Here is a 115,063-nt window from a genome sequence, read left to right as displayed (position 1 = left end):
TGCCGCCGGCCCGGAAAAGGGCCACTGCAAAACCCGCCGCAAATGCGTAGATTGGCCGGAATTTGACGATGTATGGATCTGCTGGAAAACATTCGGGAAGCGTTTCGCTCCATTAAGAGCAACCTGCTGCGTACCGTCCTCACGGCCCTGATCGTGAGCATCGGCATCATGGCGCTGGTGGGCATTCTCACGGCCATCGATGCCATGAAGTATTCCCTGAACCAGACGTTTGCCAGCCTGGGCGCCAACTCCTTTGAAATGAAGGCGAAGGGCTACGGCAACCGCTACCGGCGGGGCGGGGTGCAGGGCAAAGTGTATCCGCCCATTACCTTGCTGCAGGCCAAGAAATATAAGCTGGCCCTCAGCGACGAAGCGCAGGTGGGGGTTTCGGCCTTTATTTCCGGAGCTACCGAAGTGAAAGGCAACGGCGAAAAAACCAACCCCAATATTCAGGTGGTGGCCGGCGACGAAAACTACCTGCAGATCCAGAGCTATACCCTGGGCACGGGCCGCACCTTCTCGTCGCTGGAACTCGACAACGGCACCAACGTAGCCATCATCGGCTCGGAAGTGAAAGACAAGCTCTACCCCTCGGAAAGCAGCCTCAACAAGTACGTGTACCTGCTGGGCCGGCGCTTTCAGATAGTGGGCGTGCTGGAGAAAAGCGGCAGCAGCGGCCAGGGCGGCGGCGCCGACCGCATGGTGCTGATTCCGCTGGAAACCGGCAACCAGCTGCCCCGGCAGCGCGCCCTCACCTTCGACGTGAAAACCGCCACCACCCGTCCCGAGGAACTTACCTACCTCACGGGCCAGGCCACCGGCACCATGCGCGCCGTGCGCCACGACGCGCTGGGCCAGGAAGACAGCTTCGAGGTGGAGCGCTCCGATTCCATGGCCGCCAAGCTCGATGAGCTGAGCGGCGGCCTGAAAGTGGGCGGCTTTCTGGTGGGCTTCATCACGCTGCTCGGGGCCAGCATTGCCCTCATGAACATCATGATGGTGTCGGTGACGGAGCGCACCCGCGAAATCGGAATCCGGAAGGCGCTGGGTGCTACGGCCCGCCAGATCCGCCAGCAGTTCCTCATCGAGGCCATTGTGATTTGCGTGATGGGCGGGGTGCTGGGCATCGTGCTGGGCGTGGGCGGCGGCAACCTGCTCACGCTGTTTATGGAGCAGGGCGCGTTCATTGTGCCGTGGCTCTGGATGTCGCTGGGCCTGGTGATCTGCATCACCGTGGGTTTGGCCTCCGGCTACTATCCGGCCAGCAAAGCCGCCGCCCTCGACCCCATCGAGAGCCTGCGTTACGAGTAGGGTCGGGGCGCCCGGCGGTAGCCGATGCCAGTGTCGGCCCTTCGGCCGCTGCTCCCGGCCGCCGCTGTGGGAGCGGCGCATACCAGCTCCGACCCGCTGGCCGCCACTGTTTTCCGTCAGCTGCCGTCGCTATCCGTTGCCACTATCTGCCTTCATCAGCTGCTGCCTCTGCCCGCCGCCAGTGCGCCGCCAGTGCGCCGCCAGTGCGCCGCCAGTGCGCCGCGTTTTCCTGCTGGCCGAAGCTGCCGTTTCGTTTGTAGCGCAACTAGGCCGCCGGCTGCAGCTGCTCTGCCCCCGGGCTTGGAAAGCCGCTGATTAGGGTGTTGCCGCCGAGCCGCCCGGGGAAGCTGACCGGCCCGCCGGCGACGGTGGCCACCACCTGAGGGAAATGCTGAAACCTGGTGCCGCCAGCCTGTTCGCCCGCAGCTATGGGTCGGGGCAGGAGCCGGGATAGAGGCAGCGCATCAGACGGCTATTTACCGGAAGCAGGCGTCGGCCGCGCGGGTAGGGGCGGGGGAGCAGGCAGCAGGAGGCCCGGCGTGCAGTGTATGTCCTGACGGCCGCATGAGGTCATGCAGGGCATGTGGCGCATCAGGTCCGAAGCGAAACATCCGTTTCTCTGTAGCAGCAAAAAACGTATTGCCCACACACCCTGGGTGGCTGTTGGGCAGTCCTGCAGCGGGGCGGCTGAAGCCGTGTGTATGGCGCCTGCCGCCGCGGGCTCGTAGTTGCCCGGCTGGTAGGCCGAGGCGTTTCCCGGGATGCGCAGCGCCCGCACACGGCCAGCCGGCTGAAGCAACGCAGCCTATGCCCGCAGTGAGTAGGCGGGCATAGGCGTGTCAGGCACAGGCACAGGCGCCGTGAGGAAATCAGACGGTGGCAACACGCGGGCGGCGACGCTTCCGCACAGGCGCTTGGCCGGGCCCGGCGCCCACGGCCGGCGGGGCCGCCGGAGTTGCCGCCGCAAGGTGCGGCCTCTGGGCTGCTGACCCGGTGCGGGTGCGCTGGTTGCGCGCCTGTCATGTTTCCAGCTCGAAGAATTTTTTCGTTGCTCATTAACTCCTGCTTGCGGCGGGGGCCGGCGGGGCGGAGCCGAGAATTGGGCTTGCACTTGCCGGTATTTTATATACATTTGTGTATAAAATCATTTGGGTATATGGTAGAACAGGAAACAGTCGGGCAAAGATTCATACAGCTTATTGCTCATTTGGGTATAAGTAAGAATGCCTTTGCTAATACGCTTGACAAGACGGCCACCGTTATCCAACACCTTGTTGAAGAGCGGAATAAGCCAGGTTTTGACCTTTTGTGTAAAGTGTTTGAAGTGTACCCAAATGTATCAAAAGATTGGCTACTTCAGGGTGTTGGCTCCATGCTGATAACGGATAGTCCCGCACCTGTCGCACCGCTGCCAGCCGCCGCTGCCCCCGGTGCCACTGATACTTACAGCCCGGCTGTACAGCCACCGGCTTCCTCTGCCCCCGAAATTGCAGTGGCCTCAGTTGCCCCAGCCGCGCCCGTAGCCGCTGCTCCAGCACCCGCGCCAGCAGCAGCCACTCCGGCTCCCACGCTCGTTTGGGAGTCTGTACCGGCTGTTGCGCCAGTTGCAGCCCCCGCACCTGTTTCGGCGGCAGCCCCGGCCGCGGAAGTGCCGCCTGTGGCAGCAGCAGCTGTGGCGCCGGCGCCGGCAGTTGCTCCCGAGGCAGCGTGGCAGTCGGCTCTTTACACGCAGCAGATGGCCCACCAGCTGGCTATGGCCGAGCTGCGCAACCAGCACCTGCAGGACCAGCAGCGCCTGATGCAGCAGATGCTGGATTTGATGCAACGAAAAATGTAGCATCGGCCTCAGCCTGTGCTGCTTACTGGTAACGCGAAGTTCCACTTCGCGGAGCGTTGAAACGTCGCCGTAGGACCCATCGTCCAACGGCGCGCACGCCCCGCGAAGTGGAACTTCGCGTTACAGTAATGTTAGTGCTGGAACACCTCGATGCCCATTTCCTCGGCTTCCATCAGGTTCTGGGGTGTCACGGCGGTTAGGCGCAGGCGCTTCAACTCGCCCACCAGCAGCGGGTCGTACTTGGCCGTCACGCGAATGTAGTTGGGTGTAAAGCCTTCCATCTGGCCGTTGGTCACGTCGTCCTCGAACAGCACGGCCGTTTCCAGGCCTACATGCTGCTCGTAGAAGTGGCGCTTTTTCTTTTCCGAAAGGCCCCGCAGCTGGGTGGTGCGCTCGTGGCGGTGGCGGTCCTGCACGCGGCCGGGCAGGGTGGGGGCCAGCGTGTTTTCGCGCTCCGAGTACGGGAATACGTGCAGATAGCTTACGTCCAGCTCGTTCAGGAACTGGTAGGTTTCCAGGAAATCGGCCTCCGTTTCGCCGGGGAAGCCCACGATGACGTCGACGCCGATGCAGGCGTGCGGCATCACCTCCTTGATCAGGCGCACCCGCTCCACGTATAGCTCGCGGCGGTAGCGGCGGCGCATCAAGCCAAGAATCTTGTTGGAGCCCGACTGCAGCGGAATGTGGAAGTGCGGCATAAACCGCTTCGACTGTGCCACAAACCGGATAATCTCGTCGGACAACAGATTCGGCTCGCAGCTGCTGATGCGGAACCGCTCGATGCCTTCCACCTCATCCAGGGCCCGCACCAAGTCGAAGAAGTCTTCCTGCCGCTCCCGCTCAGGGCCCTGCAGGCCGAAGTCGCCGAGGTTGACGCCGGTCAGCACGATTTCCTTCACGCCGGTTTCGGCCAGCTTCTGCACGCGTTCCACCACGCTCTGCACCGAGCCCGAGCGGCTGGCCCCGCGCGCCAGCGGAATGGTGCAGAACGAGCACGAGTAGTCGCAGCCGTCCTGCACCTTCAGGAAGGTGCGCGTCCGGTCGCCGTAGGAGTGGGCGGCGTGAAACTCGGTGGCTTCGGAAATAGGGGAGGCGAATACCCGCCCCGGCTCACCGGCGGCCGGCTTCTGGAAGCCGGCCAGCGTTTCTACCAGCTGAAACTTCTCGGCGGCGCCCAACACGGCGTGCACGCCGGGGATTTCGGCAATTTCCTGGGGCTTGAGCTGGGCGTAGCAGCCCACAATGGCTACGAAGGCCTCAGGGTTGTGCTTGAGGGCCTCCTTCACCACCTTCCGGCACTTGCGGTCGGCGTGGTCCGTGACCGAGCAGGTGTTGATGACGTAGATGTCGGCCGCGTCCTCGAAGGCCGCTTTCACGAAGCCGTGCTCCTCAAACTGCCGGCCAATGGCCGACGTTTCGGAGAAGTTGAGCTTGCAGCCCAGCGTGTAAAAGGCGACTTTTCTGGTTTCCATTTCCATAAACAAGGCGGCAAAGATACGGCGGAAGTTGCGGGTTTCCAGTAGTGGGTGAGCCATAACCCGCCGACGGGCCGGCAGGTTTCACAGCCGGGCCTCCACGGCGGCCATCAGGGCGGACAAATCCAGCGGCCGGAGCTGCTCTGCCGTGAGCAGCGGCTGCCAGGCCTCGGCAGCCGACTGCCGCCGGAAAATGGCCGGCAGCGCCTGGTCCGTCAGCTCCGGGTACTGCTGGCGCAGCTCGTCGCGGTGCAGAAACTGGGCCTGGGCCGGCAGCCGCTCCAGAAACGCCCGCCACTCCGGGTACATCGTGCGCGCCCCGTACGTGACGGCGCACAGCGAGCAGGGGTAGGTGGCCGGCGAGAAGGTCTTGTGCAGCGTGTCGAGCACCCCGTTCAGCCAGCCGGCATTGGCATTGTATACAAAGAGCAGCTCGGGCATACAGATAGTGAGTTGTTGGTTGGTCGTTGTCAGTTGTTAGTCTGATACGCTGAACGGATAAGCTTCATGGTTGCCGAAGCTGCAGGTTAGCAATGGTTGGCCGGCAGTGGAATGTCAGGTTGTAAGTCAGTAGATCATCAAGTACCTGACAACTGACAACCAACAACTGCCAGCTCATCATCACTTCCCCAGATAATCGGCAAACGACAGCTGCTCGTAGGCCTGGCCCTGCTGCACCTGCCGCTGCGTGGCGCCGCGGCTGCGGATGACCGGCTGCCGCGCCACGTTGTCGTAGGCCAGGAAACCGGCGGGGGTGATGAAGCCGAAACCATCGGTATAACAGTAGAAAGCCGACGGCTCCTGCACGGGGCGCAGCAGGTTGCGGCTCCAATGGTAGTCGGTGGCGGGCAGCTGCAGCTGGCCCAGCAGGGTCGCGGCCACGTCGGTCTGCGAGCCCAGGTCGGCCCTCACCTGGCCGCGCACTTCGGGGCGCAGCGCGCCGCCGGCCAGCACCAGCGGAATCCGAAACTTGGCCGGTTCCTCCGGCACGCTGTGGCCGGGCAGCGTGTGGCCGTGGTCGGCCACGAGCACCAGCAGCGTGTTGTCGTACCAGGGCTGCTGGCGGGCGGCCTGCAGGAAGCGGCCCAGCGCCCAGTCGGTGTAGTAGACCGAGTTGCGGAACAGCGCCGTTTCGGTGGTGCCTTTGAACTTCGGCGCAATAGGAATCTCAAACGGCTCGTGGCTGCTGAGCGTGAAGGCCGTCACGAAGAACGGCTGCGCCTGGGTGCGCAGATCGGCCAGCACTTGGTCGAACAGCACGTGGTCGTGGGCGCCCCACTTCGAGTTCTGCTGGCTGCGCGGGAAGTTTTCGCGCTCCGTGAAGGCATCGTAGCCGGCGGCGCTCAAGTAGCTTTTCATGTTGGCAAAGGCCAGCTCGCCCCCATAATAATAGTGGGAGCTGTAGCCCACCCGGCCCAGCGCTTGGCGCAGGTGGGGCAGCTTCTCGGTTTTGCGCGGCGACTTGATGATGCCGCCCGAGGTGGGCTGGCTGGGGTAGCCGGAGAGCAGCGCCACCAGCCCCTTCTGGCTCCGGTCGCCGGCCGCGTAGATGTTGTTGAACAGCACCCCGGTGCGGGCCAGGCTGTCGAGGTTGGGCGTCACGCCGGCTTCGCCGCCGGTGCTGGCCACCAGCTTCCCCGTGAAGCTCTCCAGGATGATGAACACGACGTTGGGCCGGGCGTTGCGCAGCAGGCGCACGGTATCGGGGGCGGTGTAGGTGTAGAGCGGGCGCACCAGCCGTTGGGCCGTGCTGTCGGGCAGGAAACGGTAGCGGGCCGGGTCGGTTTCCCGCTGCGTCAGCGAGTTGACCACGTTCCAGGGCAGGTTGACGGCCGCGTGGTTGGCGAAGGGCTGGCGGGCAAAGTACACGTCGCTCTGGTTGATGGGAATCTGCTGCACGCCGCCCCGCAGCGGCACCACCAGCAGCGCCGTGTACAGCACGCTCACCAGCGCCGCCCGCCCGCGCCCGAAGCCGGCCGGCAGTGCCGGCAGCCGGCCTACCACCTTCGTATATAAGAGCCAGCCCAGCAGCAGCAGCCCCGCCAGCAGGCCCAGCAGCAGCAGCAGCGGCGCGTTGCCGGCCGAGGCCGCCATTTCCACCGGCGAGTTCAGGTACTGCAGGGGCGTGGCATCGAGGCGGAAGCCCCAGGTGCGGTACAGCTCCAGGTCGGCAACCGTCAGAAAGGCCACTACCACGCCCATCACGGCGGTGTAGAAGCGCAGCAGCCGGTTGGTGGGTAGGCGCCGGCCTAGCAGGCTGCCAGCCAGCAGCAGCCCAAACGGCACCACGCTCAGGTAGGCCGCCGCCGAAGCATCCAGCCGCAGCCCGTAGCCGAAGGTGCCCGCCACCGTGCCCGCCGGCAGGCTGGCCGTCTGGCCGGCCTGATACAGTAGAAATAGCGCCCGGGTGCTGCAGAAGAAGAGCAGCCAGAACAGGAAGTAGCGCAACTGAAACGCAAAGCGGTTTTTCACGCCCCAAAGGTAGCGCCTGCGCCGCATGCCCACCGCAACGCCGGACATTTGCCGGCAGAATCCGTCAGGCGGCCGGTTGCCGGCCGCCGCCATCCGGCAAAGCCGGCTCCGTGGCGGTAAGCCAATGCCCACGCATAGATAGTGAGTACTTACTTGGCTGGCGTGTTATCTATAGGCCTGGTAAAAACAGGGGGTGAACAAGGATTTAAAGTGATAATCCTTCGGTTGTCTGTTTTTGGAAGGGGGTATGTGTGTAAAATGCGGTGTTTTTAAAATTAATGACCCCGAATCGAAGGGTGGGTTTGGAAAACAACGCTTAATCCGTAACCTTTGTATCACCAAACTGATTTACACCAAACAATTCCCGCTCACCACTTTCATGGCAATTCTTCGCTTTAAAGCACTTGAACTGGTTGATCAGCGTCAGCCGCTAACAGTAGAAAGCAGCGGCGAGCGTCGCTCCGACAGCTTCGGCAAGAATGTATTCAACCTGGATGCTATGCGGGCTACCATGCCCGGCGAGTATTTCAAGAAGCTGCAAGGCGCCATCAAACTGGGTAGCCCGGTAGAGCGCAGCGTGGCCGACGCCGTGGCTTCGGCCATGAAAACCTGGGCCATGGCCAAAGGCGCCACCCACTACACCCACTGGTTCCAGCCCCTGACCGGTGCCACCGCCGAAAAGCACGACTCCTTCTTCGACCTGAACTCTGACGGCCGGCCGATTGAGAACTTTAAGGGCTCGGCGCTGGTGCAGCAGGAGCCCGATGCCTCGTCGTTCCCGAACGGCGGCATCCGCAATACCTTCGAGGCCCGCGGCTACACCGCCTGGGACCCGACTTCGCCCGCTTTCATCATTGAAACCGCCGGCGCCAAAACCCTGTGCATTCCTACCATCTTCGTCGCCTACACCGGCGAGGCCCTCGACTACAAAGCCCCGCTGCTGAAGTCGCTGGCCCGCCTGGAAAAGGCCGCCGTAGATGTGTGCCAGTACTTTGACAAGGACGTAAACCGCGTGCACACCACGCTGGGCATCGAGCAGGAATACTTCCTCGTCGACCGCGCCCTCTACAACGCGCGTCCCGACCTGGTGATGACCGGCCGCACCCTGTTCGGCCACTCGCCGGCCAAAGGCCAGCAGCTCGACGACCACTACTTCGGCTCGATTCCGGCCCGCGTGCACGCCTACATGCTGGAGTACGAAGAGGAAGCCAACAAGCTGGGCATTCCGCTGCGTACGCGCCACAACGAAGTAGCCCCGCACCAGTTCGAGTGCGCGCCAACCTTCGAAGACGCCAACCTGGCCGTCGACCACAACCAGCTGCTCATGGACATCATGGAGCGCGTGGCCGACAAGCACAACTTCAAGGTGCTGCTGCACGAGAAGCCTTTCGCGGGCGTTAATGGCTCGGGCAAGCATAACAACTGGGCGATGAGCACCGATACCGGCGTGAACCTGCTCGCGCCCGGCCGCCGGCCCAAGGAGAACCTGCAGTTCCTGACGTTCTTCATCACGACCATTAAGGCCGTTCACCGCTACGCCGACCTGCTGCGCGCCAGCATCGCCTCGGCCAGCAACGACCACCGCCTCGGCGCCAACGAAGCCCCTCCGGCCATCATGTCGGTATTCGTCGGCTCGATGCTGGACTCGGTGCTGGATGAGCTGGAGCGCACCGCCAAAGTGCCCCTCGACAAAGGCGACAACATCTACCTCAAGCTCGGCATCGACAAGATTCCGGCCATCCTGCTCGACAACACCGACCGTAACCGTACCTCGCCGTTCGCCTTCACCGGCAACAAGTTTGAGTTCCGTGCCGTGGGCTCGTCGGCTAACTGCTCGTCGCCCATGACCACGCTCAACGCCATTGTGGCCGAGCAGCTCATCGACTTCAAAACGTCGGTGGATGCGCTGATTGAGCAGGGCAAAAAGAAGGAAGTGGCCATCGTGGAAGTGCTTCGCGAGTACGTTATCAGCTCGAAAAACATCCGCTTCGAGGGCAACGGCTACTCCGATGAGTGGAAAGACGAAGCCGCCAAGCGTGGCCTGTCCAATGTGCCCACTACGCCCCAGGCCCTGGATGCCATGGTGGAGAAGGAGTCGTCTGACCTGTTTGAGCGCCACCAGATTTTCTCGCACGTAGAGCTGCACGCCCGCCACGAGATTCTGCTGGAAGACTACGTCAAGAAGATTCAGATCGAAAGCCGCGTGATGGGTGACCTCGCCATCAACCATATCATCCCAACGGCCGTAGCCTATCAGACCAAGCTGGTGAGCAACGTGCAGGGCCTGCGGGAGCTGGGCCTCGACGACGAATACTCGCAGGTTACGGTAGACACCATTAAAGCTATTTCGCGGCACATCTTCACGATCAAAACCCAAGTGGAAGAGATGGTGAACAGCCGCAAAGTGGCCAACAAGATTGACGACACCCGCGAACGGGCTATTGCCTATTGCGACACCGTCAAAGCACATTTCGACACCATTCGCCGCTCAGCCGACAAGCTGGAGCTGATGGTGGCCGATGAGGACTGGCCGCTGGTGAAGTACCGCGAACTTTTGTTCCGGCACTAAGCCCAGCGTTCAGAATCGGGCCGGAGTTGGGTGGGAATTTTCTCCGTGCCATGATTTCAAAAAAGCCGTTCCGGGTGGGGCGGCCTTTTTTGTGCCCATATAGTTCGGCTTGCAATCCTGGCTAAATGACTATTGGTGCACAAAAAACCGGCCGGTCTGCTTGTAAAGCGGGCCGGCCGGTTTCTGTTCAGGGCAGTTTTACGCAAATGGGACCAGGGCGGCCAGCAGCGTGTTCAGCATCTGATGCCAGCGCGAGTAGGTGAGTGTACCGCCCGCGGCGGCCTCGCGGCGGGCCGTAGTCAGCCAGGTCAGGAGCACTGTTTTTTCGGGCATGGGCCAGTCGGGGCCGGAGGCGTGCTCGGGCCACTGGGCCGCGGGCCATTGCTGTAGAAAGTATTCGGCCTGATCGGCAAGGCGACCGAGGCGAGCCGCGGCGTAGGGGTCGGTGTGCTGCAGGTGCCGGGCGTTGCGGTAGAGAGTGCGCAACGACCGGCCCAGCGTAAGCGAGTCTTGGGTGAGCCGCTCCGGGGTGAGTTCGTCCGAGGTATTCATCGGACGCACTTACGACGAAGAAAAACGGGCTGGATTTACTGTTTTAGCCGAAAATAACTAAATTTTCGCAAGGGAATTATCCCTCGGAAAGTGGCGTTTGCTCTTCCTTCGGGGCCGAAATCCGGCGCGGCAGTTCCGCATCATCGTCCAGCAGCTCCACGCTGCTGCCGTGGTCGGGCGCGAGGCGTTTCCAGACGGCCTGCTTCAACTCATCAAGGCGGAGCAGGGTATCCTGCACGGAACCGTGGCTGCGGATCTTCTCGAACAGGCCGGTCTTTTGGCCCACTTTCACCATCTGCTCCAGCACAAACGGCAGAATCCAGCCCACTACGCTGGAGGCCAGCACCCCGCGCAGCCCGATACGCACCAGCAGCCGGGCCGCCATGCGCTCCAGCAGCAGCGCCCGCGCCGCCGGCAGGGCTTTGTTGGTCAGGAAATCCACCACCAGTTGCTGATTGCCTTTTTTCAGCTCGGCCCGCAGCACCTCCTGAATAGAATCGAGGGCCGAGGACGCGGCTTTGCGGAACAGGCGGCCCGTTTGCCAGGCGGCCATGCCTGTGAGCTGGCCGGCGGTGCGCAGAAAGTGGGGGAGCAGGCTTACTTTTTTCATCTCGCAGGTAAGTACGCAAAATCAGGCGCAACCGGCGACGATTAGTTGTCAGTTGCTGGTTGTCAGTTGTCAGCATTTCGCCAATTTCCTACCCAACAACTGACAACTGACAACTGACAACTGACAACTGACAACTAGCAACTGACAACTAGCAACGACCAACGGCGGCCGGCTACGTATTGGGGGGTGGGCATGTGCCCGCAGTATCTCACTTGTTTTCGTTTATGAAGGCTATTATCATTACGCAGCCGGGCGGCCCCGAGGTGCTGCAGGTACAGGAGCAGCCCCGGCCGGTGCCGGCGGCCCACGAGGTGCTCATCCGGGTGCATGCCGCCGGCGTCAACCGGCCCGATGTGCTGCTGCGGCAGGGCAAATACGCCGGTGCCGACGACGTGGCCGGTACCGTACCGGGCCTGGAAGTGGCCGGAGTGGTAGCGGAATGTGGCGCGGACGTGGCCCGCTGGCAGCCCGGCGACCGGGTGTGCGCGTTGCTGGCCGCCGGCGGCTACGCCGAGTATGCCGTGGTAGATGCCCGCCATTGCCTGCCCGTGCCCGCCGGCTGGGACTTTCCGGCGGCGGCCGCGCTGCCCGAAACCGTGTTTACGGTGTGGCACAACGTGTTTCAGCGGGGGCAGCTGCAGCCCGGCGAGCGGCTGCTGGTACACGGCGGCAGCAGCGGCATCGGTACCACAGCCGTGCAGCTGGCCGCGGCCCTGGGCAGCCCGGTAGCCGCCACGGTGGGCAGCGAGGCGAAGGCTGAGGCCGTGCGGCAGCTTGGCGCCGACTTGGTTGTCAACTACAAAGAGGACGATTTTGAGGAAGCGGTGCAGGCTGCCGGTGGCGCCGATGTGGTGCTGGACATGATCGGCGGCGACTATACGCCTAAAAACCTGCGCCTGCTGCGCGACGACGGCCGCCTCGTGTTCATCAATGCCATGCAGGGCGGCAAGGCCGAATTCAACGCCCTGGACGTGATGCGCCGTCGCCTGACCATTACCGGCAGTACGCTGCGGCCCCGCTCCGCCGACTTCAAGGCCGCGCTGGCCGTGGAAGTAGAGCGCCACGTCTGGCCATTGCTGGCGGCCGGCAAAATGAAGCCGCTGTTGCATCACACCTTCCCGCTGGCCGAGGCCGCCGCCGCGCACGAAATGCTGGAAAGCAGCGCCCACATTGGCAAGCTGGTGCTGCTGGTAGTGGAATAATTTTGGGTGAGCAGGATTTTTCAGCGAACTAAAGGCAGGCAGCTGCGTACAAAGGGGAATTTCGCCGGCCTATGTGTGGCGAAGTGCCGCTCTCTGCTCACACCTGCACCTTATGCTTACCGCTTTACTTATCGGGGCCACCGGACTGGTCGGCGACTACACGTTGCGCCAGTTGCTTTCCGATACTCGTTTTGACCGTATTAAAGTATTTACCCGCCGGCCAACTGGTTACCACAATCCCGAACGGCTGGAAGAGCACGTAGTGGATTTCGACCAGCCCCAGCAGTGGCAGCACCTGCTGACCGGCGACGTGCTGTTTTCGGCCCTGGGTACCACGCTGGGCCAGGCCGGCAGCACCGCCGCCCAGTACAAGGTAGACTACACGTATCAGTACCAGACAGCCGAAGCGGCCGCCCAAAACGGCGTTGCCTCCTACGTGCTGGTGTCGTCGGCCTCCGCCGACCCGGAGTCGTTTATGTTCTACACGCGCATGAAAGGGGAGCTGGAACGGGCCATCAAGCGCCTGCCTTTTCAGCGAATCCGCATCATCCAGCCCGGTATGCTGGCCGGCAGCCGCCACGAGCCGCGCCTGGCCGAGCGTATTGCGCTGCCCCTGGCCGACCTGGTAGCCCGGCTGCCCGGCCTGCAGCAGTACCGCCCCATCCACGGCCGCGAAGTGGCGCAGGCCATGCTCAACGCCGCCCTCGACCTCAAGCCCGGTGTGCAGATCGATACGCTGGAAGGCGTGTTCCGCCGCGCCAATCAGTAACGCGAAGCGCCAGCTTGCGCGAACGAGCGAAGCGAGTAGTCGGCGTTGGCGCTAAGTGGCGCGGCCCCGGCTACTCGCTTCGCTCGTTCGCGCAAGCTGGAACGTTACTTTATGCTTTCTTCCACTTAATGGTGCAGCCGATGGCCTTAGTGGCGCCTACCGTAGCCGGCTTGCCCGCCAGGATATCGGTCATGGCGTTTTCCAGATACTTGGTTTTCACCAGCTTGGCATCTTCCGAGTTATCGTCGATGGCCCCAATGTAGCTCACCACAAAGTCGTTGCCCTGGCGGCTGACGACGTATAGGTGCGGCGTGCGGGTGGCGCCATACTGCCGCGCTACCTCCTGCGACTCATCCTGCAGGTACGGGAAGCCGTATTTCTTCTCCTTGGCCCGTTTCTGCATATCGGCAAACGAGTCGCCGGGCGCTACGGCGGGGTCGTTGGGGTTGATGGCTACCACGGGGTAGCCCTGCGGCGCGTATTTGGTGTGCAGGTCGATGATGCGCTGCTCGTAGGCTTTGGCGTAGGGGCAGGTGTTGCAGGTGAACACCACGATGTAGCCTTTGGCGGCCTTGTTGGAAGCCAGCGATACCAGCTTGCCGTCCACGTTTTTCAGTTGAAAGTCAGCGGCTTTGTCGCCGACTTGGTAGCCGGTGGCTGCCGTGCGGAGCATCATAAAACTACTCAGGGCCAGCAGCAGGCAGGCGGCCAGAGCGGGAAGAAGCTTTTTCATGGTGAGGAAGAAGTGAATGTGAAAAGGAATCTATTGCAGAAACTGCTGTAGCGCGGCCGTCAGCTCGGGCTGGGTGAATTCCTGCTCGAACGAGGCGCGCTTCTGCCGTTTGTTGTTGATCATCAGCGTAAACGGCAGCGCGCCCGACCACTGGCTGTCCACCTTATCCATCCAGGTATTCGGGTCGGTTTCGTTGAGCAGCAGCACCTCCGAGCGCAGGCCGCGCCTGGCCACAAACGGCCGGACTTTCTTGTCGAGCTGCGACGCATAATCGGTACTGACCAGCAGCACCTTCACTTTCCGGCCCGCGTAGGCGCGATTTAGCTGTTCGAAATTCGGCAGCTCTTTCACGCAGGGCGCGCACCAGGTGGCCCAGAAGTTTACCACGTAGGTGGTGTCGGAGGGCTGGCTCAGGCGGCGTTGCAGCTCCGGCAGCCGCACCACGGCCACCCGCTGCGCCTGGCCCGGCAAAGCCAGCAGGCAACAGGCCAGGGCCAGCAGGATGAATTTGTGCATCATAGACAATGGAAAGATCAACAGGGGGCTGATTGACAGACAGCCAACGGCCGCCGAAGTTGCCGCAACCCCTGAAACCTGAACAGGACGGCTCAGGCCATAAAGTCCGGCACCACCTGCAGGCAGACGGGCGCGGGCACTTCCACCACCACGCCCGTAGGCGTCAGCCGGCCCGTTTGGGCGTTGATGGTGTAGGTCACGATGTTGTTGGAGTTCTGGTTGGCCACCAGCAGAATGGCGCCGCTGGGGTCGATGGCGAAGTTGCGGGGCGTCTTGCCCTGGGTGCTCACGTGCTCTACCAGCGTCAGGCGGCCGGAGTCGGGCGCCACGGCAAACACGGCCAGGCTGTCGTGGCCGCGGTTGGTGGCGTACACGAACCGGCCGTTGGGATGCACATGGATATCGGCGCAGGTGTTGGGGGCCGTGAAGCCGGCTGGCAACGCCGGTACCGTGTGCAGCTCCCGGAACGTGCCGGCTGCGGCGTCGTAAGCCAGCGCCGTTACGCTAGATGTCAGCTCGTTGATGAGGTAGGCCCAGCGGCCGTTGGGGTGGAACGTGAGGTGGCGCGGCCCGGCGCCCGGCTGGGTGGTGAAGGCCGGGGCCGGCAGCGGCGTCCACTGGCCCGCGCCGGCATCCAGCCGGTAGCCCAGCACTTGGTCGGTGCCCAGGTCCACGGCGAAGGCAAAGCGGCCCGCCGGATCCGGGATGATGCAGTGGGCGTGAGCTTCGGTCTGGCGGTTTTTATTGGGGCCGGAGCCGCGGTGCTGGTCGGTGGCGGAAGGGGGCCGCAGCGTGCCATCCGGAGCAATGGGCAGCAGGCTCACGCTGCCGCCGCCGTAGTTGGCCACCAGCGCCGCCCGGCCGGAGCCGTCGAGACTGAGGTAGCAGGGGCCGCCGCCGGCTGAGGGCTGCTGGTTGAGCGCCGTGAGGCCGCCCGTGCGCCGGTCGATGGCAAAGGCGCTGACGTAGCCGCTTTTCGCGCCCTGGAACTCGTCTACTTCGTTGGCGGCGTACAGGTGCTCCTGCTTGCTGTCGATGGCCAGAAAAGCCGGATTGGGGCCGCCTTTCTCGGCCCGCAGGCGGGTGAGGGCGCCGGTGGTGGCGTTGAGGCGGTAGAGGAAAATGCTGTCGGCCTCTGCCTTGGCATAGGTGCCCACGTACACCAGATAGTCGGGCCGGCTGCGGCCGGTGAGGGCGCTGGCGCAGCCGGAAAGGCCCAGCGGCAAACCCACCAGCGTGAGGCCGGTGAGCTTCAGAAAGTGGCGCCGGGAAGCAGTGAAATCGGTCATGGCAAGGCGGGTAAGAGGCGGGGAAAGCAGGCCGACAAGGTAGCGGGTAAAGAGGGCTTTCGGTGCGCGCAGCCCGGGTGGTGGCTGCCGACCAGTCCCGGGCAGCTGGCGCGGCACCCGAACGTAACGGCTACCTCGTACCTTTGCCCGGTCCCGCAACTTTCGCCTTCCGCCGCCGGTTTTCTTTCTATGAACAAGACGTATTGCCCCAGCCTCACCGAATACAAGCGCCGCATCTCCCGCGAAGTGAAAATCGGCGACCTGCCGATGGGCGGGCTCAACCCCATTCGGGTGCAGAGCATGACCACCGTGGACACCATGGACACGCTGGGCTCGGTGGAGCAGACGCTGCGCATGGTGGAAGCCGGGTGCGAGTACGTGCGCATCACGGCCCCCAGCGTGAAGGAGGCCCAGAACCTGCTCGAAATCAAGAAGGAGCTGCGCAAGCGGGGCTGCACCGTGCCGCTCATTGCCGACATCCATTTCACGCCCAACGCCGCCGAGCTGGCCGCCCGCATCGTGGAGAAAGTGCGCGTGAACCCCGGCAACTACGCCGACAAGAAGAAATTCGACGTCATTGAGTACACCGACAGCAGCTACGCCGCCGAGGTGGAGCGCATCCGGGAGCGGTTCCGTCCGCTGGTCCAGATCTGCAAGCAGTACGGCACGGCCATGCGCATCGGCACCAACCACGGCTCCCTTTCGGACCGGATTCTGAGCCGTTACGGCGATACGCCATTGGGTATGGTGGAGTCGGCGCTGGAATTCCTGCGCCTCTGCGAGGAGGAAAACTACTACGATGTGGTGCTGAGCATGAAGGCCAGCAACACCCAGGTGATGGTGCAGGCCTACCGCCTGCTGGTGCAGAAACTCGACACCGAAGGCCTGCAGCCCTACCCGCTGCACCTGGGCGTGACGGAAGCCGGCGAAGCCGAAGACGGCCGCATCAAGAGCGCCGTCGGCATCGGCACGCTGCTCGAAGACGGCCTCGGCGACACCGTGCGCGTGAGCCTCACCGAAGCCCCCGAAGCCGAAGCTCCGGTGGCCAAAGCGCTGATTGACCGGTACACCAACCGGGCGCAGGAGGCGCGGCCCATTCGGCCGTTGACCTCACCCCCTAGCCCCCTCTCCTCAGGAGAGGGGAAACTAGCTTTAGAAACTGATTCTAAAAAGCTAGACGCTAGTTCCTCCTCTCCTGAGGAGAGGGGGCTAGGGAGTGAGGTGCCCATCGACCCCTTCCAGTATCACCGCCGCCACACGCACGAGGTAGCCAACTTTGGGGGGCAGAACGTGCCGCGGGTAGTAGCCGACCTCTCGCGTCTGCCGCGCCTGGAATACGCCGATTTGCGGGCGGCCGGGCACTTGTATTCGTCGTTTCTGGATAAGTTTCAGATGAGCGACCTGGGTGCCGACTACGTGTACACCGGCGAGCGGCCGGTACCATTTATGCTACCCAACGGCCTGAAGGAAGTGGTAGCGCACCGCGCCTGGATGGATGCCGGCCAGCGCTCCGACCATTTCCCGCTGCTCACAGCCGACACCTATCTGAGCAACTTCCCCAAGCTGCACCCCACGCTCAACTTCCTGCTACTGGAACTCAGCACGCTCGATGCGGACCTGCTGGCCCAGCTTCGCCAGGACCGCACGGTGGTACTGGTGCTCGAAACCACCAATGCCCACGCCATGCCCGAGTTGCGGCGGGCATTCTTCGAGCTGATCAACAACGGTGTTACCTGCCCCGTGGTAGTGCGCCGTACCTACACGCTGGAAAGCCCTTCCCAAACTCAACTCGACGCGGCTACCGACGTAGGTGGCTTGCTAATCGACGGCCTCGGCGACGGTATCTCGCTGTGCACTGACCTACTACCTGAGCAAGGCCAGGAAGCTTGGTTGCGCGACATTGACCAACTCAACCAGCTCAGCTTCGGCATCCTGCAGGCGGCCCGCACGCGCATGAGCAAGACGGAGTACATCAGCTGCCCCAGCTGCGGCCGTACTCTGTTCGACCTGCAGGAAACCACCGCCATGATCCGCAAGCGCACCGACCACCTGAAGGGCGTGAAAATCGGCATCATGGGCTGCATCGTGAACGGTCCCGGCGAAATGGCCGATGCCGACTACGGCTACGTGGGCGTGGGTAAAGGCAAAATTGCCCTCTACCGCGGCCAGGAAGTCATCAAGAAATCGGTGCCCGAAGAACAAGCCGTGGACCAGCTCATCGACCTCATGCGCGAAGACGGCCGCTGGATGGAAAAGGAGCTGCTGGAAGAGCCGGTGGCGGGGTAGCTTGTAGCTATATGGCTATTGTGGATAATGAGAAAATGTGGCTAGCTCTTGAGCGAATCGCATTCAATAGTAAAAAACACGCTTCGATTTTGAGAAGTGAGAATCTGGAAGTGCTTGAACTGATATGCCCTGATCTGGAGGCTAGGTGTTTCTTTGCTGAGTTTTCCTTCGACACAGTTGTTGAAATTGGCGCGTATTGTTTCAATGAGAGCAATGAGCTTAAAAAAGAATACACTTGGGATGACGCGTTCAAATATGCTTTAAGGCATAACTTACTCCTGGTCGGTAGTACAGCTAATGGAGATTTGGTAGCGCTGGATTTGAATGACTACCAGATAGGTATTCTATTTCATGATTACTTCTTGGAAGATGAAGGAGAAGACCCTAGGAAGTATCTGATTAAGATGGATTGCTCTATAGGACAGTTCTTTATGAACTCGGTTTCAATAGATGAATACCCTGTTGATGCGTATGAAGCCGCCGCTTACACCGGCGCAGAGTTTACCGGCTATTGGAGTCCGGAAAATACCGAATAGATACAGAGTAGTAAATCGGCTCTAAAACATCCGCGCCGCTCATCCGTCCTCCCCAGCATGAAACTACGCGTAATCCTGACCGGCACGACCGGCATGGTAGGAGAAGGAGTGCTACTCGAATGCCTCAACAGCTCGGAAGTGGAGCAGGTGCTCAGCATCAGCCGCCGGCCCAGTGGGCACCAGCACCCCAAGCTGCGGGAGCTGCTGCACGAGGATTTCCAGAACCTCACGCCCATTGCCGACCAACTGCGGGGCTACAACGCCTGCTTTTTCTGCCTGGGTGTATCGTCGGTGGGGATGCAGGAGCCGGAGTACCGCCGCCTCACCCACGACCTGACCCTGCACTTCGCCCAGACGCTGCTCACCCACAACGGCCCCGACCTCACGTTCTGCTACGTCTCGGGCGCTGGCACCGACGACACGCTGCGCAGCCGCCAGATGTGGGCCCGCGTGAAGGGCGAAACCGAAAATGAGCTGCGGCAGCTGGATTTCCGGCAGGCGTTCATGTTCCGGCCCGGTTTCCTGCGGGCCACCCCCGGCCAGCGGCACGTGCTGTCGTACTACAAGTATTTCGGCTGGCTGTACCCCGTGGTGCGGGGCGTGGCCCCCAAATTTGCCTCCACGCTGGTGGAGCTGGGCCAAGCCATGCTGCATGTAGCCCAGCGCGGCTACCCCAAACCCATCCTGGAAGTACCCGACATCGTGGCCGCGGCGAAAGGGTAGAGACGCAATATCTTGCGTCTCATCGTTGCTGATGTTGTTTACCTGGAGAAATTCCGGCCGTTCAACGATGAAGCGCACGATGTAGAGACGCGACACTTCGCGTCTCCTCATTGCTGATGTTGTTTGCCTGGCGGTACGGTTCCGGCCGTTCAACGGGGAGACGCAAAATATTGCGTCTCTACACCGTGCCAGCTTGACCTACCTACACTTATCCTTCCGGCGCGTGTCGATGATGTGCGCAATCCTCCAGCCCTCTGTCAGCTTCACCAGCTGAAACGAGTTGTAGCCGCAGTGGCTGAAGGTGCTGCCCCGGTAGAACTCGTAGGGCGTCCAGACGCTGGCCAGGTTGGCGTCGATGAGCACTTTGTCGAACGTGATGCGCTCATCCCACACCTCCGAATGCGGCGTGCCTACTGCCTTCACGAAATTCGAGGGGTTTTCGGGGCGCAACTGCGTCTGGCCGTTTTTGGCGGTGAGGGTGTGAAATACGGCCCCCGGCGCCAGCGTGGCGCGCACGGCGGCACTGTCGCCGCGGCGCATCCCGTCGAAGAACCGACGGATGGTTTGCTGCACCGCCTCGGTTTCGGTAGCCGGTTTGGTTTGGGCGAAGGCCGCCGAAGCGGTTAGCATCAGGGGCAGCAGGAGCAGAGGCTTCATAAATAGGGCAGGAGGGTGGAGCGCGCAAAGTAACAGAACGTCCTGCCGAAGCAGCACGCGGGCCGACGTTGGATGTAGAGACGCGTATTCGCGTCTCGTCGTTGCTGATGTTATTTGAGTGGACGGCGCGGCCTCAGTCGTTCAACGGCGAGACGTGAATACGCGTCTCTACATCGTACTGCCGGTGCGGTTCCGCTCGTTCAACGACGAGCCGCGGAGGGTCGCGGCTCTATACCGCGCGGCTGTCCGTGGCTTGATAAAATTATGGCTTGCCGCTATTGCCACCGGGCAGCCGCCTATTTTTACGGATTGCCGCAGTTTCGGCCCCTTTCCCCGCGCTTCTCCCATGACGTTTTCCCGCACCTTCGACCTGCTGGCTCACCTGGCCCACACCACCCCCGAGGCCGATTGCCTGGTAGAAAAAAAGGACGACCACTGGCATCCGCTGAGTGCCGCCAAGGTGCAGGAAATGAGCAACCACGCCAGCCTGGGGCTGCGTGCGTTGGGCGTGCGGGCCGCCGATAAGGTGGCCATCATCTGCCCCAACCGCCCCGAGTGGGTGGTGGCCGATATGGGCATTGCTCAGCTGGGGGCCGTGAGCGTGCCCATGTACCCGACCATCACGGTGGAGGACTACCGCCACATTTTCCAGGATGCCGGCGTGCGCGTGGTGCTGGTGGAGGGCGAAAAGCTGCTGGCTCGGGTGCAGGAGGCTGTAGCCGGGCTGCCGCACGGTCCCGAGCACATCCTCACCTTCGAGCCCACGCCCGGCCACCGCTCCTTCGCCGACCTGCTGGCCCTGGGGGCCGCCGCCGACGTGGCCGCGCTGGAGCCCCTGAAAGCCGCCGTGCAGCCCGACGACCTGCTCACGCTCATCTACACCTCCGGTACCACCGGCCGGCCCAAAGGCGTGATGCTCAGCCACCGCAACATCCTGTTCAACTGCCAGAATCTGCTGAGCTACCTGCCCCTGTCTCCGGGCCACAAAACCCTCAGCTTTCTGCCCCTGAGCCATATTTTCGAGCGCACGGCCACCTTCCTGTACCTGCAGCTGGGCTTCAGCATCTACTACGCCGAAAGCGTGGAGCGCATTGCCGACAACCTGCGCGAGGTGCAGCCCCACGTGTTTACTACGGTGCCCCGCCTGCTCGAAAAAATCTACGACAAGATTGTGGCCACCGGCCAGCAGCTCACCGGCCTCAAGCGCAAGCTGTTCTTCTGGGCCCTTGATCTGGGGCTGCGCTACGACACCCAAAAAGACCAGGGCGCGTGGTATAACGCCCAATTGGCGCTGGCCAACAAGCTGGTGTTCAGCAAGTGGCGCGCGGCTATGGGCGGGCAGGTGCGCTACATCGTGAGCGGGGGCGGGGCCCTGCAGCCGCGGCTGGCGCGGGTGTTCTGGGCGGCCGGCATCCGGGTGATGGAGGGCTACGGCATGACCGAAACCTCGCCCGTTATTGCCGCCAGCCAGCCCGTGCCCGAGGGCAACCTCATCGGGGCCGTAGGGCCGGTGCTGCCGGGCGTGGAGGTGAAAATCGCCGCCGACGGCGAAATCCTGACCCGCTCGCCCTCCGTGATGCAGGGCTACTACCAGCGCCCCGACCTCACGGCCGAAGTCATCGACGCCGAGGGCTGGCTGCACACCGGCGACATTGGCGAGATGGTGCAGGGCCGCTTCCTCAAAATCACGGACCGCAAAAAGGAGATGTTCAAAACCTCCAACGGCAAGTATGTGGCCCCGCAACCGCTGGAATCGAAGCTGTCGGAGTCGCCGCTGGTGGAGCAGGTGATGGTGCTGGGTGAGGGCGAGAAGTACGCCGCCGCCCTGCTGGTGCCCGCCTTCACCGAGCTGCGCGCCTGGGCCAAGCAGCACCAGCTCCCCGCCGACCTCTCCGATGCCGCCCTGGCCGCCCACGCCCAGGTGCGCCAGCTCTACGAGCAGCTGGTGCAGCAAACCAACGCCGCCTTCGCCCAGTGGGAGCAGATCAAGAAAATCGAGCTGCTACCCGCCCTCTGGAGCGTGGAATCGGGCGAGCTGACGCCCACGCTCAAAGTGCGCCGCAAAATCATCAGCCAGAACAACCAGCAGCGCATCGAGAACCTGTTTCGGGGGTAGCGCCGTAGCCGGTTAGCGTGAAAGAACGTCATGCTGAGCTTGTCGAAGCATCTCTACCGCTTCGTTGTAATGAGTGAATTACTAACGGTAGAGATGCTTCGGCAAGCTCAGCATGACGTTCTGTTGTCAAAACGCAACAACGCCAGCCGTTCAACGACTCTGACTGTGCGCAGAAACGCGAGCTGCAAAGTTCGCGCTACTACCGGCTATCCGGCCGTTGCGCAAATCTTTTCCGCTCCCCGGGTGTTATATTTCCGAACCCGAATCCAACTGCCTCATGCGCAAAGACCTGTTCAATTTCGGCCCGATGTTCGGGTACTTTTTCCGCAAAGACGACCCCGCGCGCCACACCAATTTCAACCTGCGCACCATGCACTTCATCAATAAGCTGAGCATGGCCATGTTTCTGGTGGGCCTCATGGTGCTGATTTACCGCTGGTTTATCCGCTAAGCCGCACCCCACAAAACGGCCCCGACAGCTGCTGTAAGGCAGGTGCCGGGGCCGTTGTAATTAGGGCCGGACGTGGCTAGGGGCGCGTTTTCAGCGAGTCGCGCTTGTCGATGGCGTCGAGCACCTGATTGGCCGTGAAATCCTTGTCTACGGTGATGTAGCCGGCGGGCGCGATGCGGCGGCCGCTGCCGGTGATAAACGTGGGCCGGATGCGCATCGTCAGGCGCACGGGCTGCCGGTCACGGTCGGCCAGGCCCAGTACCAGGTCCGCCAGCGCCTCCCCGGACTTTTCGCCCACGGCTTCGCGCAGGTTGCTTTCCAGCGTGACGGGGGCCAGCGCGGTGCCGTTGGGTGCCACTTCGATGCGCTCGGTGGAGCGGCCGGTGGCCACCTGCTTGCCGTCGATGAGGGCAATGTAGTCCAGCTCGTTGAGGGCGGCGGTTTCGTCGTTGGGGTTGCGGATTTCCAGATTCACGCGCATGCGCAGCGGCAGGTTGCCGGTGGCGTAGGCGGTAGCCAGCCGGGCCTTGTCGATGGTGCTCAAGTCGCCGGGCCGCCGGATCTGGGTCACGTCGATGCCGGCCACAGTGGCCTGCTCCACGGAGGCCAGCCGGATCTGGGTGTCTTTGAAGGCTTTGGCCTGCTGCACCTGCTCGGAGATGCCGCAGCTGCCGAGGCCCAGGGCCAGCAGCAGGCTGCCGGCAAGTAGGGAAAAGCGGGGTTTGGTAGGAGTGAGGCGGTGCAGCATGGCGGTTGTGGGTCAGGAGGAGAGAATTGGAGTGACTGCCTATACCAGCTTCGTTTGCAGCGGGTTGCTATGCAACAGCCAATTGGCCGGATTTTATGCCCCGCACCTCTCGCCGCCGGTGGGCCCCACAGCCAAACAGCCCGCGTACTGCCTGAATGCTTCGTAAATCTGTTGAAACCGGTAGCTTCGCCGCATGAACATCGAAGACTTCCGCGACTATTGCCTGCTCAAAGCCGGCGTGACCGAAGAAACGCCTTTCGGCCCCGAAACGCTGGTGTTCAAAGTCGGCGGCAAAGTGTTTGCCCTCACCGACATCGAAACCTTCGGCAGCATCAACCTGAAATGTGACCCGGAGCGGGCCCAAGAGCTGCGCGAACAGCACGAGTACGTGCTGCCCGGCTACCACATGAACAAGAAGCACTGGAACACGGTGCTCATCGGCACGGGCGCGCCGGAGCGGCAGCTGCGCGAACTGATCGACCATTCCTATGACCTGGTGCGCGCTTCTCTGCCCAAAAAGCTGCGCGAGGAGCTGGCCGCCGCCGAGCAGTAGCGCGCCATCCAAGTGTAAAAGCGGCTTCTGCCGCTTTCTTTTTAAATCAGGTTGTAACTTCATTAGTTACAATGCTACTTTTGTCGCACCAAGTACCGGAAGCCACGGCCGTGCCGCCGGGCTTTTCTCTCCCAGATTATGCAGATCAGCAGCCGTTTTTCCGTCGCCGTACATGTACTTTCCCTGCTGGCGCTGCCGGAGCAGGATGCTGTGTTGCTGACTTCGGAGCGCATGGCGGGCAGCGTGAACACCAACCCGGTGGTGATTCGGCGGATTCTGGGGCAGCTCAAGAAGGCCGGGCTGGTAGAAGTGCGGCCGGCTTCGGGCGGCACGTTCCTTACGCGCCAGCCTGCGGCCATCACGCTGCTGGAGGTGTACCGGGCCGTGGAAGTGGTGGAGGAAGGCCAGCTGTTCAGCGTGCACGACAAGCCCAACCCGGCCTGCCTGGTGGGCCGCCACATTCAGTCGGCGCTGGATGATACGCTGCAGCGCGCCCAGAAGGCCCTGGAGCAGGTGCTGGCCCACGCCACCCTGCAGCAGGTCACCACCGACATTGCAGCCAAAGCCCTTATTCCCTGACTTTTTTTTGCGCTTGATTGTAACTATAGTGGTTACAGTGCGTCTCTTTTTCTCTTCACTTTACCCTTTACTTCCATGAAAATTGCCCTCATCGGTGCCACTGGCTTTGTTGGCTCCCGCATCCTGGCCGAAGCCCTGCAGCGCGGCCACCACGTAACGGCCCTCGTGCGCGACCCCGCCAAACTCACCCAGACCTCCGACCACCTGACCGTAGTAACCGGCGACGTAACCCACGTCGACGAAACCGCCCGCCAGCTGGCCGGCCACGACGTGGTTATCAACGCCTTCAGCGCCGGCTGGACCAACCCCAACCTCTACCACGACTTCCTGGAAGGCTCTCGCGCCATCGAAGCCGCCACCGTGCAGTCGGGCGTGGCACGGCTGGTGGCCATCGGCGGAGCCGGCAGCCTCTATATCAACGGCCAGCAGCTAGTAGACGGCCCGGATTTCCCCGCCGACATCAAACCCGGGGCCCAGGCCGCCCGCGACTACCACAACGAGCTGAAAACGAACGACACCCTCGATTGGACGTTCCTGAGCCCCGCCATCGAAATGCACCCCGGTATCGACACCGGCCGCACCGGCCACTACCGCCTCGGCACCGAAAACCCAGTGTTTAACGCCGAAGGCCGCAGCATCCTCTCGGGCGAAGATCTGGCCGTGGTGGTGCTCGACGAAGTAGAGCAGCCCAAACACAGCCGCCAGCGGTTCACCGCAGCGTATTAGTATATCTGTCATCCTGAGCGGAGCGAAGGACCTTATCACGTAAGGATGGCTATCATACGAAGTGTTCTGACGTGATAAGATCCTTCGCTCCGCTCAGGATGACAAACGAAAAAGGCCCACCGGATTATCCGGCGGGCCTTTTTCCAATAACAGCTAAAATCAACTTACACCACTACGTTCACCATGCGGCCGGGCACGACGATGAACTTCTTGGGTTCCTTGCCGTCGGCGAAGCGGGGCAGGAAGTCGGAGGCGCGCACGGCGGCTTCGATGTCGGCGGGGGTGGCGGTGGCGGGGAACTGCAGCGTCTCGCGCACCTTGCCGTTGATGGCTACGGGGTAGTTCACGGTGTCTTCCACCAGATACTCCTCCCGGAACTCGGGGTACTGGGTGTGGCTGATGCTGCCGGCCGGGTGGCCGAGCTGCTGCCACAGCTCCTCGGCGAGGTGCGGGGCGTAGGGGGAGAGCAGCAGCACCAGCGGCTCCAGGATGGCGCGTTTGTGGCAGTCGAGGGCCGTCAGCTCGTTCACCGTAATCATCAGGGCGCTGACGGTGGTGTTGAACGAGAACTTCTCGATGTCCTCTTCCACCTTGCGGATGGCCTTGTGCAGGGCCTTCAGCTCCTGGGGCGTCGCGGCCTCATCGGTTACGGCGAAGGTGCCGTCCTGGGGGTGGTAGAGGCGCCAGAGCTTCTTGAGGAAGCCGGCCACGCCGCTCATGCCGTTGGTGTTCCAAGGCTTGAACTGCTCCAGCGGCCCGAGGAACATCTCGTACAAGCGCAGCGCATCGGCCCCATATTTGTCGATTAGAACGTCAGGATTAACGACGTTGTATTTTGACTTCGACATTTTTTCGACCTCAGGCCGAGTTTTAAATGGAGCCGGATGGCTGGCTGGATTTTTTATTTCTCCAAGCCCACTTCTAGAGTGCTCAACATGCTCTATATCAAGAATCTCATCGAATCCTTTGTAGATATAAGTTTCACTGCTCTTATCGTAATGGAACACATGAAACCCATTTTCACACACAAAAACAGCAGAAGATTCTTCTCTTTTATTCTTGAGATACGATAATATGTTTTCTACATCCATTTCCGAGTTTCTTGTTAAATCTATCGGAACATGGGTTTCAATATACTGTGGCAGTTTGCTATCTGCATATTTTTCACTGTATACATCTGCGCTTAGGTACACACTGAAAACGTCATTATTCAAAAGTTGTCTGCTGCCTTTTTTAGTGATAATAAAAGCAGAGTTTGATGCTCCTTCGCCTTCGTCACCAGCTGTAGTTTTGTAACCACTGCGTCGGATCTTCTCTGAAACCCCCAGAATCATGCCCTGGTTGATGAGCTTCTGGAAGGGCTCGGGGGCGGATACCACGCCGAGGTCTTTCAGGAACAGGTGCCAGAAGCGGGAGTAGAGCAAGTGGCCCGTAGCATGCTCTGCGCCACCCATATATAAATCCACCTGCTGCCAATACTGCTCGGCTTCTTCGCCCACAAAACGGCCGGTGTTCTGCGGGTCCATGTAGCGGAGGTAGTACCAGCTGGAGCCGGCCCAGCCGGGCATGGTGCTCAGCTCGTACTCGTAGAGGCCCTTGTATTTCCAGTCCTTGGCGCGGCCCAGGGGCGGTTCACCGGTTTCGGTGGGCTTGTACTCGTCGATTTCCGGGAGCACCAGGGGCAGGTCGGCTTCGGCCACGCCATAGGCGGTGCCTTCCTTGTAGTAAATCGGGATGGGCTCGCCCCAGTAGCGCTGGCGGCCGAAGATGGCGTCGCGGATGCGGAAGTTGGTTTTGCCCTTGCCGATGCCGCGCTGCTCCAGCTCCCCGATCAGGGTTTGGGTGGCCTGCTTGTAGTTCTGGCCCTTGATGAGGCCGTGCAAGTAGAGGCCGTCCTTGGTGGGGTCGGCCTGCTCGTCGATCTGCTGGGCATCGACTACCTGTACGATGGGCAGGTCGAAGTTCTTGGCGAATACGTAGTCGCGCTGGTCGCCCGAGGGCACGGCCATCACGGCGCCGGTGCCGTAGCCGGCCAGCACGTAATCGGCAATCCAGATCTGGATGGGCTCGTTGCTGAGCGGATTGAGGGCGTAGGCACCGGTGAAAGCGCCGGTAACCGTTTTGGTATCGGCCATCCGGTCGCGCTCCGAGCGGCGCTTGGTGGCGTCGATGTAGTCCTGGATTTCGGCCTGCTGCCCCGGCGTGGTCAGCTCCTTCACCAGCTCATGCTCGGGCGCCAGCACCAGGAACGTGGCACCGTAAATGGTGTCAACCCGCGTCGTATAGACTTTAATCTGCGCCTGCTCGTGGTCCTGCACCTGGAACGTGACTTCAGCCCCGATGCTTTTGCCGATCCAGTTGCGCTGCATTTCCTTCACGGCGTCGGGCCAGTCGAGGGTGTCGAGGCCCTGCAGGAGGCGGTCGGCGTAGGCGGTGATGCGCAGGTTCCACTGGGGCATCAGGCGGCGCTCCACGGGGAAGCCGCCGCGCTCCGAGAGGCCGTCTTTTACTTCATCATTCGACAACACCGTGCCCAGGCCGGGGCACCAGTTCACGTAGGTGTCCTGCTGATAGGCCAGGCGGTAGGGGTGTACGACTTCCAGGCGCTGCTTTTCCGAGAATAGCTTCCACTGGCCCGCCGTGAAGCTGTGGCGCTCCTCGTCGTCGCCGGCCGCCCGGATACCTTCGCTGCCGTTCTGCTCGAACTTCTCCAGCAGGGTTTTCAGCGGCTCGGCCTTGTTGGTGTCGAGGTTGTACCAGCTATTGAACAGCTTGAGGAAAATCCACTGCGTCCACTTGTAATACGCCGGGTCGGAGGTGCGCACCTCGCGGCTCCAATCGTAGCTGAAGCCCAGCGAGTTGAGCTGCCGGATGTAGGTGTCGATGTTCTGCTCGGTGGTCAGGGCCGGGTGCTGGCCGGTCTGGATGGCGTACTGCTCGGCGGGCAAACCAAACGAGTCGAAACCCATGGGATGCAGCACGTTGAAGCCACGCAGGCGCTTGTAGCGCGACACGATATCGGAGGCAATGTAGCCCAGCGGATGGCCGACGTGCAGCCCCGCCCCGCTGGGGTACGGAAACATGTCGAGCACGTAGTATTTGGGCTTGTCGGAGGCGTTATCGGCCTTGAACGTCTGCTGATCTTTCCAGTGGGCTTGCCACTTTTTCTCAATATCCTGGGGATGGTAGCCGGGCATGGACAGTCGGTAATTCGATGAATCGGAACGGGCGAAATTACGCGGAATTGCCGGGAAAACGCCGCCTTCTTCGTTTGGGGCCGATAGGGGAGTGTAGAGACGCGTATTCGCGTCTCGTCGTTGCTGACGTTGTTTGATGAACGGTGCGGTTCCGGGTCGTTCAATGTAGAGACGCGAAGGGTCGCGTCTCTACATCGTGTTAATTGGGGGGCGCGGTGCCGGGTCGTTCAACGACGAGACGCAAAATATTGCGTCTCTACAATCGTACTGACGTGGTTGGGGCGGTGCGGTGCCGGGTCATTCAACGACGAGACGCGAATACGCGTCTCTACATCGTGCTAGCTGACAGTCGAACTGTTCAGCAGCAACTGCTCCGTAGCCCAGGGTTTAAACCCTGGGCTACGGAGCAACGGCGCATTGGGCCAACACCCGCGCAACTCCACCGTAAGCACTTCGATACTTCCGCCCCAAATTCCGCCCGCCTATGCCTCTGATGAAGTACCCGACGCTGCTGCTGCGCTTTCTGCGCCAACGGTTTGATTTGCGTGACGATACCGCCGACCCGGCCGTGATAGAGGAGAGCGTGGAGTCGGGCGTTTCGTTTCGGGGGACCAATCTGTGGGTGCTGATTTTCGCCATCCTCATTGCCTCGGTGGGGCTCAACGTCAATTCCACGGCCGTTATCATCGGGGCCATGCTGATTTCGCCGCTGATGGGGCCGCTGGTAAGCATCGGCTACAGCGCCGCCACCAACAACCCCGATCTACTGCGGCGGGCCGTGAAAAACCTGGGGCTGGCGGTGGTTATCAGCCTGCTTACCTCCACGGTGTACTTCCTGCTGACGCCGCTGAGCGGGGCGCAGTCGGAGCTGCTGGCCCGCACTGAGCCCACCATCTGGGACGTGCTCATTGCCCTGTTCGGGGGGCTGGCCGGGGCCGTGGGCCTCACGCGCCGCGAGAAAAGCAACGTCATTCCCGGCGTGGCCATTGCCACGGCCCTCATGCCGCCGCTTTGCACGGCCGGCTACGGCCTGGCCTCGGGCCACTGGAACTACGCGCTGGGCGCGTTCTACCTGTTTTCCATCAACTGCGTGTTCATCACGCTGGCGGCTTTCCTGGTGATTCGGTTTCTGGGGCTGCCGGCCCACCGGTTTCAGGATGAGGCCCAGGCCCGGCGGGTGCGCCGCCTGATGCTGGCGGCGGCCGTGGTGGTGGCCGGCCCCAGCGTGTGGCTGGGCTACCGCATCGTGCAACGCTCGGTGTACGCCCACGCCGCTGAGGATTTTGTGGCCAAGGAGCTGAATTTCGCGGGTACCTACGTGGTAACGCGGCAGATTGACCCCCGGCAGCGCACTATCAATGTGCTGCTGGTGGGCCGTCCCGTGGACACGGTGCGGTTGGGCGCGGCCCGCCGGGAACTGGCCCGCTACCGCCTCGGCGGCACCGCGTTGGTGGTGCGCCAGGGCCTGCAGGCCTACGACTCATTTGATGCCCAGAGCCTGCGCCAGAGTTTGCTGGAAGACGTGCGCGCCCGCCAGAGCCAGGCCCAGAGCCGCTACGAGGTGGAGCTGAACCGCCTGCAACAGCTGGTGGTGGCCGCCCGCACCGCTTTGCCCGCCCCCGAGGCCCTGCTGCGCGAGGTGCAGGTAGAGCACCCCGCCATCCGTCGCCTGACCCTCACGGCACTGCCCCGCCCCGCCATTCCCCGCGACTCGCTCCCCGCCGATACCGTGCTGGTGGTCAGTGCGGAAACCCGCGACTCAGTGCCACCTGCGGAGCGGGCGCGGCTGGCGCAGTGGCTGCGGGTGCGCACCAACCGTCCGCAGGTGCAGCTGCTGCTAGCGCCTGTAGCTGCCCGTCGGGCCGTGGCCAAAGTGGCGTTGCCCGCCGTGCGCGTGCAGCCTTTGCCTCGCAAGGCGGCAAAAAGCAAATAGGAGCGGCAGATAGGCACATTTCGGAACGTCATGCTGAGCTTGTCGAAGCATCTCTACCGCTTCGTTGCAACATCAATCCAAAGAAGCAGTAGAGATGCGTCGGCGAGCTCAGCATGACGTTCCAGGGCTTTTGCACACAGCCGGTCTATCCTGCCACCGGCAGCGTGAAGCGGAAGTGGCTGCCCTGCGCCGGCTCGCTCACCACCCACAGGCGGCCTCCCTGGGCCTCGATGAACTCGCGGGAGATGCTCAGGCCCAGGCCCGAGCCGCCCTTGTGGCCGGTGGTATTGGGCACTTCCGAAAAACGCTGGAAAATCCGCTCGTGGTGTTCGGGCGCGATGCCCGGCCCGCAGTCCTGTACGCTGATGGTCAGCTCGTGCGCGGCGTGCTGGTCGGCGCGCACGCACAGGTCGGCGCCGCGGGGGGAGTAGCGGATGGCGTTGGCCAGCAGGTTGATGAGCACCCAGGTGGTCTTTTCCACGTCGGCGCGGGCGGCGGGCAGGCTCGCGGGCAGCTCCAGGCGCAGGCGCAGCTCCTTGTCCTCCACCTGCGGGCGCACCGTGTCGATGGCGTAATTCACCACCTGGGCCAGGGTGATGGGCTGCACGTCGAACTGGATTTCGGCCCCAGCATCCAGCCTGGACACGGCCAGCAGCTGGCCCACCATGCCCAGCAGGCGCTGGGTTTCGTCGCCGATGCCGTCGGCAATGCGCTGGCGCTCCTCGGGCTCGGTGCGCTCATCCTGCAACAGCATTAGGCTGAGCTTGATGCTGGCCAGAGGGGTTTTCAGCTCGTGCGAAATGGTGGCCAGGTAGTTCGACTTCACCTCATCGAGCTTCTTGAAGTCGGACACGTTGCGCAGACTCAGGATGTGGCCCACAAACTCGGTGCGGCCGGTTTCGCGGTTGCGGCTCACGATGTGGTTGAGGGTGAGCTGGTAGTAGGCCGTTTCGCCGTCGGGGCGGGTGAAGGTGAGCGTGACGGGGGCGGGCGTGGTGCCGGCCTGGGCGCCTTCCTGGGCCAGCAGGGGGCGGAACAGGGCATTGAGCAGCTCGGTTTCCTGGCTCAGGTCCTCGGCCCGACGGCCCACCAGCGCGGCAGCCTCGCGGCCCAGCAGCTCCCGGGCCACGGGGTTGGCCAGCAGCACGGTGCGGTCGGGGTCGAGCAGGAGCAGGCCCTCATCGAGGTGCTCGATGAGGCTTTCCAGGCGGCTGCGCTCGGTGGCCAAAGCCGCCCGCGTGACGCTGCGCTGGTCCTGCATGTAGCCGAAGGCGCGGTTCAGGGCCAGGGCCACGGCGCCCACTTCGTCGTTTTTGGCAATGGACACCTGGGTGGCCGGGCCGGGGCTGGCCACGTCCTCCACGTCGGCGCGCAGGCGGCGCAACGGGCGCAGCACGGCCCGGGGCAGGCGCACCACCAAACTCAGGCCCACCACCGTGCTTAGCAGCAGCAACACCAGCACCGTGCGCCGGGCCCCGCGGGCGGTGGCGGCGGCCTGGTCGGTCTGGCGGTTGAAGGAGCGGGCGTTGAGTTGCATCATGCGGTGGGTGGCGGCCCGCAGCTGGTGCAGCTGGGCTACCTGGGCGGCGTCCGGGGCGCGGTCATCCACCAGGCGCTGGTAGTCGGCCAGCTGCTGGGTGAGCGTGTCCACCAGCTCCAGCTCGCCGGGCTCGGTGATGTTGGCGGCCTCGCGGGTGAGGGCGCGGCGCAGCTGCTGCAGCGGCGGCTGGGCCGTGGGCCGGTCCTGCAGCGCCTCCAGGGCCCGCAGCATCTGCTCGCCGTACTCCACCGAGCGGAAGTTGGCCCGCTGAATCCCCCGGGCCCCGCCTTCCAGCCGCTGCAAACTGAAGAACGTGTACCCGCCCAGCCCCAGCAGCAGGACCAGCATCAGCGCAATGCTCAGGCGGATTTTGAGTTTGAGGGACATTATTTGGGGTATGAGGGTGGGCGGGTTTGAGTTTAGGAGTTGTCTGTCATCCTGAGCTTGCGAAGGACCTTATGCCAGTTGCACGATGGTCGTTCAGCAGTTTTTTAGCCCGCAGAGGACGCAGAAGGGTGCGCGGAGGGCGCAGAGTCGTTCGGAAGGAGTTGTTCAGGCGTGACAAGGTCCTTCGCAGGCTCAGGATGACAGACAACTCCTATGCTCTTGCCACGTCCTACAACTCGTACTCCTGCACTTTCCTATACAGCGTCGTCAGGCCGATGCCGAGGCGGCGGGCGGCTTCGGTTTTGTTGCCTTGGCACTGGTGCAGCACCTGGCGGATGTGGCGGGCTTCCACGGCGCGCAGGCTCTGGTCGGCGGGGTCGGCGTCGGGGCTGAGGGGGGCGGGCAGGGTGTGGAACTCGTCGGGGAGGTAGCCGGCGGAGAGGGGCTGGTCGGCGGGGGCCAGGATGGCGGCGCGCTCCAGCACGTTTTTCAGCTCGCGCACGTTGCCGGGCCACTCGTAGCGCTGCAGCAGCTCCACGCACTCGGGCTCCAGGCCCGGCAGGCGCTTGCGCAGCTGGGCCGCGAAGTGCTGCAGAAAGTGGGCAGCCAGGGCCGGCACGTCGGCGGCCCGGTCGCGCAGGCTGGGCACGTGGAGGGTGAAGACGGAGAGGCGGTAGTAGAGGTCGGGGCGGAAGCGGCCCTCGGCGGCTTCCTGCTTGAGGTTGCGGTTGGTGGCGGCCACAATGCGCACGTTTACGCTGGTGGGCTTGGTGTCGCCGAGCTTGGTGAACTGCCGCGTCTCCAGCACCCGCAGGAACTTGGCCTGCACGTTCAGCTCCAGCTCCCCGATTTCGTCCAGAAACAGCGTGCCGCCGCTGGCTTCCTCCAGCAGTCCCTTCTTATCGGCCAGCGCGCCCGTAAACGCACCCTTCTTGTAGCCAAACAGCTCCGATTCCAGCAAATCCTTGGGGAAGGCCGAGCAGTTCACGGCCACAAACGACTTGGCTTTCCGCTCACTGGCCTCGTGCAGGGCCTGGGCAAACAGCTCCTTACCCGCGCCGGTGGGGCCTTCCAGCAGCACGGTGCTGTCGGTGGGGGCTACCTGGCGGGCCAGGTCCTGGGCGCGGCGCAGGGCCGGGGCCGTACCAATCATGCTCTCGAAGCTGAACCGCTGGCTCATGCGCCGCTCCAACTCGGCCACGCGGTGGCGCAGACGGGCTTTTTCGGCGGCGCGCTCCACCACCACCACCAGCTGCTGCTCGTAGTCGCCCTTGGTGAGGTAGTCGAAGGCGCCCTGCTTCATGGCCCGCACGCCGTCGGGGATGGTGCCGAAGGCGGTGAGCAGCACAATTTCGCAGTCGGGGGCCTTGGCGCGGTAGCGCGGCATCAGGTCCACGCCGTGGCCGTCGGGCAGCTTCACGTCGGAAATGACCACCAGCACCTCGCGGGCGTGCTGCTGGAGCAGCTCCAGGCCGCGGCTGGCATCGGGGGCCTGCAGTACGGTGTAGCCTTCCAGCTCCAACACCCGCGCCAACAGCTGCCGCAGGCGCGGTTCATCATCAATCAGGAGCAGGGTACCGGTGGGCATTGGGGGAGGGGTAAGATCTGAGAATTGCGCAAATGTAGAGACGCGACACTTCGCGTCTCGTCGTTGCTGATGTTGTTTTATCTGATTTCGTGCCTGCCACATTGCCCGAGCGGCGCGCACGACGAGACGCAAAGTGTCGCGTCTCTACAACTGTTCAACGATATAGGCCTTCGCCGTTGTCGTATTCCTTTGCCCAACGGGTTGGATTGGTGACGATATACGAGCGGATTTTCTCCAGTTCGGCTTCGCTGCGTACCACCCGGTCATGAAACCGGGCCTGCCATTGAAAAGTCAGCTGGTGATGGCGCGCGTACGTGGTAACCGCCGATTTAAACCCGCGCAACACAGAAGCTAGGTTGCGCGACTGTGGCCCAAACCGGTTTTCGTAGGCCAGTAGAGACGCGACACTTCGCGTCTCCTCGTCCGCGCCATCAGGTTCGTCCTTGTCGAACAGCAATACCCCGTGCAGGTGGTCCGGCATCAATACAAACGCATCCAGCCGCACAAATGGCGCAAACTGTGGAATGGCGTCCCAGTATTCCGACGCCTTTACCCCCAAAGGCGTGGGCCGTAAAAATGCGGCGTCCCAATCGTTTCTTGGAACTTCTATAGTGCCAAAATAGGGTTGGCGCTGATGCGTGCAAATCGTGACAAAATAAGCTCCGCTTTGCCCGTAGTTATAACCCGGCAAACGGTTGGATGGAATGCGGTATTGGTCGTGTAATAGCGGTTCATCCATCCTCCTGAACGATGTAGAGACGCGACACTTCGCGTCTCAGCGTTGGAACGAATACAGTTAGCGGCCATTCAAGGTAACTGTTGTATTCCAGTCGTTCAATGAGGAGACGCGAAGTGTCGCGTCTCTACATCGTTCTGCGGTTGCATCGGTGGTTTTGGTTGTTCAGCGGGGAGACGCGAAGTGTCGTGTCTCTACAATCGTTCTGCTACGCACTCTGCCGAATCTCCTCCTTCAGATGCTCCACAAACCGGACGAACTCCGGTTCGGCTTCCACGTTTTCGTGCCAGGCGAGGCCCATTTCGGCGAGGTTGTACTGGTGCTGGGGGCTGATGGTGGCGCCGGGTAGCAGCTGGCCCGCGGCGTCGCGCTCCTGGCCTAGCAGCCAGAGCCGGTCGGAGAGGGCGGTGGTGGTGGCCAAGTCGTGGGAGACGATGACCACGGTGTTGAGCTCGTCGAGGGTGGTGACTTCGAGGATGATTTTGCGCACCTCGTCGAGCATGGCCACGTCGAGGCCGGAGAAGGGCTCGTCGAGGAGGATGAGGTGGTCGGAGCAGAGCAGCTGCTGGGCAATGGCGGCGCGCTGGCGCTGGCCGCCCGAGAGGTGGGCCGGGTATTTGGTGCGGTGGGCCGTGAGCTGGAACCGCTCCAGGTAGGCTTCGGCCTGGCGGCGGGCCTCGGCGGGGTCGGGGTAGCGGCGGGCGGCGGCCACCAGTAGGTTATCGAGAAGGGTGCGGTGGTTGAACAGCGGGTAGTGCTGTTGCACGAAGCCCACCGCGCCGGGCGTGGCCAGCTGCTGGGCCTCGCCCACCAGCACGGTGCCGCTGCTGGGGGCCAGCAGCCCCGCCATCAGCCGGCACAGGACAGACTTACCCATGCCCGAGCGGCCGTAGAAGCCCACCACCTGGCCCTGGCTCATGCCCGGCCGGCACACATCCAGCACCTGCGCCGAAATATCGCGCAGAATGGTTTCCCCATTCAGCGTCAGCGACACATTGTCGAGGGTGAGGACGGGGGATTTGTAGGAGTAGGGAGTCATGGGGGGAGTAGTTTGCCTCACCCCCCGGCCCCCTCTCCTTCAGAGAGGGGGAGCCACGGCGGCTCGGCGGATGCGCGTTTTTTGAAGAATCGGAGGAAGCCGCCAAAACAGGCTCAAGGCATCGTCCGGCTCTCCCTCTCTGAAGGAGAGGGGGCTGGGGGGTGAGGCGAACTACCGTGCCGCCGCCAGTCCGGCGTAGGGGAAGAACACGCGGCGGAGCAACTCGAACAGGTAGTCCTGGGCGGCGCCGGCGGCCAGGATGACGAGCTGGATGGCCACTACGCCGTCGAGGTGGAGGTAGCGGTTTTGCTTGTAGAGTAGCAGGCCGATGCCGCCTTCGGATTGGTAGAGGGTTTCCACCAACGTAATCATCGTCCAGATGATGGCGAAGTTCTGGCGCACCACTTCCATCATATCGGCCAGCTTGCCTAGCACCACCACTTCCCAGAAGCTGCGCCACTCGCCCAGGCCCAGGGTGCGGGCGTGGTCCAGCTCCTGCTGAGTGGTGCTGAGCATCACGGCCGTCATGCCCGTGACCAGGTACACGGTGGTGGCGAAGGTGAGCACCGAGAGCTTCACCTCGTGGCCCGAGCTCACCAGCAGGGCCACGAAGAAGGTGAGGCCGGTGAGGGTAAGGTAGCGCATCTTGGAAGCCGCGTAGGCCAACGGCCGGAAAAAGGGCAGGGCCGTGAGATAGGAAATCAGCAGCGCCAGCACCGTGGCCATGCCCAAAGCCTGCAACGCGGTGGTCATGCTGGCCCACAGCTCCGGCACCAGGCCCTGGGTGGTGGTGAGGTCCGCGAGGGCGCGCAGCACGTCACCGAGGGAGGGGAACAGCTGCAGCGGATAAAACAGCCACAGCAGCAGCAGCAGTCCCGCCTGCCCGGCCGCCATCAGGGCAAACGTGGTGCGCGGCGGCCGGGCGTTGGGGAGGAAGAGGGATTTCATGGGGGGTAGTAGTTGTCAGTTGTTCGTTGTCAGTTGTTAGTGGCTGGTTGGGGTTTATTGTCCGTTGTCAGCTGTTCGTCACCAATGGGAGGCAACGAACAGACTGATAACGGACAACGAGCAACTGACAACCCACTTAGTTGCCCAGCACGATTTCCACGCGGCGGTTGCGGGCTTTGCCTTCGGGGGTGGTGTTGGGGGCTACCGGCTCCTGGGCGCCGTGGGCGTAGGTTTGCACGCGGCCGGCGGGGAAGGCGCTGGCGCTGCGCTGCTCCAGCCACTGGCGCACGGCCTCGGCGCGGTCCTGGCTGAGCTGCTGGTTGCGCTGGGTGTCGCCCACGTTGTCGGTGTGGCCGTGCACGGCTACTTTGAGGCGGCCGGCTACTACCAGGTCGTTGAAGAGCTGGTCGAGCTGCTGCTCGGCGGCGGGCGTGAAGGTGCGCTGGCCGGTGTTGAACTCGATGTTCCAGGCCCGGCGGCTCACGCTCTGGCGGATTTCGTCATCGGCGGCAAACTGCTGCTGCTCGGCCGGGGCCAGGTTTTTGCCGCGGTACTTGTCCTGCAGCTTGCGCAGCGGGGCGAGGTCCAGCATCTGGTCGAGGGGCACGTAGCTGGGCAGCTCCCGGGGGTAGAGCTGGTGCTGCACGTCGCCGAAGGTTTTGTACACGGCGGCGTAGATGTTGGTGCCGCCTTCGTTGAGGCCAAACAGGGCCAGGTTATCGGCGAAGTTGAAGGCCTTGGAGCCGCCCAGCTCCACCACCTCGCCGTTGCGGTCGGCCTCGCTCACGCCCTTGTAGTAGCGCAGCCAGTAGCTGCCGGGCTTGTCCTTATCGCCGTACACGGAGGCCGAAATATCGGCGGCGCGGCTCAGGGCCTCGGGGTGAGATTTTACCTGGTCGCCAGACACGGCCAGGGCCGTCATCAGGGCTTCCACTTCCTTGGGGTGGGCGTCGTACCAGCGCTTGGTGGTCACCATGATGTTGGGCATCTGGTTGCTGTAGTCCTTGGTGCTCACGATGTTCACCAGGCCGCCTTTCTGCTTGGCAATGTTCACGTCGCCGGGCGTCCAAGTGGCTACGGCGTCGGCTACCACGTCTACTTTCACGCCGGTGTTTTTGCCTTTTACCACCTTCACGCGCTGCTCGGGCTTGCCGATGATGTATTTTTCGGCGGCCACCAGGAAGTCGGAGGCGGCCATGAAGTTCACGGCCTCGGGGTCGTAGGTGGTTTCGTCGGGGTTGACTTTCAGGCCGTTGTCGGCGCACCATTTCAGGGCAATGTTCTGGTCCCCGTCGCGCAGGTAGCAGGCCACGGTTTTGCCCAAGGCGGCTTTGGGATTTTCCAGCCACTCCTTGGGGCCCATCAGCTTGTCTTCGCCGAAGCTCTTGCCCACCGAGTAGGGAATGATTTGCAGGCCGGTGCCGGCTTTTTCCAGCTGGGGCTGTACCGCCGAGAAGGCCGGCAACCCGTCGCCCATGATGCTCACCAGCAGGCCCGGGGTTTCGGGGTTGCTTTGCAGGTCGAGGGCGTTTTTCACCAGGTCGGCCTGCATTTTGGCCACGTCGTCCTGGCGCACAATCTGCATATCCAGGCCGCCGGCGGCCATGCTGGAGCCCTGAGTGGTGCGGGGGCCGCCGTTGGCCAGCATGCCAGCCATCTGCGAGTTCCAGGCCATCACTTCCCACACGAGCGGAGTGCCCTTACCGGCCGGCGTTTCAGAAGGCAGCGGGGCCAGCGGTACGGCCACGTTGGTTCGCGAGCCTCCGGCGCTGCTTGGCAGCTCAATGGAGCTCAGCAGCACCGATTCGGTGGCGGCTTTCTTGAACAGCACCCCGCTCTGCACGAGCTTGTTGATGCCGAAGTACAGCAGCGCTGCAAGTAGGACGCCTAGTACCAATTTACCACGGGTTGTCATTGTCGTTGTTGGTTTTGGGTTGGTTGTTTTTCGTTGTTGTTCCGGCACGCGGCTCCCGGTCCCCAGTTCCCAGGGCTGAAGCCCTGGGCTATTTAGGGCGTGTGTGGGGCGTGAGCGGTCATTTGAGGCGCTGCATAGCCCAGGGCTTCAGCCCTGGGACGCCTAGGGCGTGGAGGCCGGTTAGTCCAGCAGACTGCGGTAGGCGTCGTTGGTGGCGGTGCGCTGCTGAGTAGTGTTGGGGGCGGGCTTCTCGTCGAGCAGGGCGTTGAAGTCGCCTTTCTGATACTTTTCGAGCAGACGCTGGCCTTTTTCGCTCATCACGCCGTTCTGGATGTCCATTTCCTTCACGAACTCCTGCGAGTAGCGCATGGCCTGCTTGATCTGGCCGAGCTGCTGGGCCATGTCCTGGGCCACCCGGTCGGTGGCCAGGTCGAAGAAGTACTTCTTGTCCGGGTCGCCGCGCAGGATGTTCATGGCGGCGCGCATGCCTGAGCTGGTGCGCTTCACCAGCTGGTACTCGTCCTTGAGCAGGTTCACCTTGAACTTGCTGCCGTCAATCTGGCGCAAAGCGGCTTTCAGGATCTGCCGCATCACCAGGCTCACGTTCTGGGTGGTGGTGGCCATGGGCTGCAGGCGCTGGTTGTAGTCCTGCAGCTGGGCGGCGCGGCTGGCGTACTGTTCGGCGGCGTCGGGCTCGCGCTGGCGGGTGGCGGCGTCGGCCAGGGCCAGGTACTCGCGCATCTGCAGGGTGTTGGCTTCCAGCTTGCGCTTCACCAGCTCGTGGGCGCCCTCCACGTGGCCCACTTCCTCCTCCATCTTGCGGGCCTCCTGCGAGGTGCTGCGGATGTAGTCCTCCATGATACCGATGGGGTCGGTGTTGACGAAGATGCCGGCGGCGGTGCGGAAGATGCGCTGCCCGGCGTACCACAGCCCCGCCTTCACGCGGGGGCTAGTCAACACCAGCCAGGCGGCCAGCAACACGCCTAGCCCGATGCCCAGCTTCACGGTGTCGAATACCATTTCTACCAGAAACGGCACGATGGTGCCCCAGCCGTACACGCCGGCCCCTGCCAGCCCGGCCAGAAATACCCAGCCGGCCACTTTTTCGGGCTGCTGCCACTTGGGCAGCTCGCCGGTTTTAAAATCGGGAGTGGAAAGAGAGTTCATCAGTGAAATGGTGAGATGGTGAAATGGCGAGTAAGGGGACGGTTAGAAGTCGGAGGGAAGGACCAGGATTTTCACCCGGGCCGGGCCGCTTCACTTCAGCAAAAAGGCCTGCAAGGCCTGCTGGTGGGATTTTAGCTCGGCCGAGGCGGTGGCGTGGGCCAGCTCGTAGGAGGCCAGGGCGGCCGTGGCTTTCTGCTGCTGCTGCTGCAACTCCTGGCGCACGGCCTGCAGGCGCTGCTGGGCTTCTTCCAGCTGCCGGGCCAGGTCGGCGAGGCCGGTTTGCAGCTGCTGCTCCTGCAGCTGCAGCTGCACCAGGGGGCTGGGCGGTACGTTCGGAATCCGGATTTCGCCCACCTTCTCGCGGTGCCGCTCCAGAATACTGTTGCGGTCCGAGGTCAGCTTCAGCTCAAACTGCTCAGCCGATTTCAGCAGCGCCGGCAAATCCAGGCTGGTCACGGCGGCAAAGGCGTTGAAGGCCGTCTGGTACAGGATGGGGCCCGAGAGGCCGCTGGCCTGCAGGCTGGTCACCATTTTGGTGAAGGCCATGAAGTCCTTGCCGTCGCCGGAGAGCAGCTGCCGGATGTGGTCGAGGTGGCGCTGCTCGGGCTGGGTGAGGAGCGGGGCCGCCAGTGGCGCGGCCGGGGCGGTGGCGGCCCCGCTGCCCAGCGGAAACAGGGCCGGCTGGCCCGGCAGGGCCCGGACAGCCACTGCGGCTACCGAGGGGCCGCCCGGGGAAGCTTCCTCAATGAAGAAGTCTTTGGCGGCTTTGGTGATGGAATCGAAGAGCGGCATGGTTGGCGGCGTTTAGGAGGATGAATGCCTATTGCCAAACCGGATGCCGCCAGCTGTCTACCTGGATTAAATTATATATAAGTTGTTGTTAATCAGCAGATAAAATAAAAAATAGCCAACGCGTATGCGTTGGCTATTTCGTTGCACCCTATCAAAATGGAAGGGTGAAAATCCGGAATGGTAGGCTGGGTGGAGGCTTACGGCGAGGTTTTCAGCCTGAAAACCCCGCTGCTTTTTACTGCAGCTTCCAGGTTTTGGCGCGGTCCTCGGTGAAAGCGGCCAGGATCAGGCTGCCCTCGGGCTGAAACTGCACGAAGCTGGTGCGGCCCTTGCCCTGGCAGGTGAAAATCAGCTGCTTTTCGGGCGGGCTCCATACTGAGGTAAGGCCGGTAGGGCTGCCCAGCAGCACCAGCTGGGCGTCTTCGTCGAAGGCAATGGCCACGGCGGGTTGCTCCAGCGGCTGGGTGTGGGGCGCGGCGCTGGTGCCGGGGTGCCAGCTGCGGAACTCGGGCGTGCCGGCCACCGCCAGCAGACTGTCGCGCCCGAAGCTGAGGCCCTGCACGGGAGTGCGAAACAGTGCCACCTGCTGGTGGGTGCGGGTTTTGAGGTCCTGCACCAGCACCGTGCCCGTATCGAAGCCGGTGGCCAAGCGCGTGCCGTCGGTGCTGAAGCTCAGGGCCGTGATGTCGCCCACCACGAGGCCGCTGAATTCCAGTTCCACGGGCTCGGTGGCGGGGTAGCGCAGGTTCCAGAGCCAGCGCCGGCTCCGTGAGGCCAGCAGCGCCTGCTGTCCATCGGGCGAGAACAGCACCCGCGTGACGCCGGCCGGGGCCTGCCAGCGGGCCAGGGTGGTAAGGGTTTCGGGGTTCCAGGCGTGGGCCTGCCCGCTGGCATCCACGCTCACCACCGTATCGAGGCGGGGCGAGAAGGCGAAGGCCACCACCGGCTGCTGGTGGCCCCGGTAGGTGCGCAGCAGCAGGCCGGTACCGGTCTGGAAAACTGCCACTTGGGCGGTGCCGCCGCTCACGCCCACCAGCCGGCCGTTGCGGCTGAAGCCGGTGAGCGAGCCGGAGCCCTCGGGCATCACAAACTCGCGGCGGGGCGTGGGCAGGGCCCCGGGCCCCAGCAGCCAGCTCAGCAGCAGAACAGAGAAAAGCCGAATCATACAGTTAGCGCATCACGGTGAATACCTTGGTTTCCGAGCCGGTGGGCACAGTCAGCTCCACGCTCTTGAGCAGCAGAGCGTCGTTTTTCAGCTCCAAAGCCGGCGTGCCGTAAATCACCTTGCCGAAGTTGTTGCGCAGCTGCTCGGCATCGCGCGGGGCCACCTTGATGAAAAACGGCCCCGCAAACAGCTTGGAGCTGACCTGATACATTTCCGTATCGGGGTTGTAGCTGGCCAGGCTGAAGTTCTGCCAGTCGGCACTTTGGGGGAAGGCGGCCAGCATCTTGGTGCGGGCTTCCTGCTTGAACTCCTCCCAGCGCTTGAGCTTCTGGGCCATGCGCTTCTGGTACTCGTCTGTTTTCTCAAACTCGCCCTTCTTCTCCCACTTCTCCAGCTGCGTATCGGCGTAGGCCGATACCCGGTCAAAGGTGGACGGCACCCGCCAGATTTTCAGGGACCCGTCGCGGCTCACGCTGGCCAGCTGGCGGCCGTCGGGGCTGAACACGAGGGTTTCCACCTCGGCCGTGTGAGCCTCGCCCGACACGTCGCGCACCAGCAAGCCGGTGGCCATGTCCCAGACTTTCACTTTCCGGTCGCCGCCGCAGGTGGCAATCAGCTGGCCGTCGGGGCTGAAGGTGGTGCCCCACACGTCGGAGAGGTGGGCCGGCACCACGGCCACGGCCTGGCGGGTGCTCACGTCCCAGATGCGGGCCGTGTTGTCCCAGGCCCCGCTCACCACAAAGCGTCCGTTGGGCGAGAAGCGGGCATCCCACACCTCGTCGGTGTGGCCGTTGAGCACGTATTTCTGCTGCCAGGTCTGGGTGTCCCAGCCGCGCACCGTCCGGTCGCCGCTGGCCGTGAGCAGCTCCGCGCCGTTGGGGCTGAAGGCTACCGACGTCATATTGTTGGAGCGGCCCTTGTTGGTGCGGTTTTTCTCGTAGGCGGCCGTGGAAGCCACGGCGGCGGCTTTCTGGCCGGTGAGGGTGGCTACTTTGATGCCGCTGAAGGTTTCCCACACGATGGCCTGGCCGTCCCAGCCGGCGCTGGCCACCAGCTTACTGTCGGGGCTAAAGGCCACGTCGCGCACGTAGTCGGTGTGGTCGGTGTTTTTGCGCAGGATTTCGCCCGTAATGGCATCCCACAGAATCAGGGCCTTATCTACGCCGCCCGAGGCAATGTAGCGGCCGTTGGGGCTGAACTTCACCGTCACCACATCGTCGGTGTGGCCATGCAGCACCATGGCCTGCTTGCCGGTTTCGGCGTCCCAAATCACAATATCTCGCCCCAGGCCGCCCGTAACCAGGCGCTTGCCATCTGGGCTATAGTCTACGGCCAGCAGGGCGGCGGACGTCTGAATGTTCTGGACCAGGTTGGGCGTGGCGGGGCCGCTGTCGGGGTCGGAGGCTGCATGGGCCAGCGGAGCCAGCAGGGCCAGGCCCAGCGCGAGTAGAGAAGCTTTCATACGGGGGATGTAGAAAAAATAAAATGAGAGAAACGGAGAGCAGAAGAAGCCCCTAGTACACACCGCCAATGGTGCGGTCGGGGAGGGCCGGCAGCGCCGGCAGGGCCTGTGGCGGGCGCAGGCGCAGCGAAGTGGTATCAGTGAGCGTGGCCAGAAAAGCCGTCAGGTCCTGCACGTCGGTGGTGCTCAGGGCGCCGGGCGTGGCCTGCTGGTGAAAGGCATCAGTGAAGGCCGCGGCCAGAGTGGCGTGCTGGCCCCGGGCCCCGTAGGGCGGCGTGACGGCCACGTTGCGCAGGCCGGGCGTTTTGAGCAGCAGACCGGTCTGCACCGGGTGCAGCTGGTCGTCGCGGAAGGCGGGGGCGGGGTGGCAGCGGCCGCACTCGGCGGCGGTGAACACGCGCAGGCCGCGCAGGGCCGGCTCGGGCAGGGCGGCCTGGCCGCGCTGGTACTGGTCGAAGGGGCTGTTGCGGGCCTGCTGGCTGCTGAGGAAGGCAATGAGGGCCTGGTTGATGGTGGCCTCGCCGATGGGCGCGGCGAAGGCCTGCCGGAAGCGGCGGCGGTACTCGCGGCTCTGGCTGAGCTGCCGGGCCACGGCGGCGTAGGTGGTGTTGAACTCGCGCGGGTTGGTTACCACGCTTTCAATCACCTCCGAAAGGCTGCCGGCCCGGCCATCGTGGAAAAACCGCGACTGGTCGGTGGCGTTGAGCAGGGTGGGCGTGTTGCGCTCCAGGCTGGCCGCCAGCCGGAACGCCCGGGCCGTGGACCGGTGGTCGGTGTAGGCTTTCTGGGGGCGGTGGCAGGAGGCGCAGCTGCGCTTGCCGTTGGCCGACAGCGCCGGCTCGTAGAACAGCAGCCAGCCCAGCTCCTGCTGCTGCCGGAGAGGGCGCGCGGGCGTAGCAGCCGGCACGGTTTCTAGAACCGGCCGGGTGCTCCACAGCAACCACAGAATACTATAACAGAACAACACGAAGCAACTCCTTTGGTCGGGCCAAACGCACAACTGGCGTTCAGATAAGTAACCAACGGCTGGGCTTGCGGGATTGGAAGCGGATTGCGTATCGGGTTAAAAAAGATAAAATTCTATATTAATTTATTTGAGCAATTGGTTAAGTTATATAATGTCTTTAATGAGCGTTTTAGGGCGCAAAAAAGGCCTTCCAACGCAGGGAAAATGAGGTTTCAATTTGGTGTCAAATTGCCGGATATATCCAGTTTTTGGAAACGGCCGCAAGCGACAGACGGGTAACCGGCCTCAGCCAGCCAGCGGGCAGCGCCCGTCCCAGGTGCCCTCCGTGCGCAGCACCCTGAACCGGGCAAACATCTCCTCGCCATACCAGTCTTCCTGGCGGGTGAGGCGGATAACTTCTTTGTGCTTTGGGCTGCGGTAGGCGTAGTCCTGCATGGCCCGGGCCGAGTCCCAGACACTCACGGTGGCCTGGCGCACCACCGGCAGCTCGCCCAGCCCGATGGCGGCGCGCACGCCCGGCGCCCCCGCAATGGTGGCACTCACCGGGGCCACGTAGCGCCAGAAGCGCGGTGTTTTCTGCCACCGGATCGAGGCCCGGGTGAGCACCATCACCGGCCCGTCCTCCGCAGCTACTGCAGCCTCTGAGTAGTCGAACGGATTCACGCCGTCCCATAGCCCGTGCGACTTGAGCGGGGCCAGCCACGCCGTCCAGATTTCCGAGGTGCGCTGCTGGTACTGCTGCCACAGCGGGTGCCCGTCGAAGAATGCCCGGGCCGCCTGTTCATCCTCCCACACAGCCATAAAGCCATAGCGGTGCAGGTTGGGCAAAGCCCCGAAACCGCCCGCGCCGCTGCCCAGCAGTTTCTGAAACCGCAGCCCCGGCACCCGCTGCAACGGCCCTTGGGCGGTGCCCATCTGAGCAAAGCCCCAGCGGCGCTGGTTGGGCAGGAGGGTGAGAATGGAAAGGGTGGTAAGAGGCAAGGTGAAAAGGGAATGGAGGGCTATTGGGCCGCAAGCTAAAGCCGGGCGTGGCAAAAAATGTTGTAGAGACGCGACACTTTGCGTCGTACCGTTGAACGGTGCTCGGGTCTGGCAGCTGGCAGCCATCAGGCCAGGGCATCGTGCCGATAGACTGCCGTAAGCAACCTCAGCAACGCCGAGAGGCGAGGTGTCGCGTCTCTACAACCGTTCGGACGCAAAAAAGGCCCGGAATTGCTTCCGGGCCTTTTCATATTGGTAGGTGAGACCTACTTCACTTCTACTTTGGCGTGCTCGTTCACGTCGTCGGAGGTGCTCCGTTCGCCGGTGGCCAAGGCTTTCACGTACGCGGCGGCCTGGGTGAGGAGGCTGCTGGGAGTATCCCAGTACTCGCCTTTCTCAATTTCCACTTTCAGGATGTAGATGCTCTCGTCGTCTTTGCCTTTGGGGAACCAGGCGCGCATTGGCTCGCTCCAGAGCTGGTCGATTTCGGCCTGGTCGCGGTAGGCGTTGGCCCGGCCCGAAACCGAGACGTAGATGTTATCGTCGGGCTGGCCGTAGCTCAGGTTGACGTGGCTGTCTTTTTTCACTTCGTACACCTTGGCCGAGTCCTTATCGGTCAGGAAGACCAAGGCGCTGCTGCCGTCGGGCTTCTGGGTGTACATAGGCCGGCTGCGGAGGCTGCCATCAGTGTCCTGGGTAGTGAGCATGGCAATGCGCACATCCTTAATCTTGTCGATGAGTTTGGAGAGGTCGTTGGTGACGGGCGATTTATCGGCCATGGTTGGGGTGTTTTAGAAGAGCAGGATGAATAACGAGTACTGCGGCCGGCCTAAAAAGCCGGTGGCTTGTTGTGCTGTACGGTTTCAGGCGCTGCCGGGTTGGCCCCGCGCACCTGCGCCACTCGCGGAGTTTTGCCGTACTTCCTGCTACTCTATGAATATCCTCGCCCACCTGTTGCTTTCCGGCTCGCCCGCCACCACCCCCGACTACCCCGATATTGTCGTCGGCAACTTTGCCGCCGAAGCCGTGCGGGGTCGCGCCGCCCTGGAAGCCTACCCGGCCGCCGTGCAGCGCGGCATCCGTCTGCACCGCTTCATCGACTCGTTCACTGATACGCACCCTGTTGTGCGGCGCACCACCGCCCGCCTGCGCGCCGCCGGCCTGGGCAAGTGGGCCGGCGTGGTGTCCGATGTGGGCTACGACCACCTGCTGGCCCGCGACTTCGCCAAGTTTCACCCATCAGAGCCGCTGCCGGATTTCGCCCAGCGCCAGTACCAGCTGTTGCATCAGCGCCGCCACGAGCTGCCCGAGCGTTTGCAGGAAATGCTACACTACATGCGTCAGCACGACTGGCTGACCGGCTACGCCCACCCCGAGGGCCTGCACCGCGCCCTGCTGGGCCTGAGCCGCCGCGTGCCCGCCGCCGCCGTGCTGGCCACCGGGGCCGCCGCATTTCTGGCGGAGCTTCCGGCGTATGAAGCGGATTTTCGGGAGTTCTGGCCGGAGCTGCGGGCGGGAGTATCTACACTCGTAACAGCAGCCGACCTGGAATTTCCGCCGTATTCTTGAGCCGATTTTTCGTCGAAAAGCAAAATTTACATGGGCGTTAAACATACTTGCTTCCCTTGTCAGCAGGCTTTCAATGTGCCCTATGGCGCAACAGGGCCATCAAAATGCCCGAGTTGCGGCGGTGCAATAGTGGTGATGGCGCACCGGTTTCGGCCGCCTAAAAAGCGTGAAACGGCTAAATGGGAGGTGGCTAAATACTTATCATACCACGGGTTCTTTTACCAGCACATTTACGATCGTCCGTGGGGTGGGCGTTGCGTGGATTACCCGGCCACGATGCAAGAGGCTCAAGAATTCGTTAAATCTTATCAGCAACAAGCTTGTAAGTCTGGTATGATTACAAATGTCCCGGTTGCAACGCTACGTGGATAGAGCAAGCAGAAGATTGTCACCGGCCCACCCGCGTTTCGTATTGCAGAAGCGTGGGTTTGTGTAGCTCCGGCGGGGCGGCGGGGGAGGACCTTTGTGCTGTTCAATCATTCTCCTGATTTACTGCACAATGAGCAACCTCAAACGAGTACCCCTGGGCAGCCAGGGTCTGGAAGCGCCGGTAGAAGGCCTGGGCTGCATGGGCATGACCAGCGGCGTCGGCGGCATGAGCGTGTACGGCGAGGCCGACGAGCGGGAAAGCCTGGCCACCCTGCACCGCGCCCTGGAGCTGGGCGTGAACCTGCTGGACACGGCTGACCTCTACGGCCCGCTGCTGAACGAGCAGCTGATTGGCCGCGCCATTGCCGGCCGCCGCCAAGAGGTTATCCTGGCCACTAAATTCGGCTTCGAAGTCGATGACAGCGGCACCTTCACCGGCCAGCTCAACGGCCACCCCGCCTACGCCCGCAAGTGCCTGGAACGCTCCCTGCGCAACCTTGGCACCGACAACGTGGACCTCTACTACCTGCACCGCCAGGACCCGCAGGTGCCCATCGAGGACAGCATCGGGGAGATGAGCCGGTTCGTGGAGGAGGGCAAGGTGCGCTACCTGGGCGTGTCGGAAACGCCGGTGGAGGCGTTGCGCCGGGCCCACGCCGTGCACCCCATTACGGCGCTGCAGACCGAGTATTCATTGTTTGATAGGGGTGTGGAGGAAACCGGAGCCTTGCAGGCGGCGCGGGAGCTGGGCATCGGGTTTGTGGCCTACTCGCCGCTGGGCCGGGGCTTTCTGTCGGGCGACATCAAGAGCCCCGACGACTTCGAGGCCAACGATTCGCGCCGGATTTTCCCGCGCTTCCAGGGCGAGAACTTCTACAAGAATCTGGAGCTGGTGCAGAAGCTCGAAACCCTGGCCGCGGCCAAAGGCGTGACGTCGGCGCAGCTGGCGCTGGCCTGGGTGCTGGCCCAGGGCGTGGTGGTCATACCGGGCACCAAGCGGCGCAAGTACCTGGAGCAGAACGTGGCCGCCGCCCACCTCACCCTCAGCCCCCAGGAGCTGGCCGAGCTGGAAGCCATTATGCCGGTCGGCGGCGCCGTGGGCGCGGCGTACCCGGAAGGCTTTTAAGGTCCGGATGGATGTAGAGACGTAATATTTTGCGTCTCGTCGTTGCTGACGTTGAAGCAGCTTGCAGAAGTCGGCTGAAGTGTAAAAGAACGTCATGCTGAGCTTGCCGAAGCATCTCGCGTGCTGACGCCGGATTACTCCTGCAACATCAGCACGCGAGATGCTTTGGCAGGTTCAGCATGACGTTCTGATTATCGTAGCGCGTTTCCAGCCATTCAACGACGCGGCGCGAATACGCCTCTCTACACCGCGCCGGCTGACTTATCTTGTCCTCTCTCTGTTCTTGTGTTATGAAACCAGCCACGCCACCTTTCCGCCTGCTTGCCTCGGTGAGCGACTTCGCCCGGCATTTCGGGTTTCCGCCGCCGGTGCACCCGCTGCTGTCGGTGGTGGATCTGACCCGGCACCGCAACCCACCCGTAACGGGGCCGGCTTTGCGGCAGCTCTACATCATTGCCCTCAAAAAGGGGCTGAAGGGCCGCCTGCAGTACGGCCACCACTCGTACGATTTCAGCGAAGGCGTGCTGGCCTTCTACGCTCCCGGCCAGGTGTGCGCCAGCGACCCGTCGGTGGATTTGTCGGAGTTAGAGGGCTGGATGCTGGTGTTTCATCCGGATCTGCTGCTGCGGCATCCGCTGGGCCGGAAGATCCTGGGCTACACCTTTTTCTCCTATCAGGTGAGTGAGGCTTTGCACCTCTCGGCCCGCGAGGAGCAGCTGCTGGAAGGGCTGATAGATACCATTCGCGCCGAGCACGAGCAACCGATTGACACGTTCAGCCAGGACGTGCTGGTGGCCCAGCTCGACGTGCTGCTGAGCTACGCCAACCGCTTCTACCACCGGCAGTTCCTCACGCGCCGCACCGCTGAACACGACCTGCTTTCCCGCTTCGAGCAGGAGCTGCACGACTACTTCGAGCAAAGCGCCGAACGGCCATTGCCTACCGTGCAGCACTTCGCCGACGCTCTGCACGTGTCGCCGGCCTACCTCGGCGATATGCTGCGCACCCTCACCGGCCAGAGCACCCAGCAGCACATCCACCAGACGCTCATCGAGAAAGCCAAACAGCTGCTGCTCAGCACGTCGCTGTCCGTGAACGAAACGGCCTACCAGCTGGGCTTCGAGTATCCGCAGTATTTCACCCGCCTGTTTAAAAGCAAAACCGGCTTCACGCCCGCCGCCTTCCGCCTGTCGGTGCAGTAGAAGCGGGTAGACGGTGCGGAACTGTCATGCTGAGCTTGTCGAAGCATCTCTACCGCTTCGCTGAATGCTATAGGATGGTTAGCCAGCGGTAGAGATGCTTCGACTGCGGCTGCGCCTTCGCTCAGCATGACGTTTCTATTATGTCCCTGCCGCATTCCACCAACGGCTTCACTTTCCACTTCCTTTCCTATGCAACTGACTGATTTTCGCACTCTGGGCCGCTCCGGCTTAGTGGTGAGCCCGCTGGCTTTGGGTACCATGACGTTCGGCACGCCGCGCTGGGGTTCTTCGGATGAAGAATCGGCCGCCATTTTTCGGGGTTACGTGGAGGCCGGCGGCAATTTCATCGATACGGCCAACGTGTACGCCAAGGGCCGCAGCGAGGAGCTGGTGGGCCGCTACGTGGCCGAGAGCCAGCTCCGCGACCAGCTGGTGCTGGCTACCAAATCGGGGTTCCATAGCGGGCAGCCGGGCAACCCGCACGGCGGCGGCAACGGCCGCAAGAGCATCCACCAAGCCCTGGAAGCCTCCCTGCGCCGCCTCCAAACCGACTACGTGGACCTGTACTGGCTGCACGTCTGGGACATGGTGACGCCCGTGGAAGAGGTTCTCCAGACCCTCGGCGACCTGGTGCGGGCGGGCAAAATCCGCTACTTTGCCTTCTCCGATATTCCGGCCTGGTACGCCACCAAAGCCGCCACGCTGGCCGCCGCCCACGGCATTCCGGGCCCTATTGCCCTGCAGCTGGAATACTCGCTGGTGGAGCGCAGCATCGAGCACGAGTACGTACCCGCCGCCCGCGAGTGTGGGCTGGGCATCACGCCCTGGAGCCCGCTGGCGGCCGGGTTTCTGGCCGGCAAATACCAGCGTCCCACCGGCCCGGAAACCAAGGCCCAAGGCGAAGGACGCCTCGCCGGACCCAATCCGTTTCAGGACAGCAAGTTCACCGAGCGTAACTGGCAGATTCTAGCGGTGCTGCAGGCCGTGGCCGCCGAGTTGGACCGGCCCCCGGCTCAGGTGGCGCTGGCCTGGGCCCTGGCGCAGCCCGGCATCACCTCGCTCATCCTCGGGGCAAGCCAACTCGCCCAGCTCCGCACCAACCTCGCCGCCCTCGACCTGCACCTGACCCCGGCGCACCTGCAACGCCTATACGAAGCCAGCACCCCGGCCCCGGCCTTTCCCTACGCCATCTTCACGCCCGCAGTCAATAAAGGCGTTTTCGGTGGGGCATCCGTGCAGGGCTGGCAGTGAGGCGGTTTTTTGCGTGACATTGAGCGTCATGCAGATGCGTAGCCGAAGCATCTCGCGTGCTGTCGGTGAAACGATGTAGAGACGCAATATTTTGCGTCTCGTCGTTGAACGGCCGGTATTGCGCAGATCAAGCAACGTCAGCAACGACGAGACGCAAAGTATTGCGTCTCTACATCGTTCTAACAAACAGAAAGAGCGACCCTCACGAGTCGCTCTTTTGCTTTATCAAACGTCTGGAAACCTAGTGCTGGTGGCCGCCTTCGCCGTGGACGTGGCCGTGCTCCATTTCTTCCTGGGTGGCTTCGCGCACCTCGGCCACTTTGCCGTCGAAGTGCATCACCATGCCAGCCAGGGGATGGTTGAAGTCCATTTTCACGGCCGAGTCGCCGATTTCCACCACTTTGCCCTGCATGTGGTGGCCCTGGTTGTCGGCCATGGGCAGGAAGTTGCCCACCTGCAGCATCTCGCCGTCAATCTGGCCGTCGATTTCGAACACGTTCTTCGGGATTTCCACCACGGCCTGCTCGTCGTACTCGCCGTAGGCCTGCTCGGGGGTGAGCGAGAAGGTGAACGAGTCGCCGGTGCTTTTGCCGCTGAGCTGGCGCTCGAACTCCTCGGGCAGGCCGCTCTGGCCAAACAGGAACACCATCGGCGCATCTTCCTCGGCCGATTCTACGAGGACTTTCTCTTGATTTTCGTCGGTTACGCTCAGGTCGTAGGTGATGGTAACGACTTTGTTTTCGCTGATTTGAGCCATATGCGGGGTGGGCGCGGGCGCGCCGGGGCATGGGGGTGAGGAATGGGTTTGAGCAGGCTAGTTACGGAATTAGCCCGGATTTGTCGACCCGATAACCGCCAAAGCCAGCCGTTGGCGGCACTTTCGGGCCTATAATATTTCGGCTTTCCCAGCGGCTACAAAGCTTCCTGGCTATCCAGTTGGGGGCTGGGGCTGGCCCCTTGCACGCGCTGCGTACGTCTCCCGTTCGCCTACTGCATTTCCCAGGCCGTGCGGTAGGCCCCGATGCTCTCCACGTAATCCAGGAAGGCCTTGTAGAATGGGTGGGAACCGAGCGTGCTGGAGTCGCCGACGAGCAGGAGCTTGCGGCGGGCGCGGGTCATGCCCACGTTCATGCGGCGGATGTCGCTCAGAAAGCCGATTTCACCCTGGGGGTTCGAGCGGGTGAGGCTGATGGCGATGATGTCGCGCTCCTGACCCTGGAACGAGTCCACGGTGCCCACGCTTAGCATACGGTGCTCCATGAGGCCCACCAGCTCGTCGTTTTCCTCGATGGCGTCCTTGAGGTAGTTGATCTGGGCGCGGTAGGGCGCAATCACGCCGATGGTGAGCAGGTCGGCTTCGTGGTCGGCCTGGTCGTAGGGCTCCAGCAGTTGCGCCAGGCGCTTGAGCAGCAGGTCGGCTTCTTCGGGGTTGGCCGTGGAGCGGCTTTCCTCGATGGTGATTTCCTGGAAGCCGAAGCCGGCCGTATCCAGAAACTCCACCGCCATATCGGGGGCGAAGCGCAGGTCGTAGTCGGGCAAGTCGGCGTGGGCCACGGTGGGGGCGGCCACCAGCTTGCCGTCGTAGAACTGCTCGGAGCTGAAGGCCATAATCTGCTCGTGCATGCGGTACTGCACCTGCAGCATCCGGGCCGTGTCAGGCTGGCGCACGATGCACTTCTCAAACAGCGTTTCGCGCAGACCCTCACGGGCCGCCTTGTCGCTTTTCACGGTGGGCGGCAGCTGCTGATGGTCGCCGGCCAGTACCACGCGGTTGGCCTTCGTAATCGGAATCCAGCAGCCCGGCTCCAGGGCCTGGGCGGCCTCGTCAATGAACACGGTTTCGTAGGTGAGGTGGCGGATGGCGCGGTTGCCGGCGCCCACCAGCGTGCAGGTAATCACCTGCACCTGCTCCAGCAGATCCTCCGTGATGTAGCGCTCCAGCTGGTCCGATTCCTGCAGCAGCTGGTGGGCCTGCTCTTTCAGCAAGCGCCGCTGCTCGCGCTCCTCCCAGCCAAAGTGCTTCTTGAACTTGCCGGCCTGCTCGCGGTACTGCTCGGCGGTCTGGCGCAGGCTGCGCAGCTCGGCGTAGCTTTTGTGCGCCATAATCTGGGCGTCCAGCGTGTGCTGCAGCAGCAGGTCGGACACGCGGGAGGGGTTGCCCATCCGGATGACGTTTACGCCGCGCTCGGCCAGCTTTTCGGTGAGCAAATCCACGGCCGTGTTGGAGGGGGCGCACACCAGCACCCGCCGCTCCCGGCGGATGGTTTCCAGAATGGCCTGCACCAGGGTGGTGGTTTTGCCGGTGCCGGGCGGGCCGTGGATGATGGCCACATCCTGGGCCGCCAGCACGTGGCGCACGGCCGAAAGCTGGCTCTCGTTCAGGGGCGAGGGGTAGTAGAGCGTTGCCTCAGCCTCGGGCCGGAAGCGGGCCGGTTTGGCCCCCAGCAGCACGTCGCGCAGCTCGGCCAGGCGCGAGTCGTAGGCGCCCATCACCTTGCCCAGGGCGTACTCCATCTCGCGGTAGCTCACCTCGTCGAAGGTCAGGTCCACGCCCAGCTTGCCCTCGTCCACCCAGTCGGGTAGGTCTTCCTTGGTGGTGGCCAGCAGGATTTTGTTGCGCTTGACGCTGGTCACCACGCCCGACAGCGTGGGCCGGTCGGAGCCCGAGCGGCCGGGAATATTGCCGAACAAAGCGGCGTTCTTGCCCACCTGAAACAGGTGCAGCCCGCTGGTATTGCCCTGGCGCTCAAGCTCAATAACGAGCTTGCCGCCGAAGCCAATGTCTTCCTTCGTGATTTTGACCGGGTACCAGGTGAGGCCCCGCTTCTGGCGCTCAGCAATGGTGGCCTGGGCGCTTTTGATTTTGAACTGTTCGAGGTCCTCCTGCTGCTCGAGCTTCATGAGGGCCTGCACCTTGCGCAGCTCCTTTTCGAGGGCGTAAGGTTCGGTATAGGTAGGTTGTTCAGCCAACAGCTTGGGTTCTATTGTAGGGTTGGTTTCTAACAACGAAACCAGGAAAAAGGTGGCCGAAGGTCGGGAGGATTTTGGGAATGGCTTGAAGCCGGCCCGTTAGTTATAGCTGACAATTTTTGTGTGGTACCGTTTGATTTTGCCATCGGCCCCTAACAGGAACAGGTATTGAATAGACTGATCGAACGCGGAAAGAACGTTTCGGATGCCCGGACCGCCTTCCTGGTTGTCGCTGACTTCCGCTAGTAGCATCCCATCGGTTACGCGCGAAAACAGAATCACCACGCAGCCTTTTGCCACACCAGAAGCAGGAGTGAGGCGAGCTGCCTGTTTCGAGAAATACGGCTTGTGATAGGCCTGTTTATCAAGCGTGCTCAATGAATCCCGCAGTCGGTTCATTCTCTTATAGCCGGCATATCCCCAGTGCTCAGCAAGAACTTCCGAGAACATGGAAGGTCTCTGGGATACCAAGCTGTCGAACACGGCCACACAGTGTTCAGGCCCCCGATACCGTTGAAATACGGTATCGGACCTGATGCAGGAATAGGCATCTGCGTACAGCTTGTCGAGGTCTGATACAGTGGTTTGGCTTCTGCCAAAGAGTGGCATCAGGAACATGATAACGATGAGAAGCAATTTCACAGGGCTAATCAAGTATCGTATTGGTATGGTTTCCATAGTGCACCACCGAAGCGGTAGAGATGCTTCGACAAGCTCAGCATGACGGTCTGTTTTCACTCGTTATCGCTCATTCCCTCGCCCAGTAGCCCCATTTCATCCTTCAACGCCACCCCCGAAAGCTGGCGGCGCAACGACTCCTGCACTAGGTAGAACAGCTTATCAGCGGCGGCGGCGTAGGGGAGGCCTTCGGGGCGGATGTTGGAGACGCAGTTGCGGGCCTCGTCGGTGCGGCCGGGGCGGGGGGCGTAGGTGAGGTAGGCTCCGAGGCTGTGCGGTGCACTCAGGCCCGGCCGCTCCCCAATGAGCATCAGCGCCAGCCGCGCCCCCAGCAGCTCCCCGATTTCGTCGCTGAGGGCCACGCGGGCCTGCTCAGCCAGCACCACGGGCGCTAGGCGGAAGCCGGCCTGCCGCAGCTTCGGCAGCAGCTCGTGCAGCAGGGGCAGGGCGTGCTCATTCACGGCGGTGGCGGAGAGGCCGTCGGCCAGAATCAGGGCTACGTCAGCGGCTTCGGGAGCCGCCGTGTCCTGCAGCTGTCGCGACTCCCGGGCCAGCTGGCGGCCGTAGTCGGGGCGCTGGAGGTACTGCTCGCGGGTTGCGGCGCGGCTGCGCACGGGCTGCACCGGCAGCGCGAGGGCCGTCAGGCCGGCGGTGAGGCGGGGCAGGTCGAGGGTGGAGTACACGGCGTCGCGGGCGTGGGCATGGGCCAGCCGAAACGCCAGCGCCTCGTGTAGCGGCACGCTGCTGCCGGTACGGCCCAGCGCAATGCGGGCGGCGGTGTATGTCTCGTCCGGCTATAGCTATACATCCTCCAACTGATGTATGACTGCACTCGAACAAGCCCCACGTAGGGGCAAAAATGATCATTATGCCATTTCTGTTCGCCAAGAAGCCGTCCGGTTGGTCGAGTCGGGTTTGTCGCAACAGGCTGTCCGGCAGCAGTTCGGTGTGGGCCACATGACGCTGCTGGCGTGGCTCAAGCGCTACGGCACCGCCGTATACGCGCAGATGCGCCGTAAACAATTCACCGCCGCCCAGAAGCAGCAGATTGCCCGGGAGTTACTCGATGGCCGCCTGAGCGAAGACGAGGCTCTGCTCAAATACGAGTTGCACCTAAAAAAGACCTTGCGCCAGTGGGTAGCTGCTTACCGAGCCAGCGAGTCGGGGCGACTCACGACTGAGCCAGATCCGCCTGCCGACGCCGGCACCCCACTGGCGGCACAGCTGCGGCAGGCGCAGTGGCAAATCGAAGCCCTGCACACGCTCATCGACCAAGCAGAGGCAACTTATAAGATTGACATCCGAAAAAAGGCTGGTGCCAAGCCGTCGAAATAATGCGCCGGAAGTACCCGCACGTAGGCGTGGGTACGCTCTGTGGGCTGTTTGGCAAGACGCGAAACGCATTCTACGACCACCAACGCCGGGCTACGGCGCAGGCCTTGCTCGACGGCTTGGTGCTGGCCCTGGTGGCCGACATCCGCACGGACCTACCCCGGTTGGGCACACGCAAGCTCCAGTTCCTGCTGCAGCCGCGGCTAGGTGAGCACGCGCCCCGCGTGGGCCGGGACTACCTGTTTGCCTTGCTGGCCGGCCACGGCCTGCTCATCCGCCGCCGCAAGCGGCGCGTGGTGACCACGCAAACCTGCTTGCCCTTGTTTCGGCGGCCAAATCTGATTGAAAACCTGACGGTGCACCACGCCGAACAGGTCTGGGTCAGCGACATCACTTACGTGCGCCTGCTCAGCGGCTGGAGCTACCTGAGCCTGATTACCGACTTGTATTCGCACAAAATCGTAGGCGCCTGCCTGCACCCCGATCTGTCGGTGCGCGGTACTCTTGCCGCGCTGCAGCAGGCCCTGGCGACCCGCGTGCAGCCGCACCGCCCGCTGATTCACCACTCCGACCGGGGCTTACAGTATGCGGCGCGCGAGTACGTGGGCCTGCTGGAAAGTCACGGCGTGGCCCTAAGCATGACCCAGCACGGGGACCCGTACGAAAACGCCGTGGCCGAACGGGTCAACGGCATCCTGAAGGACGAATTCGGCCTGGGCAACACGCTGCCCGGTTTTGCCCAGGCCGATGCGCTGGTGGCACAGGCGGTGCGAACCTACAACGAGCTGCGCCCACACGGCAGCTGCGACTTCCTGACCCCAAATCAAGCCCATGAGCAGGAAGGACTGCTCGTGCGGCGCTGGAAAAATTACTATCAGGCGGCGGCTATCGCAGCCCCAACGTGATACCCGACCTAAGCGGTGGCAAAAAACGGCTGACTATCTTGTCTACCTGTAAAGTTCAATCCGGATTACCAGCCCAGCCTGTAAAGCGCAGGACGGATTATCAATTTCATCTGTATAGCTATAGCCGGACGAGACAGTAGGCTCGCAAGCCGGCCCAGGGGTCGTCGGGGGGCGGGGTGTTGGGTAGTTCGTCGGGCATTTTATTCACTGTCAGAGGTAAGCGTACAGCCTTAAATTGTCTGCTGTGATTTCTGTTCTGTATTGCCCGGTACCGTCAATTAGTGATTGTATAGTCTCTATATCCTGTTGAATGGCGGGGGCGCTACTCTCACTGATTTCTATGCTTGGAAAATCTAGCCATTCTATTTCCTTGTAATCACACCATCCTCTTGGTTTGCCGGAAACCATAGCCTCCATGGAGGTTTCATAAAAGTCGAGCCCAAACTGTGTGTTTTCATCAAACACAAGCCGCCGATATGGCTTTTTTTCATCCCATATGGGCTTTATTCTACACTGTTTAACATGCAAGGAATTAGCAACCAGAGTGGAAATCAGTTTTGCCCATTTGCTATTGCTCATAAAAGCAGATGAGAATCTTTGCCTGATGATTTCATCTAAATACTTTTCGTCTCGGTGATGAACAGTCATACTATTTCGATTTTTAGATAGGGGCATAATGACTTTTGTTCTTACGTAAACTGCTCCACCACTTCCGCCGCCTGCGGAAACTCTGCAAGTAGCGCCGCCCGCTCAGCCAGCTCAAAATCGGCGAAATCGAAGCCGGGGGCCACGGTACAGCTGACGAGCGCGAAGCCGGCGCGGTGCGGCAGGTGGGCCGCAAACCACGTATCGACCGGCACGACGGCCTGCGGCAGCTCGCCGCGGCTCAAGTCGCTGCCCAGCACGAGGCGGGTGGGCTGGCCAGGCGTCAGCAGGATGATTTCCAGCGGCTGCCCCTGGTGGAAAAACCACAGCTCATCGGACTTGATGCGGTGGAAGTGCGACTTGTCGTCGTTTTCGAGCAGGTAGTAGATGGCCGTGCTGAGGTGGCGGGTGCTGCCATCGGCCGTCTTCAGCGTCTGGGCGGCGCGGTAGGTTTCGCGGTAGTAGCCGCCCTCCGGGTGGGGCGTCAGGTGCAGGTGGCGGATGATATCCTGGGCAGTCATAGAGTCGGGTAAGGGCGGTGTCTGAAAAGTCAATTGAAACTCCTTGAACGTCATGTTGAGCTTGCCGAAGCATCTCTACCGCTTCGTCGCAGAGGTAATCCAAACGAAGTGGGGGAGATGCTTCGGCAAGCTCAACATGACGTTCTGGAATTTTAGCCTTTATTGAATTCCCCGATGTGCCAGAGAATGCCGGCGGGGTCGTGGACGAAGCCTTCCCGGCCCCAGACTTCCTCCCGGATAGGCACCAGCTTCACGCCGGCAAACTGACCGGGTAAATCCAGCGCCGTCATCTCCTGCCAGTACTGCTCCACATCCTCCACCTCCAGAAACAGCATGGTGTTGTCCACCCAGTCCGCCACGTAAGCATTTTGCAGGTAAAAGCTCACGCCCCCCAGCGTAAACAGGGACATGGCGGGCGACAGGACGATTTCGGTGAAACCAAAGGCGCGGTAGAAGCTGCGCGAAACGGCGTAGTCTTTGGCCCCGATGAAGGGCCGGAGAGAAAGGATTTTTTGCTCCATAGGGGCTGGGGGAAGGGTTTTAAGCGGTCAGGGCTGTGGAAACGCAAGATCTTGCGTTTCGTCGTTGCTGACGTTGTTACTCCGGCGTGGTTGCGGGCAGTTCAACGACGAGACGCAAGATATTGCCTCTCTACAACTGTGCGGATTGATAGCGCCATGCATCACCGGCCCAGCCCGCCCGCGCTCAGCAGACGATGTCCCGCAGCAGCCGGCAGTAGCTGGCCTTGCTCTCCGAAGATGCCCTGCTGCTGGAGCCAGGCCTCGAATTCGGGGGCGGGGCGCAGGCCGAGGACCTGGCGCAGGTAGAGGGCATCGTGGAAGGAGGTGGACTGGTAGCCGAGCATGATGTCGTCGGCGCCGGGGATGCCCATGATGAAGGTGCAGCTGGCCACGCCCAGCAGCGTCAGAAGCGTATCCATGTCGTCCTGGTCAGCTTCGGCGTGGTTGGTGTAGCACACGTCCACGCCCATGGGCAGGCCCAGCAGCTTGCCGCAGAAATGGTCTTCTAGGGCCGCCCGAATGATTTGCTTGCCGTCGTAGAGGTACTCGGGGCCGATGAAGCCAACCACCGAATTCACCAGCAGCGGCCGAAACTGCCGGGCCACGGCGTAGGCACGGGCCTCGCAGGTCTGCTGGTCGAGGCCGTGGTGGGCGTTGGCGCTCAGGGCGCTGCCCTGGCCGGTTTCGAAGTACATGACGTTGTCGCCGAGCGTGCCCCGGTTCAAACTTAGGGTGGCCTCGTGGGCTTCCCGCAGCAAACTCAGACTCACCCCAAAGCTGGCATTGGTGGCCTCGGTGCCGCCGATGGACTGGAACGTGAGGTCCACGGGCGCGCCCTGCCGGATCAGCTCCAGGGTGGTGGTAACGTGGCCGAGTACGCAGGTCTGGGTTGGAATCTGGAACTGCTCCCGCACGCCGTCGAGCAGCTCCAGCAGCTGCCGGATGGCGCGGGGGCTGTCGGTGGCGGGGTTGATGCCCAGCACCGCGTCGCCGCTGCCGTAGAGCAGGCCATCGACGAGGCTGGCGGCAATGCCCCGGGCGTCGTCGGTGGGGTGGTTGGGCTGCAGGCGGGTGGCCAGGCGCCCGCGCAGCCCCAGCGTATTGCGAAACCGCGTCACCACCTCCACGCGCCGGGCCACGCCAATCAGCTCCTGGTTGCGCAGCAGCTTGCTCACGGCCGCCACCATTTCGGGCGTGAGGCCGGGGGCGAGGCGTTGCAGCGTAGCCGCGTCCGCCGCTTCCGACAGCAGCCAGTCGCGTAGCTGCCCCACGGTGAAGTGGCTGACGGGCGCGAAGGCGGCCGCGTCGTGGGTATCGATAATGAGGCGGGTGACGTCGTCCTGCTCGTAGGGCACCAGGGCTTCGGAGAGAAACCGGCGCAGCGGTACGTCGGCCAGGGCGTACTGGGCGGCCACGCGCTCCTCGTAGGTGTCGGCCGCCACGCCGGCCAGCTGGTCGCCGGAGCGCAGGGGCGAGGCCCGCGCCAGCAGCGTCCGCAGGTCCGGGAAAGTGTAGGTGCGTTGGCGGATGGTGTGGCGGTACATGGTGTTAGTAGTGAGTACTTGGTATTGAGTAGTGAGACGCGTTCTGGCAGATGTAGAGACGCGACACTTCGCGTCTCGTCGTTGGTGATGTTGCTTTTGTTGAACGTCATGCTGAGCTTGTCGAAGCATCTCTACCTCTGGCTAACCCAATTGTGCAGACGAAGCGGTAGAAATGCTTCGGCAAGCTCAGCATGACGTTCTGATTGCTTGATTACGCTGGCTTGTCAAACTCACGCAACCTCAGCAACGCCGAGACGCGAAGTGTCGCGTCTCTACAGTCGTTCGGCATTCAGCAAAGCGTCTGCTGGTACCGGCCGCTGGTGCCGGCCCAGCAGCACGAAAATGGCCAGCGCCAACCCCAGACCGGCGAAAAACACCACGCTCAGCCACACATTATAGTACACAATGGCCCCCAGACTCAGCAGTGTGAGGGCCAGGGCCAGCAGCGGAAACCAGGGGTAGAATGGGGCCACGAAGGGCCGCTCCAGCTGCGGCTCGCGGCGGCGCAGCGCAAACAGGCTCAGCAGACTGATGGCGTACATCACCACCGCGCCCAGCACCGACAGCACAATCACCTGGGCCGTAGTGCCGGTAAGCAAAGCCGCCGCACCCACTACGCCGCCGGCCACCAGGGCCCAGTGCGGCGTCTGGAAGCGCGGATTCACGCGGGCCAGAAACCCGGGCAGGTAGCCGCTGCGGGCCAGGGCAAACACCTGCCGCGAGTAGCCGATAATGGTGCCGTGAAACGAAGCCACCAGCCCGAACAGCCCGATGCTGGCAAACAGCTGCGTGAGCCGATTGTGGCGGCCCAGCACCACGGCCAGGGCCTCGGGCAGGGGGTAGTCGATGCGGCTGAGGGTGCGCCAGTCCGTGACGCCGCCGGTGAGCACCATCACGCCCAGGGCCAGCACCACCAGCGTGCCCAGGCCATAGAGGTAGCCTTTGGGAATAGTTTTCTGTGGCTCCTCGACTTCCTCGGCTACCATAGCCACGCCCTCGATGGCCAGGTAAAACCAGATGGCGAATGGCAGGGCCGCAAACACGCCCGCCGCCCCCAGCGGCACCGGATGGGCCAAAAAGTTCCTCACCCGGAAGCTCGGCGCCACCAGCCCCATGTACACCACCAGCTCGCCCACCGCCAGCAGCGTCACCACCAACGAGAACCGCGCCGACTCCTTCATGCCCAGCAGGTTCAGGCCGATGAACACCGCGTAGCAGGCCAGCGCCGTGCCCAGCACCGGCACCTTCGGATGCAAAAAGTGCCCGTAGCTGCCCAGCGCCAGCGCAATGGCCGGCGGGGCCAGCAGAAACTCCACCAGCGTGGCGTAGCCGGCCACCAAGCCGCCCAGGGGCCCGAAGGCGCGGTAGGAGTAGGCAAACGGCCCGCCCGCGTGCGGAATGGCCGTGGTCAGCTCCGTAAAGCTGAAAATGAACGTCACGTAGAGCACCGTCACCAGCAGCGTAGCCATCAGAAACCCCACCGGCCCGGCCACCGCCCAGCCGTAGTTCCACCCGAAATACTCCCCCGAAATCACCAGTCCCACGGCCAAAGCCCACAGGTGCAAAGGCCGGAGCACTTTCTTCAGGGCCGGCGCGGCGGTAGTGGGGTTGGTGGGCATAAGCGGCAGAGCGTTAGGGCAGTCTGCCTAATGTAGGGCACCGGGCGCGGAAAGTGGCTGCCGGACCGGCAATTGCCGGCGCCGCGACGTACTACCTTGTGTTGCCCAGTCGCCACTCACTACTATCAAAATGCCCTACCAACCCAGCCCCAGCCGCTACGCCGATATGCCCTACCGCCGCTGCGGCCGCAGCGGCCTGAAACTGCCGGCCGTCTCGCTCGGCCTCTGGCACAACTTCGGCGACGTGGACGTGCTCCAGAACTTCCGCGCCATCCTGCACCGGGCCTTCGACTCGGGCGTCACGCACTTCGACCTAGCCAACAACTACGGCCCGCCGCCCGGCTCCGCCGAAACCAACTTCGGTCGCATTCTGAAGGAGGATTTCCGCGGCTACCGCGACGAGCTGGTGATTTCCACCAAAGCCGGCTACCACATGTGGGAAGGGCCCTACGGCGAATGGGGCTCCCGCAAATACCTCGTCTCCAGCCTCGACCAGAGCCTGCGGCGGATGAAGCTGGACTACGTGGACATCTTCTACTCCCACCGGCCCGACCCCGACACGCCTCTGGAGGAAACCATGGGCGCCCTCGACCACGTGGTGCGCCAGGGCAAGGCTCTGTATGTGGGCATCAGCAACTACGAGCCCGCCGCTGCCGCCGAGGCCATCCGCATCCTGCGCGAGCTCGGCACGCCCTGCCTGATTCACCAGCCCAAATACTCCATGTTTGAGCGCGGCCCGGAAAACGGCCTGCTCGACCTATTGGGCGAGGAGGGCGTGGGCTGCATCCCGTTTTCGCCGCTGGCCCAGGGCCTGCTCACCAACAAGTACCTACACGGCATCCCCGACGATTCGCGGGTGGCCAAAGGCGTGGGCTTCCTCACTGAAAACCAGCTCACCGAGCAGCGCCTCCGCCAGATTCAGCAGCTCAACAATTTGGCCCAGCAGCGCGGCCAGAGCCTGGCCCAAATGGCCCTCAGCTGGATTCTGCGCGACGAGCGAATCACCTCGGTGCTCATCGGCGCCAGCAAGCCCGAGCAGCTTACTGACTCGCTGCGCTGCCTGGAAAACCTGCCGTTCAGTGCGGAGGAATTGGCCCGGATTGAGGCCGTTTTGGGGTAGGTCGGAAGTGTGTTGCATTGCGCTGGAATGCCAGAACGATGTAGAGACGCAATATTTTGCGTCTCGTCGTTGAACGATTGGGCCCGCGCCACTTAAACAACATCAGCAACGACGAGACGCAAAATGTTGCGTCTCTACACCGTTCTAACTTAACGTCTGAAACGGCCAGCTGCTACGGATGCCGCCGCAGAATCAGCAGCGTTTTGTCGTCCGGCGCGCCGCCGAAAAATGTTTCCAGCACTTGCTGAAAAATCGGGTTAGCGCCGTCTAGCGCGGCAAAAAGCGTCATCGATGACTTCAGTTTCACGTCGTCCGGGCTGCCGAGGATGCGGGTGGCGTTGGGGCAGTCGGGCGGTGCGGCAACGGCCGGTAGGGCGGCAAGCTGCAGGTGCGAAGAGGAGCCAGCCCGGTTGTACGGCGTTGCATGGGCTGGCTGGTGTTCGGCCTTGTCACATGCCACCGCAACAGGCGCCCGCGCCCGGTGCGGCCTACACCTGCAGCTTCTGGCCCTGAATAGCCGCCGCCATCAGGCCCGGAAACTGGTGCGGGGTGCAGGCGAAGGAGGGAATGTCGAGGGCGGCCAGCTGTTCGGCCACGCGCCGGTCGAAGCTGGGGGCGCCGTCGTCGGAAAGGGCCAGCAGGGCTACTACCGTGACACCCGCGGCGCGCAGGGCGGCGGCTTTTTTGAGCATCTGCTGCTCGTTGCCGCCCTCGTACAGGTCGCTGATGAGCACCAGAATGGTATCAGTGGGGCGGGTGATGAGTTGCTGGCAGTAGCCCAGGGCCAGGTTGATGTCGGTGCCGCCGCCCAGCTGCACCCCGAACAGCAAATCCACCGGGTCCTGCAGGTTTTCCGAGAGGTTCACCACACTGGTATCAAACACCACCATGTGCGTTTTCACGGCCTTGATGGAGGCCAGCACCGCCCCGAATACTCCCGCGTACACCACCGAGGAGGCCATGGAGCCGCTCTGGTCCACGCACAGCACAACTTCCTTGAGGGCCTGCCCGCGCCGCCCGAACCCCACCAGCCGCTCCGGAATGATGGTGCGCTGCTCGGGCTGGTAGTGCTTGAGGTTAGCCCGGATGGTAGCCGCCCAGTTAATTTCGCGGTAGCGGGGGCGGGGGTTGCGCACGGCCCGGCTCAACGCGCCCTGCACCGCCTGTCGCAGCGGGTTCGAGAGCTTCTGCTCCAGCTCCTTCACCACCCGGCCCACCACCTCGCGGGCGGTGTGCTTCACCTTCTGGGGCATCACCCGGCTCAGCGACATGAGCATGCCCACCAGCTGCACATCGGCCTGCACCGTGCGCAGGATTTCGGGCTCCAGCAGCAGCTGGTGCAGCCCCAGGCGGTCCATGGCGTCGCGCTGCATCACGGCCACCACGTCGGTGGGGAAGTAGGTGCGGATGTCGCCCAGCCAGCGGCTCACGCGCGGCGCGGATCCGCCCAGCCCGGCCTTGCGCTCCGACTGATCATAGAGCGAGGTCAGCACGTCGTCCATGCCCCGGTAGTCGGTATCGAAGGCAATCTGGTTCTGGGCATCGGCCTCGGAGCCCAGCACGAGCTTCCAGCGGGTGGCGGTGTCAGTAGCAGGTTTCATAGAGCAGGTGATTACTCAAAAAAGTCGCCGGGGTCGGCCTGGGCGAGGTATTTGCTGAGGCTGCCTAGGTCGCCGAAAATGGGTTGGATCAGGGCCAGGAACTGCTCGGTGGCGGCGGGGCCGTCGGTGAAGGCCAGGAAGATTTCGCCCTGGCCGGCCAGCTCCACGTGGTCGAGCAGGGCCGGGGCGTGCTCCTCCAGAATGGTTTCGATGTGCTCGGCCCAGCTGGCACCGCTGCCGCTGAAGCCGTACTTCTCAAACACGTTGTAGTAGTCATCCATGCTGGAAAGATTGACTAGAATGCGCTCCTGGCGGCCGGGCTCGGCCTTCTCTGCCAAATCGGCAACCAGGAAAGGGTAGGTGGTAGGCATAGCGGGCAAGGTACGACGGCTGATAATTGGAACGGTGTAGAGACGCAACATCTTGCGTCTCGTCGTTGCTGACGTTGTTACGTCAATCTTCTGACGATGCCGGTCAACGACGAGACGCAAAATATTGCGTCTCTACATCGTGCTGCAATATTTCAACAGCCCAGCAACGCCCGCAGCCCCGGCAGCACCTGCAGGCCGCGTTCCAGGTCGAAGTCGTCTTCGCCGGCAACGGCAACCGGCTGGTGGTCCTGGCGGGAGAGGTCGAGGAGCTGGCGGCGTTCGGGCAGGCTGAAATCGGTGAAGGCGCGGCGCAGCAGAGGCACGATTTCCCGAAAAGTGTCTTCGGGCAGCTCCCCAAGCCAGTTGTTGAGCAGGTCGAAGAGGGGGCGGTGGTGGAGCAGCAGCAGCCCGCTGCCGCTGAGAAAACCCTCGATCCAGGCGGTGGCGTAGCTGGTGGGCTGGGCGGGCGCCAAAGCCAGGCCAAGGGCCGTGGCGGCGGCATCGGGAGCCAGCTGGTGGGCATCGAACAACAGCCGCCCCGCCGCCCCGGCCAGCAGGCCCGACGAAGCCGGATTGCGCAGCACCACGGCCAGGGCCGCGTACCAGTCGGCTTCCTGAGCGTCGTCCTGCAGCAGCCGGATGGCCTGGTGGCTGCCCTCGAGGCGGGGTAGCAGCTGGCGGGCCGCGTCGTAGTCGAGGCCGGTGCAGGCTTGGGGCAGGCCGATGCATAGGCGCGGTATCAGGTGGTGCACTACGGTGGCTACCTGGACGGTTTCGGTGCGGCGCACGTTGCCGTAGCGCAGCACGTTCACCAGCGGGGGCAGGGCCGCCAGTAGGTGGGTTACGTCGCGGGTGCCGGCCGAGAGGGTTTCGAGCCGGGCCACCAGCGCCCCGATGGCCGGGCCGAGGTCGGCCTGCAAGGCTTCTTCCAGCAGCTGGCTCACGGCTTCCAGGTCGGGGGCTTCGGCGGCGCGGGCAGCAGCTTTGGCGGCGGCGGCGGCCAGCACGGTGTTGCCCAGGCGGCCCGCATCCAGCACGTTGAGGGCGTACTCGGGCTGCCACTGCAGCTCCCACAGCTCGTGGAAGGTGCCGGCCTTGCCGTGGGCCCGGCGCGGCTGGCCCCAGCGGATATCGAGCAGGCGCAGGCGGTGCAGCAGGTGGCTGCGGCTCAGGTCCAGCTCCTTGCGCAAATCCAGGTCGAGGGTGCGGGCGGTGGCTTCGGGCTTGAGGCGGGTGGCTTTCTGTTGCAGCTGCACGTCCTGCTGCAACGGCGTGGCGGGCTGCTCGGGCGGCACCGCGCCCAGCCGCTCGCCCACCACCAGCTCGCGCTGCACCAGCTCCAGGGTTTCGGGGTAGCCCCCGCCCAGGATGGCCACGGCGGCTTCCTGCAGCTCCTCGATGCCCGGCAGCTCGCGGCCGCGCACGGCGGCCAGCGTGTGGGCCAGGCGCACGCCCTCAATGGCGTGGGCGGCGGAGGCGTCCAGGTCGCGGGAGCGGAGCAGGCGGGCGGCGCGCACCATCCAGTGCGTGACCACCTCGGCGCGGGGCGTGGTAAACAGCAGCTCGTACCAGGCCGGCGACCCCACGCCCGCCCCGTAGCCCGAGGCGGTGGACAGGCGCTCAAACGTCCACGGAATCCAGGTGGCGGCGGTGGCTACTTTCTTGAGGCCCTTGAGGCGGGCTTTGTCTTCTTTTTTGAGCAGCTCGGGCCGCAGCACCGGGGCGTGCCAGGCCCCGCACACCACCGCCACGCGCTGGTAGCCCTGGCGCAGGGTGGCGCGCATGGTTTCGCGCATGAAGGCCTCGCGCAGCAGGGTTTCCTCGGTTTCGGGCAGGTTCAGCTCCTCGCGCAGGGCCGTCATTAGGTCCAGCACCACGGCAAACGTGTCGGCGTGGCCGGGAGCCTGCTCCAGGCGTAGCTCCCACCACCGCTCCCCGTCGGCGTACCCGTCGAGCTCGGCCAGGTAGGAGATGGGGTCCCGGGGGACCTCACCCGCTGAGTCCCGATCCGGTGCCTCACCCCCTAACCCCCTCTCCGGTAGAGAGGGGGAACTAGCTTCTAATTCTAGCTCTACATCCTGTTCTGGCGCTTCCGTGGTTGAGTTAAATTCAGCTTCCAGAGCTGGTTCCGAGGGGGCCAGGTGGAGAGGTGCAACGTCAGGCACTTCATCCGGCATCCCGAAGCGCAGGGCCATGGGCAGGTCGAAGCAGCGCAGGTGGGCGCCGTGGCGGTGGCACCAGTGGATGGCCTGCCACTCAGGCGAAAACTCGGCGAAGGGCAGAAATGAGGCCTGCTGGTGCTGCTTGGGGTTATACACGAGCAGGGCCACTGGCGGCACCATCTCCGGGTGCAGGGCGGCGGCCAGCGCGGCCTCCGCATCGGCGGGGCACTCCAGCAGCACCACATCGGGCTGATAGGCGTCGAGGGCGTGCACGAGGCTGGCGGCGCTGCCGGGCCCGTGGTGTCGGATACCAAAAAGGCGAAGGTCGGTGGGCATTGGGTTAGAGTAGTTTGAATGCCTGTCCGTCCCAGATGCCCACTCCGTCGTTTTGAGTCAGCAGCACCAGTTTCCCGTTGCCCAAGGAAAGCATCTTCAATACATTCATCGGTGAGCCAACTGCATCAGGCTGGCCATTGCGCCAGTGCAGTTTGGGTTGAAATACCTGTGTCCATGATGTAAATCGGGAAAGGTTGGTGCCGTACGAACCTTTATAAACCCCTAGGTTGGAATACACATAGATAGTGTTGGTAGCGGTATCGTAAGTCGCTGGCCCGACATATGGCGTAGTAGTCCTGAAAGCAGGTTGTCTGGTTGTGCTGGTGTCCCGATCATTCCGGGAATTATACAGCACCTGGGCGCTCTGGTTTCTGAACTCGGCCACGGCACCGGAGTTGGACATGTGCTGCAAACCAGAAGAAGTGCCCACACTGGAGGGGAGTTGAAAGAAGGATTTGATAGGGTGCAGGTTAATTGCGAATGAATTAAAAGCCAGGTTGGTGAATTTCTTGTGCTGCGTGTCGTAAGCGAAGATATTTCCGCCCCATTCACCATATCCGAATCCCAGCCAGATGGTGTCGTCTTTATCCAGAAAGCAAGCGGCGGGTTTGTCTAGCTTCTTCAACTCCCTGAGCTGATTATTGGGTGATGAATCAGGCAAATAGCTTTTGCCCGTGGCGACATCCAGGACGCCCTTTTCAGTGATGGCGAAAATATGGTTCCGGCTTGTGACTGCCAGTGCAAACGCATTGACAGACAGCTTTCCAATGACACGCCAAGTGGAATCTTTGCTGCTCCACTGCTGCAGTTGCTGGTCTGTCTGAGCTACTATATCATCTCCTGCTTTGGCAATAAGCTGTGCCTGAATGCCACGAAGGGAAGCCATCTGCACTTTTGCCCCACCAGTAGTATACACTGTTATCTGCCCGCCATTATCAAGCACCCAGATGTGGTTCTTCACTACAACTATATCCGCAGCGCTACCTAAAAGAGGTTGTCGCCACTCAGTAGAAGCGTTGGACCTTAGCGGCAGTATGACGGCAAGAAGGAAGAATAACTGTTTGATGATTCTGGTATTCATAGGCTTTCGATGCGCTGATAGTACAGCTCTGGTTACCAGATGCAGGACTGGCTAGGATTCCATACACTACTCCACCACCTCCCGGCACGCCCGGTACAAATCTTTCCAGCCGTCCCGTTCTTTTACCACGGTTTCGAGGTATTCGAGCCAGACGGTGCGGTCCTGCACGGGGTCTTTGAGCACGGCGCCGGTGAGGCCGGCGGCCAGGTCGTGGGCGCGCAGGGTGCCGTCGCCGAAGTAGGCGGCCAGGGCCAGGCCGCTGTTCATCACCGAAATGGCCTCGCCGGTGCTGAGCGTGCCGCTGGGGCTTTTGAGCTTGGTTTTGCCGTTCTCCGTCACGCCCGAGCGCAGCTCCCGGAAGATGGTCACGAGGCGGCTGATCTGCTCCAGGGCCGGGGCCTCCACGGGCAGCTGCAGCGCCTTGCCCTGCTTTTCCACCCGCGTCTGCACAATGCGCACTTCCTCCTCTGCGGAGGTCGGCAGGGGCAGTACCACCGTGTTGAAGCGGCGGCGCAACGCGCTGCTGAGCTCGTTCACGCCCTTGTCCCGGTCGTTGGCGGTGGCAATGACGTTGAAGCCGCTCACGGCCTGCACCTCGGTGGATAGCTCCGGGATGGGCAGCACTTTTTCGGAGAGCATGGTGATGAGCGTGTCCTGCACGTCGGAGGGGATGCGGGTGAGCTCCTCGAGGCGCACCAGGCGGCCTTCCTGCATGCCCTTGAACAGGGGCGAGGGCACCAGCGCGCCCAGAGAAGGCCCTTCGGCAATGAGGCGCGCGTAGTTCCAGGAGTAACGAATGGCGTCCTCGGAAGTGCCCGCCGTGCCCTGAACCAGCAAATCCGACCGGCCGCTGATGGCCGCAGTCAGGTGCTCCGACACCCAGCTTTTGGCCGTGCCCGGCACGCCCAGCAGCAGCAGGGCGCGGTCGGTAGCCAGGGTGGCCACGGCAATTTCCATCAGCCGCCGCTGCCCGATGTACTTGGGCTCGATTTCGAAGCCGTTATCCAGCTTGCCGCCCAGCAAATACGTGACGGTGGCCCAGGGCGAGAGGTGCCAGTTCGGGGGCTTGGGCCGGTCGTGGTCGGCGGCGCGCAGAGCGGCCAGCTCTTCGGCGTACACATCCTCGGCGTGCGGGCGCAGGACGGCGGTTTCGGGCGTGGTAGACATAGATTTGATGGGTGTAGAGACGCGACCCTTCGCGTCTCGTCGTTGCTGAGGTTGTTTTACCTGTGCGGTTCCGCTCGTTCTGGCGGCAGACGCGAAGGGCCTTGTTCTGTGTGGTAGTTCCGGTCGTTCTGGCGGGAGACGCAAAATATTGCGTCTCTACATCGTTCATTCGAGCAGTACCTCGGCGAGCTGCTGGCGGAAGTGCAGGGTGTTGAGCAGGCGCACGACGCTGTTGTGCAGGTAGGGTACATCTTGGAGCAGGGGCTGCAGGGGCTCGGCGCAGAGGCGGTACTGGGCGGCGGGCACCACGCGGGCCATGTACTCCAGCAGCTGCCCGGCCGCGTACTGAATGCGGTACAGCTCGGCGGGCTTGCTGAGGGTATCGCGCAACACCTCCACCACCCGGTGCGTCAGGTGCTCCGGCCAGGGCGCGGGCACCAGCTGCAGCAATGGCAGCCAGCGTACCTCCGGGTGCAGGTGCGGCGTGGCGTTGAGCAGGGGCAGTACCACGCTGGTGAGGCGGCCCGGCGGCAGAAGCTGGGCCAGACCAGCGGTGGGCAACGTGGAGAGCTGCTTGCGCGGCTGCTCGTAAAACCATTCCAGCAAGGCCTCGGCCCAGGTGGCGTCCTGGTGCAGCACGGCGGCTTCGGCCCAGGCCGTGAGCAGCAGCGCGGCCCATTCAGTATCGGCGGCCCGGTCAAGGATTTTGGCAGGCGTGAGGTGCCAGTGGTCGGCCCAGCGCCGGGGCGGAATCAGGGACAGAAGCTGCCCGAGCACGGCCGCTTTTTCGCCCTGAAAACGGCCGTCCTTCTGCTCAATTCCATCGAGTAGCCAGGTTTTATCCCAGTCGGTGGCGGGCAGCTCTACCAACAGCTTTTTGCTGAGCAGGCCGGTTTTGAGGCGCACCAGCGGCTCGGCCCGCTGCCAGAGCTGCTCCACAAGCGGGGCGTCGGGCAGGCGCACCAGCAGGGGCATTACGGTCTGGCGTACTTCCTTGCTTTTGGCGGTGAGGTACTGTTCCAGCAGCGGCGTATCATCCGAGGAAAGCTGCGACTGAAGCGTTGCCAGCAGCTGGGCCTGGTGCCGGGCTGGCTCCTGGGGTAGTACTGCCGCCAGCAGCTCGCGGGCGTGGGCCGGCTCGCGGCGGCGCAGCGCTTCCAGGTACAAGGCCCGCTGCCCGATGGTGCCGGTTTCCCAGGCCGTTTCCTCCGTCGCCTGCTCCGAGGCCGCCAGTAGCGCCTGCCACGCCGGGTTCTGGGCCGCCAGCCAGGCCCCGCGCTGCCCGAGTACGGCCGCGGCGGCCCGGTGCAGGGCCGGCCGGGAGCGGGCATGCTCCAGCAGTAGCACCAGCAGCTGATGCGGCGCCCGCCGCTGGTTATCGGCCAGCGCCGACAGGAACTCCGGCAGTAACTCCGGATACTGGCCTTCAAGCAGCTGTTGCAGCAGCTGAGTGCCGTTTGGGCCCAGGTCTGCCTGCGTTTCGGGGGGCGCTACGGCGGCCAACGAAGCGGCGGCCACGATGGGTTGGTAGCCTGCCTTACGAATAGTGCTTAGCACGCCGGCCGTCAGCAGGGCGTGCTTTTCGCGGTGTTCGGGCGTGGGGTCGGGCAGGGCGAAGCCGGGTACGGCGGGCAGCTCGTCGGGGCTTTGGCGGGTGCCCAGCAGGGCCACGCGTAGCAGCCGCTGCCAGTCGGCGGCGGGGCGCAGGGTGGGCGAGGAGGTGGGGCTTTCGGGCATCGGCTAGGTAGTTTGTCGTTCCGCTACGGCGTTCCAGCCTACCAGCGGGCGCAGGCCCTGGCCGGTCCATTCCCCGAATATCGTTAGCGGTTCCCCTCCACTGATGGCCCGTAGCTCCCAGCCAAACAGGTCGTCGCAGAGCAGGCGAATGGCAGTGGTGGTGTTTTCCCGGGAAGTACCATTGGTTGCATCCGGCCCGCCGGACCCGGCCGGAAACCGCAGCATCCAGCCCTCGGCGGTAGGGACGGGCACACCACCGGTAAGCAGGGCCGGCCACTCGCGAAACCACGGCTGACGGCCCAGTGCGCCGGCGTATTCCTCCAGCAGCTGCGCTGGCCCGCAGCTGCCGGTGGGGGCGCTGCTTCCCTGGCTGGTGCCTTGAAATGTGAGCTGGCCGGGAATAGCCCGCAACGGCAGTAATCCCGGATAAAACGTCAACTCCCCGGCGTAGGAGCCATCGGGCAGCAGGGGCGTGACAAAGGCCTGCCCGCCGAAGGAAAACTCCACCACCAGCGCGAAACGGCCGGTCTGGCGGCCCTGCAGCCAGGCGCGCCGCACAGTCAGGCGCTCTTCCTCGGTTGTGGTCAGGGCCAGCACGCGCCATTCGTCGGGTATGGCGGGCTGGGTGGCCTGCACGTCTTCCTTCCTGAGGGGTACGCCCACCAGCTGCAGCACCTCCTGGCGGGCATCTTCGGCCAGCTCGGGCAGCCGCAGAAACGCGCGCACCAGCAGATACAGCTCCCCGAGGCGGGCCAGCATCCGGGCGGGCCAATCGGCGCCCTGGTGGCGCAGCGTGGGCAGCTCACGCACCACCGTGGCGAGGCCGGGCAGCTGGTTGTCCACGAGGCGGGCGGCTTGGTTTTCCCAGTAGCTGCGGGGCTGCTGGTCGGTGGCAGCGAGGCCGGCCCGCATGATATCCACCAGCCAGGTTTCCAGCTCCTGCACCCCGCGCTGCATGCGGGTTTGGCGCTGGGCTTCGCGCTTTTGGCGGGCGGCTTCCGCGGCGGCCTCGGTGGCTTGCGGGTCGGCAGTCGGTGCGGCCGGCTCCTGGGTCCTGACAACCTTTTTTTCCTGGTTTTGCTGGCGCTTATCCAACCATTCCGTCAGCCACGGTGGGGGCGTGGTAGTGCTTAGCAGCTGGGGCTGCCGGGCCAAGAGCAGGAGCAGGGCTGCGCCGTGCTTGCAGGGAAAAGCGTGGCTCGGGCAGGAGCACTTGAAGGCGGGGCCGGTCAGGTCGATGCCGGTTTGGTAGGGCTTGCTGCCGCTGCCTTTGCACTCCCCCCAGGCGGCGCTGTCGGTGCGGCCCAGGTTCCCCCACTTGGCGGGGGCGGCCAGCTCCTGGCCCCGTTTCAGGGTGCCGGGGTCAGTGATGAGGGCGCGGGCCTGTTCTTCGGTCCAGGTCAAAACAGAGTCACGGTTGGGCCCGCCGAAGCGGGACGGTTACCGGAGCAAAGTAGGGGTTCAGACCGGAAATTCCGCGCCGCACTGCGGGCATTTGTGCAGCGTGGTGCCGGCATACACCAGTTTTTTCCACCACGCCGGCCGGGCCAGCGGCGCTGCTCCCTCCGCCCGGCAGCTGGGGCAGCGCACGGCTTTCGGCGCGGCGCGCTGCAGCTCAAATACTTCCACTGTTTCCTGGGCCAGCGGCACGTCGGCTTCCTCAATCAACAATTGGTAGTACATGCCGTCGCCGAAGGGGAAGGAGGGCGGCCCGCAGGTTTTCACCAGCGCATCCACATCGGCATCTTTGAGCTGGTTGTACAGCGCCACCGCCTCGGCGTAGGTCAGGAACTGGGCGGCGGGAATGAGCATGGCGGGGAGAGTGGGTGAGAATACCTTGTCATCCTGAGCGGAGCGAAGGACCTTATCCCGTTACAACGACAATTGTTCAATGCTGTGTTCTAACATGATAAGGTCCTTCGCTCCGCTCAGGATGACAGCTGGTTGGTGTACTACTTCCGGCGCTTCACCGGCGCACTGCGCAGCTTCAGCACATAGAACAGCAGGCCGGCCGACAGCACGGCCAGGGCGGCGGCCAGCAGCTCGCGGCTGGTGCGGGCGGCGGTGGCTTCGTCGGCGGTGGCTTGCAGGTCCCGGAGCTTTTTGTCGCGCTGCCGGTCGCGCTCCTGGAGGTTGGCAATCTGGTTTTCCAGGTCGTGGAACCGCTCCTGGGTGCTGCTCTGGTCGGTCTGGGCCACGGTGGCCAGCTGCTTCACCTGCTGGTTTTCGGCCACCACGGCGGCGGTTTTGCGTAGGGTGCCGGCCTGCACGGCGCGTACGATTTCGGTGTCTTTGCGGATGATGCCTTTCAGGGCGTCCACTACTTCCTGCAGGTCTTTTTTGCTGGGCTTGTTGGCCAGAAAGGCATTGCGCTGGGAGGCAGCATCTTCGTACTGCTGCACCATCTGCTGGCGCTCCTGAATCAGGCGGGGCAGCGGGTCGCCGGGCGGGGCGGTGGTAGGCGTTTGGGCGAGGGCGGAACCCAGGGTCAGACTCGCTGACAGGATGACGAAGGAGAAGCGGCGTGAAATGAATGAATAAATCAAAACAAAGCAGGGGGCAGGAGTGGGGAGAAAGACGATTTTGCTTAAATCGAGCCTATGAAACGTATCTTCTATCTTCTAAGTCTATCGACAGTGCTGAGTACTTCGGCCTGCAAGACCGCCAAAACTACGTCCGGTACCAACGATAAGCCGAACATCACCGGCTCAACCAACCTGCCGCAAAGCTACTACGACAACGCGCGCCAAACCGTAGCGCCGGCCGCCGGATTAGCCATAGCCACCGACCCGGAATACGGCGTGACGCAGCAGAAACCCATTTGCGTGGGTGGTATAACGGATTCTGGTGCCCGCAATCAGCAAAGCTACCTGAATGCCCTGCGCGGCCCCGGCGGCGAGGAAATTAGCTACCGGCGGCGCGGGAGCTGCTGTGCTTTCAAAACGCCCAACGGCATTATAGGCGGAATGGGGATGCTGGATGTGTATGAGGTGACCTGGTCCGGCAGTGCCAAACCCATGTTGCTCTATATCAACCTCTACGACCAAGGCCCACAACTGGCACCAGTAGGTCTGACGCTTGCCAAACCTTAAAATAAGATCAAGCCAGTAGCAAAAAACGGCCGGCCCACTTTTCAAAAGCGGGCCGGCCGTTTACGTGTAGAAATGCGTCTAAGCCTCCAGTAGAGGTACCGGCTGCCGTATTTCCTTGGGTCGGTGACGGTAGAACGCCAGAATCAGAATCGGCAGCAAAGTCAGCTCAGCCACTACCCCGAACAGCAGGGTCAGACCAATCAGCAGGCCCACGTAGAATGTGCCGTCAAAGGAAGAAAAGATCAACGTCGAGAAGCCGCCTACCAGAATCAGCGAGGTGACGATGACGGCTTTGCCGGCCATTAGGTAGGTTTTGCGCACGGCCTTGAACAAACTGGGCTCCTTGAGCAGCACCAGTTTCAGCTTCGAGATGAAGTGGATGGTGTCATCGACGGCAATGCCGAAGGCAATGGTGAAGATGATGCTGGTGCTCACCTTCATGCTCACGCCGGCCGCGCCCATCACGCCGGCCACAATCAGGATGGGCACCAGGTTGGGGATGAGCACCACCACCGTCATGCGCACCGAGCGGAACAGCAGCAGCACAATCAGCGTCACCATCACAATGTCGATGCTCATGCCCGTAATCATGTTGAGCGTGAGGTTTTCGTTGTTTTTGTCGATGAGGTTGGCCGAGCCGGTGAGGCGGGTTTGCAGCACGGTGCTGTCTACGGAGGTGCGCAGGAAGCGGCGCAGGCCGGCGTTCAGGGCATCGGCCCGGATGCTGCCCACGTCGGGCATGCGGCCGGTGAGGCGGCCCTCGGAGCCGTCGGGCAGGGCCAGGGCCCGGAACTCCGGCTTCTTGCGAAACAGCTTCACCTTACGCGTCAGGCGTGCCAGCTCGGCCTCCGAGTCGGGCAGCCGGTACTCGGTCAGCAGGCCCCCGTTCAGGGCCTTGCGCACCGATTTGATGAGCGTGACGGGCGAGGCCACGAAGTTCAGGCCGTAATCCTTTTGCAGGTAGTTCTCAATCTGCTCGGTCTGGCGTAGCACGTCCAGGTCGTAAATCGAGCGGCCGGGGGCCGGCTTCAAATCCAGCTCGAAAGGCCGCACGCCGGCGAACTGCCGCTCGAAAAACTTGAAATCCAGCTTCACCGGGTCGTTTTGCGACAGGTCGTCGAGCAGCGCCGAGTTGATGCGGATGCGCGAGGCCGAGGCCACCGACAGCCCCAGCACCACCGCGCTGATGGCCACCACCCAGTGCCGCCGGGCCAGCACCGTGCGGAACATCCGGCCCAGCACGCCGTCCCAGCTGTGGCCGGTTTCGCGCGGAATGCGCAGCTGGGGCTTGCGCAGCAGCAGCAGCATGGCCGGCAGCAGCGTGAAGCTGAGCAAGAAGGTGAGCAGCACGGCAATGCCTGTAAACAGTCCGAAGTTGTAAATCGGTCGGATGGTGCTGGTCATCAGCGTGAAGAAACCGATGCTGGTGGTGAGGGCCGAGAGCCCCGAGCCGAAGCCCGATTCCTTGAGCGCAATCAGCAGCGAATCCTTCTTGCTGGCCCCGTAGCCCAGCTCCGTGACGTAGCGCGTGATGATGTGGATGGTATCCGACATGCCCACCACGAACAGCATCACCGGCAGCAAAGCCGTCATCAAATCAATGCTCACCCCGAAGGCCGACATCACGCCCAGCCCCCACAGAATGGAGCCCAGCACCACCACCAGCGGCAGCACCACGCCCCACCAGGTCCGGAACGTGAGCCACAGCAGCCCCGTCACGAGTACCACCGAGAGGCTCATAAACACCAGCAGCTCCATCTGCAGCCGGTCCACGAACACCGACTGGGCCACCATTTTGCCGGCCATGTGGTACTCGTTTTCGGGGATGCCCTGGCGGGCCAGCTCCGTGCGCACGGCCGCCAGCAGCGAGTCGCCGGGCGGCTTGCTGAGGTTGGGCGAAGTCTGGAACAGCACCGTTACGGCCCGCGCATCCCGGGAAATCAGGTTGCCCACGAGGCCCGGCGTGCGGTACACCAATGCCGAATCGGTGGCGCGGCGGGCGGGCTCCTGGGGGTGCAGGTAGGGCACGTTGAACACGCCCAGCCCTTCCACCACCGGGTTGCTGGCCGTGGTCGGCGACGATACCTGCGTGACGTGCCGTCGCGCCCGGATAAAGCGCGTCAGCGAATCGACCTTGGTCAGGAACCGGGGCTCGAACACCGTCTGGCCGGCCGGGGCTTCCAGGCCCAGCAGCACGTAGTCGTTGTCGTTGCCGAAGCGGGCCGCGTACTGCTCGTAGTAGTCCAGGTCCGGGTCGCCGGCGGGGTAGAAGTCGTTGAAATTGTAGTTGAACCGCAGCTGGGCCACGAAAAAACCGGCCAAAGCCGTCAGTAGCCCGAGGGCCAGCAGGGTAAGGTGCGCGAGTTTGCGAAGGGGCATAAAACCAGTGCCGCGCCGCCGGGGCTGCGCGCATCATTGAACGGAAAGTGGCCGCCGAAGCGCCGCCACAAAGGTAGGGCCGCCGCGGCGCGGGTTTCTGCCGAAACCGCATTACTTTAGGGCAACCAGGAGCCAACCCGGGCTTTTGGCCATTTGTTTCCTCTTTCCTCGATACTACCCATGAAAAACGCCCTGCTCGCCCTCGCCCTGTTCGCCTTCGCCGGTTCCGCCGTTGCCCACGAGGGCGACAAAGCCGCCGGCAAAGGCAAGAAGAAAGAAGCCTGCTCCACCGAAATGGCCGCCAAGTGCGCCAAAACCGGCGCCACGGCCGGCACGCCCTCGTGCTGCATGAAGAAAGGCGCCAAAACGGCGGCTGTTACGCCGGCTCCGGCAGTAGCGCCGGCCGTGAAGTCGTTATAAGCAAGCCTATCCTGAGCAAGTAATTGATACCCCACGTATGTAAACATGCGTGGGGTATTTCGCTTATATAGGCTTTTTTTAGGCAAGTGATTTTACCGATACCTGTCAACAGCTTAATACGATTTCCATGGAGTCAGCCTCAGTTAAAGTGGTTTTTCATTTCTTCAATACGGTGCTTGATGAGGATTATGTGGAAAGCCTGTGGGCTGAAGTAGTCGACCAAAAACAAGGTTTATATAGGCTCGATAATGTGCCGTTTTTCGTGACGAGCTACTCGTTAGGTGACATTGTGCTGGCGGAGATGGAGGAAGGACAGCTGGTTGTGAAAGGACTGGAAGAGGAATCCGGCAACACCACGCTGCAGATTATGCTGCTGCAGGCGGACATGAAGAGTGCGGTGCAACAGGCTTTGGAGAAGCTGGGCTGTGATTGGGAGGAAAGTCATTTGCCGGGCTATTTCTCGGTCAATGTGCCTCAAACTGTTGGCTATGCGCCAATCAAGCGGTATTTAAAGCAGGCTAAAAAGCAGAATATAGTAAGCTTCAGGGAAGCCTGCCTGGCGCACAGTGTAAGATAAGCAAGCAACTAATTGTAAGAGTGTTATGCCCACTATCGAAGTCCTGACATTCATCAACGCCCCATCGGCCCGCTGTTTTCAGCTGGCGTTAAGTATGGATTTGCATACCATTTCGGCCAGCCAAACCCAGGAGCAAATCATCGGTGGCGTCCGCCGCGGCGTGCTGCAGCTCGGCGACTCCGTCACGTTCCGGGCGCGGCATTTTGGCGTGTGGCAGACGCTGACGAGCAAAGTAACAGCATTTGAGGCCCCGGGGTATTTCTGCGACGAAATGCAGCAGGGCGCTTTTAAACGCATGCGCCATGAGCACCATTTTCAAGTGCAGGATGCTGGTACCCTGATGCGGGACGTGTTCGAGTTTGCCTCTCCGTTGGGTTGGCTGGGCCAAGTGGTGGATGCGCTGGTGCTGAAACGCTACCTCCGGAAGTTTCTGGTGGCGCGTGGGCGCGTGGTAAAACACTATGCCGAAAGTGGCCAGTGGCGTGAAGTGCTGGCGGCGCAGTAACGGCCGGCGGCGGCTGTGCCCCGAAACATCCCCCGAAGCCCGGCGGTTGCAGAAGCGTCGGGCATGTTAGCCCCGCACAATCTGCCATCCGATGCCCGATAATCCTGCCCAACCTGCCGCTGCCTTATCTCCCGAAGACATTGACCGAATCATCGAAATGGGCTGGGAGGACCGCACGCCGTTCGAGGCCATTGAAACCCAGTTTGGCTTGGCCGAAAAGGACGTCATTGCCCTGATGCGCCGCGAAATGAAGGCGTCCTCGTTCCGGATGTGGCGGGCCCGCATGAGCGGCCGCGCCACCAAGCACCGCGCCCTCCGCTCCGACGACGTGGACGGCTTCAAAAGCAACCAGCAGCGCAGCATCACCCACAACAAAATCAGCAAGCGGTAAACGCGCCGCGTTTCCCCGAAAGCCATCCTGCCAGAAAAGCCGCCCGAACCGGGCGGCTTTTTCTATTTTTGGCGGCTTGTTCGCTTCGGCGCAAGCTAAAGCTTACGCTACAATCCGCTCCATGAACCAGTACCACACCCTGCTGCAGCACATCCTCGACCACGGCACCCAGAAAACCGACCGCACCGGCACCGGCACGCAGTCGGTGTTCGGCTACCAGATGCGGTTTGATCTGCAGCAGGGCTTTCCGCTGGTAACCACCAAAAAAGTCCACCTGAAAAGCATCATCCACGAGCTGCTCTGGTTTCTGCGTGGCGACACCAGCAACCAGTCCCTGGAAGACGTGGGCGTGACCATCTGGCGGGAGTGGGCCGATGAAAATGGCGAGCTGGGCCCCATCTACGGCAAGCAGTGGCGCAGCTGGGCCACGCCCGACGGCCAGAGCATCGACCAGATTGCGCAGATGGTGCACCTGCTACGCACGCAGCCCGATTCGCGCCGCATGGTGGTTTCGGCCTGGAACGTGGCCGAGCTGCCCCTCATGCGCCTGACGCCCTGCCACGCCCTGTTCCAGTTCTACGTGGCCGACGGCCGCCTCAGCTGCCAGCTCTACCAGCGCTCCGCCGATGTGTTCCTTGGCGTGCCCTTCAATATTGCCTCCTACGCTCTGCTCACGCTCATGATGGCCCAGGTCACCGGCCTGGAGCCCGGCGAGTTCATCTGGACCGGCGGCGACACCCACCTCTACAGCAACCACCTGGAGCAGGCCCGCCTGCAGCTCACCCGGGAGCCCCGCCCGCTGCCCCGCATGCGCCTGAACCCGGCCGTACAGGACATCTTCGCCTTTCAATACGAAGACTTCACCCTCGAAAACTACGACCCCTGGCCCGCTATCAAGGCCCCGGTGGCCGTGTAGCCGGCCGCTGGCAGCACTGGATTGGATGGCAACGTTCTACGAGAGTCCATAAAACCAACGGATAAGGCGCTTCCTGATTTTGTCTGCCTTAGGTAGGAGGGATTCATTCTACCGAAAAAAGTTCCGACAAAAAGATTTTTTAAGCTCAATTTGAGAAACCTTAAATCTGAAAACAGGAATAATGCCGTAGGTATCGGCATGATAGCAACTATACTTTCTGGCAATAACACGCAGCTCATGGGTTCTCTAGCGGGTTCTCCAGCGGCTGGTTTATCCCGGCAGCATCGGGCTTGGGTGGCTCTCTACTCGCTGCAATCGAACTTTCTGAGCCGCCGGGAAGTGCTGGCGCAGAACGAAGTAACGGAAGCCGACCTGGCTACTTATATGTCTGGCTGGCTGCGGCTGCAGGTGCACTCCATGCTACGTCGCCGGTAAGGAGCTACCCAATACGGGAAATTGGATAATCGACATCTGTGCCCAAAATCCAACTGCTAAGCTGGCTGCGTATCTGAGGTATGCTATATATCTCTGCGCTACCTGTTTGTGCAATGGTTCTACCTGGCCATTCGACCCCGCCATCTCCGGTGCTAAGTCGCCGTCATCGTGCCTGGATTGCCCTTTATGCCCTCGATGGCACCCACTGCGACCGGCATGAAGTATTGCGCCAGAACAACGTTACGGAAGCGGATCTGCAGGAGTTTTTTGACAGCTGGTTCCAGTTACGGAGTCGTTCAGTGGAAGTGTCTGTATAGTATTATTTAAATATCTATTTTGCTGATTGTCGGCTTACAGCGCCGGCAGCGCTAATCAGCCTGATGTACGCTCTGCAACCTGTAGCTGGCGTAGCACCGGGTGCGTTTCAGAGTTGAACAGATGACCGGCTACAGCCTGCACTGGCCGAATGCCCGCAATGTTGGCCGTGAAAACGGCTTCCGCCTGCAGCAATCCGGCCGGCTCGTATAATCCCTCGTGCCAGGGCAAGCCCAACGTAGCGGCCACTGCCCGCAGATGGGCCAGCCGGGTTCCGGCCACGCCACCGGCGGCTTCGGCGGGTACGTACACGGCTCCTTGCCAGATCCAGCCAATGGCCGCTGCCACGGTTTCGGCCACGTAGCCATCCCCCGAGAGTAAAATCAATTCTTCCAGCCCGCGCTGCTGCCGCTCGCGGGCCGCCAGCACGTAGGTTAGGGCATTGGGCCCTTTGCAGAACGATACCGGCGAGGCGTGCGTGCGCACCGTTTCCGCGAAGTCGCACCGCAGGATGGGCGTTTCCGTAGCCGTGAAGGGCTGGCTGGTGACCAGCCATTCCGCATCGGCGGTGGCTGGGGCGTAGAGGCCGCCGCCGCTGCGCCAAAGCTGCAGCCGGATGCGCTGCAGCGGCTCCTGGGCAGTAGCGGCCAGCTGCCGCACGGTGGCGGTGAGGGTGGCGCCGGTGGCCAGGGCCGCCGGCAAATGCAGGCCCAGGGCGGCGGCCGCCCGCTGCATGCGCGCCAGATGGTAGGGGAGGTAGCGCAGGCCGGCCGGCTCCCACACCAGCGTCTCGAAGAAGCCGTCGTTGAAGTATAGGCCCCGGTTGGGCAGCGGCAGACGTACCGCGTCGGCCGGCAGTAGCTCGCCGTTAAAAAGCACCATCATGCCCGCAAAGAAAGCAGCCCCGGCCGGAACCAGTTGACAAAACCGGTGGAGTTGTCGTCCACTGGCTATTTACAGCGCGCTTATCGGGCTGGGCCAGCCGAAAATCACTGCCTACTAGCCGGCAGATAAAAAACAATCTGTTTTTTTATCTGCCGCTAAGCGACTGAAAACTTGCCACTAGAGCCTGGATAAAGGGTTTGAATAGGCAAGGTTCCCCGTGGAACATTTTGACGTTCCACGATTTTTGACTACTGTTTTTATGCCTCACAGCAGCCCGAAGCGTTTGCCCGGCAGGGCCTTCAGGATGCTGCGGAACTCCAGCCCCAGCAGGAGGGAAGCCACTTGGTGCACCGGCTGCTGGGCTTTCCAGGCCAGCGTGTCGAGGTGTTCCTCGCGGTTGGGGGCCGCCTGCAGCACCAGCAGCAGCTGCAGTTCCTCGGGCGTGAAATCCAGCGGGTCGTAGGTAGTGGGGCTTTTGGGCTTGCCGGTTAGGTGCAGGGCCAGGTCCCAGTTGAGCAGCTGCTCGATGTCGGCAGGCTCGGAGTACAGGGCGGCGCGGTTGGCTTTGATCAGGTCGTGGCAGCCTTCGGAGGCGAGGGAGCCCAGCGGGCCGGGCACGGCCAGCACGTCCCGGTCGTAGCCCAGGGCCAGGTCGGCCGTGATGAGGGCGCCGCCTTTTTTGGCGGCTTCCACCAGCACGGTGCCGTCGGAGAGGCCCGCAATAATTCTGTTCCTCGAAGGAAAATTGTACTTGTCAGGTTGGGTACCGAAGGGGAATTCGGTGAGCAGCCCGCCCTGGGTGACACAATCAAACATTTTATGACACTTGGAGCGACTGCTGGAGGGTGGGGAAAGGTGTATCAGTTGCTACAACGTTTGTATCAATTGTGAGAGTTGATGGCTCGTCAGATCTTGTATTCTGGTAATGTGTGCGTCAGGGTTCGCAAGGCCCACGAGGAGGCTGGGTATTGTATTGAATGAATAGGCGCTCGTGGTAGGACTCTGAAGGCACTTCCTGTGTTACCGTACCTGAATGGTTTGCGTGTGACCTGAGCGGTATAATGCGCTTGTGAAGTGTATCATCATAAGACAGTATTGTGTGATATAGAATGCCCTCATCACTATTGGAATGACGAGGGCAGCGCCTTGATCTATAAGAGCTTAAAGATCACTAGCAGCTTTTCTTACTCTGCTTTCTTGATCTTGATCTTTGCTATCAGAGATATCTTTTAACATCTTTTTGCTGATGATTTCGCATATACCTATATCTCCACCTTTTTCTGAATCTACTCCTAACATATACGACATCCTAACAATATTACCTTCCCAACTTCTACCTATAAATGTTTCAGTGCCCGTGCCATATGAGTATTGTAGTGCTTTCAAAACTTGTTCTCTATTACTCTTTCCTCGGACTAAGAATCGTACAGATGTTAGCCTATCTTGAATAAATGTGTATTCTACGTTTTCTAATTGGATATCAGAAAGTTTATTAGAATCATCTTTCCTTCTATAAACCTTCTCTTTGTCCCTATTGCCTTCAAATTCGAGCTGCATGTTTGAAAAGGATGATAACGGTGCCCCAAACTTGGCGTCCTTAAAACCATTCTTCTCATCTAGTGCATCTAGTGACCCTTGAGCAGAAGAGCAAAAGGATACCAATACTGCCAAGATGATAAGGTATGCGTAGCGTAAATGCATCATGTGGGTCTATTCGGAGATTCGGTCTATGAATTCGTCTATATCATCAATCACGTGCCCTACAGCGTGTTGAAGATCGTTGCTAGCTGTCTGTGCACTGCTCTTAGATTTCTTCTTTCTTGAGTCCTCATGGGAATACATCGCCCAGTTAGTTTCCCTGTCTAGGCTTAGATGGATAGCTTCTGCAGCCGACCGCTTCTTGCCTTCCAGTTCTTCAGCATCTTGCCCTTCGTTCGGCTTTATTTTGCCGATGATTTCGAGGGCTCTACCGCCACGGTACTTTAGTGAATGGGTGTCACTGACGTTACGTATTTCCTGTTTGATCTTCTGCAGTTGTTCGATTGCTTCTGGAATGTTCATAGGTCTGTAGTGATTAGAGATTCCAAGCTACGCAATGCTTAGAGCCTAACAAGTGTATCATCATAAGACAGTGTAGAATTTGCCTCCTACTGCAGGGGAGCTTTGGAAGTACTACTCACCCATTTAAATGCTTTGTAAATGTATCTCAGGGCCATAAACGCAAACCATGTTAGTATTGAGAAAACGATGCTTGCTAACATGATATCATTGGATATTCTGTGTTTGGTATCATTGAAATAGTCGAAGATCCCCACAGCAGGAACCGCTAGTAGAAACGCAATAGGTAGGAGTTTTAGGTTTGCCATAATCTCTCTGGCAAAGATGATCTGAGTATGGGTAGGGGGCATAGACTTTGAGATATGTCGAAGCTTCAAAGCTATCGGGTTTTGTTGCCTCCATCCAAGAACATTAGCTTTATGGACGTAAAAACCCCACTAATGAAACAACTCATACTAGCAGCATCCCTTACTTTCCTATCCTTCACCGCCTTCGCTCAAGGCAAGACAACCAGTCAGCTGCTTGGAGCAGCCACTTCGCAGGAGGAATATAACTACGCCACCAAGGGCTTGAAAACTCAGCGTGCCCAGGGGCTAGACCTCAAGGCAGGCTATCTGATTTCGAATAAGACATCCTTGCCTGGTGGCGGTGGCAGCACAGTTACTATCGAAGACCTAGTGCTTTGCCCGCATAGTTTTTAGCCGGTCTGGAGTGGCGGTTCGGGCTTGTTGACCGGGTTGACTTTTTCGTACCAGTGCTGCAGTTTGTCTTCGGCTTTGGCAACGGTAAAGCTCCAGTTGACCTTAACGGCCCGCCGGTTGCGCTCCGTGGCCCAGGCCTGTACCTGCTGCGTCAGCTCGTACAAGGAGGCGATGCGCCGGTCGAGGCACTGGCGGGCCAGGGCCGAAAACTCCAGCTCGGCCATGTTCAGCCACGAGCCGTGCTTGGGCGTGAAATGAAAACCCACCTGCCGGCTCAGCGCCCGCGCCTGCGCCGCCGGCAGGTGCGCATAAAACGAGCCGTAGGCGTGCGTATTCAAATTATCCTGCACCAGGTCCACCCGCGGCACGTCGGCGTAGTGCGTGGTGAGCACGTGGTGCACAAAGTCGGCGTAATCAGCCTTGGTGCGCCGGGCGCGTACCTGCGCGTAGCGCTGGCCCGTGTCCAGGTCGTAGGCCAGCAGCACCACGGCCGTGCCGTGGCGCACGTACTCGTGGTCCTGCTTGGCCACCTGCCCCGGCCGGGCGGGCAAGGCGGCGAGCTTGTCGCCCAGCAGCTGGCAGGGCCGCTCATCGAAGCACAAACGTGCCCGCCCCGGGTGGGCCGGTTGCGCGTACAGCTCGAGCACGTCTTCCAACTTGGCCAGGTACTCACCGTCGAGCTGGCTCAGGCACCACTGCTTTTTCAGCCAGGGTTTGAGCTGGCTTTTTTTAAAACCTGCCGCACCGATTCCTCGCCCACGGCCACGCCCAGCTCGATCAGGCGTCCGCGCAGCAACCGAATGCTCCAGCGCGAGGCGCCGTCCGGGGCATCGGTGCAGGCCAGCGACGTGATGGTGGCCTCGACGGCGGGCGTCACCTTGCGGGGCTGGCCGCTGCGGGGCTTCTCGTGCAGGGCCGCGGCCAGCCCCTGCTGGCGGTAGCGGCGGCGTATGTTGTACACCGTGGCCCGGCTCACGCCCAGCAAGATGACAATGGCATCGGGCGCGTGTCCCTGGTGGCTGAATTGCAGGATGCGTGCCCGGTTCAGTTGCCGGGCCGGGGCCGTGCCTTTGCGCACCAGCCGCTGCAGCTGCGCTTGCTCGGTGACTGACAGTTCGATAGCAGGGGAAGTGCTCATGCCCCTCTATACGAAACTGTTCTAAAAACTATACGGGTAAAGCACTAGTGAGAAAGGCAGATCAATCCTTGGCCTGCATCATCGTTCAGGTAAACAATCCAAAGCTGGCTGAGCCACTCTACCTGGCGATTCCAAACCCAGCATCAGGTGGTGACATGTTCGGTCAGTATTTGAAGGAGCTGAATGCGCTAGACCCTGCAGTAGCTAAGATGGTCTTGTATAGTGTATCGGCACGCCTAAGTAGCACACAGGCAATCGTTGTCAAGATGATGAAGTAGAAGGAGCTAAAGAAGACAAATAGATTTGCCAATAAAAAAGCCCTAACTGGTTTGTCAAGGGCTTTTTTATTGGCAAATCTATTTGTCAGTATTAATTAATTTCGCTTTTAACTTCTTTCAATGTTGGTCAGGCTAAATGTCTAGATTTCGTTCGGTTTCAAGAAAATCTGTTTGTGGGTATACATATTTTTCGATAATCTTATTTGTTCTACTTGATACATAAAATGCTTGATCTTTCGTGATATACTTTACTATAGGATTTAGTATAGCTACGAGGGATGAATATTTTACTGTTATTGTTTTTCCATGCATATCAAAGTTTCGAGAAACTTGCTCGTTGATAATTATCTGTGATTCATTTCTTTTGCCCACTAATTCATGTAACCTCTTAGTATCGTCTGAAAGGTTGACTTTTATTGTTTCAGTCCATTTTCTCCTATTTTCTACTTGATTGAGTATATCTGCCAGAGTTTGAGAGTCTGAGCATTCATCTTTATAAGTGAAGTTGCTAAACCTTAAGTTAAATGTCTTTTCGACTAATTTAAGAAGGTTAATGTATCTGATATAAGCGTGAGACTCCTTAGCTAACTTAGGGATCTTGCCTAAGTTGCCGTAAAATGAGGACTCGTTTTCGAAGAGCAATTTTACTTTTCCACCCAATCTAACGTGTTTTATAAATTCTTCAATTGCAAGCGCTTCTGACGTATTTTTAAATACGGTATTATTTTCATAAGATATTGTATACTTCTTTGCATTAGGTAAGTCTCTTATAGTGGTTACGGTAAAATCGAATGATTTATATTTTACTTCAAATCTATATTCGTTTTTTGAGCGAAAAGCCGATCCATGCAAATCAGTGAACTCGTGATCGCATTCTTCGAATAAGACATCAAAATTGCCTTTCCGGACTGGATGAGAGGCAATAACATATTTGCCGTCTTTATCAAGAGGCATGTGTATTCCTTCAATTTCAAATAGCAGACTTGAAAAGTCACTATAAGTTAACTCTATTCTTCCAATCGTTTCACCGGAAGTGATGCTTCTTACTTTCTTTACAAGAGATTCGTTGTTTTTTATATTAAACTTGACAGAGTAATTAACGCTTCTGTTGTCTTTTCCTACCAGATTAGCTATTTTAAATCTTCCATTTTCTGCCTCTAAAATAGGCTTGAATCCTAATCCATCTAGATATTTCCCTGCAGTATCAATGCATGTATTATTGTCGTTTGTGTCAAAAACAATAGTTTTTTTTATACTGTCATAAAGTTCCTGAATAAATTCTTCACCAGTAGAATCTATATAAATAATTCCTTTGCTTTCGAGCTTATATTTCTTTAATTCATCAATGCCAGGTGCGACTAAGTATGCTCCTTTTGTAAAATCTCCTAATTGATCTTGAATCCTCTCAAACATTGCTACTATGTTCGGATCTTCGAATCCATATCCAAGAAATAGTATAACGTTATTGGCTGCTAATCCTTTCACTACAGTCCATAGAAGACTATCTTCTTGTGTGTTGAAAAACTTTCTGTAATCGTAATCGGATATAATTATTGATTCGGGAAATAGAAGGTCGCCATGAATTTTAAAGATATTGACAGAATCCTTGTTCCCGATAGCTATATGATTTCCTTTTACTATTGGATGTGCCCTTTCTCCATAGGCACGTTCAAAAAGGGTATCATAATTAGTAGTGATTATGTTCTTAAAGTGAGGAAGCTTGGCTAACAAATCGTGGAATTGGGTTGACCTAGGGTTCTTTTTAAATGCTTTTATAAGTTCAGAAGTGATCGCACTACGATTTCCCTTCTTGAGCGCGATATAGTCATCTGCTAGTTTAGGGAGGGAGGAATTCTCGTCAACTTGTTTCCTTTCACTTGCGACTAGAGTATCATAGAGGGTTTTGGCTAGCTCACCGCCCATCGGGTAACCAGCATATCTGGAAAATCCAGCACCTGCCCATATTATAACTTCCTCTTTCTTAATGGATTGAAATAGTGACTCTTTGTCCATTGTTTTTGCTTTGGATGTACGTCCGTGAAGTTACCTATAGTTAGAAAACTTCGCTCTGGGTCTTAAGAATATGTGTAGTCACTATGGCTAACATAGTCGGCTTTAGTTAGAACTTTTATGGCATATAACCATCTGATTTTATGCTTATTAGCATGTTAAAAATTGTATCAAACTGTGTCAGAAGTCGCTTCAGTGTTAGAGGTTTGCCTGTCTAGGAATAGTCCTATGATTGGCGTAATCTCATCGACAAGATGGCAACCATCAAACCGTTCATTCGGAACGTAAACAAGAACAAAGTAGAGCAGCCGCTTTCCGTCCAGTGGCAGCATCGGGGCTCCAAGTGGGTGATCTCGACAGGGCTAACAGTAGACCCTGACAACTTTATAGGAGGAAGGGCACTAGGTAAGGATGCACCCCGGATTAATGCAAAGCTGAACGAGGTCATTTCATCGCTCAGAGCGGCGCAGGCTCAACTAACTAGCTTTGGTATTGATCTTACTGTCGAAGCTATGAAGGAGGCTTACGAGAAGGCCAAGGAGGCTTTTGCACCTGATCACGAGCGTACGCTTACTGGAATCTTTGAGCGGTTCATTGATATGCGGCGCTACTCTTATTCGCGCAGTCAGGTCAAGATTCTTACCTGCCTCAATACGTGTCTCCACGAATACAACCCTAAACTCGATGTGCGCCTTGTTGATGAAGCGGAGATGTACCGCATCCAGGGCTTCCTGATTCAGCGTGGGCTGACGAATACGAGCATCCAGACATACATGACCAAGGTGCTTATGGTCCTGAATTGCTTTGCTGAAGAGTTGAACCTAGACGGACACTTCAAGCGCTATAAGTTCAACCTGCCGCGGCGCGATGACAACGTGATTTACTTCGAGCGCCACGAGTTCGAGGAGCTGGTGAATCTACCGCTGCAGAAGAAGGCGCACCTGAAGATTCGTGACACGCTCGTACTGATGTGTGTGACCGGCTTACGCTACTCGGATGTATTCTTCAATCCGGCCACCAGCATCATCGGCGATGAAATAGTTGTGGTGACTCAGAAGACCAAGCAGCGGCTCGTGATTCCTATTACACCTATCGCTCGTCAGATCATTGATAGGGGCTTGGTCAAGAAGTGTAACTACCAATACTATCGCCTGATCATTCGTCGGATTACGGCCATGATGCCGAGCCTGCAGTACCACGAAACCATTGTTCGCTTCAACGGGCAAAACCCAGTAACGACATACAAGCCCAAGCATGAGCTTATCACGGCTCACACCGGCAGGCGGACATTCATCAACCTCTGTTTGGAGGCTGGTCTGCCGATATCGAAGATCTCCGCCATCACAGGTCACAAGACCCTTGAAAGCTTCAGCATCTATGCGGACCGTAAGCGTAACCTAGCAGAGCAGCTAGCCAAGGTGACGATCTTCGGGTAGGAGTGGAGCACGAGCACGCAAAATATCCATTATGCTATTGCACAGTTCACAAATACGCTGCTTATTTGTGAGCGTCCCGACCGTGGGGATTAGGCTTTACAAGCCGCTAGGGGATTGAAGCAGGGTGGCCTCGCTTCATAACGGTTCTAGACCACCACCAGATCGTGAGATTTTCGATTGGTCTTGCAGGTACTCATCGAGTGCCTGCCCAACACCCCCTGTGTTATGGCTCGCAAAAAGCCTTGTTCTTCCAAGAAGTGGAAGAAAAACAAACCTCTTAAGGTGGTAAAAGCACTATTGATAAGTATTCCTTTGCTTGTCGAAGCTTTTATCCAGGTCGTTCATGCATGGAGTCAGCTTGAACAGCTTATCAAGTAATGAAAAAGCCCCTGCTTTATGAAGTGGGGGCTTTTTTATGGTGAGTAGGTGAGCAGTTTTGAAAGGGAATTATTATGAATATACACATAGCGAAGTTGAAATTTTTGAAGTGATGACGAGCATTAATCCTATAGTATTTTGTAAGATGCTGAGTGTCATATAGAAGATTTTGCTTGTTTGCTTTTAGTTCCCAGCAAACCGATAATTTGGCAGACTGGGGAACTTTTTGCCCTTTAGACGCTGTTACGGTAGTATAGTCTCCTGATCAGGACTTAGCAGATTACGGGAGTAGGCCACTCTCATAATCCGCACTTCTCAACAACACATATCGGAAAAATTCAAAGCCGGCGGGCTTCTGGGCGGAGCTGTGCACAAGCTCTTCGATATGTGATGTTTGCGGCACTCGGTGTCGTTTTTTCTCTCCAATCTTACTTTTGAAAAAATGACCGAGCAAGAATTGCAGGGCGGAAATATGCCCGATCCTCATACCCTGTTGCCTTTAAATCGTGGTACAAGGGTTGACAAATTCTCTGTACTAGGCAACTCAAAAAGCATAACCTTACTTTTTGAGTCCTCTGTGGCCGACACATCATCGATGAGAACTGTGACGAAAACAATGTTGAGTATCGATGATGCTAGATCACTTCATAGAGTCATGGGCGAGATTCTCCATCAAATTGAAGTTGACGGCTCTTTAGAGTCCCAGTGTCGATAAAACTGCTCTCAAACGGGGCGAACTGACATCAGCTTAATAGCATAACAGATACCGGAAAAAGTCTAAAGCTGACGAGCTATTAGGCGGAGCTGTGTACAGGCTCCAAGGTTCTGTGTATCGGTGATCATTCGATCGCCATTCCTTTCATAAAACGACTTCAAAAAAATGAGCAATCACAAATTGCATGGCGGAGCTATGCCCAAGAACCAAGGGAATAAAAACACACCTCATACTTACGCCATAAGCCCAGGCGCCGTCTATGCTCTTGCAGGAGAGCCAGGTAGCAAAGCACGTATTGAGTGGATGATCAACGAGTTTCTGGAAAACACGCTCCGGTCCTTCGGAGCGCGTCCGGGCGTTGGTGACACACTTTACATTCACCATGGATTATGCGTGAAAGTAACTCACCGTCACATTGTTGCATTCAATGTGCATTACGAGTCGACTATACTCAAGAACGGTTTTTATTACCGCTTTGAGGAAGTCAATTCACCATTCCAATTGCCCGATGGTATCCCCATAGGGTTTGAGGTGCCAGAGCCATATTTTGATACGATTCTGAAATATGTCAGCCCAGAGGAAACCCGTAATCGCCGTGTTCAGGAGATAGCTCAACTTATGGAAGCTGGTCGGTACCTGTACGTTGAAAAAGAAGCATTCCTGAAGTATGCGGCCAATGATGACCACTGCTTAGAACAGATCGAAGCATTCTACAATAGAATCCAGCAGAATTCAAAAGAGATCAGTCCTAGAGCTAGGGAGGTTCTCATTATTCGTGAGGATATGGCCATGTATGACGAAGGCACTTTCTTGGTTCATGAGAAACAGCAAATCGAGGCCGCTATAAATGATGAAAAACTCACAGCTGAGGACTTACGCCGATTTTACAGAAAGTATTCGACTGTAGTAGAGCGGCGCGAACCTTTGAGTTAAGCTCGTTATGCAGAGTTTGAGGAAATCAGAAAGCATCACGAACGTTCTGCTCTTTTATGGAACTGAAGAGGCTGTAGCCCTAGCCAAATCCTCTTTAGCTACCAGGGATGCAAGTGAAATAGTGGTGTACAACTTCGGCAGGATCTACAGCTCAGATGTAATTGGCCGAGGCGTCATAGATCAAGGTGAAAAGGTTGAATTTGTTACTAAAGGCCTTATCCCCAACGACAGAGAACTCGGTCGTTTCAGTCGGTTAAATCCTGATATCACCATCATGCATCGATGGCGGAGAAAAGGAGGCCATTGGAACGAGTCAGAATGGCGATGCGGAAAAAGCCTAGGCAAACGGATAACCAAGCCCAAGCCTCTATTCTGAGTTGAAACCCCTGGTCATGTGAGGCCAGGGGTTTCTTTTAGGGACACTAACCCGGCAATACCTATTGTCTGAAACCGAGCCGCTGGTAGCGCGCAACACCCTACAATGGTTGCTTGTATGGCCTGCTCATCCTGCGTTCGCCTGGGCCTAGCTATTATGCAAATAGAGTTCACTCGCCAGTAAGCTCTGCAGCCTCCTTTGAAAAGAAGGAGAAAATATTCTCGTATCGACGCGCTTTTTGCCCATACAGGCAATAGATACAATACAAACAATGTGGCAGGCATCCTCCTACCTGGGGCGCGTGAGGGTTTTGTTGAGTGGTCAATGCATGTTTTTCCCTCACGCGCGTTCCAACCCATCTTTGGGTAATACAATAGCATGCAGCACCATTCGTCGGTCGTGGAACACCGGAGACACCTAAAACACAACTGCATGACCCATGATACAACAGCAATTTGCCGTGCCCGGCAAAATCGACATTCCGCTTATTCTCGATTCCATTGATTTCACCCGTGAGTACGGCGGTCAATTCGCGCACATCGAGAAGAACAAGCAACGCTACATCAACGACCATCAGGACAAGTACCACTACTTCCTGCACAAGATCATTGAAGCTGGAGTGTTCAACAAAACGCTGGGTCCGCTTGGCTTTGCTTCGTTGAGCATGAAAACGCTATGTCAGATGCTGGGTTCTCGCTATGCCAAAGAGGTGAAGGATGTTCTGCTAGCAGCGGGCATCATCCAGTCCGATAACCAGTACATCGTCGGCCAGAAGAGCATCGGCTACCGTATTCACCCTGATTGGATGAGCAGGTCCGTTCTGCGTGAGGTGTTCAATCCTCACATCATGGGCAAGAAGTTGGAGCAGCAGAGGGTCCAATATCAAAGCCAACAGCAGGCAGATTCCACCTGGAAGAATCTCAATCTCATCGGCATCAATAAGCAAGAAGCGCTGAGGCACATTGAGGAGAAGCTAAACTCTTCACTTTCTGCATTACTGTCTTATGATTATACACTTGCCCATATTACTACATCCAAGCAGCTGACAAAGAAGGTCTACGAACCCATATTCCTTGCTTATACTTCAAACCCTGCGTTATACTCTCTTATGATTATACACTTGTTGCGCAAGGCAACGAGCCATAAGCAGTCGGAGGGTCTTAATGCACTTCAGCTCGTCAAGGCATCACTTCTAAGTCAGTACGAAGCAGACCGTATGGCAATCGAGAAGATCGCTAAAGGCGACTTCTTCTTGGAGCAGCCCGACAAGACCAGCAGGATCTTCACCAACATCTCCAACCTCTCATCAGACCTGCGTCAGTTCCTGTTCCACCAGCAAAGCGAGAGCCGCCTCATCAACCTGGACATCCGCAACTCCCAACCCTACATCTTCTCGCTACTTCTGGCCGATGCCTACCGTGGAGAAGAATTACCCGCCGACGTACAGGAATACATCCGCCTCACCAGCTCCGGCACGTTCTACAACGTGCTGATGGATGATCTAGGATACCCTCAAGAACAGCGCAGCGCCTTCAAGGTGAAGTTCTTTGCTTCAATCTTCTTCTGTAAAAGCGAGCACTCCGCCGGCCAGCCGTTTGGTCGTTATTTCGCCCAGCGCTTCCCGAACGTCTACAAACAAGTGGAGCATCATAAAGAGAGAGACTACAGTGACCTTGCGATTCTGATGCAGCGTCGAGAAGCTTCGGTTATACTTGGAAAGATCAGCGCAAAGCTCACTGCTTCCGGTATTTTCCACGCCACCATCCATGATTCAGTAGTGGTGCTAGAAGAACACACCGAGAAAGTTCGCAAGATGATGATGGACGGATTTCGTGATGAAATCGGTACTTCACCCACTATTGAAAGCGACCTGCTTTCTACGAGCTTGGATTGCGTGAAGAGCAATGAGTGGATAATTGATCAGCTGTTTGGCGAAACGATGGGGTCTGAAATTGCTTGGTAGATCTATCGACTAGCCATGCTTCTATATGCTTCGCTGCTCGCATCTTCGCGTCTTCCTGCAATCACCAGTCGAGTAGCATATATTGCAGATGTACTTAACCTTTTCTATCATATCAAATGAACGTCTGGCGCCTAATAACCCATCACGAAGTTGCTGATGAAGCACTCCAATGGTATCGAGAAAACGAGTGTATCTGTATCGGCTGGGAAGCCGTGGGCAACATCCAAGAAGTAGGTTACCAGAATGCTGCTGCTATTGGAGCTGCCATTAGTAAGGCATATCCTACACTGGACAACGCCCAAATGGGCGGACCTTCCTTATGGAATTTTTACCGCCACATGAAAATTGGAGATCTCGTCATCCTCCGACATAATGGTGTCAACAGAGCAGTGGTGGAAGTCATGGGCAACTACGACTGGAAACAGGATAGTGAAGAGGAGGATAGCCCACTGGATAGCTATCCGCATATGCGACGTGTGAAATTCACTTCGCAAGACCCAAATGAGCTATGGAATAACTCTGACTGGGCTGCAGGTCAAAATCAGCGCTGGACTCTCGCCCGTCTTGAAGTGTGAGTGGCAACATTGTCAAAGCAAACGCACACAAAAAAGCCTCTATCAATAATGATAGAGGCTTTTTAATGCACTCCAATTACGCGTTAAATCGCCGCTGGCTGCGCGTTTTTGACCTTGGCCTTATCAGCAGTAGGCTTTGGCTGTTGGGCGTCCTGTGACGCGGTTCCTAGAATAGCTTTAGCGTCTAGTTCAGCCCGTTTGGCAGGGCGGATGTACGGCACCTTGGCCGGCTTTTCAGCAGGCACATAGGAATCGGAGAGGAGTTCACCGAGGTCGGCCAAAGCGTTCTGAGCCTTTGCATACGATTTGCGGATTTCCTCGATACGCTGCTCGTTCTTGGCGGCGTTGGCAAGTGTGGCGGTAATGGCTTCGATGTTGAGCACGATGAAGGGGTTTAGGTTAGGGATGGGGCAAATGCACTACATTCCATCGACAGATGACAACATCGATAACATTATTTTTGCACTTTCTTGTTGGATATCAACCAGTGCGACTCATTTAACCCTTTTCAACTATGCTTATTTCTGCAGCTCGTACTCATATGGAAGAGAAGTACGCTTGGGCCGAAGCAAGCTGGCGTATCATCGAGTATGAAGCCCTGCACATCAAACCATCTACTGATCCTGATAGAAGAGGCACCGACGAGGTGAAGCTTAAACATGCGGTCTGGTCTTTCCTACAAGCCTACCAACAGATTAGGTTCTATCACGGGAGATGGCAGAAGGAAAACGGAATTAACAACCTTGCCACTAAGTATATTGACCGGTGGCGCGCTGATTTTCTCACGCCTGAGCAGAGCTACGTGTGGGGCCTGCTTAATCAAATCCGAACCCAAGACACGCACGATGAGCCATTACTGCCAACTGTGCACGTATTGGTGAGAGTGCGAGGACAGAATGGTAGGGCGCGCGCTATTAATGGAAAATTTTTAGTGGAACTCAATCGGACTAAGACGATTGAGGTGAAGGTTGTGGAGCGCTACTATGAGCTGACCAACCTGATCATCACTGGCCTTGCCTGTATGCGCCTGTTTATCGACTCATTTGATCAAGTCTCTCGCCCCTTAATGGATGGGCTTCCAGAATCACACAGAGTATTTGATTAGATGAGCGTGCTACTTGCCGTAGTCAGTATTGAATATTTTAAATGGCTACTAATTTATTGGAGCGAACAGATCGTTTAGAGGTTAATCTTAGAAGTTCTGTAAGCCCACCTGAGCCCCAAAAAGAGGTATCTCCACAGAGGTAATGCCAAGATCACGCTGATAAATGTATTTCCGCTAGTAAGGAAGGGTATAGGATATAAGTAATCATTAATAGTTCCGAGTATGCTCACGGTACATAAGGCAATGGCGATCAATTTGAGGTTGGCAATAATCTCTTTAGCGAGTATGACCTGAGTACGTGTTGGAGGCATAGAATCAAAGTGGAATAGAGTTGCCAAAACTAGCAAAGTGTATCATCATAAGACAGTATTGGGTGGATAGATAAAGGTGAAACCCGCCAAGAAGAAGTCTGAGCATACCATACAGAAAGAATGTGTTCAGTGGTTTAAGAGGATATTCCCGGAAGGATTGATCTGGAGTGTGCCGAACGAAGCTGCTTTCGCCAGGTGGTTGCACTTCGAAGAGAGTGGGGCGCTGCGAGGAGTTCCTGACGTAACCGTCGTGCTGCACGGCCACATCTTCTTTGTCGAATTCAAAACGGAGTCCGGCCGCCAGTCAACAGCCCAACTCACTGTCGAACACAAACTCAACTTGCTCGGACATTCCTACCGAATTATTCGCTCGTTAGAGGGATTTCAAGCACTATTTGAATAGCGAGGTGTATTAGAATTCCCCACGTTGAAAAGCCTGCAGAACGGTTCACGCTGCAGGCTTTTTCGTGTTTAAAATAAGGGCTTGCGCTCTTTCTTGTGCGTTCTGGTGGGAATAACCAGCACCTGCTGCACCTTGGCCGCCGGCATCTGCGTCAGCTCACAGGCGTTGAATTGCAAGTCAAAATCCGGCAACCAGCTAAGCGGTTGATCCAGCTCGACGAGCAGGTTCAACGCTTCATGTTCTAGATCAGGAATTAGTACCATTGTATAATATGATAAATTATATATATTGCTTTGCATTATCACCTTTCACATTAACAGCCTAATGACTGAAAACATGGAAGAATTAGAGAATTTTGACGAGAACGAGCCAGCAGAAGCTGTAGCTATTTTGCCTGCAATCGAGGAAACAGCAGAAGGAGTATCTCCTGTAAGCTTAGCTATACCTCTACGCGTCGAGGAGCCAAGGAAGTTCCTGTGGAAAGGTGTTACAGATTGTGGTTCAGCCAGTAAGTATGAACCTGCAATCAAAGAGCAGTATGGTCATTGGATCGAAGCGACGAAGAAAAAATACGCAGACCGATTTCCTGTAAAATGGGGACACACAGGAGGCCAGCCATGGACTAGGCCTGTTTCAGGCGGCCTTGGCGCCGCACGCAAATGCATTGGCTGGCTAGATACGACATGCTACATGGAATTCTTGTAATACCCTTCAAATAAGGTGATAATAGCAAGTTCAGCGTCTGTTCACTACAAAAAAGAGACCTCATGTGAGGTCTCTTTTTTGATGGAGCTTAATTGGCTTTGCTGCTTCTTTTCCTGTTCTTAATGGGGGTTTCCAAGGTTCTTTCAAGGCTCCACCCACTTCTCAACCTGTTAAGAAACGTGGTGAATCTCTTGTCGCTTCTATCCAGATTGACAGAGGCTAATAGGGCATAGAGCTGCTTGACCTCCTCGCTTTTCTTGTTCTCGCGCCCAACCACGATTGAACGTGCTTCTTCCAGCGTCATTCCGGATTTCACTCTTCTGTGGTAGGTGAAATAAGCGGGGTGCTCTGTGGTAAAGCCGGACTCAACTAAGATTCTGGTTGCCTCTAATCCTTCCTTGGTGTACCTGTCTTTATCGGCAAGCAGCGGCGTGGAGAGCGTCTTTTTCAGACCCCAACCCTTACTCAATCTCTGGTAGTAGATCGCACGCATTGGGTCGTCTTTGGAAATCATATTTTCATCCAACAGATCGAGGATTTTCAACCCTCTTTCCGTGTTTCTGACCGTGTTTCTCATGTTAATCGTTTGATCGCACCAGCGCAGATTCGAGGCATGGTTACAGGTCTTTACACCCGAAATGTGATCGATGATCTTGTACTCTTCCGGTTTTTCGTTTTTGCAGAAAGCCAAGGCAACAAGGCGATGCACACGGACTATTTTCATGTCGCCGTTGTCGAAATAAACGCGCACATCATAGTAGCCTCTTCTTGACAGGTATTGCATGAGGTAGCGGCTCTTTTTGCGGTCGTAGATAGCCCCATCCTCGAAAATGTAATACCTCGATAGGTTTTTCAGAATGACCTTTCTGATTACTTCTGTCGCTGCTGTTCTTTCAGCTGCAGGTTCTTTACTGGCTTCTACAATGGAGGCTGTAACTGATTTTATAAAGGATTCTTTAATTGTGTTATTCATATTCTATCTACTGAAGCTGTAGATAGAAAATGAAGAAATAGGGTGTTTTATGCGTTAATAATTTGATTATTTTAATAAATTATAAAATTTAAATAAGTCGTGAAAAGGTGAAAAAGCCCGGTATATAGGGGTGTTAGAGTTAAAATCAGTTACGTGCGAGATCAAAAGCATCGACGAGTCCAATAGAACCGTGACCTTCTATGCGGCGGCTTTTGGCAGCGTCGATAGTCATGGCGACATCATCCAGAAAGGGGCTTTCGCCAAGACAATCAAGGAGAACTATAAGCGAGTCAAGTACCTGTGGAATCACAATTCCACGCTCTTACCGGTCGGAGTAATTCAAGGCCTCGAAGAAGATGATTTCGGGCTGAAGGTCACGGCTTCCATTCTGGAAACCACGATGGGCAATGACCTGCTGGAGTGCTATCAAAAACGCGCTGTTACCGAGCATTCTATTGGCTTCTACACGATCAACAAGAAGTCCGATAAGGAGGGTCACAGAATCCTCACCGAGGTTCAGCTGCTGGAATGTTCTGCCGTGCTGTGGGGCTCAAACGAGAACACCCCACTGGTCGATATCAAGTCCGACGAACTGGTTTCGCTGGTCGAAAGCATCGATAAGCGTTCGCACAAATTATACAAATCGATAGCTGCTGGAAACCTATCGGAAGAAGCATGTCAGCTACTCGCGCTGGAACACGCGCATATACATAAAGCGATGACTGATTTATTGAATTCGTCACTCACTACGCCGCCTGAGCCGGAAGAAGAAACCACTCTGGAAGCACCTGAGCCGAACGAAGTAGATAGAAAAGGAATGGCACTGGCTGCGTTCTATGCCGCCTATCAAAACAAAAAGTACCCTAAAAATTAAGTGGAAAATGAAGTTAAAACTGCCCAGGATATTGCAGTTGAGTTAAAGAAGGATGTTACCATACAGGTTAAAAGTGTCAGCGACGAGCTAAATGAAAAGCTGCAGACTGTTCAGGCATCCGTTGATGCGTTGGCTACTGCCCAGAAGCTGCAGAACCTCAATACCGAGAAAGAAGGCAAATCAGCACTCGTAGTAGCGCTTGAGGCGAAGAGCGGTGATTTGAAAGGCCGTCAGCGCAACCAGACGGTAGAGGTTCCCCTCGATGTCAAAGCATCGGTAGACATGCTGCGTGGAAACACAGTAGCCAACTCCCAGACGCTGATTGCGACAAGTGGTTATGTGGCGCTCCCGAACAAGCCAAAGCATGTTCGTGATTTCATGCGCATTGCGCCATTGTCGCAGCCTTACCTGAAGTATGATCGTGAACTAGCTGCTGAAGGCGCTCCTGCCATTGTAGCGGAAGGCCAAATGAAGCCAAAGGTTTCCTTCTCAACCGAAGCTGTAACAGCCACCGCTGAGAAGATTGCTATGCACTACAAGCTCTCGACGGAGCTTATGCACGATGCTCCGGCATTCGCCGCTTCGCTACAAGGTCGTGGACGTGAAATGGTCTTGAACGAGGAAGATGCACAGCTGATCTACGGCACCGGCACTTCGGGCAACATCCAAGGAATCTATCCATTGGCTGCCCCTTTCAACGCAAACGGTATCAAAGTAACCAACCCTCAGAACATCGATGTGTTGCGTGTAGCGGCTGCTCAGGCTCGTAGATCGATGTACCGTGCTAATGCTATTCTGATGAACCCGGATGATGTTGCGGAACTCGAACTCACCAAGGACGAAGAAGGCCGTTACCTGCTGCCTACCCTCTATAGTGGTGTTCTGCCCGCTGTTGGTCGCATCGAGATTATCGAGATTGATGCCATCAACCCAGGCGAGTTCCTAGTAGGTGCTTTCGATCTAGGCGTTGAAATCTACCAGGTAGAATCGCTAACCGTAAAAGCCACAGACTCCAACGATAATGACTTTGTATTGAACAAGGTGACGGTGGTAATCGAGGAGCGCTTGCTGCAGGCGGTAACACGTCCTTCCGCATTCGTGAAAGGCACCTTCGCCGGCGCTATCGCTACACTTGCGGCTGTTGTATAAGTGGAATGGAGGGGACAGGGATCATGAGAATGAAAGCTAAAACCTCCTTCTATTTCCAGTCGGAAATGTGGCCAGAAGGAGTCGTAAAAGACGTGAACGCCCACAACGCAAAGCTTCTAGAGGAAATCGGGTTGGTGGAAGAAGAAAGAGTTGAAATCGAAGTTGAGATTGAAACGAAGCCTTTGAAGCCCGCACGAGAAACGAAACCTGCGAAGCGTAGTGTAGAGAAAAAGTAACTGAAAAGGGAAGCCACATGGCTTCCCTTTTTCGGATGCTGTCAAATAAATAGAGTATCACCTCCGACTCAGGGGCGCAGCTTCCATCTTTACAGACAGCACCCTAAGGGCCACATAAACTATACAAAACGAATGACTTGGTTGGTCGTATTAGATTCATGGAATGTGCCGATGGCAAAGTTGCCAAAGCCGAAAAGAGCCGTGGACCCGTCATCGAAGAAAAACAGAAAAGCCACCCCGCCCGCGTAATGGTCCCGGCCTACGGCATCTATTCGCATTTCAATCTCGGCTTTGCCGTTCAACCCATCTCTCGTAAGGGAACTGTCTTTGAGCGTAATGTCAAAAATTTTCTGGTCCCCTTCCCGAGTGGACCCGCCCTGCCCATCCTTCCCAATAAAATCGTAAATGGCCAGCGGTATTGTTTGGTTGATATAGTGGACTTTAACCGTCATCTTAGAGTCATTATCTAGGTTACTACCACTAGCGGAGGAAGTACGGAGCGTCGCTTGGAGTCTTAGAAGTTTGGCAGCCATGAGCAAGATGGTTTAGGAGTAGGATAGTAAGTTGCGCCCTCCTGGCAAAGGGTTTCACAATATAAGAATATATCTCAAATGTACCATTTTTTAATGGTTTAAGTCTATATGGCTTGCCCTTGCGGGCCGGTTAGGTATGAGAGCATCACCGGTCCTCGTTAAAGGTTACAGCGTTTTGATACCTTATCACGAGCGACCATGCCAGTCGGTCACGGACTCGGAGGTTTTCCCCTATGTGTTTAACAACACCCTTTTTCATGATACATACCTACCAAACAAAGACAATTATTAATGGAGCCGGTAGATCTATCCTATTTCAAACTGTATGCAAGACTCCCTGCGAGTGAAATGGAAAACGCCCTGCTTTCCGCGTTCATCACCGCCGCCCGTGAAAAGGCGGAAACCTATTGCAACCGGGAATTTATCAGCAAGACGGTCAAGAGGACTTTTACAATCGATAAGCCGTTAGACATTGCTAGTGAGGATATACTAGAGGTCAGTGGATTCTATACCAGCATCAATGAAGCGATTAGCGCGGCATCCTATTTCAACAACTACAGGAAGGGCATAGTAGTCAGTAGGGATTATCCTATCGACTACTCTAACCTTCCCACCTACACGGTCAAGTATCAGGTAACGGTTGATCCTGCAGAGGTGCCAGAGGCGGTCAAGATCGCCATCTGCAAGATTGCCAGCGACCTGTACGAGAATCGTGAGAACGGCTCCTTTCCAAGCAATGGCATCACCTACAAAACACTGTTGGCTCCTTTCCGGAAGCTATAAATAGGTATGCCAGCTGCCGGAAAGTACCGAGAACAAATTGCCATCTACCTGCCCTATGCCACCCTATCTGATGGTCTTGGAGGCCGTGTTTTGAGTGGGGTTGGAACCAGCTTCACCGTCTGGGCACGCGTGCAGGCGCTACCTGCCAAAGAAGATCTGATAGATGGTAAGATCACCTACCGCCAGCCATTCAAGGTCAGCCTTCGCTACGATGAGCAGATCAGCAATACCAGCCGGATCGAATGGAACGGCAAGCGCATTAGCATCAACTCCGTCGTGGTGAACGAGCGCAAAACAGAAATGCAGCTCCTCGGAGTCCTGGTAAAGTGAGTGTACGTGTTGAACTAGAAGGAGCGGATAACCTTAAAACGAAGCTCCGTGCCTACCTCGTCGGCGCACCTAAACGAGTGCAGAACCTCATTGCCAGTATGCTGCTGGAAATCGAAAGTGATGCCAAGCGATTAGCGCCCGTTGATACGGGCTTTCTACGCTCTACCATTCATGCCAACCTGGGCGGCAACTTCTCAGGCAGGGTGTCGGCAGATAGTGCCTATGCCATCCACGTAGAGTTCGGAACCTCCAGAATGAGGGCCCAACCGTTCCTGCGCCCTGCCTACCAACTGCACAAACAAGCCTTCTTAGCCAACCTGAAACAGGCGTTGAGATTCCGATTATAACGCATGTCAGACCCTAACCTAATCGTACAGAAAGCCTTATTCAGCGCACTGAACTCCTCCTCAATCACCCTCAACGGTGCTCCTGTGCCCTTGTACGCCTATGCCCCTTCAGGAGCTGCAGCACCTTACATCCTTATCGATCAGATAGTGACTCTGCCGGTAGCAGGTGCCGTGGCCTGCGCTTATTGGGAGTGCTTTTTCCAGTTCACCATCATCACCTCGTTTGCGATAGATGGCGTGGCGAGTGATGGGCCTTCTCTGGAGATCAGCGGCCAGATCCTGAGTGCCTTGGAAGGGCAGGTGCTGGACTTGGATCAAGGGTTTCAGATGAACCCACTCACGGTGGTTAGAACCCGCAAGTATGCCAAATCAGATTCCCATTCCCTGAAAGTGCTTCGATATATAGAAGTGAAGGTCAAAGCCTTCAGAAATAAACAAATAGACTAATAAATGGCTAGTGAAATCCTTGCAACGAATGTTGTGATTAAGATAAATGACAAGGTGTTCGGCTGCGCTCAGACCGCTTCCTTTTCAACCAAACGCGAGATGACTTCTGTCGTCTGCTCCGCTACGGGCGGATTTACCAAACAGGTGCCCGGCGCAGAATCGTGGGATGGTTCTCTGACTGCCGTTATGCGTGTATTCGGCACTGCTGAAGAAGCAACCAACGTAACGGCTCGTGAGATGTATAGTGCCCTGCGCCAGGGCGCTTTGGTAGATATCGAATATCAGCTGGGCGGGGTAGATGAGTACGTGTTCAGCTCGAAAGCCTACCTCTCCAATGTGGATTTCAGCATCCCTGAAGGCTCAGGCGTTGTGACCTGGACTGCCGGTCTTATCGGTGCTGAACCCTTGCTACTTGGAATCTAAGCTAAACAAGCAGCCCTATACTTATGGAAACTAAGGAACGTGGATTTGGCACTATGGTGATCGGAGGCCGTGAAAGAGGCTTTCACATCGGTACTTTTCAAAGCAAGGTGTTCTGCGACCATCGCGGCATCAAGCCCTCTGACTACCTAGAAGAGCTTGGTAAATTCGCACTCGTAAACTCTGTCGAGAATAATATCTTCGTGTGTGATCTTCTCTACTCCGCACTGGTCGCCTATGGCACCTTTAAGCGTGAGCAGATTGACTTTACGGCGGACGACGTGATGTTTTGGGCGGACATGGCCGAAACCGAAGAGTTGGCAAAGCTCTTCACTGTGATGGGGGAGATGAGGCGTAACACGCCAAAAAAGTAGGGCGCGTACACGCCGCAGAGACCGACGATAGCGCACCAGACCCAGAGGATGAGTATTTTGGAAGCTGGTGCGCTATTTTAGATTACGCCTGCGGCGAGGTTGGTATACGCGAAGAAGACTTCTGGAAAATGACATGGAATGAATACCAACGCCGTGTCAATGGCTACAATCAACGGCAGTGGCACGAGTGGGACCGCACGCGCAGAATCGCTTGCGAGGTCTACAACTCCATGAATGAAAAGCCCATCCACTTCCAGAAGTACATCAGCCTGCCGACGGATGACACTGAGGACCAAGAAAAGAAGAGGTTAGCGGTGCATTTGGCTTTCCTGGATGAGATGAAAGCCAAGGGTCGGATATAGCGTACTGGCAAAGAAAAAGCCTCTCCGATTAGTGAGAGGCTTTTTCGTGTTAATCCTGAGTCCAGTTAAATCCTTCTTCTGAATCCTCATCTGGAAAGAGGTTATCCATTGTGGCCTTCTTTTCGTCAGCCCACTCTTTCTGTGTGAGTTCGAGGTTGTCGTCTTCTTCGTCTTCGGGACCTGAAGGTCTTGGGTCGTAAGTGCTCATAATAGATAGGGTTTGGTTGATGGTTGCCGAAGATAGCATACGCCCTGATTATTGGGCTGCTGAACGAGCGCTATGGTAGGGCTTTTTTGAGTGTTTGCTTCCTGATCCACCTGGGATAGATACCCGTGGATCTAGAGAATTTAGCTATTGTAATAAATGCCCGCATTGATGGCTTTGAAGCGGGGATCGATAAAGCCGAGAAAGGGCTAGGAAGACTTTCTAATTACGCGAAAACTACTGGTGCTTCCCTAACGCAGTACGTCACGCTGCCGCTAGGGCTTTTAGGCGCTGCCAGCATCAAGACAGCCGCGGATATTCAAGCACTTGAAAAAGGCTTTGCCGCCGTTTACAAAGGTGCTGGTGATGTAGGAGCGGAGATCAAGAAGACGCTTGAAATAGCGAAGCTGCCTGGTCTAGGACTGAAAGAAGCGCTACAGGGCGCGACCAACCTCCAGGCTGCCGGATACAGTGCCGAACAAGCCAGAAGAACCCTATTGGCATTCGGTGGCGCTCTGGCAACCGTTGGCAAAGGCAAGGTTGAGCTGGATAGAGTGACACTTGCGCTGACTCAGATCAACAACTCCACCAACGTCATGCAGCAGGATCTGAACCAGCTGAAGGACGCTTTGCCACAGATTGGAACGGTGCTGAAATCCGCATTCGGAGTCAGTAACGCGGAAGGGCTTCGCAAACTCGGCGTAACGAGTCAGCAATTCATCGAGGTCGTAACCACTGAATTCGAGAAGCTGCCGAAGGTGACTGGCGGCCTGAAGAATGCGTTGGAGAATATGTCTGATGCTGGTGTGTTGGCACTGGCTAAGATCGGTGACGCGGCATCTAATGCAATCGGCTTAGAGGCTCTAGCAGACAAGATCAGCACACAGGTAGGCGAGATGGCAACTGCTTTTGCCTCGCTTGATCCGGCTACGCAGAGCACGATCCTTGGCTTTGCCGGAGTGGCGGCAGGAGCAGGGCCCTTACTATTCTCCATCGGGGCCATCGGGCAGGCCATCCCGGTAGCGGTCAACGGCTTCAAGGCTCTTTCTGGTGCCGGTAGCTTCCTCGTGGCTGGTCTTGGGCCGGTCGGTATTGCCATAGCAGCCGTAACGGCCGGACTGGTCTATTTCGTGGCAACCAGCAAGTCAGCACAGGATGAATTTGCCGATGCCAGTACGGCCGCCGGTAACCTGGCTTCTCAGTTAAATCCGTTGCTGAGCAAATATGAGGAACTGAGCAAAAAGACCAACTTAACGGCAGTCGAGCAGGAAAACCTAAAAGACATCATTCGCCGCATTGCTGAAGTTACCCCCGGCGCCATCACGGCCACGGATGAGTATGGCAACGCTATGCAGATCAGCACCACCAAAGCGAAGTCGTATCTGAAAGCTCTGCAGAACATCGCCAAAGCCAAGGCGGAACCAGCACTGAAGCCAGCCACGGAGAACTTCAACGACCTCAGCACCCGCTTAAAGCAGGTCCAGGCACAGCTCGACAAGTTCAACAAGACGCGCGTCACGGTAGCGGTGCAGTTCGATTCAAGGGGCATTCAGCTACCGGACAAGGTAGTATCCGCCGATACCAAAGAGGGAGATGCCTTCCGCAAGGAACTGACAAACCGGATCAACCTCACCCGGAAAGCACAGCTTGAATCGTTGTCGGAGGTGAACAAGATCCGTTCAACCATTGGCATGAAGCCGCTCGTCGATGCGGAGGACAAGCGCGATGCTGCCGCACTCGCCGCCGCCAAGAAGAAGGCGAAAGCCATCCTCGATTCGAGGGCGGCACTGGAAGCGGAGATTCAGGCGCTGGAAAAGGAAACATCCACTCTCAGCCTTGTCAACGATGCCGAGAAGATAGCCTCCAACAACAAGCTCATCGCCGCTAAACAGGAACAGATCAGGCAGATTGACGAGTTGGGCATTGGCTCTAAGGCAGAGGCCAAATCAGCAGCAAAGGACATATCCGACCTTGCCAAAGCGCAGGATGCTTTCCGAGATGGCCTGCGCAAAGTCAACAACGAGTTCAAGCTCCAAGGGGAAGCATATGACGTGGCCGGGGAAAAAGCCAGGGTCTACAAGACCTTCATGGATAAGCTCATCGAACTCGATAAGACCGGAAAGGTGGAGCAGTCGCCGCAGTTCAAGGCCGCATCAGCTGAGTATGTGCGTCTGATCGAGTTGAGCAACGAATACAAACAGAATGCGGACTTCAAGCAGATCTTTCTCAACGCCGAGGAAGCCATCACCGCAACCGGGGAACAGATACTGGCCCTCGGCAAGAATGCGGATGAGAGTGTGGAAAGAGTCAAGATCCTGGAGGCTCAACTCAGCACCTCACTTCAAGCCGTAGAGGCACTTCGCAAGAAGGGTGCCGAGGAAAACAACCGCTTCCTGGCTGCGGAGATTGAACATGCCAAGGTCTTGCAACAGGAGCTGGAGAAAGCGCGTGTAGCGGCTGCCCAGGCGAAGCGGGATGCTGCGGCTGATGATCTGCTAGAAGGACTCAATAGCGCGTCACCAGGGGCACGGAATTCACTCACAGGTGGCGGCGATAACTTCGCTGACCTGGCATCGGGCAAAGCACAGGATGAGTTGGAGGAACGCATTCGTAGGAGCCAGCAGGCGATAAAGGAATTGCAAACCAACGGAGCCAGTGAGGCGATGATCCGACAAGCCCAGGATGCTGTTGCTGGTTTGAAGTCGCAACTCGATCTCACCGATGTGTACGCGGGTGCTGCTGCTCAGGCATCGGCGGCATTGGCTGATATTGGCTTGGTGATAGTAGAAGGCATTGGCAACATCATTACTGGCCAGATGAGTGTTACCGAAGGACTGCGTAGCATCTTCGGCCAGACCTTGTCCATCATCGGCAACTTCATGAAGGACTTCGGCAAGCAGCTGTTGCTGCTGGGAGCCGGTCACGTTGCGCTGGGTCTTGCGACAGGCAATGCGGCAATGGTAACGGCTGGTGGATTGGAGCTAGCGGCTGGTGGTGCTTTGGCACTCGCTGGTACGCTCGTTGGATTCGGAGGAAAGGCAATAGCCGGCGGCAATCAATCCAGCACGCCATCTACTTCTGCCATCGCAACTCCCACCTCAAACGTCACGAAGACCAAGGAGAACAATTTGCTGATCGAGGTGAAGTTCCTGCCAGTTGAACTGAGGGCTGAGGGCACACAACTTCGCTCCGTTATGCAGGTCGATAGCTACCGCCTGACGAATACCCGCTAGAATGAAATGAAAAGGCTCCTAGTAATCTGGGAGCCTTTTTCTATGGATGCACTGAGGGAATATATAGGCCATATCCCGATACTTATGGCAAGAACCCTCATCCAAACCTACTGCGTCAACCAGCCGGACAACAGCGTATTCAAGACCGATGTCTACTACACAACTGGTCGCAGCCAACAAGGGCTCAATGCTACTGATACCGTCACGGTTAGTGCTTTCTCGTGCAACTACTTCGTATTAGCCGAAGGCACTATCCTGGAAAGCTACTGTGTGACTGTAAATGGCGTTGGTAAGCGCCGGGAGATTACGATGGGAGCCGGTGGGGCTTTCTATCCGGTCGATGTGGACAGCCGAGAATGCGATGGTACGTGTGACCTCTTCACACCCGAAGCCTTTGCGCTGCCTACCACTACCACAACCAGTGCTGACGGACTGATTCGAGTGGAGGCTAGCAGTTCGTTTCCGCCGGTACAATGCTACATCGCCACGCTGGGTGCGCCCACGGAAACGGTATTGGTAAATCCCAACTACTTCGCCTTCACCTACCGCAACGTGCCGCAGGGTACTTACAGCGCCCAGCTACAGGACGCGGGCAACTGTCAGCGCAATACCAATACCGTCACGGTGACAGCGGGCAATGCACCAGGTACAGGCGGTGGAGGTAGCTCGGCAGTGCACTGGTTCAAGTATGAGTTCGTGTACAATGGCCGTAATCCTGGTGCGCTACAAGGCTACGCGTGGGATAAGACCACGAAGCAGGGCTACACAGTCGCGCCTATCACGCTCACCTTTCCTGACTTCTATCAATACACGCCTCGTTACCGAGTAGGGGATATCGTGCTCTACGGTGGCACCAACGCCGCCGGCACCAACGGCGAGAGTCGCTGGTATTTCCAAGCCCTACGCGACATGCAGGTAACTGGTAGCCAGAAACAGCCTTATCCAGATCCTAACGGCGTGCAACAAGGCTATTGGAAGCAGATCAGCTTTGGGCCACAAGATCAGGTCGGCTACGTGAAGTTCCGCGTGACTGCCACCAGTGAGCCGTACCCTAACCCGCCCGACAACTTCTCGCCCTTCTTCAGCTCGCCCGCACCCGTTGCCGGTGGTTACTGGTACTACGAGCAGGGCGATATCATGCGTCACGACTGGGCCGGATTCTACAAGGCCAGAACCCGCCTGGAATCCCGCAACTTTCCGACTGGCGTGTTACCCGCGCCGACCATCGGCGGCAACAACGACTATTGGGAGAAGGTGGAAGGCTATGATTACTTCTACTATGCCATCGATGAGAGCCAGGTCATCGACCAATATGCCATCGGTTCCATTACCCGCCGAGTGCGCTTTCATACCGCCAATCCTTCCATTGCCGGCGACACTGACCGCATCATATTTGATGACTCGGTGCCATCAGTGGAAACCAATGTAGGCGATCTGAAGGTGGTCGATATCATCAAGAATGACATTGATGAGGCGGGTGCAGAGAACGGTAGCGTGTGGGTGACCGCTACCAGCCCTAGCCTACCGATCCGTTACCATTTGCGCGCTGGTGTACGAGCTGGCTATGTGCAGGACAATGCCACCGGCATCTATGAAAACCTGTACGCGGGCACTTACGAGATGGACATTTACGATGCGCAGGATCGATATGTGCAGGCGACTTTCACTATCGAAGACCGTTACCGCAAGCGCTGGAAGCTCTTGTTCGATGATGAGGTCGGGGTACCGCTGGAAATCTTCATTCTGGAGCGTGATTGGAACGGGCCAGAAACCAGCGTTTGCGGTACGGATGCCCCGGTCATGCTGAGCTGGGATAGCGGTGGAAGTCCTGCCGGATACCTTCCGGAAGCGGTAGGGGCCAACCTCGATTTCAACGTCTACACCGACTTGGCCCAGCAATTTCTGGATACGATCAAGAAGGATGACCGCAACCACCGAGTCGATTACTATCGTGATGGCCGCTTGCAGTTCAGGGGGTACATCGATGCCACCAGCTACACGGAAAAACTGCTAGGAGCAGGGCAGAAGGTGACCATCACGGCCACCGATGGTTTGGGTCAGCTCAAGAATACCAAGTTCGTCAACCACTTGCGTGAACGGCAGGTGGGGCGCACCAGCATGCTTTCCATCGTTCTCAAGTGTCTGTCCTATTGTGATGTAAATCTGCCTGTTTTCTGCGGCGTGAACCTGCGTGACCGCCTGATGGCGGCAGATGCAGACCCGTTAGCGGAAGCCTACGTGCATCGTAATGCCTACAATAAGAAGGATGAAAAGGTCATTGCCGACGAGGACATTATCGACGTTCGTACCGTGTTGGATAACCTCCTACGTTTGTTCAATGCCATGATGTTTCAGGCGGATGGCTACTGGAAAATAATATCCTTGAACGAGGTGTATGAAGGCTTTGAAACGCGCGTATGGTCACCGGCTGGGCAGCGATTGCTGAACGTCGATACGGGTTCCGTGCCGCTACGCATCCTGGAATCCAAGTTTGCAACGGGTGAACGGGAGCTATACTGGATCAATAGCAGTCAGACGCATACCGTGGTAGCCGCTGCTCAGATCGGTAAGGCAGTGGTAGACCTACAGCTAGAGGAAAACCTGTTTCGCAACGGTGACTTCGTGGAGTGGGATGGTAGCAATGTGCGACCGCTCTACTGGACTATGAACGGTGCCCTTGCTACAGCCCGCGCCAAAGGGGAGAAAGCCAAGGAGTATGCGGTGCAATTCAGTGGTTACAGCAGCGCCATCAGCCCCGACAACTATCTGCTTTCGCCTCCTGTGCCGCACCTCACTGGTCAGGACGAGGACGGTATGATTATCCGTTTCAAAGCTATCGTAGACCCTGTTACTAACAACCCGGAACCGGTATTGGTAAGCCTCTACTTTCAGGTACTCTGCGATGGTAGTCCGTATGGTCAGCCTATCGAGGTGGAATTGTCCAGCCAGGACAAGTGGAAGGAATACAGCCTGCCGCTACTCACTGGTCTGCCAGGAACCTCGGTGCGGGTGCGCCTGCTGGCTCCGGTGGCCGTGCAGGGAACGGGCAGCGTCCGGGTCAACAGCATTGCCATTGCCATACAGCCTGGCTTGGTCGATTGGAGTGAGCAGAAGCAAGACTATTTCGAAGTCACTAATCCCGTACAGACCGGCATTCGCCTGGAAGATTTACAACTGGTGCACGCTGATCTTCCCCGTTTGCCTGGAGCGGCTGGTCAGGCGCTACCACCTAAAAGAATGGATGTGTACGCGTGGCGACATGCCGTTTCGCTGGTGGATTTCAGAGCGACCACCGGTTGGAAAAGACCTGCTTATCCAGCGTATACCCCGCTGCTCGATAATGCCGTGCAAGACAGGATGGCGCTCAGAGCCTTTCCTAATTCCGAGGTAACCGGCGAAGTGCGTGGCCCTGGTATCGACTTCCTAAGAATTGGGCTCATGTTGGATATGCCAGAGGACATAGATGGCCGATTCCTGGTCATCTCCTGCTTCAAGAAGGAGCGCAAGGGTACAGCCCAGATCACGGTTCGCAGACTGGCTTCCGGTAACTACGGGGATGTAGAGCCTGAGCTGCCGGATAGAGTTCGTAGCGCCTCTAAAGGCACCGATCAGGGCTATCGAATCAGCTTCAAGAATGGAATAGAAGGCTACCGGATCGCTCGTCAATCCTGATGCTTTAGATGATCTGAAAAGCCCCATGAGCTAGTCTTATGGGGCTTTTAGCGTTTGCACCGCCACGATACATAGACTGTAATCAAGGAACTAGTCTATGCCAATCGAGCAGAATAAATACAGAATTAAAGACCTCAACGCCATCAACCAGGAGGCGCAACTCATTGACAAGATCATTGAGGTAGAGAGCAGCGTCAGCGACGAGAATTTCAGAGTGTCGGTGCCTACCCTGGTGCAGACGGTCGCCAACAACTTACCGGGTGCTAATAATGCCAAGTCGGGCTATAAGATGGTGCGCTTCTATGATGCGAACCATGTGGGGTACCGAGAGGGTGACTCAACATTGGTGAGCCTCAATCCTGCCTTTCTCTGCCTCGGCACTATCTGCAAGGCGGAATTTCCAGGTAAGGAATATATCCTGGTTTATAGCCAGACCGGCCCGCTCACCGTCTGGCTGGACGGAACATTTGTTGGCGATCGCATCACGGCCAAGTGGGTAGAGAAGGACAGCCTGGAGGATCAGGTGAAAGGCATTGTAGACTTCAACCCATTCCAAGCCAGTTACGACGAGGGCGACACGGTCAAGTTCGTTGTTGACACGTTCCTGCGTCTGTTCGTGGCCCGTAAGGAACTGGTGAAGAGCGAGTTTTCAGACAATCAGATTCCTGTTCCAACAGGGCTTTCAACAGATGAGAACTGGCGCGAAGTGAATCCGGCCGGACTGGTGAAGATTAAGGATTGGTTGGAGGGAAGCTACAAGAAGCATGAAGTAGTCGTCTATCAGGGGCAGCTGCTACGAGCTAAACATGATATCGCCGGCACCTTCGTATCGGTTATTTCTGAGTTGCCACCAGCGCCGTCTGAAGAGGACTGGGAGTTTCTGTCCGGTGGCGGTGGTGGCGCTTACGTCTATGATGATACAGTTCTTCAAAATCGCCTCGGCGTAGTGGAGGATGACGTAGATACACTACGAATAGAGATAGCAGTGCTGGATGCCTCGCTTACTGGTCGTATCGACGACATTGTGGCAGTGGTTTCTGAATGGGTTCCTGGCTCCTATATCAAGGGCCAGTTAGTGAGTAGCGGCGGCAACGTGTTCAGTGCCAAGCAGAACATCCAGAATAGTCAGGTCGCTCCGACGGCCACGAACCTGTATTGGCTTAAAGTCAACGGTGCCGGCGATGTGACGCAGCAGTATGTAGATACAGCCGATGCTGCCTTAGATGCCCGTATTGATGTGCTGGAAGGGCAGGAGCCAGGTACGCTACTCACACCAGACCAGCAGAATGCGCTGAGCGGCACTAATGGCACACCTTCTGCCGCGAATAGATTTGTTACTAATCAAGACCCTCGGATCGGAGATTCGCGCCGTAAAATCTTTGCCCGTAAGCTGAGTGGGGAAGTGTACGAGGGCACTGCGGCTGACCCAGCGGCTGACCGGGTTCACTTGGCAGCCGATTTTGTCGGCAATCACGGGCTGATTGAGGTAAACACGGTTTACGATTCAACCGGCACCATCAACCTGCGTCAAGGCACGACGCTGCTTGGCAATATGCGCTATTTCCGCCTGGGTAGCTTCGATACTAATCAGGGATTCGACCTTAATCTAGCACCACAAACCGTGCTGCGTGACCTCAAGATTGAGAACTACTGGTCCGGCTATGTGCGCTCTGCTTATGGGGCTAATAACTACCAGACCCCACGTATCGATGGCTGTACCTTCTTCTCGAAAGTGAAGGTGGAGGCGGGGTGTTTCCTGCGCATTGTGGACTGCATCATTAATGACGCCAACGGCTGGAATGTCGGAGACGGTACTATCCTGCTAGAAGGCAGCACTCGTTCGTTCAGCGGCAGTTTTGGTGTTGGGCCGGGGTTCGCCACCATTATTGACCTGCGTCCGAATGCTGAATCCGCCAGTAAGGATTATGTAGATATTGCCGACGCTGCTCTGGATGCCCGTATCGATGCATTGGAAACTTCACCTGTACCAACCGGAGACGTTACTCAGGCTGAACTGAACGCAGAGATTTCTGCCCGCGTGGCAGGCGACGCGGCCCTTGATGGCCGGGTGGATGACTTGGAATCCGTCGTCAGCGGCATAGACCTTAGCACGAGCAATTATGCCAACATCGTTAAGCTAGACCGCACCCGGATTTTCTACGCTACCTGGCAGCAGGCGCTGGATGCTTCGCAGCCCGGCGATACCGTCAACATCGCCAGCGCCATCACGCCGCTGCCCGGCGGGACGGAAGTCAATTTTGCCCTGCCGGCCGGCGTGACGCTGAACACCAACAGCTACGCCATTGGCTCTGAGGCCACCACCGGCCCTCTGTTCCGTCTGCCAACCGGTAAGACGATCATCAATGGTGGCGGCTCGCTGGCGTACCTGAACACGAATTTTGCCAGTGCCATCTACTCCGACCAGGAAAACGTGGACCTGACGGTAGAAAACATGACGCTTCTGGTAAAGGAAAGCGGCGCGTATGGCATCCTGATGATCACGAACACCAGCACGGTGCTGCTGAAAAACGTCACCTTTGCTGGTGCAAGCGGGGGCCGGGCCATCCGGCAGGCGGGCACCGGCAGGATCGTGGCAAAGCACTGCTTCGTGCAAGCCAGCGGCACCTCCACCACCCTAGGCGTCTTCACTGGAGGGACCATTGAGTATGAAGGCAACCTGCTGCTGAACGACAGTTCAAAGGCGACGGTGGAGCAGCCAAACAGCAAGCTCACCCTGCGTAACGGCGTGGCATACTCCACCACCCGGACACCCGGCAATTTCCCACTTATCCGTTCCACCAAGGAAGCTGGACAGGTAGTGGAATTAACGAACTACAGCGTCTTGGGCACGCCAGGCGTGGTGGCCGTGCAGGGAACTACCGTGATTCTGCGTGGTAGCACGACAATCGTTGGGGACATCGATTGCGTCACGCTTGTGGATGAGCGGCCGGTGGCGAGTGCTGGCGTCGCGCAGAGCTACGTGGACGCGGCGGATGCTGCTATGGATGCCCGTATCGATACACTGGAAAGTGCCGGTTCAGGTTCAGTTACAATTACTGGCGCCAGTGTGCAAGCGGTAGTCAATAGCAATGATGCGGACATGCGAGCTGCACTGGACGGCAGCGGCAACCTGCTGTTCTATCACAACGATAACCGAATACTGTCAGCGCATATCGCCGATGGCAACGTCACGACCAACAAGCTGCAGAATCTAGGCATCACCAACGAAAAGATCGCCGATAACTCCATTCTGTCCGGCAAGCTGGATGCCACCTACCGGGCCTCGGTGCTGAACCGGGCCAACCATACGGGCACGCAGGACGCGGGCACTATCACTACAGGCACGTTTGCTACGGCTCGAATTCCTTCCTTGCCAGCTTCGCAGATTAACTCCGGTACGCTTGCTGCCGCCCGTTTTGGTGCCTCCACCATCACCGTGGATAAGCTCTCGGCCACGGGTACCCGTTCCGCAACGACTTACCTGCGGGGCGATGGAGCCTGGGCCAGCGTAACGGCCGCCTCACAGGCTTCGGTCATTCCGCTGATCGGTTTCCAGGCCACTCCCCTGTACTGCAGCACGGCGACGGACACGCTAATCGACGGTACGGATTTCCTGTGGAATGCCGCCTACCTGCCGGCTGGCCGAAGCGTGTACCTGGAAATGGTTGGCCGTAGCGACTCGTTCACATCAGCCCTGCGGATGTCGCTCTACGACTTGGCAGGAAATCCCGTAACGGGCTTCGCACAAAACGCGGATCAGGTGTACGGCAGAAGCCGAAGTGCCGCATTGACCCTGGTTGACGGCACCACGTACCGGGTGTACCTGCGGATGTCTAACGGCTCGGCCGGATCGATAAAGCTGGCCCGCTTAATCATCTTGTAAGGGAACGGGGGATAGATAGGCATGCGATTCATCAAAACCCTATTCCCGCAGCACAGTACCGGCACGGCCTGCACAATCCTATTCTTTGCCTTGCTGACTCTGAACGTGCTCTTTAGTATGCTTGTGGAGCTGCTTTTTGAAGGTGGAACATACACGGCAAACTACGTTATGCTCTTGTGCTTCTTAGCTATTGCGGTAGGGCTCTATTTCTTCGATAAGAACGAAGGCTAAAACAACTGCAGATGATGCCCAACCCGAAAGGTTGGGCATCGCTGTATACATAGCTTAATGCATCGTTTCTTTCTTGGTTTCGTGTCCCTGAAGGATACGCTCACAACACTTTTCGGAAGCCTGACCCTTCCCACTATCTCAGCAGTTGCCACGGCTCTTTCGGCACTCGCCGGCTACATCTATGACTCAGAGAAAGCGCTGTTATGCCTGCTCGTCCTGATGTTTTTCGACTTTATTACCGGCATCATCAAAGCCTTTAAGCTGCGCACACTGTCCTCGTACACCATGCAGCGGTTTCCAGTCAAGATCTTCGTTTGGTTCGGCATGATAGCCGTCCTCTACCATTTCGGGGATGTTTTCTTCGTCTACAAATACGCTGCAAGCACCCTAATAACTGTTTTCTTCTCTGTTGAGCTAACCTCACTGGTTGAGAACATCTCGATCATCTCGCCAGGCCTCTTGCCAGCGCCCGTAACGAAGTACCTGTTGAAGCTGAATGATATAGACCGCATAATCGCTGATATGGTGAAATCCAAGGTGAAGCCAGGTTCTGCGGATGCTGCAGGTGTTGTGGATGCGATTGCTGAGAATGCCGATGCGGTGAAGAAAACAGTAGAAGAGAAGGAAGAGGTGAAGGAGGTTGAAGTAGATGGGATATCTGTTGAATAATCTGTTTGATTATGTTTTGCTGTAGCTCTAATAATAAGGCAATGCTGTCTTATGATGATACACTTTGTGATATTATTTTATTCAATCATATACTGTCTTATAATGATACACTTGCTGTGCTTATAGTCAGATAAATTGCAGTATGATAATTGGGCTAGTTGAATAATAAAATGAAACAATATTCAACTTATAATATTGTAGGTCAGGTAATTATTAATTTTATAAAACCATCAACGTAAGTGAAAACCTATATGGAAACGAAAGATTTCACCAACGACCTGCTGAAACTAAAAGCCAAGATGAAGCCCTACGTTAATTACAACATTGTTGAATTGCGAATGGGTGTGAGTGCCATTTTTGTGTTAATTCCGATCCAAGCTATTACCACAGCTATTGAAATAAGTGAAGACGTATATCGATACTTGCATGCGGAATGTGCAGATGGCAAGATTGAGTCGAGTATGCTTCAGTGGTATTGATGTTTTAAAGCCTCACCACCGCTCGTAAAAGCTTTTGGAATGGTAATACACTCTATGGCATTTTACGAGCGGTGGTGAGGCGCTTGCAAGTGTATCATCATAAGAAGGTGGGTAGATAGGAGTGCCAGATAAAATATCACTTGAAAGAATCTCCAAACTACATCCCAAGCTCCGAGCTGAAGCCCTACTGATCCTCACTGAGATTGAAGGCGCTTTGAAAGGAAACGCCCGTTTCAGAGTCGTTTCGACCCTTCGCACCTTTGCTGAGCAGACCACTCTTTACAACCAGGGCAGGACGACGAAAGGCGATATCGTAACCAATGCCAAAGCCGGCTCCTCCTTTCACAACTATGCGTTGGCATTAGACTTCGCCTTGATTGTCGATAAGGATGGGAATGGCACCTACGAATCCACTTCCTGGGACACCGTAAAGGACTTCGATAGAGATGCCAAGGCGGACTGGATGGAAATCATTGCGATCTTCAAACGCTACGGCTGGAAGTGGGGTG

106 protein-coding genes (1 of these 106 cut by a window edge) are annotated in these 115,063 nt (G+C 58.9%); 50 read left to right on the top strand and 56 right to left on the bottom strand.

Features of this window, described 5'->3' with window-relative positions; genetic code table 11:
- Positions 1-72: 72 nt before the first annotated feature.
- Both O3303_RS06760 and O3303_RS06755 read left to right on the top strand, forming a co-directional pair.
- Complete coding sequence (locus tag O3303_RS06760) at positions 73-1,311, top strand: ABC transporter permease (protein ID WP_269561305.1); 1,239 nt, start codon at positions 73-75, stop codon at positions 1,309-1,311.
- Between the two features lie 1,492 nt (positions 1,312-2,803).
- Positions 2,804-3,148 carry a hypothetical protein gene (locus tag O3303_RS06755; protein ID WP_269561304.1) on the top strand — a complete coding sequence of 115 codons (345 nt, stop codon included), beginning with the start codon at positions 2,804-2,806 and terminating at the stop codon, positions 3,146-3,148.
- A gap of 131 nt (positions 3,149-3,279) precedes the next feature.
- On the opposite strand, the gene mtaB is transcribed toward O3303_RS06755, so the two are convergent.
- From mtaB to O3303_RS06740, 3 genes are all read right to left on the bottom strand, one after another.
- Complete coding sequence (gene mtaB / locus O3303_RS06750) at positions 3,280-4,626, bottom strand: tRNA (N(6)-L-threonylcarbamoyladenosine(37)-C(2))-methylthiotransferase MtaB (RefSeq protein WP_269561885.1); 1,347 nt, start codon at positions 4,624-4,626, stop codon at positions 3,280-3,282.
- A gap of 81 nt (positions 4,627-4,707) precedes the next feature.
- Positions 4,708-5,064 (bottom strand): hypothetical protein, encoded by a 357-nt coding sequence (locus O3303_RS06745; protein WP_269561303.1) that lies wholly within the window; start codon positions 5,062-5,064, stop codon positions 4,708-4,710.
- A gap of 180 nt (positions 5,065-5,244) precedes the next feature.
- Positions 5,245-7,095: an LTA synthase family protein gene (locus tag O3303_RS06740; RefSeq protein ID WP_269561302.1), complete on the bottom strand. Its 1,851-nt coding sequence runs from the start codon at positions 7,093-7,095 to the stop codon at positions 5,245-5,247.
- Between the two features lie 379 nt (positions 7,096-7,474).
- Between O3303_RS06740 and O3303_RS06735 the strand changes: the two genes are divergently transcribed.
- Positions 7,475-9,664: a glutamine synthetase III family protein gene (locus tag O3303_RS06735; RefSeq protein ID WP_269561301.1), complete on the top strand. Its 2,190-nt coding sequence runs from the start codon at positions 7,475-7,477 to the stop codon at positions 9,662-9,664.
- A 198-nt stretch (positions 9,665-9,862) separates the two neighbouring features.
- On the opposite strand, the gene O3303_RS06730 is transcribed toward O3303_RS06735, so the two are convergent.
- Complete coding sequence (locus O3303_RS06730; protein WP_269561300.1) at positions 9,863-10,225, bottom strand: hypothetical protein; 363 nt, start codon at positions 10,223-10,225, stop codon at positions 9,863-9,865.
- Between the two features lie 67 nt (positions 10,226-10,292).
- Positions 10,293-10,826, bottom strand: coding sequence for a hypothetical protein (locus O3303_RS06725; RefSeq protein ID WP_269561299.1), 534 nt, complete (start codon positions 10,824-10,826; stop codon positions 10,293-10,295).
- A 224-nt stretch (positions 10,827-11,050) separates the two neighbouring features.
- Between O3303_RS06725 and O3303_RS06720 the strand changes: the two genes are divergently transcribed.
- Together O3303_RS06720 and O3303_RS06715 are read left to right on the top strand one after the other, a co-directional pair.
- Entirely contained in the window at positions 11,051-12,028 is a 978-nt protein-coding gene (locus O3303_RS06720; RefSeq protein ID WP_269561298.1) for an NAD(P)H-quinone oxidoreductase, read from the top strand.
- Between the two features lie 112 nt (positions 12,029-12,140).
- The gene (locus tag O3303_RS06715; RefSeq protein WP_269561297.1) at positions 12,141-12,797 is read left to right on the top strand and encodes an NAD(P)H-binding protein; all 657 of its coding nucleotides are present in this window, start codon (positions 12,141-12,143) and stop codon (positions 12,795-12,797) included.
- Positions 12,798-12,906: 109 nt separating this feature from the next.
- On the opposite strand, the gene O3303_RS06710 is transcribed toward O3303_RS06715, so the two are convergent.
- From O3303_RS06710 to O3303_RS06700, 3 genes are all read right to left on the bottom strand, one after another.
- Positions 12,907-13,530: a thioredoxin family protein gene (locus O3303_RS06710; RefSeq protein WP_269561296.1), complete on the bottom strand. Its 624-nt coding sequence runs from the start codon at positions 13,528-13,530 to the stop codon at positions 12,907-12,909.
- Between the two features lie 30 nt (positions 13,531-13,560).
- Complete coding sequence (locus O3303_RS06705; RefSeq protein ID WP_269561295.1) at positions 13,561-14,049, bottom strand: TlpA disulfide reductase family protein; 489 nt, start codon at positions 14,047-14,049, stop codon at positions 13,561-13,563.
- Between the two features lie 89 nt (positions 14,050-14,138).
- Positions 14,139-15,335 carry a lactonase family protein gene (locus tag O3303_RS06700; protein WP_269561294.1) on the bottom strand — a complete coding sequence of 399 codons (1,197 nt, stop codon included), beginning with the start codon at positions 15,333-15,335 and terminating at the stop codon, positions 14,139-14,141.
- Positions 15,336-15,524: 189 nt separating this feature from the next.
- On the opposite strand from O3303_RS06700, the gene ispG reads away from it, so the two are divergent.
- The 3 genes from ispG to O3303_RS06685 are packed head-to-tail and all read left to right on the top strand — an operon-like array spanning position 15,525 to position 18,880.
- The gene (gene ispG / locus O3303_RS06695; protein WP_269561293.1) at positions 15,525-17,621 is read left to right on the top strand and encodes a (E)-4-hydroxy-3-methylbut-2-enyl-diphosphate synthase; all 2,097 of its coding nucleotides are present in this window, start codon (positions 15,525-15,527) and stop codon (positions 17,619-17,621) included.
- Positions 17,622-17,632: 11 nt separating this feature from the next.
- A complete protein-coding gene (locus O3303_RS06690; RefSeq protein ID WP_269561292.1) occupies positions 17,633-18,157 on the top strand; it encodes a hypothetical protein in 525 nt (174 codons plus the stop codon).
- 57 nt (positions 18,158-18,214) lie between these two features.
- Positions 18,215-18,880, top strand: a complete 666-nt coding sequence (locus O3303_RS06685; RefSeq protein ID WP_269561291.1) for a Rossmann-fold NAD(P)-binding domain-containing protein — start codon at positions 18,215-18,217, stop codon at positions 18,878-18,880.
- A gap of 198 nt (positions 18,881-19,078) precedes the next feature.
- Here the strand turns inward: O3303_RS06685 and O3303_RS06680 are convergent, their stop codons facing one another.
- Positions 19,079-19,537 carry a nuclear transport factor 2 family protein gene (locus tag O3303_RS06680; protein ID WP_269561290.1) on the bottom strand — a complete coding sequence of 153 codons (459 nt, stop codon included), beginning with the start codon at positions 19,535-19,537 and terminating at the stop codon, positions 19,079-19,081.
- 346 nt (positions 19,538-19,883) lie between these two features.
- Between O3303_RS06680 and O3303_RS06675 the strand changes: the two genes are divergently transcribed.
- The gene (locus O3303_RS06675; protein WP_269561289.1) at positions 19,884-21,653 is read left to right on the top strand and encodes an AMP-dependent synthetase/ligase; all 1,770 of its coding nucleotides are present in this window, start codon (positions 19,884-19,886) and stop codon (positions 21,651-21,653) included.
- A 277-nt stretch (positions 21,654-21,930) separates the two neighbouring features.
- Positions 21,931-22,104: a DUF6728 family protein gene (locus tag O3303_RS06670; RefSeq protein ID WP_269561288.1), complete on the top strand. Its 174-nt coding sequence runs from the start codon at positions 21,931-21,933 to the stop codon at positions 22,102-22,104.
- Between the two features lie 76 nt (positions 22,105-22,180).
- On the opposite strand, the gene O3303_RS06665 is transcribed toward O3303_RS06670, so the two are convergent.
- Entirely contained in the window at positions 22,181-22,852 is a 672-nt protein-coding gene (locus O3303_RS06665) for an LEA type 2 family protein (protein WP_269561287.1), read from the bottom strand.
- Between the two features lie 193 nt (positions 22,853-23,045).
- Between O3303_RS06665 and O3303_RS06660 the strand changes: the two genes are divergently transcribed.
- The 3 genes from O3303_RS06660 to O3303_RS06650 all read left to right on the top strand — a co-directional run bounded on the left by O3303_RS06660 (position 23,046) and on the right by O3303_RS06650 (position 24,710).
- Complete coding sequence (locus O3303_RS06660; protein WP_269561286.1) at positions 23,046-23,405, top strand: MmcQ/YjbR family DNA-binding protein; 360 nt, start codon at positions 23,046-23,048, stop codon at positions 23,403-23,405.
- A gap of 138 nt (positions 23,406-23,543) precedes the next feature.
- Positions 23,544-23,984, top strand: a complete 441-nt coding sequence (locus tag O3303_RS06655; protein ID WP_269561285.1) for an Rrf2 family transcriptional regulator — start codon at positions 23,544-23,546, stop codon at positions 23,982-23,984.
- A 75-nt stretch (positions 23,985-24,059) separates the two neighbouring features.
- Complete coding sequence (locus tag O3303_RS06650; protein WP_269561284.1) at positions 24,060-24,710, top strand: NAD(P)-dependent oxidoreductase; 651 nt, start codon at positions 24,060-24,062, stop codon at positions 24,708-24,710.
- Between the two features lie 164 nt (positions 24,711-24,874).
- Here O3303_RS06650 and O3303_RS06645 read toward each other — a convergent pair whose 3' ends face one another.
- Positions 24,875-27,907 (bottom strand): leucine--tRNA ligase, encoded by a 3,033-nt coding sequence (locus O3303_RS06645; RefSeq protein WP_269561283.1) that lies wholly within the window; start codon positions 27,905-27,907, stop codon positions 24,875-24,877.
- A 484-nt stretch (positions 27,908-28,391) separates the two neighbouring features.
- Between O3303_RS06645 and O3303_RS06640 the strand changes: the two genes are divergently transcribed.
- Positions 28,392-29,840: a DUF389 domain-containing protein gene (locus O3303_RS06640; protein WP_269561282.1), complete on the top strand. Its 1,449-nt coding sequence runs from the start codon at positions 28,392-28,394 to the stop codon at positions 29,838-29,840.
- A 145-nt stretch (positions 29,841-29,985) separates the two neighbouring features.
- On the opposite strand, the gene O3303_RS06635 is transcribed toward O3303_RS06640, so the two are convergent.
- From O3303_RS06635 to O3303_RS06575, 13 genes are all read right to left on the bottom strand, one after another.
- Positions 29,986-31,767 (bottom strand): sensor histidine kinase, encoded by a 1,782-nt coding sequence (locus O3303_RS06635; protein WP_269561281.1) that lies wholly within the window; start codon positions 31,765-31,767, stop codon positions 29,986-29,988.
- A 229-nt stretch (positions 31,768-31,996) separates the two neighbouring features.
- On the bottom strand, positions 31,997-33,355 hold the full coding sequence (locus tag O3303_RS06630) for a sigma-54-dependent transcriptional regulator (RefSeq protein WP_269561280.1): 1,359 nt from the start codon (positions 33,353-33,355) through the stop codon (positions 31,997-31,999).
- A 154-nt stretch (positions 33,356-33,509) separates the two neighbouring features.
- On the bottom strand, positions 33,510-34,094 hold the full coding sequence (locus tag O3303_RS06625) for a transposase (RefSeq protein ID WP_269561279.1): 585 nt from the start codon (positions 34,092-34,094) through the stop codon (positions 33,510-33,512).
- Positions 34,095-34,299: 205 nt separating this feature from the next.
- A complete protein-coding gene (locus O3303_RS06620) occupies positions 34,300-35,130 on the bottom strand; it encodes an ATP-binding cassette domain-containing protein (protein WP_269561278.1) in 831 nt (276 codons plus the stop codon).
- A 171-nt stretch (positions 35,131-35,301) separates the two neighbouring features.
- On the bottom strand, positions 35,302-36,078 hold the full coding sequence (locus O3303_RS06615; RefSeq protein ID WP_269561277.1) for an ABC transporter permease: 777 nt from the start codon (positions 36,076-36,078) through the stop codon (positions 35,302-35,304).
- A 136-nt stretch (positions 36,079-36,214) separates the two neighbouring features.
- On the bottom strand, positions 36,215-37,975 hold the full coding sequence (locus O3303_RS06610; protein ID WP_269561276.1) for an OmpA family protein: 1,761 nt from the start codon (positions 37,973-37,975) through the stop codon (positions 36,215-36,217).
- A 198-nt stretch (positions 37,976-38,173) separates the two neighbouring features.
- A complete protein-coding gene (locus O3303_RS06605) occupies positions 38,174-39,160 on the bottom strand; it encodes a hypothetical protein (protein ID WP_269561275.1) in 987 nt (328 codons plus the stop codon).
- A gap of 90 nt (positions 39,161-39,250) precedes the next feature.
- Positions 39,251-39,952: a hypothetical protein gene (locus tag O3303_RS06600; RefSeq protein ID WP_269561274.1), complete on the bottom strand. Its 702-nt coding sequence runs from the start codon at positions 39,950-39,952 to the stop codon at positions 39,251-39,253.
- A 235-nt stretch (positions 39,953-40,187) separates the two neighbouring features.
- Entirely contained in the window at positions 40,188-41,117 is a 930-nt protein-coding gene (locus O3303_RS06595; protein ID WP_269561273.1) for a WD40 repeat domain-containing protein, read from the bottom strand.
- Between the two features lie 4 nt (positions 41,118-41,121).
- Positions 41,122-42,579, bottom strand: a complete 1,458-nt coding sequence (locus tag O3303_RS06590) for a WD40 repeat domain-containing protein (RefSeq protein ID WP_269561272.1) — start codon at positions 42,577-42,579, stop codon at positions 41,122-41,124.
- A 52-nt stretch (positions 42,580-42,631) separates the two neighbouring features.
- Positions 42,632-43,486, bottom strand: coding sequence for a cytochrome-c peroxidase (locus O3303_RS06585; protein WP_269561271.1), 855 nt, complete (start codon positions 43,484-43,486; stop codon positions 42,632-42,634).
- A gap of 345 nt (positions 43,487-43,831) precedes the next feature.
- Positions 43,832-44,527 carry a spheroidene monooxygenase gene (locus O3303_RS06580; protein ID WP_269561270.1) on the bottom strand — a complete coding sequence of 232 codons (696 nt, stop codon included), beginning with the start codon at positions 44,525-44,527 and terminating at the stop codon, positions 43,832-43,834.
- 266 nt (positions 44,528-44,793) lie between these two features.
- A complete protein-coding gene (locus O3303_RS06575; protein WP_269561269.1) occupies positions 44,794-45,306 on the bottom strand; it encodes a pyridoxamine 5'-phosphate oxidase family protein in 513 nt (170 codons plus the stop codon).
- 154 nt (positions 45,307-45,460) lie between these two features.
- Here O3303_RS06575 and O3303_RS06570 point away from each other — a divergent pair, with 154 nt between their 5' ends.
- The 4 genes from O3303_RS06570 to O3303_RS06555 all read left to right on the top strand — a co-directional run bounded on the left by O3303_RS06570 (position 45,461) and on the right by O3303_RS06555 (position 50,044).
- Positions 45,461-46,096 carry an acyl carrier protein phosphodiesterase gene (locus tag O3303_RS06570; protein WP_269561268.1) on the top strand — a complete coding sequence of 212 codons (636 nt, stop codon included), beginning with the start codon at positions 45,461-45,463 and terminating at the stop codon, positions 46,094-46,096.
- A 499-nt stretch (positions 46,097-46,595) separates the two neighbouring features.
- The gene (locus O3303_RS06565) at positions 46,596-47,591 is read left to right on the top strand and encodes an aldo/keto reductase (protein WP_269561267.1); all 996 of its coding nucleotides are present in this window, start codon (positions 46,596-46,598) and stop codon (positions 47,589-47,591) included.
- Positions 47,592-47,881: 290 nt separating this feature from the next.
- The gene (locus tag O3303_RS06560) at positions 47,882-48,793 is read left to right on the top strand and encodes a helix-turn-helix domain-containing protein (protein ID WP_269561266.1); all 912 of its coding nucleotides are present in this window, start codon (positions 47,882-47,884) and stop codon (positions 48,791-48,793) included.
- A gap of 189 nt (positions 48,794-48,982) precedes the next feature.
- Entirely contained in the window at positions 48,983-50,044 is a 1,062-nt protein-coding gene (locus O3303_RS06555) for an aldo/keto reductase (RefSeq protein ID WP_269561265.1), read from the top strand.
- 241 nt (positions 50,045-50,285) lie between these two features.
- On the opposite strand, the gene O3303_RS06550 is transcribed toward O3303_RS06555, so the two are convergent.
- The 4 genes from O3303_RS06550 to eutC form a co-directional block, all read right to left on the bottom strand.
- Positions 50,286-50,801, bottom strand: a complete 516-nt coding sequence (locus O3303_RS06550; RefSeq protein ID WP_269561264.1) for an FKBP-type peptidyl-prolyl cis-trans isomerase — start codon at positions 50,799-50,801, stop codon at positions 50,286-50,288.
- Positions 50,802-51,031: 230 nt separating this feature from the next.
- A complete protein-coding gene (locus tag O3303_RS06545) occupies positions 51,032-53,014 on the bottom strand; it encodes an AAA domain-containing protein (protein WP_269561263.1) in 1,983 nt (660 codons plus the stop codon).
- Positions 53,015-53,113: 99 nt separating this feature from the next.
- Complete coding sequence (locus tag O3303_RS06540) at positions 53,114-53,656, bottom strand: hypothetical protein (protein ID WP_269561262.1); 543 nt, start codon at positions 53,654-53,656, stop codon at positions 53,114-53,116.
- A gap of 92 nt (positions 53,657-53,748) precedes the next feature.
- Entirely contained in the window at positions 53,749-54,432 is a 684-nt protein-coding gene (eutC, locus tag O3303_RS06535) for an ethanolamine ammonia-lyase subunit EutC (protein WP_269561261.1), read from the bottom strand.
- Positions 54,433-54,607: 175 nt separating this feature from the next.
- On the opposite strand from eutC, the gene O3303_RS06530 reads away from it, so the two are divergent.
- Together O3303_RS06530 and O3303_RS06525 are read left to right on the top strand one after the other, a co-directional pair.
- Entirely contained in the window at positions 54,608-55,027 is a 420-nt protein-coding gene (locus O3303_RS06530) for a transposase (RefSeq protein ID WP_269561260.1), read from the top strand.
- Positions 55,027-55,929 (top strand): IS3 family transposase, encoded by a 903-nt coding sequence (locus O3303_RS06525; protein ID WP_269561259.1) that lies wholly within the window; start codon positions 55,027-55,029, stop codon positions 55,927-55,929. Before O3303_RS06530 ends, O3303_RS06525 begins: the two co-directional genes overlap by 1 nt.
- Before the next feature lie 210 nt (positions 55,930-56,139).
- Here O3303_RS06525 and O3303_RS06520 read toward each other — a convergent pair whose 3' ends face one another.
- The 5 genes from O3303_RS06520 to eat all read right to left on the bottom strand — a co-directional run bounded on the left by O3303_RS06520 (position 56,140) and on the right by eat (position 60,779).
- A complete protein-coding gene (locus O3303_RS06520; RefSeq protein WP_269561258.1) occupies positions 56,140-56,577 on the bottom strand; it encodes a hypothetical protein in 438 nt (145 codons plus the stop codon).
- 41 nt (positions 56,578-56,618) lie between these two features.
- Positions 56,619-57,095, bottom strand: a complete 477-nt coding sequence (locus O3303_RS06515; protein ID WP_269561257.1) for a cupin domain-containing protein — start codon at positions 57,093-57,095, stop codon at positions 56,619-56,621.
- Between the two features lie 152 nt (positions 57,096-57,247).
- A complete protein-coding gene (locus O3303_RS06510; protein ID WP_269561256.1) occupies positions 57,248-57,616 on the bottom strand; it encodes a VOC family protein in 369 nt (122 codons plus the stop codon).
- Between the two features lie 161 nt (positions 57,617-57,777).
- Positions 57,778-59,160, bottom strand: a complete 1,383-nt coding sequence (locus tag O3303_RS06505) for an ethanolamine ammonia-lyase subunit EutB (RefSeq protein ID WP_269561255.1) — start codon at positions 59,158-59,160, stop codon at positions 57,778-57,780.
- A gap of 272 nt (positions 59,161-59,432) precedes the next feature.
- On the bottom strand, positions 59,433-60,779 hold the full coding sequence (gene eat / locus O3303_RS06500; protein ID WP_269561254.1) for an ethanolamine permease: 1,347 nt from the start codon (positions 60,777-60,779) through the stop codon (positions 59,433-59,435).
- A 130-nt stretch (positions 60,780-60,909) separates the two neighbouring features.
- Here eat and mgrA point away from each other — a divergent pair, with 130 nt between their 5' ends.
- Positions 60,910-61,899 carry an L-glyceraldehyde 3-phosphate reductase gene (gene mgrA, locus O3303_RS06495; protein WP_269561253.1) on the top strand — a complete coding sequence of 330 codons (990 nt, stop codon included), beginning with the start codon at positions 60,910-60,912 and terminating at the stop codon, positions 61,897-61,899.
- Positions 61,900-62,071: 172 nt separating this feature from the next.
- On the opposite strand, the gene O3303_RS06490 is transcribed toward mgrA, so the two are convergent.
- The 10 genes from O3303_RS06490 to O3303_RS06445 all read right to left on the bottom strand — a co-directional run bounded on the left by O3303_RS06490 (position 62,072) and on the right by O3303_RS06445 (position 72,900).
- The gene (locus O3303_RS06490; protein ID WP_269561252.1) at positions 62,072-62,206 is read right to left on the bottom strand and encodes a DUF1810 family protein; all 135 of its coding nucleotides are present in this window, start codon (positions 62,204-62,206) and stop codon (positions 62,072-62,074) included.
- Between the two features lie 181 nt (positions 62,207-62,387).
- Complete coding sequence (locus O3303_RS06485; protein WP_269561251.1) at positions 62,388-63,500, bottom strand: VWA domain-containing protein; 1,113 nt, start codon at positions 63,498-63,500, stop codon at positions 62,388-62,390.
- A gap of 11 nt (positions 63,501-63,511) precedes the next feature.
- The gene (locus tag O3303_RS06480) at positions 63,512-63,871 is read right to left on the bottom strand and encodes an Imm51 family immunity protein (RefSeq protein WP_269561250.1); all 360 of its coding nucleotides are present in this window, start codon (positions 63,869-63,871) and stop codon (positions 63,512-63,514) included.
- Between the two features lie 152 nt (positions 63,872-64,023).
- Positions 64,024-66,369, bottom strand: a complete 2,346-nt coding sequence (locus O3303_RS06475; protein ID WP_269561249.1) for a DUF5682 family protein — start codon at positions 66,367-66,369, stop codon at positions 64,024-64,026.
- Positions 66,370-66,373: 4 nt separating this feature from the next.
- The gene (locus O3303_RS06470) at positions 66,374-67,450 is read right to left on the bottom strand and encodes a hypothetical protein (protein WP_269561248.1); all 1,077 of its coding nucleotides are present in this window, start codon (positions 67,448-67,450) and stop codon (positions 66,374-66,376) included.
- A gap of 66 nt (positions 67,451-67,516) precedes the next feature.
- Positions 67,517-68,617, bottom strand: coding sequence for an ATP-binding protein (locus tag O3303_RS06465; protein ID WP_269561247.1), 1,101 nt, complete (start codon positions 68,615-68,617; stop codon positions 67,517-67,519).
- A 165-nt stretch (positions 68,618-68,782) separates the two neighbouring features.
- Positions 68,783-70,354, bottom strand: a complete 1,572-nt coding sequence (locus tag O3303_RS06460) for a DUF5691 domain-containing protein (RefSeq protein WP_269561246.1) — start codon at positions 70,352-70,354, stop codon at positions 68,783-68,785.
- A 3-nt stretch (positions 70,355-70,357) separates the two neighbouring features.
- Positions 70,358-71,758: an SWIM zinc finger family protein gene (locus O3303_RS06455; protein WP_269561245.1), complete on the bottom strand. Its 1,401-nt coding sequence runs from the start codon at positions 71,756-71,758 to the stop codon at positions 70,358-70,360.
- Between the two features lie 57 nt (positions 71,759-71,815).
- The gene (locus O3303_RS06450; RefSeq protein ID WP_269561244.1) at positions 71,816-72,166 is read right to left on the bottom strand and encodes a hypothetical protein; all 351 of its coding nucleotides are present in this window, start codon (positions 72,164-72,166) and stop codon (positions 71,816-71,818) included.
- 140 nt (positions 72,167-72,306) lie between these two features.
- On the bottom strand, positions 72,307-72,900 hold the full coding sequence (locus O3303_RS06445) for a hypothetical protein (RefSeq protein ID WP_269561243.1): 594 nt from the start codon (positions 72,898-72,900) through the stop codon (positions 72,307-72,309).
- A gap of 54 nt (positions 72,901-72,954) precedes the next feature.
- On the opposite strand from O3303_RS06445, the gene O3303_RS06440 reads away from it, so the two are divergent.
- Positions 72,955-73,446 carry a hypothetical protein gene (locus O3303_RS06440; RefSeq protein ID WP_269561242.1) on the top strand — a complete coding sequence of 164 codons (492 nt, stop codon included), beginning with the start codon at positions 72,955-72,957 and terminating at the stop codon, positions 73,444-73,446.
- Between the two features lie 78 nt (positions 73,447-73,524).
- On the opposite strand, the gene O3303_RS06435 is transcribed toward O3303_RS06440, so the two are convergent.
- On the bottom strand, positions 73,525-75,825 hold the full coding sequence (locus tag O3303_RS06435) for an efflux RND transporter permease subunit (protein ID WP_269561241.1): 2,301 nt from the start codon (positions 75,823-75,825) through the stop codon (positions 73,525-73,527).
- A gap of 180 nt (positions 75,826-76,005) precedes the next feature.
- Between O3303_RS06435 and O3303_RS06430 the strand changes: the two genes are divergently transcribed.
- The 6 genes from O3303_RS06430 to O3303_RS06405 all read left to right on the top strand — a co-directional run bounded on the left by O3303_RS06430 (position 76,006) and on the right by O3303_RS06405 (position 79,069).
- A complete protein-coding gene (locus O3303_RS06430) occupies positions 76,006-76,245 on the top strand; it encodes a hypothetical protein (protein WP_269561240.1) in 240 nt (79 codons plus the stop codon).
- A 127-nt stretch (positions 76,246-76,372) separates the two neighbouring features.
- On the top strand, positions 76,373-76,822 hold the full coding sequence (locus O3303_RS06425; RefSeq protein ID WP_269561239.1) for a DUF4265 domain-containing protein: 450 nt from the start codon (positions 76,373-76,375) through the stop codon (positions 76,820-76,822).
- 25 nt (positions 76,823-76,847) lie between these two features.
- Positions 76,848-77,327, top strand: coding sequence for an SRPBCC family protein (locus O3303_RS06420; RefSeq protein ID WP_269561238.1), 480 nt, complete (start codon positions 76,848-76,850; stop codon positions 77,325-77,327).
- 91 nt (positions 77,328-77,418) lie between these two features.
- Positions 77,419-77,718 (top strand): TIGR03643 family protein, encoded by a 300-nt coding sequence (locus O3303_RS06415; protein ID WP_269561237.1) that lies wholly within the window; start codon positions 77,419-77,421, stop codon positions 77,716-77,718.
- Between the two features lie 121 nt (positions 77,719-77,839).
- A complete protein-coding gene (locus O3303_RS06410; RefSeq protein ID WP_269561236.1) occupies positions 77,840-78,634 on the top strand; it encodes a thymidylate synthase in 795 nt (264 codons plus the stop codon).
- 294 nt (positions 78,635-78,928) lie between these two features.
- On the top strand, positions 78,929-79,069 hold the full coding sequence (locus O3303_RS06405; RefSeq protein ID WP_269561235.1) for a hypothetical protein: 141 nt from the start codon (positions 78,929-78,931) through the stop codon (positions 79,067-79,069).
- Between the two features lie 372 nt (positions 79,070-79,441).
- Here the strand turns inward: O3303_RS06405 and O3303_RS06400 are convergent, their stop codons facing one another.
- From O3303_RS06400 to O3303_RS06385, 4 genes are all read right to left on the bottom strand, one after another.
- On the bottom strand, positions 79,442-80,269 hold the full coding sequence (locus O3303_RS06400) for an aminotransferase class IV (RefSeq protein WP_269561234.1): 828 nt from the start codon (positions 80,267-80,269) through the stop codon (positions 79,442-79,444).
- Between the two features lie 264 nt (positions 80,270-80,533).
- Entirely contained in the window at positions 80,534-81,085 is a 552-nt protein-coding gene (locus O3303_RS06395; protein WP_269561233.1) for a DNA-processing protein DprA, read from the bottom strand.
- Between the two features lie 345 nt (positions 81,086-81,430).
- Positions 81,431-81,826, bottom strand: coding sequence for a hypothetical protein (locus O3303_RS06390; RefSeq protein WP_269561232.1), 396 nt, complete (start codon positions 81,824-81,826; stop codon positions 81,431-81,433).
- Between the two features lie 153 nt (positions 81,827-81,979).
- Entirely contained in the window at positions 81,980-82,330 is a 351-nt protein-coding gene (locus O3303_RS06385) for a hypothetical protein (protein WP_269561231.1), read from the bottom strand.
- Positions 82,331-82,689: 359 nt separating this feature from the next.
- Here O3303_RS06385 and O3303_RS06380 point away from each other — a divergent pair, with 359 nt between their 5' ends.
- Entirely contained in the window at positions 82,690-83,028 is a 339-nt protein-coding gene (locus tag O3303_RS06380) for a hypothetical protein (RefSeq protein WP_269561230.1), read from the top strand.
- Here O3303_RS06380 and O3303_RS06375 read toward each other — a convergent pair.
- The 3 genes from O3303_RS06375 to O3303_RS06365 all read right to left on the bottom strand — a co-directional run bounded on the left by O3303_RS06375 (position 83,025) and on the right by O3303_RS06365 (position 86,457).
- Positions 83,025-83,717 (bottom strand): IS630 family transposase, encoded by a 693-nt coding sequence (locus O3303_RS06375; RefSeq protein ID WP_269561884.1) that lies wholly within the window; start codon positions 83,715-83,717, stop codon positions 83,025-83,027. The genes O3303_RS06380 and O3303_RS06375 overlap by 4 nt on opposite strands.
- Before the next feature lie 14 nt (positions 83,718-83,731).
- Positions 83,732-84,166 (bottom strand): helix-turn-helix domain-containing protein, encoded by a 435-nt coding sequence (locus tag O3303_RS06370; protein WP_269561229.1) that lies wholly within the window; start codon positions 84,164-84,166, stop codon positions 83,732-83,734.
- A gap of 410 nt (positions 84,167-84,576) precedes the next feature.
- Positions 84,577-86,457: an SIR2 family NAD-dependent protein deacylase gene (locus tag O3303_RS06365; RefSeq protein WP_269561228.1), complete on the bottom strand. Its 1,881-nt coding sequence runs from the start codon at positions 86,455-86,457 to the stop codon at positions 84,577-84,579.
- 251 nt (positions 86,458-86,708) lie between these two features.
- Between O3303_RS06365 and O3303_RS06360 the strand changes: the two genes are divergently transcribed.
- The 4 genes from O3303_RS06360 (at position 86,709) to O3303_RS06345 (ending at position 92,830) form a co-directional block, all read left to right on the top strand.
- A complete protein-coding gene (locus O3303_RS06360; RefSeq protein ID WP_269561227.1) occupies positions 86,709-87,890 on the top strand; it encodes a tyrosine-type recombinase/integrase in 1,182 nt (393 codons plus the stop codon).
- 1,288 nt (positions 87,891-89,178) lie between these two features.
- Positions 89,179-89,916: a hypothetical protein gene (locus O3303_RS06355; RefSeq protein WP_269561226.1), complete on the top strand. Its 738-nt coding sequence runs from the start codon at positions 89,179-89,181 to the stop codon at positions 89,914-89,916.
- Between the two features lie 815 nt (positions 89,917-90,731).
- Positions 90,732-92,255 (top strand): hypothetical protein, encoded by a 1,524-nt coding sequence (locus O3303_RS06350; protein WP_269561225.1) that lies wholly within the window; start codon positions 90,732-90,734, stop codon positions 92,253-92,255.
- A 116-nt stretch (positions 92,256-92,371) separates the two neighbouring features.
- The gene (locus O3303_RS06345) at positions 92,372-92,830 is read left to right on the top strand and encodes a DUF8426 domain-containing protein (RefSeq protein WP_269561224.1); all 459 of its coding nucleotides are present in this window, start codon (positions 92,372-92,374) and stop codon (positions 92,828-92,830) included.
- A gap of 83 nt (positions 92,831-92,913) precedes the next feature.
- On the opposite strand, the gene O3303_RS06340 is transcribed toward O3303_RS06345, so the two are convergent.
- Positions 92,914-93,213 (bottom strand): hypothetical protein, encoded by a 300-nt coding sequence (locus tag O3303_RS06340; protein ID WP_269561223.1) that lies wholly within the window; start codon positions 93,211-93,213, stop codon positions 92,914-92,916.
- A 158-nt stretch (positions 93,214-93,371) separates the two neighbouring features.
- Here O3303_RS06340 and O3303_RS06335 point away from each other — a divergent pair, with 158 nt between their 5' ends.
- Positions 93,372-93,935, top strand: coding sequence for a hypothetical protein (locus O3303_RS06335; protein WP_269561222.1), 564 nt, complete (start codon positions 93,372-93,374; stop codon positions 93,933-93,935).
- 782 nt (positions 93,936-94,717) lie between these two features.
- Here O3303_RS06335 and O3303_RS06330 read toward each other — a convergent pair.
- A complete protein-coding gene (locus O3303_RS06330) occupies positions 94,718-94,912 on the bottom strand; it encodes a hypothetical protein (RefSeq protein WP_269561221.1) in 195 nt (64 codons plus the stop codon).
- Positions 94,913-94,985: 73 nt separating this feature from the next.
- On the opposite strand from O3303_RS06330, the gene O3303_RS06325 reads away from it, so the two are divergent.
- Entirely contained in the window at positions 94,986-95,354 is a 369-nt protein-coding gene (locus tag O3303_RS06325) for a hypothetical protein (protein WP_269561220.1), read from the top strand.
- Between the two features lie 88 nt (positions 95,355-95,442).
- On the opposite strand, the gene O3303_RS06320 is transcribed toward O3303_RS06325, so the two are convergent.
- Positions 95,443-96,327 (bottom strand): HNH endonuclease family protein, encoded by an 885-nt coding sequence (locus tag O3303_RS06320; protein WP_269561219.1) that lies wholly within the window; start codon positions 96,325-96,327, stop codon positions 95,443-95,445.
- 190 nt (positions 96,328-96,517) lie between these two features.
- On the opposite strand from O3303_RS06320, the gene O3303_RS06315 reads away from it, so the two are divergent.
- The 3 genes from O3303_RS06315 to O3303_RS06305 are packed head-to-tail and all read left to right on the top strand — an operon-like array spanning position 96,518 to position 98,586.
- Positions 96,518-97,201, top strand: a complete 684-nt coding sequence (locus O3303_RS06315; RefSeq protein ID WP_269561218.1) for an HK97 family phage prohead protease — start codon at positions 96,518-96,520, stop codon at positions 97,199-97,201.
- A complete protein-coding gene (locus O3303_RS06310) occupies positions 97,202-98,350 on the top strand; it encodes a phage major capsid protein (protein ID WP_269561217.1) in 1,149 nt (382 codons plus the stop codon).
- Between the two features lie 29 nt (positions 98,351-98,379).
- Positions 98,380-98,586: a hypothetical protein gene (locus tag O3303_RS06305; protein WP_269561216.1), complete on the top strand. Its 207-nt coding sequence runs from the start codon at positions 98,380-98,382 to the stop codon at positions 98,584-98,586.
- A 119-nt stretch (positions 98,587-98,705) separates the two neighbouring features.
- Here O3303_RS06305 and O3303_RS06300 read toward each other — a convergent pair whose 3' ends face one another.
- The gene (locus tag O3303_RS06300; RefSeq protein ID WP_269561215.1) at positions 98,706-99,119 is read right to left on the bottom strand and encodes a hypothetical protein; all 414 of its coding nucleotides are present in this window, start codon (positions 99,117-99,119) and stop codon (positions 98,706-98,708) included.
- 348 nt (positions 99,120-99,467) lie between these two features.
- On the opposite strand from O3303_RS06300, the gene O3303_RS06295 reads away from it, so the two are divergent.
- From O3303_RS06295 to O3303_RS06270, 6 genes are read left to right on the top strand one after another with little or no spacing between them, the layout of a single operon-like run.
- Complete coding sequence (locus O3303_RS06295; protein WP_269561214.1) at positions 99,468-99,902, top strand: head-tail connector protein; 435 nt, start codon at positions 99,468-99,470, stop codon at positions 99,900-99,902.
- A gap of 6 nt (positions 99,903-99,908) precedes the next feature.
- A complete protein-coding gene (locus tag O3303_RS06290) occupies positions 99,909-100,232 on the top strand; it encodes a phage head closure protein (protein ID WP_269561213.1) in 324 nt (107 codons plus the stop codon).
- Positions 100,229-100,579 (top strand): HK97-gp10 family putative phage morphogenesis protein, encoded by a 351-nt coding sequence (locus tag O3303_RS06285; protein WP_350356612.1) that lies wholly within the window; start codon positions 100,229-100,231, stop codon positions 100,577-100,579. The genes O3303_RS06290 and O3303_RS06285 overlap by 4 nt, the downstream gene beginning before the upstream one ends.
- A 3-nt stretch (positions 100,580-100,582) precedes the next feature.
- Positions 100,583-101,026, top strand: a complete 444-nt coding sequence (locus tag O3303_RS06280) for a DUF3168 domain-containing protein (protein ID WP_269561211.1) — start codon at positions 100,583-100,585, stop codon at positions 101,024-101,026.
- Between the two features lie 3 nt (positions 101,027-101,029).
- Positions 101,030-101,449, top strand: a complete 420-nt coding sequence (locus tag O3303_RS06275; protein ID WP_269561210.1) for a hypothetical protein — start codon at positions 101,030-101,032, stop codon at positions 101,447-101,449.
- 23 nt (positions 101,450-101,472) lie between these two features.
- Positions 101,473-101,820: a hypothetical protein gene (locus O3303_RS06270; protein ID WP_269561209.1), complete on the top strand. Its 348-nt coding sequence runs from the start codon at positions 101,473-101,475 to the stop codon at positions 101,818-101,820.
- A gap of 411 nt (positions 101,821-102,231) precedes the next feature.
- Here O3303_RS06270 and O3303_RS06265 read toward each other — a convergent pair whose 3' ends face one another.
- Complete coding sequence (locus tag O3303_RS06265; protein ID WP_269561208.1) at positions 102,232-102,390, bottom strand: hypothetical protein; 159 nt, start codon at positions 102,388-102,390, stop codon at positions 102,232-102,234.
- Positions 102,391-102,515: 125 nt separating this feature from the next.
- On the opposite strand from O3303_RS06265, the gene O3303_RS06260 reads away from it, so the two are divergent.
- The 6 genes from O3303_RS06260 to O3303_RS06235 form a co-directional block, all read left to right on the top strand.
- Positions 102,516-105,620, top strand: a complete 3,105-nt coding sequence (locus O3303_RS06260) for a tape measure protein (RefSeq protein WP_269561207.1) — start codon at positions 102,516-102,518, stop codon at positions 105,618-105,620.
- Between the two features lie 84 nt (positions 105,621-105,704).
- Positions 105,705-109,292, top strand: a complete 3,588-nt coding sequence (locus tag O3303_RS06255) for a hypothetical protein (RefSeq protein ID WP_269561206.1) — start codon at positions 105,705-105,707, stop codon at positions 109,290-109,292.
- Positions 109,293-109,389: 97 nt separating this feature from the next.
- The gene (locus O3303_RS06250; protein WP_269561205.1) at positions 109,390-113,175 is read left to right on the top strand and encodes a hypothetical protein; all 3,786 of its coding nucleotides are present in this window, start codon (positions 109,390-109,392) and stop codon (positions 113,173-113,175) included.
- 312 nt (positions 113,176-113,487) lie between these two features.
- The gene (locus O3303_RS06245; protein WP_269561204.1) at positions 113,488-114,075 is read left to right on the top strand and encodes a phage holin family protein; all 588 of its coding nucleotides are present in this window, start codon (positions 113,488-113,490) and stop codon (positions 114,073-114,075) included.
- 251 nt (positions 114,076-114,326) lie between these two features.
- Positions 114,327-114,554 carry a hypothetical protein gene (locus O3303_RS06240; protein WP_269561203.1) on the top strand — a complete coding sequence of 76 codons (228 nt, stop codon included), beginning with the start codon at positions 114,327-114,329 and terminating at the stop codon, positions 114,552-114,554.
- Between the two features lie 121 nt (positions 114,555-114,675).
- Positions 114,676-115,063: the 5' portion of a M15 family metallopeptidase gene (locus O3303_RS06235; RefSeq protein ID WP_269561202.1), read on the top strand. Its footprint extends 122 nt past the window's final position; only the first 388 of its 510 coding nucleotides appear in the window; it begins with the start codon at positions 114,676-114,678; its stop codon lies off the right edge, out of view.

It is taken from the genome of Hymenobacter canadensis (genome assembly GCF_027359925.1).
Lineage (GTDB): Bacteria > Bacteroidota > Bacteroidia > Cytophagales > Hymenobacteraceae > Hymenobacter > Hymenobacter canadensis.
This window is presented reverse-complemented; position numbering and strand designations above follow the sequence as displayed.

Bases quoted from the DNA above. Each gene is read 5' to 3' on its own strand.
- O3303_RS06415 (WP_269561237.1), top strand. From the start codon at position 77,419: ATGCCCGATAATCCTGCCCAACCTGCCGCTGCCTTATCTCCCGAAGAC.
- O3303_RS06690 (WP_269561292.1), top strand. From the start codon at position 17,633: ATGGCTATTGTGGATAATGAGAAAATGTGGCTAGCTCTTGAGCGAATC.
- O3303_RS06275 (WP_269561210.1), top strand. From the start codon at position 101,030: ATGGCTAGTGAAATCCTTGCAACGAATGTTGTGATTAAGATAAATGAC.
- O3303_RS06655 (WP_269561285.1), top strand. From the start codon at position 23,544: ATGCAGATCAGCAGCCGTTTTTCCGTCGCCGTACATGTACTTTCCCTG.
- O3303_RS06565 (WP_269561267.1), top strand. From the start codon at position 46,596: ATGAGCAACCTCAAACGAGTACCCCTGGGCAGCCAGGGTCTGGAAGCG.
- O3303_RS06715 (WP_269561297.1), top strand. From the start codon at position 12,141: ATGCTTACCGCTTTACTTATCGGGGCCACCGGACTGGTCGGCGACTAC.
- O3303_RS06590 (WP_269561272.1), bottom strand. From the start codon at position 42,579: ATGAAAGCTTCTCTACTCGCGCTGGGCCTGGCCCTGCTGGCTCCGCTG.
- O3303_RS06665 (WP_269561287.1), bottom strand. From the start codon at position 22,852: ATGCTGCACCGCCTCACTCCTACCAAACCCCGCTTTTCCCTACTTGCC.
- O3303_RS06680 (WP_269561290.1), bottom strand. From the start codon at position 19,537: ATGAAGCCTCTGCTCCTGCTGCCCCTGATGCTAACCGCTTCGGCGGCC.
- O3303_RS06660 (WP_269561286.1), top strand. From the start codon at position 23,046: ATGAACATCGAAGACTTCCGCGACTATTGCCTGCTCAAAGCCGGCGTG.
- O3303_RS06555 (WP_269561265.1), top strand. From the start codon at position 48,983: ATGCAACTGACTGATTTTCGCACTCTGGGCCGCTCCGGCTTAGTGGTG.
- O3303_RS06460 (WP_269561246.1), bottom strand. From the start codon at position 70,354: ATGCCCGAAAGCCCCACCTCCTCGCCCACCCTGCGCCCCGCCGCCGAC.
- O3303_RS06300 (WP_269561215.1), bottom strand. From the start codon at position 99,119: ATGGCTGCCAAACTTCTAAGACTCCAAGCGACGCTCCGTACTTCCTCC.
- O3303_RS06475 (WP_269561249.1), bottom strand. From the start codon at position 66,369: ATGCCCACCGACCTTCGCCTTTTTGGTATCCGACACCACGGGCCCGGC.
- O3303_RS06385 (WP_269561231.1), bottom strand. From the start codon at position 82,330: ATGAACATTCCAGAAGCAATCGAACAACTGCAGAAGATCAAACAGGAA.
- O3303_RS06265 (WP_269561208.1), bottom strand. From the start codon at position 102,390: ATGAGCACTTACGACCCAAGACCTTCAGGTCCCGAAGACGAAGAAGAC.
- O3303_RS06270 (WP_269561209.1), top strand. From the start codon at position 101,473: ATGGAAACTAAGGAACGTGGATTTGGCACTATGGTGATCGGAGGCCGT.
- O3303_RS06745 (WP_269561303.1), bottom strand. From the start codon at position 5,064: ATGCCCGAGCTGCTCTTTGTATACAATGCCAATGCCGGCTGGCTGAAC.
- mtaB (WP_269561885.1), bottom strand. From the start codon at position 4,626: ATGGAAATGGAAACCAGAAAAGTCGCCTTTTACACGCTGGGCTGCAAG.
- O3303_RS06325 (WP_269561220.1), top strand. From the start codon at position 94,986: ATGGAAGAATTAGAGAATTTTGACGAGAACGAGCCAGCAGAAGCTGTA.
- O3303_RS06600 (WP_269561274.1), bottom strand. From the start codon at position 39,952: ATGCCGCTCTTCGATTCCATCACCAAAGCCGCCAAAGACTTCTTCATT.
- O3303_RS06635 (WP_269561281.1), bottom strand. From the start codon at position 31,767: ATGTCCCTCAAACTCAAAATCCGCCTGAGCATTGCGCTGATGCTGGTC.
- O3303_RS06410 (WP_269561236.1), top strand. From the start codon at position 77,840: ATGAACCAGTACCACACCCTGCTGCAGCACATCCTCGACCACGGCACC.
- O3303_RS06240 (WP_269561203.1), top strand. From the start codon at position 114,327: ATGGAAACGAAAGATTTCACCAACGACCTGCTGAAACTAAAAGCCAAG.
- O3303_RS06435 (WP_269561241.1), bottom strand. From the start codon at position 75,825: ATGCCCCTTCGCAAACTCGCGCACCTTACCCTGCTGGCCCTCGGGCTA.
- O3303_RS06735 (WP_269561301.1), top strand. From the start codon at position 7,475: ATGGCAATTCTTCGCTTTAAAGCACTTGAACTGGTTGATCAGCGTCAG.
- O3303_RS06525 (WP_269561259.1), top strand. From the start codon at position 55,027: ATGCGCCGGAAGTACCCGCACGTAGGCGTGGGTACGCTCTGTGGGCTG.
- O3303_RS06710 (WP_269561296.1), bottom strand. From the start codon at position 13,530: ATGAAAAAGCTTCTTCCCGCTCTGGCCGCCTGCCTGCTGCTGGCCCTG.
- ispG (WP_269561293.1), top strand. From the start codon at position 15,525: ATGAACAAGACGTATTGCCCCAGCCTCACCGAATACAAGCGCCGCATC.
- O3303_RS06295 (WP_269561214.1), top strand. From the start codon at position 99,468: ATGGAAAACGCCCTGCTTTCCGCGTTCATCACCGCCGCCCGTGAAAAG.
- O3303_RS06400 (WP_269561234.1), bottom strand. From the start codon at position 80,269: ATGATGGTGCTTTTTAACGGCGAGCTACTGCCGGCCGACGCGGTACGT.
- O3303_RS06290 (WP_269561213.1), top strand. From the start codon at position 99,909: ATGCCAGCTGCCGGAAAGTACCGAGAACAAATTGCCATCTACCTGCCC.
- O3303_RS06645 (WP_269561283.1), bottom strand. From the start codon at position 27,907: ATGCCCGGCTACCATCCCCAGGATATTGAGAAAAAGTGGCAAGCCCAC.
- O3303_RS06505 (WP_269561255.1), bottom strand. From the start codon at position 59,160: ATGTACCGCCACACCATCCGCCAACGCACCTACACTTTCCCGGACCTG.
- O3303_RS06640 (WP_269561282.1), top strand. From the start codon at position 28,392: ATGCCTCTGATGAAGTACCCGACGCTGCTGCTGCGCTTTCTGCGCCAA.
- O3303_RS06250 (WP_269561205.1), top strand. From the start codon at position 109,390: ATGCCAATCGAGCAGAATAAATACAGAATTAAAGACCTCAACGCCATC.
- O3303_RS06395 (WP_269561233.1), bottom strand. From the start codon at position 81,085: ATGTTTGATTGTGTCACCCAGGGCGGGCTGCTCACCGAATTCCCCTTC.
- O3303_RS06605 (WP_269561275.1), bottom strand. From the start codon at position 39,160: ATGAACTCTCTTTCCACTCCCGATTTTAAAACCGGCGAGCTGCCCAAG.
- O3303_RS06670 (WP_269561288.1), top strand. From the start codon at position 21,931: ATGCGCAAAGACCTGTTCAATTTCGGCCCGATGTTCGGGTACTTTTTC.
- O3303_RS06390 (WP_269561232.1), bottom strand. From the start codon at position 81,826: ATGCAGCTCGAATTTGAAGGCAATAGGGACAAAGAGAAGGTTTATAGA.
- O3303_RS06700 (WP_269561294.1), bottom strand. From the start codon at position 15,335: ATGACCGATTTCACTGCTTCCCGGCGCCACTTTCTGAAGCTCACCGGC.
- O3303_RS06370 (WP_269561229.1), bottom strand. From the start codon at position 84,166: ATGAGCACTTCCCCTGCTATCGAACTGTCAGTCACCGAGCAAGCGCAG.
- O3303_RS06625 (WP_269561279.1), bottom strand. From the start codon at position 34,094: ATGGATGAACCGCTATTACACGACCAATACCGCATTCCATCCAACCGT.
- O3303_RS06515 (WP_269561257.1), bottom strand. From the start codon at position 57,095: ATGACTGCCCAGGATATCATCCGCCACCTGCACCTGACGCCCCACCCG.
- O3303_RS06440 (WP_269561242.1), top strand. From the start codon at position 72,955: ATGAAACGTATCTTCTATCTTCTAAGTCTATCGACAGTGCTGAGTACT.
- O3303_RS06520 (WP_269561258.1), bottom strand. From the start codon at position 56,577: ATGACTGTTCATCACCGAGACGAAAAGTATTTAGATGAAATCATCAGG.
- O3303_RS06560 (WP_269561266.1), top strand. From the start codon at position 47,882: ATGAAACCAGCCACGCCACCTTTCCGCCTGCTTGCCTCGGTGAGCGAC.
- O3303_RS06255 (WP_269561206.1), top strand. From the start codon at position 105,705: ATGGCAAGAACCCTCATCCAAACCTACTGCGTCAACCAGCCGGACAAC.
- O3303_RS06355 (WP_269561226.1), top strand. From the start codon at position 89,179: ATGCCCAAGAACCAAGGGAATAAAAACACACCTCATACTTACGCCATA.
- O3303_RS06470 (WP_269561248.1), bottom strand. From the start codon at position 67,450: ATGAATACCAGAATCATCAAACAGTTATTCTTCCTTCTTGCCGTCATA.
- O3303_RS06485 (WP_269561251.1), bottom strand. From the start codon at position 63,500: ATGAAACCTGCTACTGACACCGCCACCCGCTGGAAGCTCGTGCTGGGC.
- O3303_RS06615 (WP_269561277.1), bottom strand. From the start codon at position 36,078: ATGAAATCCCTCTTCCTCCCCAACGCCCGGCCGCCGCGCACCACGTTT.
- O3303_RS06280 (WP_269561211.1), top strand. From the start codon at position 100,583: ATGTCAGACCCTAACCTAATCGTACAGAAAGCCTTATTCAGCGCACTG.
- O3303_RS06575 (WP_269561269.1), bottom strand. From the start codon at position 45,306: ATGGCCGATAAATCGCCCGTCACCAACGACCTCTCCAAACTCATCGAC.
- O3303_RS06720 (WP_269561298.1), top strand. From the start codon at position 11,051: ATGAAGGCTATTATCATTACGCAGCCGGGCGGCCCCGAGGTGCTGCAG.
- O3303_RS06335 (WP_269561222.1), top strand. From the start codon at position 93,372: ATGGAAGAGAAGTACGCTTGGGCCGAAGCAAGCTGGCGTATCATCGAG.
- O3303_RS06380 (WP_269561230.1), top strand. From the start codon at position 82,690: ATGTCGAAGCTTCAAAGCTATCGGGTTTTGTTGCCTCCATCCAAGAAC.
- O3303_RS06420 (WP_269561238.1), top strand. From the start codon at position 76,848: ATGCCCACTATCGAAGTCCTGACATTCATCAACGCCCCATCGGCCCGC.
- O3303_RS06675 (WP_269561289.1), top strand. From the start codon at position 19,884: ATGACGTTTTCCCGCACCTTCGACCTGCTGGCTCACCTGGCCCACACC.
- O3303_RS06760 (WP_269561305.1), top strand. From the start codon at position 73: ATGGATCTGCTGGAAAACATTCGGGAAGCGTTTCGCTCCATTAAGAGC.
- O3303_RS06465 (WP_269561247.1), bottom strand. From the start codon at position 68,617: ATGTCTACCACGCCCGAAACCGCCGTCCTGCGCCCGCACGCCGAGGAT.
- eat (WP_269561254.1), bottom strand. From the start codon at position 60,779: ATGCCCACCAACCCCACTACCGCCGCGCCGGCCCTGAAGAAAGTGCTC.
- O3303_RS06320 (WP_269561219.1), bottom strand. From the start codon at position 96,327: ATGAATAACACAATTAAAGAATCCTTTATAAAATCAGTTACAGCCTCC.
- O3303_RS06425 (WP_269561239.1), top strand. From the start codon at position 76,373: ATGGAGTCAGCCTCAGTTAAAGTGGTTTTTCATTTCTTCAATACGGTG.
- mgrA (WP_269561253.1), top strand. From the start codon at position 60,910: ATGCCCTACCAACCCAGCCCCAGCCGCTACGCCGATATGCCCTACCGC.
- O3303_RS06705 (WP_269561295.1), bottom strand. From the start codon at position 14,049: ATGATGCACAAATTCATCCTGCTGGCCCTGGCCTGTTGCCTGCTGGCT.
- O3303_RS06430 (WP_269561240.1), top strand. From the start codon at position 76,006: ATGAAAAACGCCCTGCTCGCCCTCGCCCTGTTCGCCTTCGCCGGTTCC.
- O3303_RS06620 (WP_269561278.1), bottom strand. From the start codon at position 35,130: ATGACTCCCTACTCCTACAAATCCCCCGTCCTCACCCTCGACAATGTG.
- O3303_RS06360 (WP_269561227.1), top strand. From the start codon at position 86,709: ATGGCAACCATCAAACCGTTCATTCGGAACGTAAACAAGAACAAAGTA.
- O3303_RS06630 (WP_269561280.1), bottom strand. From the start codon at position 33,355: ATGCCCACCGGTACCCTGCTCCTGATTGATGATGAACCGCGCCTGCGG.
- O3303_RS06305 (WP_269561216.1), top strand. From the start codon at position 98,380: ATGAAAGCTAAAACCTCCTTCTATTTCCAGTCGGAAATGTGGCCAGAA.
- O3303_RS06685 (WP_269561291.1), top strand. From the start codon at position 18,215: ATGAAACTACGCGTAATCCTGACCGGCACGACCGGCATGGTAGGAGAA.
- O3303_RS06365 (WP_269561228.1), bottom strand. From the start codon at position 86,457: ATGGACAAAGAGTCACTATTTCAATCCATTAAGAAAGAGGAAGTTATA.
- O3303_RS06480 (WP_269561250.1), bottom strand. From the start codon at position 63,871: ATGCCTACCACCTACCCTTTCCTGGTTGCCGATTTGGCAGAGAAGGCC.
- O3303_RS06345 (WP_269561224.1), top strand. From the start codon at position 92,372: ATGAACGTCTGGCGCCTAATAACCCATCACGAAGTTGCTGATGAAGCA.
- O3303_RS06350 (WP_269561225.1), top strand. From the start codon at position 90,732: ATGATACAACAGCAATTTGCCGTGCCCGGCAAAATCGACATTCCGCTT.
- O3303_RS06330 (WP_269561221.1), bottom strand. From the start codon at position 94,912: ATGGTACTAATTCCTGATCTAGAACATGAAGCGTTGAACCTGCTCGTC.
- O3303_RS06450 (WP_269561244.1), bottom strand. From the start codon at position 72,166: ATGCTCATTCCCGCCGCCCAGTTCCTGACCTACGCCGAGGCGGTGGCG.
- O3303_RS06650 (WP_269561284.1), top strand. From the start codon at position 24,060: ATGAAAATTGCCCTCATCGGTGCCACTGGCTTTGTTGGCTCCCGCATC.
- O3303_RS06550 (WP_269561264.1), bottom strand. From the start codon at position 50,801: ATGGCTCAAATCAGCGAAAACAAAGTCGTTACCATCACCTACGACCTG.
- O3303_RS06595 (WP_269561273.1), bottom strand. From the start codon at position 41,117: ATGATTCGGCTTTTCTCTGTTCTGCTGCTGAGCTGGCTGCTGGGGCCC.
- O3303_RS06725 (WP_269561299.1), bottom strand. From the start codon at position 10,826: ATGAAAAAAGTAAGCCTGCTCCCCCACTTTCTGCGCACCGCCGGCCAG.
- O3303_RS06510 (WP_269561256.1), bottom strand. From the start codon at position 57,616: ATGGAGCAAAAAATCCTTTCTCTCCGGCCCTTCATCGGGGCCAAAGAC.
- O3303_RS06570 (WP_269561268.1), top strand. From the start codon at position 45,461: ATGAATATCCTCGCCCACCTGTTGCTTTCCGGCTCGCCCGCCACCACC.